This window comes from Alteromonas sp. NFXS44 (assembly GCF_040148705.1).
Classification (GTDB): domain Bacteria; phylum Pseudomonadota; class Gammaproteobacteria; order Enterobacterales; family Alteromonadaceae; genus Alteromonas.
Window position 1 is genome coordinate 230,687 of the sequence record NZ_JAGDEA010000001.1, and the last position, 115,343, is coordinate 346,029.

Sequence of the window (115,343 nt, forward strand, 5' to 3'; positions counted from 1 at the left end):
CGCGCAGTATCTGTCGTCATCGGTGTCTTTGCAGTCGTTATGCTCATTCAGTGAGGTGGCGTAATGTTGTTATCTTTTGCAGTAAGCAGTTTACGAAGCCGCGCGAAGTCAGTGCTGCTTACTTTTCTTTCGTTGCTCATCAGTATCAGTGTATTACTCAGTGTTGAGCTCATCCGTTTGCAGGCAGAAGCCAGCTTTAACCGCACGGTGTCCGGTGTGGACTTAATTGTCGGTGCGCCAAGCGGACAGATGAACCTCATGCTCTACAGTATTTTCCGCATGGGCAGCCCCACCAATAACGTGGAATACGACAGTTTTGAAATGCTCGAAAATAACGAACAGGTAAGCTGGGCAATTCCTGTCGCACTGGGAGACTCTCATCACGGTTACCGCGTGTTAGGGACCAATCAAACCTACTTCGAGCATTATAAGTACGGCAATAAGCAGCATTTGGCCTTTGCTGACGGCGAACCGTTCAAAGGCATATTCGACACTGTCATCGGTGCGGACGTGGCAAAGAAACTGGCCTATAAGGTCGGCGATAAGATTGTTATTGCCCACGGTACCGGAGCAGTAAGCTTTACTAATCACGACCAGTCGCCTTTTACCATTACCGGTATTCTCGCGCCTACCGGCACGCCGGTTGATAAAACCGTACATGTGAGTTTAGCGGGTATCGAGGCCATGCATCTGGCGCCTTCCCAACTGAAAGACATCCTCGCAAACCCCGATAATTTTTCCAATCCACTGGTTCAGCCTGACAGCGTAACCGCCGTGTTGTTGGGACTTAAATCGAAATTTGCCACGTTCACTTTACAGCGGGCGCTGAACAATTATGAAGATGACAGACTCATGGCCATTCTGCCCGGCGTTGCCATGGCTGAGTTATGGAAAATGATGGGCACGGTAGAGAATATTTTGCGTGTGATTAGCGTACTGATCCTGGTGTCGTCACTATTCGGCCTGTCTACCATGCTGCTGGCTTCCATGCAGCAGCGGGAAAAAGAGATTGCAGTGCTCCGTATATTAGGTGCCGGAGCCGGCGTGGTGTTTTTACTTATTTTAACTGAAGCCATTGTTATTGCTGTCAGTGCCAGTGTCGTGTCACTGGGGTTAGTCACATCCATTTTTGCCGGCGCGAAAGGCTGGCTGGCCAGTGAGTATGGCCTGTTTTTATCTGCCAATGTGTTTAATACGCACAGTGCAATGGTTATTGGTGCTGTGGTAGTAGCAACGCTTATTACCTCGCTGTTGCCCGCCATTGACGCCTATCGCAGTGCTATTCACTCAAGGCTATAGCGGGCAATAAAAGTCAATTTGCCCCGCGCTGCAATCTGCGTTCTGCTCTATTGGTTGCAAGCCGCTGCTGATACCAAAGCAGTGGCGCGCACACGCAAAATAATCCCAGTGCATAAAGTATCTTTGTGCCCAGTCCCACGGCGATTGTGGCGCAGAACAGGCAGCTCAGCATTACCAGTGGACGGTGCTTTACTGATAAAAGGCGGACAGCCGCCAGCATACTTGCCAGATAAATCAGTACAAATACGCCGTTAACCCAACCAATCAGGTCTTCCAGATTGTAGGCACCGTAGTGAGTGATTATCAAAGTGAGAGTCATGACGACAAGCACACATTGCAGTGCCCGCTGAGGCACGTTGTACTGGTTGAGGGTCTGAAAGTAACCGGGCAATACCTTATCGTTGCTTAAACTCCAGGTTAACCGTGCCAGACTGGCTGTATATACGTTCACAGTTGCCAGGCCGCCAGCCACACCGAGTGCACCGATAACCGCCGCGCCACCACCGGAGAAAATCTGATCAAATACGATGACCATGCTCAGAGAATCCGACACCGGCGTGTCGATGAGCAGCCAGGTACAGCCCAGGTAAATTAACCCCACCAGTAATGTGCCGGTCATAATGGCAGGGACTAAATCCCGCCCCGGATCTTTAAAATCATCGGCCAGATGGGAAATGGCTTCTATGCCCAGAAAACTCCAGAATGCGATACCCATGGCGGCCAGCATGGGATTCATATCAAAAGGCGTAGCCGTTGCCTCAGGGAGCTGTTCGCCCGACGCCACAGGCTGACCTGCCAACATAGCGATGACCACTAAGGTAATCACCAGGGTAAGGATAAGTTGCAAGGTGGAAGAAAACTGAATACCCCGATAATTCAGCGCAAATAGCAGCGCGATAATGCCAAGTTGAACGGGCAGCGCCCAGTCTGGTGAGAGACCAAACAGCGTTTCGATAAACCAGTACGTCATAATGATGGCAGCAGGCGCGCCAATAGGTACCACAAACAAGAACAGCAATCCGATGGTTCTGCCTGCAGATTTGCCAAACGCCTTTTCAACAAAATAGGCCGGGCCGCCAGCATGAGGGTAGCGGGAAGAGAGTTTAGCAAACACCATGGCAACGGGCAGTATTGCCACTGTTAGCACAAGCCAGCTTATCATTGCCCAGTGGCCAGCGGTGTTGATGGTCATCTGCGGCAGAATAAATACGCTGGTACCCAGCAAAGTGGTGGTCAGCAGCCCGGCGCCCTGCCAGCGTCCAATTTTGTTATTTGCATCGTGCATGGTGATAAACAAACCCAATCGTACTGCGTTAATTTCAATTGCGTAATATACTGCGTTTTTGCGCTTCATAACGTGTTACTTTGCGTGCATTCAGCGCGTTGTTGCCGTCACTTTGACGGCAGAAAGACTTTTTACCTGCAAAATGACGGAATCACGATGGACAAATTCGATCAGGCTATTCTTGCTCAGCTCCGGCAAAATGCCCGGGCCAGTATTTCAGCTATTGCCGATGAAGTGGGACTGTCACGTTCCGCCGTCACAGAACGGATCAAGAAACTGGAATCGAACAATGTGATCCGCGGCTATCAGGTCATGTTGTCGGAATCGCAAAAAGAAGGCGTTGCCGCTTATCTGGAAATCCAGCATAAGCGGGCACGGTGCGCAGACGTGGTGCCCTATTTTCGCGCCATTCCAGAGGTGGTGTCGTGCTACGGTGTTACCGGTGAGTGCGACCTGATTGTGCTGATAAAAGCAGACACCATGCGCCGGCTACATGAAATCCGTGAGCATATCGATACCATCGACGACATTATCAAAATCAAAACCCACGTGGTGCTGAATCAGTGGCTGGGCTAGTTTTGGTCGAAAGATGGCGTGTGCGCAGCATCCAGCGCCAGATACCCAGTACAAAAAGCCCCAGTGTCAGCATGCCGGTAAGTAACCACAATATCCGGCCTGCCAGGGTGAAGTAGGTACCGTCGTGTAACGGATGCAGCCAGTTCATGATGGTATTTGTCGCGCCTTGTATCTGATAGTCAAACACCTCCAGCACCTTTCCGGACACTCCATCGATATAGACATAACTGTGAGGAAAGCGGCGGGAAGGGTCGCCTGATACTTGCAGACGAATGCGGTAATGGGCGCGGGAGCCTCCGGCATCCGGTGTCTCAATCCAGGCGCCTTTACTGGCGGGCAATACCTGCTTTGCGATAGCCAGTGCCTGTGCCGGAGAAATAACGGGTGGTGCAGACGTGGCATTCTCAGAGGCAAAGTTGGCGAACTGCGATTGGCCAAAAACAGGTTCCAGCACAAAGCGGGATTCTTTTGGTAGTGCCAGCATTACACCAGTCACACAGAGTAGTAGAAGCGGAATAGCACTGAATAACCCCAGGGTTTTGTGCCAGTCGTATAGCAGCCCGATTTTATTCGCCTTGCGCTTAAAACGCAGTTGCCTCGCCCATTGTCCCCGTTTGGGCCACCAGGCAATCAAGCCACTGATCAGCAAGTATGTGCATGCAAGGCCCAGGTATCCCACTATGATGCCGCCGGTGCTACCCAGCAATAAACGAAAGTGCAGATTGTAAATCCATGTAACGAAATACTGCCCCCAGAAGTCACGACGTAAAACGGTGGTCCCATCGGCGGTTAGCCACACCATCATAGGTGCAAAGTCTTCTCCTGCCGTCTCTTTTGGATTGTAATAGCGGGCCGGAATAACACCAGCGTCGTTCGTGACTTCAAAGCGCCATGAACGGTTTTTATCAGGATAGGCTGCACGCAGTGTTTTAAGCGCGGTGTCATAGTCTGGCGAGGTTGCAGCGTGTTGTGACTGCGAGGCGGGCAAATTTAAAGCGCTGTCGAGTTCGTTATAAAAAACGAGTATCGCGCCGGATAGCGCGATGACGGTAAATAGTATTCCCACAGACAAACCCAACCACAGGTGGATTCGTCTGTGAACCTTTCGCCAGTTGATGCCCATATCGTCAGAATTTCAGCATGACTGACGCTGCGATGGCGCGCCCTTCACACGGACTATGCAGACTTTGGCTACCATCCCACCAAACATATTCATAATATTCATCGGTTACGTTTTTCAACTCCAGCATCACATCGGTGTTCTCTGATACGCGGTATCGGGCCAGCAGATTCAGCAGAGTAAAGTCACCGAACGTTCCGGCGTTATTGGCAGAGTTCAGTTCGTAATCTGTCTGGCCACGCAATACCGCTGACAGCATGATTTCTTCATTCAGATAATAATCGGCACCGGCAGAGTAAACCCACTCGGGAACATGATCAATATCGTTGCCAGCCAGTTCGGGTTGATCCGGAGAGGGCGTCTCGATTTCGGCTTGCTGCCAGGCGAGTGTTGCCCACAGAGAAAAATCTTTCGATGGCGACCATGCACCCTGCAAATCAATACCTTGCCGTTCAGTGGCCCCCAGGTTTTCAAAATCACCATTTGGATCGTTCAGTCGACGTTTCAGTTCGCCGCTAGCCGTTTGATTCCAAAGCGTAAGGCGGGCACTGAGATTGGCATCTGGTTTGTAAGCGATACCCGCTTCCCAGCCGCGGTTTACCGACGGTTCCAGATTGGTCTGGCGGGGCGGGATAAGATAAGCGCCTGAGCCCACACCAATTTGAAAGGTTTCACCCCAGTTAGCAAACAGGGTAATGGCATCTGTGGGTAACACCGCCACAGACAGTTTGGGCTGACTAATCGTACCGTAGTCATTTACTGGTGCCGTCACATTATTTAACCGGTCCTCAAAATCACCGGTTACTTTATCTACCCGCCACGCCGGGGTTATACGCAACCAGTCTACCGGCGCTATTTCACTTTGAATGTACGCGCCTTTAACACGAAGTCTGAAATGCTGATCTCTGGTTTGGGTGTCGGCGATACGGTTGGTACTCAGGTAACGGGCGGAAATATTGTCTTGGCCCTCTATGCTGGCACCGGCTTCAAAAAACAGGCCACTCAGACCTGAATTGTGAACAGTATAAGTTGCCGAAGCCTGCACACCGTAATGCTCTTCTTCGGTGTAACGGTTCTGTTGGCTGACTCCGGCCGAAAACGTCACGTAGCGGTCGTCTTCAAGCTTGTTCAACCAACTGGTCACTTTGTAGGTAATATTTTTCGATGGTTCGCCGTGCAGTCCCAGGCTGTATTGCTGCATTTCCCGGGTACCCATATCCGACGCGTTATAGTCGTTAGTGGCGCGTGGGTCTGAATAGGCTATTTCGCGGGTGAGGTATCCCGCTTCCTGCGCATCGCTGTCGTAATAACGCGCGCTGGCATTTGCAGACAACGTAGAGGAAATGGCATAACCCCATTTGCCCGCAAGACTGGTGCGGTCAAACTCGCCATGATCCCGGTATCCGTCACCCTCCCGGTAGCCAATGGCATAATTCTGGCTGAAATCACCCGATTCGTTTCCAAGAGCTGCCTGTATATCATATTTGCTAAAACTACCTGCAGACAGCCTTGCGTCAGTGTAATCGCCCCCGGTGCGGGTAATGAAGTTCACATTACCCGCAATGTTGTGCAGACCGTAGCGTGGGTCTGTCGTGCCCCGTACCAGCTCCAGGGTGGAAATCTCGATGGGCAGGATCATATCGAGATAGGGCATGTTGCCACTGTTTGCGTTTGACGGAATGTCATCGATTAACAGTTTGGCCGCATTCACTTCGCCCTCGCCGTTAAATCCACGAAATGAGAGCTTTCCGCTGGTGGTGCCCTGGTTAAATTCGGTCAGTACCACGCCGGGCATTCTGCCCGCCAACTGCCAGGCGTAATCAATATCTGGTTGACGAACCGCATCACCGGATAAACGGTCTACAGAGGTAAGCATCCGGCTGGCGTCTGCAGATGCTTTCGCTGTCACTTCAATTCGTTCACCAACAGAAAAGCTTATGTCGCCTTTGCGGCTATTGTCTGCATTTGTCGCATCTGTTTCCTGAGCGTTCAGTGATAAAGCGATAAACAAAGTGGAAAGCGGAAAAAGCAAAACGGGAGAAGCAGGAAGAAACCGGGCGTTTTTGAAAGGCATAAAATCTCTGACTGAAACGTTAAAAAATCAGCGCGGATTATTCCTTCTCACAGGGTCTGCTACAATGCGACATAATGTCGCACCAGAGCCCGATATCATGCTCAGAAATACCAACCTCAACTTGCTTCGCACGTTACATGTATTGTTACAGGAAGCCCATGTGAGCAAAGCTGCGCAACGTCTTCACATCACCCAGTCAGCGGTGAGCAGGCAACTGGCTCAGCTTCGGGATATCTGGCAGGACGAGTTGCTGGTGCGCAATGGTAATGTGCTTATCATGACACCAAAAGCTGAAATGCTGAAAGCGAAGCTCGACACACTGATGGACGATTTCGATTTGCTATTGGCTGAAACCGTATTCGACCCTGAAAACTGGTTTGGTGAGCTGGTGCTGTCGTCGAGTGATTATGTCGCCCAGTATGTCATGCCGGACGTATGCAAGCGGCTCAATACGCAGGCGCCTAACCTGGCGGTCAGTCTGAGACTATGGGAGCCCGAATACATTCACCGGCTCCACGAACTCAATATCGATATCGCTTCCACCATGCTGCCGCAAAAGCCGGATGGCATTTCCGGTATCCGCATTGGCGCGGACCATTCGGTGCTGGTGATGCATCAATCTCATCCACTGGCTTCAAAAAAGCATGTCACCGTAAAGGACCTGATTGCTTATCCGCATATTAAAATTACCGGCGGGGCTGACAAAGATACCTTTGTTGATGACATGCTGCGGCAGCAAGACTTACAGCGCCGGGTTCATTTGCGGGTGCCCTTCTTCAATGCGGCATTAAGCCATTTGCAAGTATTCGACGGGCTAATGGTGATGCCAGAGCACATTGCCGAGAGTTTGGGGGACAGCTGGAATATTGTGTACAAGCCACTGCCTTTCGACGTTGACGAAAACCAGTACTGGCTTATCTGGCACCCAAAATATGATAACGACATCAGACATAAATGGGCGCGGGAGCAGGTAAAAGACGCGATTGCTCATTGCGAAAGCTCAATCCAACTTTGATTGCATTTTGGTATTACCCTAAATCATAATTATGATGAAATCTTATGATTTCCAGTTATGCTTATGATGCTTCTACAATGCAGGAAATTGGAGGGCATCATGACCATCGTCGTATTTTTCACTTTATTTTCTGTTTGTTTATTGGGAGCCATGTCGCCTGGTCCAAGTCTGGCAGTTGTGACTAAACATGCGCTGTCCGGCGGGCGTTTTAACGGGCTTTGTACTGCATGGGCCCATGCGTCGGGTGTTTTCTTCTATGCGTTATTAACCAGTTCAGGGTTGGCCGTGTTACTGCAACATTCGCCAGTGTTGTTTAAAGCGCTCACCTGGCTGGGAGCCGGGTATCTGGCTTATCTTGGCGTAAAATCGCTGATGTCGAAAGGCGGCATTCAGGCGCAAATGCAGTCTGGTAAAAAGGTCTCTGCGCTGGCAGCAGCGGGGGATGGCCTGGCAATATCCCTGTTTAACCCTAAGATCGCACTCTTTTTTATTGCCCTGTTCAGTCAATTTATCGGTGTGGCCGACAACATGGCGGAAACGGCGGTTATCGTTGCAACCCCTGCATTAATTGACGGGCTGTGGTACACGCTGGTCGCCGTGGTAATGTCCAGTCAGGCGGTAGTACAACGAATTCAGGCCAAAGCAGGCATTATTGATAAAGTCACTGGCGGGGTGTTGATCTTACTGGCTTTAAAAGCGGTGTCACTTTAAGAAAATTAAAAGTGGAATTAACATTCCATTTTTCAATTGAAGCTATTTATAGAATCAATTTTTAATCAGCCGGAATTTTAGTCACAGTGTTACCGTGACCATAAGCTTATCATTCCAGTTGAGTCGTGAAGGTCGTCAGGCCTGCGTGTCACACTTACCGGTTGCGAAAGCGGACTTCTCTTATGTTCACTTTCGCAACCATTTCGCCTGATCACCATGCAGACCGCACTTTGCGGCATTTTTGCCGGTAATCTGGCTACAGGTTTAGCGGATATTATCAGGGTGTCCGAGCAGGTAATGCAGTGTGATTTCGCTCAAATCTGCCAGCATTTCGTCCCAGTCTTCTTCACCACTGGTAGCGTCTACAAATCCCAGCCCCAGAAAACGGGATAAAGCAGAATAGGCATACATAAAACCACGGTGAACGGCACGGGTAGGGTCAGGCTGTGTGATTTCATCTTTGCATTCTAAAAGCAGCTTGAGAAAGTCTTCGGTATTTTGCCAGGCGTGCTGTTTACCAATTTCCCGCACCACTTCATCTACCACAGAGATTTCCATTAGCGGTCGCAGAATTCCCTGATATTTGCGAAGGATATCACCATACTGACGGATAACCGCCGGTACCAGTTGCCTGAGCTTCAGGTTTTGTCTGCGGATCATGTTAATTGCCACAGCTGAGTCGACTTCCAGCGCTTCGAGTTCGTTGCGCTGTACCTGACGGATCAGGTTCTCTTTGCTGTTAAAGCGGTTATAGATGGAACCGATAGAGACGTTGGCACGCTTACTTACTTCCTGAAGCGTAAATTCTGCGTAACCTTTTTCGATTAATAAGTCGGCGGCGGCCCGAAGCAAGCGCTCCAGAGAAGCCCTGCTCCGACTCTGCTTCGGTTCCCTGTGAAATTCAGTAGTATCTGTACTCAAACGGGTATTCCAATTAACAATTTAACGTCATTTTATGCCCTGAATAATAGCGTTTTTCGCCGCAGATAAACACCGGTTTATCGTGGCGGGGCGTGATCACGGCAGTGCCGTTACTTTCTCACGTTAGAATATTACGGCAAAGTTGTAAAAAATTATTTAAACAAATGTGCTTGATCCAATTTTTAGAATATGTATTCTAAGAACATATTCTGAAGCTGGACCATTTTGAATGAAATCTGTTATCGCTTTTTTCAAACGGCTGGAGCAAATACCGCAGGGCCTGATCATTGTTATCTCTGCATTTCTTCCTCTTTTCGCCATTGTGTCGATGTTTCCGGCATTGCCGTCCATCATCGACCACTTCAAAGATCATCCCAACGCCCGGGAACTTGTGCCATTAATGGTTTCGGCACCCGGGTTGACCATCGCGCTAACTGCTTCTTTTGCAGGTGTACTGGTAGACAAGTACGGCAGGGTACGGCTGCTACTGTGGGCAACCTGTCTGTACGGTGTATTCGGTGTGGCGCCATTCTTCTTAACTGATATCTACGCCATGTTTGCCAGCCGGCTGCTGCTGGGCTTTGCTGAAGCCATCATCATCACTGCGGTAAATACGTTAATTGCTGATTACTGGGAAGATGAAGGTCGTCGTGACTGGTTGTTCCTGCAAGGACTGGCCGGACCGTTCCTCGGGGCCATTGTTATACGAACCGCAGGACCGGCAACAGAAATTCAGTGGAACGGCGTGTTCCTGATTTACTCAGTCGCTTTCGTTATTTTCCTGTTGATGCTGAAGTATTTAAAAGAGCCTGTGCGTCAGGTGAAAGCCGGGGTCGCCAGTGCAGTAGAAGCAGTCAACAAAGTGCCGTTTCCTACCGCTACCATGGCAGCGATTGGCGCAGTAACACTGCTGTCATCGGCACTTTACTACGTGTTTATTATTTCCGGTGGTCTGGTGTTCCGGGAGCTCGGCATTAATGAGCCATCGCGGATCAGCGAATTATCAGCGATTCCCAGTTTATTCGTGATGGTGGGGGCATTTCTCTTCCGCTTACTGGGTGGCAAGTCGAATGCAATTCAAATCGGCAGCTTTCTGGTAGTGCTGTGTGGCGGCCTGCTTATTATGGGCACCGCCAACAGCGTGGAGATGCTGGTTCTGGGTCTGGTTATTCAACAAACCGGCGCCGGTATGTCTGTGCCCAGTCTGATTGCCTGGACACAATCTAAAGTCCCTGCCCAACATCGCGGTCGGGGTATGGGTGTATGGGCATCCTGTTTCTTCTTCGGTCAGTTCTCCAGCCCCTGGCTGGTGGCCCGCATCGAATCTTTAACCGGCAGTGTGCACGGCGCATTTGCAGTGGCAGGTGGCATTGGCCTGGCGGCCGGTTGTATTGGCCTGCTTCTTCACTTCAAGTCTGACACCGGCTCTAAAACTGCCAGTGCCGGTCAGCACTAATTAAATAAGATACTCTTTGGGAGAAAACTCACATGGCAATTAAGCGTGGCGTGAGCCTGTACAGCTACCAGAACGAAACGTTTCTGGGTGAAATGACACTGGACGATTGCATTCGTGTATGTGCAGAAATGGGCGCGAACGGTATCGAAGTTATCGGCGAGCAGTCGTTCTGGGGTCATCCGGAGCAATCAATTGAAGATGCAGCGATTGAAGGCTGGCACGCATCAATTAAGAAGCATGGCGCAGTGCCGGTTGCATTAGATTTCATGCTTGACTACAAGCGCTACAAGGGTCGCATCATGACCCTTGAAGAGCAGGTGGAAAGCATCAAAAAAGACATCGCTCTTGCGAAGCGCCTGGGTACGCCATTTATGCGTGTGCTGGTGTCTATCGACCCTGATGTGCTGGTGGCTGCAGCGCCGTTTGCTGAAGAAGCCGGCGTTAAACTGCTGGTAGAAGTGCATGCTCCGCTGCATTTCGATCATCCGTGGATTTTACGTCACGCCGAAGCTTTTGATAAATCCGGCTCTGACGCGCTGGGTTTCCTGCCTGATATGGGCATGTTTCTCGACAAATTCCCGCCTTGCTGGAAAGCCCGCTTTATTCGTAACGGTGTGCCGCAGAATATTGCTGATTACATTGAAAAAGCCTATGAAGATCGTGTTCTCAGCGAGTATGTGATCCAGAACGTACGTGAAATGGGTGGCACAGGACCTTCACTGGGTATGGCTGAAACCCTGCGTCACAATGCCGCGTATGCGCCGGAACGTATGCTGCCTCACATGGACAGAATTCATAACATCCACGGCAAGTTCTATGAAATGACCGAAGACTGCATTGAGCCGGCCATTCCTTATGAGCGCATTATTCAGGTACTCACCAAAGGCAATTACGACGGTTACATTTGTTCTGAGTATGAGGGCAACCGTTGGATTGAAGACGCGCATACCGTGGATTCGGTAGAGCAGGTCAGACGCCAGCAAAAAATGCTGGAAAACCTTATCAACAAATATCAGCGCTAAGGAATCATTATTATGTTTGATAACAAAGTGATTGTAGAAAACAGCCTGACACGGGTGAACAGCGCTGAAGCGGGTTTTGATGGCGTAAGTGTACTGGCACGTTTGCCTTACTATCGTGGTCTGGGCCTGTCGATGGTCGAAAACATTGCAGTTACCGTTGATGACAAAGTAGTCGCCCGGGAAGACACCCTGTTTTCTGTACGCGGCAACATCTGGACGCTCGACGAAATGGAAACCGAATACGGTGATCGCTGGAACTTTGGCGAAAAAGCAAAGGTACTGGTGAAGTTACCGGAAGGGCTGGATGACGGCGAACATGATATCTCTGTTGCCATTACCATGCGGGTTTCTTATCTGCCGTTCGTGCCTACCACCAAAGACACAAAGCGTCTGGCGTTGCAGGGTTAATCCTGCAATCTCATTCCTGTATCGCGTCGGAGCATAGCATGACTGACTCAACGAATTCGTCACGCCGCCAGTTTATGGCAGGTGCATTAATGGCTGCTGCAGGCCTCACGGTAGCACCGCATACTATCTGGGCGGCAACACCGGTATCTGCAGCTTTTGACCACAAAGCGATGCTGGATTGTCTTTGCGATATTGTTATCCCGGCCACAGACACGCCCGGAGCCAAAGGCGTGAATGCCAGTGCTTTTGTTATGAAGGCGGCGGAACACGCCCTTAAAGGCGCGCAAAAAAGTGATGTTGATACGTTTGCCGTTGCACTGAAAAACTATGCAGGCGCAGATTTTTTGTCGTTTAAAGCAGAACGACAATTCAGTCTGATAGAAAAACTGGATGCGCAGGTCTACGACCGCGCGGCTTCTGCTTCCCTGCCGCCTGCGCTCATGCTGTGGCAAAAGATAAAGTCGCTGATCCTGGTGGCTTACTACACCTCTGAGGTCGGGGCATCGAAAGAGCTGAAGTATTTACTGATACCCGGCCAGTTCAAGCCGGATGTGCCGTTGAGTGAAGAACCGAAAGCCTGGTCTAACGACTGGACAGGAGTGAAGTACGAATGAATCAGTCTGATAGTACAACCTATGATGCCATCGTAGTTGGCTCCGGTATTACCGGAGGCTGGGCGGCAAAAGAGCTCACCGAAAAGGGGCTGAAAGTGCTTATGCTGGAGCGGGGAGAAGATATTCCTCACCGTACCGGCTATAAACATGAAATGACGCCGCCCTGGGAAATGCCATTCCGTGGGGAAGGGGATCAGGCGTATTGGGAGAAACACTATCCCATTCAGCAACACAGTGGTCATCTCACCGAATGGACAGAAGACTACTGGGTAGACGACAGCGAACAGAGTTACGAAACTGCGCAGGAACCGGGCTTTCGCTGGTTGCGTGGCTATCACCTGGGCGGCCGCTCCCTGATGTGGGGCCGGCAATGCTACCGCTGGAGTGATTACGATTTTGAATCGAACGCCAGAGACGGTCATGGCACCGACTGGCCAATCCGATATAAAGACATTGCTGACTGGTATGACTATGTAGAGTCTTTTGTAGGTATTTCCGGTGCGAAAGAAAATCTGCCCCAGCTACCCGACGGACAGTTTCAGCCGCCGATGGCGTTAAATGCCGTAGAGCAGCACATGCGCGAGGAGATCTTTAAAACGTATCCGGAGCGCTGCTTAACCATTGGCAGAACCGCTAACCTTACCGAAGGCAAGCCAGAAGAAGGGCGGGTGAATTGCCAGTACCGTAATATCTGCTCCCGTGGCTGTTCATTTGGTGCCTATTTCAGCACCCAAAGCAGCACACTGCCGGCGGCGCAGAAAACCGGAAACTTAACCCTGCGAACCGACAGCGTGGTTGAAACCGTGATTTACGATGACAAGGCAAAACAGGTTACCGGTGTCACGGTTATCGACCGGAAAACCAAAGAAAAACTGACGTACAACAGTAAGCTGGTATTTCTCTGTGCCGGTGCATTTAACTCTGTTGCGTTGATGCTGCGCTCTTCATCGAAGGCCTTTCCTGACGGGCTGGCTAATTCGTCGGGAACGCTGGGTAAATACATCATGGATCATGCCGGCACACTGGGCGTAGCGTCCATTATTCCCGGTTACGATGAACACTATTATCACGGCTCCCGTCCTACCGGCGTGGTGATCCCCCGCTTTGTGAACCTGGAAGAGAATGACAAACCTTATCTGCGCGGCTTCTCTTATCAGGGCGGAGCTTACCGTTCTGGCTGGACTCGTGGCATGCGACTGGCCGGTGTGGGCGAGGCGTTCAAAGACGAGTTGCAAGCACCCGGACCGTGGAAGTTTGTACTCACCACCTTTGCAGAGTGTTTGCCACAGGAGACCAACTGCATCACCCTCAGCGACACGAAAACCGATGCTGATGGCTTACCCCAACTGCGTATCGATTTCGCCTTTAGCGATAACGAATACAAGTTGCTGGCAGCAGCCAAAGAAGAAGCGGCAAAAATGGTGGAAGCGGCAGGCGGTAAGGTGTTGTTTGGCTCTGACAAACCCAACCCAGGGGGCTCGGCTATCCATGAAATGGGCGGAGCAAGAATGGGTAAAGATCCAAAAACCTCGGTGCTTAATGACTATAACCAGGCCCACGATATTCCGAATTTGTTTGTTACCGACGGCGCAGCTATGGCGTCATCTGCCTGTCAGAACCCGTCTCTCACCTACATGGCGCTCACCGCCAGAGCCGTAGATTATGCAGTGAAAGCGCTCCAAGCGGGTACGATCTGACCCCGGTTCCTCCTTTCTTATATTTTTAGAATATATTTTCCAATAATGAGGTATCAATTTAATTGATGCCTCTCATCATTAAGTTCGCGTTTTAGATAACGGGAATTCCTGTATTTTATTTTTTGTTAACTAAATGTGTCATTCGGTACATGGGGTTAACAAAGGCGATGTGAGTGATGTCCGGTGGCATGGTGAAACGCAGCAAAGATTGCGGTAACCCGGCCACAGGCATTCGCAGAAGAAGACATACAGGAAGCCAAAATGAAAAACACGCAATCTATTGTAAGCCAATTTAAACCACAATCAGTTTTAGATTTAGCAGGTCCGGAGGGTGGCAATCATATTAATCAATTATCTGAAGATATCTGTTTGTACAAGGGAGATTTTTGAGATGATTAAATACTCTTTAATTGCGTTTTCAGTACTAACTGCACTACAAGTTTCAGCGCAAGACCAGAACGCTTCAAATCCTCAATTGGAAGTTATAGAAGTAACGGCACAGAGAAAAAGTGAAAGTATTCAGGATGCGGCACTACCAATTGATGCAATTTCTCAGGATGAACTTAAAAAAGAAGGCGTTTCGAGTTCATCATCACTCAATAAAGTTTCACCGGCTATAAGTGTTGTCAGCGGCGGTGGTTCGAATAATGTTTATTTTGTAAGAGGCGTAGGTAATTTTGCTGTAAATGCCTATACCGATCCTGCACTAGCGTTTAACGTTGATGGAGTCTACATAGGTCGTCCGTCTGCAACGACTGGTTCGTTTCTGGACTTGTTGCGGGTAGAGGTTCTTAAAGGTCCTCAAGGAACACTGTATGGCCGTAATGCAACTGCCGGAGCGGTTAATGTTATTCCTGCCAAACCTATACTTGGAGAGAACAGCGGGTATGTTACCGCTGGCATAGGTAACTTCGGTGCCTGGGAAGCCTCGGGTGCAGTGAACATTGACCTTGGCTCAGATTGGGCAGCCCGTCTGGCAGCGGCTCGTGTAAAGAATGACGGGTACAATGATGATGGAACCGCATCTACGGACGATACAGCTTTTCGTGGACAAATTTACGGTGAGTTATCAAGTGACGTCAATATGCGATTATCCATTGATTATTCCACATCTAATGGTTCTGGCAGTGCGCCCACATATCTGGGGAACTACGACTTTCCGTTAGCTGGTGTATCAGATAATCCTAATAACATTCCGGGGTATAATTTCTCTCCCGCACCGGATGACGTAGCCTCCGCATTTAGTGGGCCCTACACTGATGCTGCAAAGGCGTATTATGCCTCACTTACAACCACACCAGCCTTCACAGACGGAGAACCTCAATTACCATCATTTATCGACAACAGTTACTTTGGGATATCCGGAGAGATAAATATTGCAACTGATTTAGGTGATTGGGTCATTATACCCGCTTACCGTAAAGCAAATCTTGACCTCAATTTCCTCGGGCCGGGATTTAAAGCCGTCCTAAATAACGAAAATCACGAGCAATTCAGTCTTGAAACGCGGCTTGCAAACAGCGTTGGGCCGGTCGATTGGATCCTCGGCGGTTTTTATTTTGATGAAAGCATCGACGCTAAACTTTCTTTTAACCAGCAAAGTATTCAATCAACTCAAGTCATTAATGAATCGAAGACAAATTCGAAAGCTCTATTCGCACGTGCTACTTATAATCTTTCCGAAGACTTTCGTCTGGTTGGTGGATTGCGCTGGAGTGACGATGAAAAATCCATGGATGGTGTGGCAAATGTATTGTTGAACCTGTGTATTCGCGATATAGAAGTTTATCCCGGTGGGCCGGTAATACCTAATTGCCAGGGTGCACCTGTGATTCCGGCAGGTTTAACGTTGGAAGAAACACTTGCACAAATAGACCCTGCTGATTTACCCGCCGGTGCGCCCGGAATTGGCACTGGCCCCGTACCGTTCGGACAGATTCCGTTATTCCCTGATGCACCTTCCGGACTGACGTCTAGTCTTCTTTTTATTAATCCGACTGTGGTGGACAGAACCCGAAACGAAAGTGAAGTGACCTACCGCTTCGCGGCAGAATATGATTTGGCTGATGGTAATTTACTATATGCTTCCTATGAAACAGGTTATCGCTCCGGTGGCTTTTCGCTTACAACAGGACGTGAAGAGTATGAACCGGAATATATAGATGCTTATACAATAGGCTCAAAGAATTTCCTGATGGATGGACAGGTCAAATTAAATCTGGAGTTGTTTTATTGGGATTATGAAGATCAGCAAGCCAGTCATTTAGGTCTTGATGAGACAGGGAATTCCGCTTTAATTACTGAAAATATTGGTCAGTCCAGTATTCAGGGAGCTGAAGTCGAGTTAATGTATGCGATGACGTTAGAAACAACGTTGCGGGGAACCTTCCAATACCTTGACAACAAAATCAAACAATACAGTTATGAGCAGCTAACGCCGGATCCAGACGTTTTAGTTGTAACCGGATGTGCTCAGACTATGTTAGAAATCGTCGAAAATGGTGCCGTATGGGAGGTTGACTGTTCAGATCAGGAAGGAAGAAACTCGCCCAAATTGTCAGTGAACTTAGGTCTCGATCACACCTTTGAAATCGGAGACATTTATGGTGAGTTGTCATTAGATGCGCGTTATCGTGATGACCGTTGGGTTGGTTTCGATTATCTGCCCGTCCAGCGCACCGAAGCGGTTACTACATTTGATGCAGGGCTGGAATTAGCGTCTAGTGATGATACATGGTCGGTCAACTTTTACGTTCGCAATATTACTGATGAAGAAGTTAAGTCTATTACACAAACCCTTGGTGGTATGAGTAATTTGATTTCAACGGTGTACGAACCTCCCAGAACTTTTGGGGCGCGGTTTAACTATTTTTTCTATTAAGGTAGAGGTTTTGATTGTATGGGAAAGAATATTTTATCCTCGTTGCTTCTAAGTGCTCTACTCCTGACACTGTCAGGAGCCGCTACTGCTGAACAGACTAATGAACTTACTTTCATTACCCTTGGCACTGCAGGGGGACCTGAAGCTGATGGCCAGAGAGCGCAACCTGCTAATGCTGTGGTTTTTCACGATCAGCTCTACTTAGTTGACGTGGGCGACGGTGCTGCTGCACAGTTGATAAAGGCTGGTCATCGACTACCAGATTTGAATGGTATCTTTATCAGCCATAACCACTTCGATCATACCGGCGGACTGATGGCTGTACTGGGGTTGCGCATGCAATTGAACGTGCACTCTCCTTTGACAATTTACGGGCCCGAAGGGACCCGTGAATTGGTAACGGGTCTACTTAAAGCCATGTCTGGACCTATGCGAGCGGCTTATGGCATGCCAAATCAAGAATGGAAGGCTTTAGTCGATGTAGTTGAGTTAGCTAACAAACAACTGGTTGAACTTAATGGTTTGACAGTAACAGTTGCTACCAATTCACATTTTGCCATCCCCGATGCAGCTAACCAGCCTGAAAAAGCCGAATCCCTGGCATTTCGTTTTGATGCTGGTGGAAAGTCGGTTGTATACACCGGAGATACAGGTCCCAGTGACGCTGTGGTAGCGTTGGCATCCGGCGCTGATATTTTGGTCAGTGAGATGATGGACATCCCTATCGTTCTCAATTACATCCTCAAAAAGGAACCTAATATACCTAAGCCGCAACTGGATGGTATTGAGTGGCATTTTCGCGCGCACCACCTGCTTCCAACTCAGGTTGGCGATTTGGCTGAAAAGGCGGGCGTAGGTAAAGTTGTAGTTACCCACATGGTTCCAAGTATTAAAAAACCGGAAATGGCAGAGGTGTACCAACAAAAGATGTCTGAAAAATTCGGAGGGAAAATAGTCTTCGCTAATGATTTGGATGTTTTTTGATTTTTTAAAAAGAAATCAAACTGACACGAAAGGGAACAAATACCTTGTTCCCTTTCTTACTCTGATTTGTTGTTAAATTCCAAAACACTAACCTTGAGCATTTTTATACGCCCGCGGCGAGAGCTGTTCAAAACGATTGAAGACATTACGAAACACGCGGTCAGATGAAAAACCCACGGCTTCGGCTACTTCCGAGATAGATGACTTGCTCTGCGATAACAATCGTTTTGCCATCTGAATTCTTAACTTATACAGGTATTCGATAGGAGATTCTCCCACTTCACTGGTAAACCGGGCGGCAAAATTACTTCGTGACATGGTACTCACCGCTGCCAGTTTCTCCACGCTCCAGTCATGCTCAGGTGATGAATGAATTGCCTGCAGCGCTTTACTTAAACGTTTGTCTGCCATACCCCGCAACGCACCCGCAGCGAAGTCCGGCTCGCTGAGAATATACCCCCTGATTGACGCAATAACAGTGAATTCGGCAAGTTTAGTCGCCACACCGAAATAGCCGGGCTTGTGGTCGTTAACTAAAAAGTTAATTGCCGGATTCATCAATTGATAAAGGGGGTTATCCCGGCTTTTCAGTTTGATAAAGCGGGGCAGGCTGGTTGCCAGGGCAGCCCCCTGGTTAAATTCAATCTCGAAGGCAATGCCGAGTAATTCTGTCGCTTCTTTACCGTGCCCTACCGTTACGCCCAGTGAAGCGGGGTGGTGGTCACCAATATCATAAGGTTCTTCACCAACAACTTGCCATTCCAGGTCGTTAATACCGGTATAGTGGGAAGACTCCGCAAATCCGATTTTACATTCACCACCGGCAGGAGCGATGAACAGATCGCCTTGCTCAAAAACATAGTTACCCCCTGCGGTTTGAATGGAAAGCGCAGGTCCGCTGACATGTGAAAGAAAGAATCGCGGGCTGAACTTTTTCACTGCCACGCCAAAGGGCTTGTATATCTGCCATTTGGCGATAGTGGTGGAGCTGACTGACAGCGACGCAAGAAAGTGGCTCAATAAATCCATGTTAAATACCGGGTAATCAAGTCTGGTGTAAAATCCACCTTGTTGGACAAATTAGCAACATTTTCGGACTATAGTTCCGATTTTGCGGGCTAAGTATACTTTTTGCTCTGTATACGAAACGTTAACATGATTTCATTGATGTTAACAGTAAGTGTATTTATGAGCTGGAGAAAAGGTAAAAGAGTTGCAATCGTCGGTGCAGGTCCGGGAGGTATTTCAACGGCCCTGGCAATGCTGCAGCGTGGATACGACGTAAAGGTATTTGAGCGTCAAAAAGAACCCAAGGCCCTTGGTGGTGCGGTTTTACTAAGTGTACCAGTACTTGCTGTTTTACGGGAATACGGTTTGGATATCAGCAATTTCGGTACCCACACCACTGTGGAATTTCATAACCGTAAAGGCAAGGTTCGGGCGAGTTTGCCGTTTAACCCTAAGGTAGAGCAGGCCTTCGATATCAAGGGGTGGCACTATGGCGTACTGCGTTCCAGTGCATTTGGTAAAATGCTTGAGCATTTGCCAGCCGGTATTATCGAAGGTGACGCCGCACTCAGTCATTACGTCGAGACGAATGATGCAGTAACGTTGCATTTCAAGTCAGGCAAGACGGTAGAAGCCGACATTGTTGTGGGTGCCGACGGCATCAACTCACAGGTGTCAAAGCAGGCGTTTGGCGATCCCGGCCTGTTCCATGTTGGCTTACGCATATGGCTGGCCTGGTGCGATCCTATTTCCGGCATTCCGTCAAATACGGGTGTTATCTCCCATTCTTCAAAATATCAGGCCAGCTATTTCCCCATGCTGCACGATGGGAAGCCGGGCTATGAGTGGTGGATTGTTGAGCCGTGCAAAGAAAATGCGCCCCGTCCTCAAAATGTTGAACAACATGTCAGGCATATTCTGAAAGACTTCGCTGATCCGCTTCCGCGCTTTCCCGACGCCATGGATTTCAATCATCAGATATTTTGCTGGGATGTTTATAACCGTCCCTCACTACAGAAGTGGTCGAAGGGCCGCGTAGTGTGTGTGGGCGATGCTGTTCACCCTGTTTCCCCTTATGCCGCCTACGGCATGGGAATGGCCATTGAGGATGGCTATTTTCTCGCCAGGTTCCTGAATGGCAAAGATTTCAGCTTTTCAGCCAGCATTCGCCATGGCTTTGAACAATATGAAAAAGCCCGTGTTAACTACGTAAATCACAATGTTGAATTTGCAAGAAAGTTAGGCGGTATTTTTCACAGCCAGCCGTATCCGGTGGCAAAAATCAGAGATTTCGTTTTCGACAACACCGGTTTCCTGAACAAGATGATTCGCAGAGACTATCTGGGCGATCAGGAAGCGATGTGTTTGTCGATGAAAGAACTACATGTCGAACGAGAGCATTTATAGTTGTCGCGAGGTAGTGGAGCATGTAGATAAAAGGGAGCTGCATTACAAAGATTTTTTTATTTTCATTAGAAGCCAACTCGCCCGGAGTTGGCTTTTTTGCGCCAAAAAATAGTGCGTGTTTGAGATTACTTCACCAGAATATAACGATTCTCGTTTTACCCGATTTTCACTATGAACCCTGTTGTTATTTCCATTGGTCTGCTGCTTTGCAGTAATGTGTTTATGACTTTTGCCTGGTACGCCCATCTTAAAGAACTGAACAACAAGCCGTGGATCATCGCAGCGCTGGTGAGCTGGGGCATCGCGTTGTTTGAATATATGTTTCAGGTGCCGGCAAACCGCATTGGTTTTACGGTATTGTCAGTTGGTGAACTCAAAATCGTTCAGGAAGTGATTACCCTGAGCGTATTCGTACCCTTCTCTCTGTATTATCTCAAAGAGCCGTTAAAGCTGGATTATCTGTGGGCCGGGTTGTGCCTGGTGGGGGCGGTGTACTTCATCTTCAGAAGCAAATTCAGTTAAACTTTGCTGAAAAGGAGTATCAACATGACTGCACTATTTGTTTACGGCACCTTACGGCAAGGTTTTCCCAATGAGCATATACTTACTGCAGTTGGCGGCGAATTCGAAGCCGGATATCTGCACGGACATTTAATTGAAGAAGGGTGGGGCGCTGCACAGGGCTGTCCGGGATTAAAGCTTGCTGCACATGGACAACGTATCGATGGTCAGGTATTCACGTCTCCCTCATTGGATAAACATTGGCAAGATCTCGATGATTTCGAAGGTGAAGAGTATGTGCGAACAGAAACCGAGATCCAGTTGATAAGCGGTGAAAAAACGAAAGCCTTTGTGTATGTTTTGAAGTAGGGGCTGGTAATTACCAGCCCCCGGCGATGTTACTTTTCAATGGCCACGATGCCGTAGGTACCGGAATTATCCGGATAGCTGGTGTCATCACAGTTACAATACGAGAAGGTTTCTGAGAACGTGTAATAAGGCTCCGGAATTCTTGGGTAAATCAACCCCGGACGTGATGGCGAGTAAACAGGATACGAATATGCCGGTTTTTTAAAGCCCGGCGGAAGTCCTTCCATGCGTTCTCCGGCTTCACGCATGGGGCCGGTATCTGCTTTGTGATCGGCCGCACCATTGATTACCGATAAATTCTCAATCATCGACTCAGGCAGGCCGGGCGTAAAATCGTAGGCCATTTGTAAATGCCAAATCTTCCATTTACCGTCTTCCAAAATGAAATCGCCGGCATACTTTTCCCAGAAAAAGACGCTGCCAACTTTAGCGTCGTCGCCTTCAATGTTGGCCATTAAGCCCATACCGGGTGAATACCAGATCCCATTCGCTGTTTTACCGTCACCGGCCACTTCAATCACCGGCGTGGTGTTGGTATGCATCGCCCACTCATGACCGGCGCCAAGATTCGATTCTTCCAGTTTCAGTTCCGGCATAACTTTCTGCATAGCTTTTAACGCCAGTTCACGGTTTTTCTGGTTTTCTTTGCCGTAGGCATTGCGCACAGTTTGCAAGCCGTCCATCACCCACAACGGGCTGGCAAAAACGGCAGAATCGGCAAACTTACCTTTCGCATCTACCCAAAGGGTGTCGACTTCTTCAAGGTTCATACCTGCAGCATGTAAATAGGCATGTTTGCTCATCACGTTTTGCATCTGAAGGGCTATGTACGCGTGCTCACCTTTGCTGATACACGGTCTGTTGACCGCCAAAGCTTCCCCGGATGCCAAAAAGCCGGTGGAGGTAGAGAGCAGCACTGCCATAGCGACTGCTTTTACTGATGAATTAATCATTATCTTTCCTTAACGTTGATTTGTGCCGGGCACAATTTGAGAATACGTTGATAAATCTTTCTAAATATTTATGGGAGCGCTCCCATGCTGTGGCGATGACATCACCAACCGCGGGGACAGCTCCTACGATGCTGCCATTAAAGGTACGCCGTCTGTGAAAGTGCAGGGCATTGCCCAGGGGGCTCAGGTGTTTATTCGTGGTGTGGGTTCCCAGATCGATCCTGCCTTCGCCGACCCGGCTGTGGCAACGCTGATTGATGGTGTGTATACCGGCAGAACCGAATCTGTGCAGGCGGGCACTTTCGACATCTCGCGAATCGAGGTATTAAGGGGGCCGCAGGGAACCTTGTATGGCAGAAACGCGTCTGGCGGCTCGATGAACGTTATCACCCGCGACCCGGTGTTGGGTGATTTGGAAGGCTACGTAACAGCTCAACTGGGCAAATTCAGTATGAAACGTCTGGAAGGCGCGGTTAATTTACCCGTCAGCGACGATTTTGCCATTCGTGTTGCCGGATATAAAAGTAGCCGGGATGGTTATTTAAGTGATGGCAGTATGGAAGATGACTCGTCAGCGTTACGGGTAAAAGCCCTGTACGTTCCTTCCGATGAAACCCGCGTGTTGTTCAAATACGAGAAATCCACCTATGAAGGCAATGCGGCCAATACAGTGCCGGTAGAAGGATGGGAAGGTAACCTCACATTTCCGCCGTTTCTCGCTGCTTTCGCCCCGGATGGTTGGGTGACGGACAATCCTGACGGCCCGTGGACAAACGACAAGTATCACCAACCCGGCCTCAACAAGCGTGACTCGGTTACTTATTCATTGCAGGCGAGTCAGGACTTTGACTGGGCCACAGTCAATGTGATTGCGGCTTATTCAAATCACGAAAACTCCGAGAAAACCAGTCATCTGTTCGGTATTACAGACCCGGATATCTTCCTCGCCTGTGGTTCAGCGGACTGTTACGACGATAATACCGGTAATGCAGATTATAAAACCGTTGAAGTACGCCTTGATTCACCGGCCAGCTCGGACGTAGTGTGGATGGTTGGCGGCTACTTTCTGAAAAGTCAGGGGGATGTGGGCGGTGACGGACAGGAGCTGACACTGGGTGACGCCATTTATACCTACAACCAGGCGTTCGCTCCCAGTGAAACAAAAGCCATTTTCGGACAGATGACTTATCCGTTGTCGGATACCCTGCGTCTGACAGGCGGCCTGCGTTTCAGTAATGATACCCGGGAGAACAGTTATGAGTTGTATGATCCCGAGGGTGTGCAACTTGAAACGGACAGTCAGACCACTGAAGACGACTCTGTCACGTGGAAAGCGGGTATAGAATATGATGTCAGCGACGATCAGCTTTTCTATGCGCATATTGCCTCCGGGTTTAAGCAAGGTGGCGTTAATACCACAGTGCCGGTGACGGATTTCGACCCGGAAGAATTGATCAGTTACGAAGCCGGTATGAAGAACACGCTGCTGGATAATCACCTGCAAGCCAACTTTGCCGTGTTCTACTATGACTACATGGATTACCAGGTACCTATATGACTACATGGATTACCAGGTACCTACGCTGCAAAATATTCCCGTTGGTGATACCGGCGAGATATCTACTTTCCCCGTGGTGCTGAATGCCGGAGACAGCTCTATTTACGGTGCTGAAGCAACATTTGACTGGATTGTGTCAGATGCCGGCAGATTGTAAGCGTCCATGAGCTATCTGAACACCGAATATGGCGAAACAGAGTTACCGGTCAACCCGTTTATCGACGGCGGCCCCTATCAACTTGAAGGGCGGGAAATGGTCAACGCGCCTGAGCTTACTGCGATGCTGGGTTATGAGCACAGCTGGTATCTTGACAGCGGCTCGCTGATTGCGGGCATCACAATGAATTACTCCAGTGACTATATGACTTCCATTGAGTTTTATGTGCCAGGAGCAAGGCAGGAAAGCTTCACCCGTACCGATGCAAGTATTCGTTATGAATCTGACTCAGACTGGACGCTGGGGCTGTGGGTGAGAAATATTGAAGACGAGGCGCAAACTACGTATGTATTTCCGGCATACAGACGTTTTGTTACTTCTCCCCGAACCTTTGGCTTAAATTTCACATACCGTTATTAACGGTATGCAGAAATCAAAAAAGCAGCTTTATAAAGCTGCTTTTTTTAATTCTTTTCGCAATTATGATGACGGCGATTCTGAAATTTCCGGTGATTCCGCATCTTCATTTTTTTCAATAATTTCCGGATTGCACATCGTTAAAATATCGCAAAGAAAATACATCATTTGGAATGTCTCCCGTCTGTAAGATGTACCGAATATACCGCTACACCAATAGCTTTACAAGGGTAAAACAATAAATTTACAAAAGCGTGTTTTTCACCAGTGCCGTAATGTCACCGTCGTGGCGGAATCCCGCATGCTCTGCGGCTGGCGTAAACAAAGGCGGCTGATTTCCAAATCCTTCTTCCAGCGCAGCATCCGGCTTCCAGCTCACCAGTTCTTCAGATGCGCCTGTCTGTGAGACAATTTCCCTTACCAAATCACGCATACTGGTTCTTACTGCTGGCAGCGTAACCACACGGCTTACCGGCATTTGTGAGCTGTCCAGCACGGCAGCATTCAAAAGGTTATTCACACATTGATTCACCGACATCAGCCACATGGTAGCCAGTTCAGACACCGGAGAAACATAAGGTTGACCGGCTTTGAGCAAATGGAAAACATCGCTTAAAAAGGCCGATTTCAGGCCACTTTTGGCCAGCGGGCGGGCGACAATGCCGGGCAGCCTTACTGTCACTGTATCGGCCAGTTTGCGGCGGGAAAAATCAGCCAGTGCTAACTCAATCATGGCCTTATGCGTGCCGTAGGTCATGGCCGGTACAATCGGGGCATTGTCGTCTACCACGTCAGGCATAGGAGCGCCGAGGACTGCTATCGTACTGGTATAAACTATACGAGGGCGGTGACCATTTTCGCACGCTTTTGAAAACAGGGTCAGTGTGCCATCCAGGTTCACCGTTTTGGAGAGTGCAGGGTTCTGTTCTGCTGCACCGCCGGGAACGGCTGCAAGGTGGAACAGAATATCACAGGGTGATGAGAACACGTCTGACAGCATGGTTTCATCAGAAAAAGGGGTTTCAAATGCCACAACCCGGTCATGATTTTTCAGGAAACCGGGTAATACCATATCAATGGCAATCAACTGCCAGTCCGGCTTTGCCAGAATAGCGTCACACAACTTTTGTCCTACGAAACCGCCTGCGCCGGTTACCACCACTCTTTTCATTTGTATTTACCTTTTTCTCATTGTGGATACAAATAATAAAACACCTTTTAAAGCGTAAATATTCGTTTTCCAGATACATTTTATTAATAAATCCGATTCGGATTCCACGCCCTAATTTCTTATAAATACACTCACTGATTTATACCTGTTGACTGCGTGAATTTGTTTGTCAGGAAAACATGCCTGAAATTAACAAAGCAACTAATCTGAAAATTTTGGAGTGAAAATATGGTGACAGAAATGGCGCGACTGGTCGTTTCTCCTGAGAACAAGATCCGGTTTGAAAAAGCGGTCTCTCTGGCTGTGGAACACTTCAAACAAGCAGAAGGTTGCCACAGCTTTGCTCTGGATGCAGTGATCGAGAACGAAGGCGAATATGTTTTGCTGGTGCGCTGGGACTCTGTCGAAGCGCATATGGAAACTTTCCGGCAGTCTGAAGGCTTTGCAGCCTGGCGGTCGCTGGTGTCTGAGTTCTTTATTGCCCCGCCGGCGGTGGTTCACACCAGAACAGTGATAGACGGCTTTTAATTACCCTATTTGTAACGGAGACCACCATGGCTATTTGGTTAAAGCGGGGCGCGGAAGCGCAGGTTAAAGCAGATGCTGACCGCAAAGTACGCGAGATTGTAGAAGCGACACTTGAAGACATTGAAAAGCGGGGCAATGCGGCTATCCGCGACCTTTCCGTTAAATTTGATAACTGGGACAGAGAAGATTACCGGCTGACAAAGGAAGAAATTCAGGCGTGTATGGACTCGCTGTCTCCGCAAGATCTGAAAGACATTGAATTCGCCCAGACGCAGGTGCGAAATTTCGCGCAAATTCAGCGCGACTCCATGAAAGATGTGGAAGTAGAAACCCTGCCCGGGGTGATTCTGGGGCACAAGAATTTGCCGGTAAACGCTGCCGGTTGTTATGTGCCGGGCGGTAAATATCCGTTGCTGGCTTCCGCTCACATGTCGGTTATCACCGCGAAAGTGGCCGGTGTTCCCCGTGTTATTACCTGTGCGCCACCGTTTAAAGGCAAACCCGCGCCAGCCATTGTTGCGGCGCAGGCACTGGCCGGTGCGGATGAAATTTACGCGCTGGGCGGTATTCAGGCTATCGGCGCAATGGCGCTGGGCACCGAAACTATCAGTGGTGTGGATATTCTGGTTGGTCCGGGGAATGCGTTTGTTGCTGAAGCGAAGCGTCAGTTATATGGCCGTGTAGGTATCGACTTATTTGCCGGCCCTACAGAAACCCTGATCATTGCTGATGAGTCGGTAGACGGTGAAATGTGTGCTACTGATATTCTTGGTCAGGTAGAGCACGGACCGGACAGCCCGGGTGTGCTGCTGACCAATTCAGAAAAACTGGCCAGAGAAACCATGGCAGAAATTGAGCGTCTGCTGGAAATTCTGCCTACTGCGGACCATGCCCGTAAAGCGTGGGAGACCTTCGGTGAAGTTATCGTGGCAGAAAGCTACGAAGAAATGGTGCAGATTGCTGACGAGATTGCCAGTGAGCACGTGCAGGTAATGACGGCTGATCCGGATTATTTCCTTAAAAACATGACTAACTACGGCGCACTGTTCCTTGGTCCGCGTACCAATGTGGCGTATGGCGATAAAGCTATCGGTACTAATCACACGTTGCCAACAAAGAAAGCCGCCCGTTATACCGGAGGTCTGTGGGTTGGCAAGTTCATTAAAACCTGTACCTATCAGAAAGTGGTTACCGATGAGGCTTCTGCATTAATCGGTGAGTACTGCTCTCGCTTATGTGGTCTGGAAGGTTTTGCCGGTCATGGTGAACAGGCAAATCTGCGGGTGCGTCGCTACGGCAATATTGATGTGCCGTATGCCGGAACGGTTACACCCACCGCAAAAACGAAGGTCTAGGAGTCACTATGGCAAACAGTACTTTACCGGCATTACCGGACTTTCGTCTGGAGGGTAAACGGGCACTGGTTACCGGTGCAGGGCGGGGCATTGGCCTGGCCATTGCTGCCGGACTGGCGGAAGCCGGGGCATCGGTAACACTGGTTGCCCGTTCGGCCGGCGAAATTCAAACTGCGGCAGAGGCAATTTGTGCGCGGGGAGATAAGGCGCAGGCAGAGGTGCTGGATGTCAGTGATCTTAACGCGGTGCGGGATTTTTTCGAACGGCACGACCCGTTTCATGTGCTGGTTAATAACGCCGGTACCAACCGGCCGAAACCGGTAACTGAAGTCACCGAAGACGACTACGATGCGGTACTTAATCTGAATGTGAAAAGCGCCTATTTCGTCGCACAGTCCTGTATTCAGCGCATGATTGAAGGTGGCGTTAAAGGGTCGCTGATTCATATCGGCTCGCAGATGGGGCATGTGGGCGGCGTTAACCGCTCGTTGTATTGTGCATCGAAATGGGCACTGGAAGGCATGAATAAGGCTATGGCCCTTGATCTCGCTCCTCACGGGATCCGCACCAACACTATTGCCCCCACGTTTATTGAAACACCGCTGACCAAACCCTTTTTTGAAGACAAAGCTTTTCTGGCTTCTGTGCTTGAAAAAATAAAAATCGGCAGGCTGGGTAACGTGCAGGATCTCATGGGCGCGGCATTGTTTCTGGCATCAGATGCATCCGCATTAATGACCGGCACCAGCCTGGTGGTCGACGGTGGCTGGACAGCGGAGTAAGCATGACTGATAACGTGTTACCGGAATTTATATTCCATCACGCCGGTGTAAGTGTGCCTGATCTTGAACAGGCAAAAGCCTGGTATGCCAGCGTGCTGGATTTCGCCACAGAGCGGGAATTTTACATTGAAGCTGCAAAGGCGAAGGTGGCCATGGTACGACGGGGCGACCTGCGCTTTGAAATATTTGAAGTGGAAGGGGCGGCTTCGTTGCCTGAAGAAAGGCGGCATCCACCGCAAGATGTAAAAACTCACGGCAATAAACATGTGGCGTTCAAAGTACCTGATCTGGAACGCTTTCTCGAAGTCGTGGAAGCACGGGGAGCCGATGTTGCCTTCGTGGTCAGGGAAAAGTTTGGTAAAGGCTGCTTTATCCGAGATTGTGCTGGCAACCTTATTGAATTTGTGGAAGAAAACAGAAGCTGATGCCTGTGCTTCTGTTATCTGAACTGGCAGCGTGGTCATCACGCTGCTTTTTTTTTGCCCGGATTTCACTATTGCCGTTACGAATATCTGGCATCGGTAATGACGATTTAATTTAATCTTCACGTTTCTCTATTGTTGTTCCGTTGTTAATCAATTGTGATTGCTCATAGCGGTTAGCCGGCGCACTATTTTGTCGCCAGGATAATAAAACCGCCCCGGCGTTTCACAAACGGATGAGAGAACCTGGAGTACAAACCTGTGAACAAAACGCGAATCCCTACCATGCTCGCCCTGGCTGTTGCTGCTGCCGTGACCCCGGCTTATGCACAATCAGACAATGAAAACGCGCAGTCCGGCCTGGAGGTCATTGAAATCACTTCCCAGCACCGTACTGAGAATGTGCAGAAAGCGGCTCTGGCGGTATCGGCCATTTCCACAAAGCAGTTGGAAAAGAGCGGTATCACGCAGCCTGATCAATTGTCATTTTTAGTGCCTGCACTGCAGATCAACAAGACCGGCGGCACAGGGAACAGTTTTTACGTACGGGGTGTGGGTACACAGGGAACGAACGCGTTTGCCGAAAACGCGGTGGCCTTCAACTACGACGGTGTTTACATTGGCCGTCCTGGCTCTGTGGTGGGCACCTTTTTCGACCTTGAGCGACTGGAGCTGCTGAAAGGACCTCAGGGAACACTGTATGGTCGTAATGCTACCGGCGGTGCTATTAATGTCATTTCCCGCAAGCCTGAGTTGGGCTACACCGAAGGCTACATCAGTGGCGGTATCGGTAATTACAATTCACGTCAGCTTGCCGGTGCGGTAAACGTTGCCGTCAATGACGACTCAGCTTTACGCATAGCTGGCCAGTGGGTCAGCCGCGACGGCTATTTATCAGACGGTTACGATGACGAAGACGGTAAAGCCTTACGGGTGCATTACCTGTATGCCCCAAGCGATAAGTACGACGTGCTACTGAGCGGTGACTATTACAAGGCGGGTGGCAAAGGAGCGGGCAGTGTACTGATCACCGACGGCGCGCCGGTAATTGATGAGCGGATTGGCGGGGCAGACCCGGCTAGTATTGCTGCATTTGAAGCGGCCCAACCCACATCTTTCTTCCTCAGCCGCCCTGAGTTTGTCAGTACCTACTTGGATTTTGAAACCTTCAATTTCTATGACGCTGACCAGGGGGTTGATTACGAAGGTTATCAGGACAGTACCTTCTGGGGCTTGTCCGCCACCATCAACGCCCATTTTGAAGGCGGCACGCTGACGGTCATTCCTTCTTACCGCGTGGCCGAGCCGGACACCACTTTCTATCTGCCGGGTTTCCCGGTCATCAACCAGGATGAAAACAAGCAAAGTGCTCTGGAAGTGCGTTTTGCGTCAAACGATACCGGTGCAATCAAGTATGTTGCCGGTGCATTTATTTATGCTGAAGATCAGAAAGCCATGTCCTGGGCGGCGCCCTTTTCCTTTGCTGCTTCATTGTGGGGACCGGCCGGTGAGTATGTTTACTCTGATTTAGGCACAGACAGTCAGGCTGTATTCGGCCAGATGACCTGGTCGGCTACGGATGATTTGCGCTTTACCTTAGGTGCCCGTTTTACTGAAGAAGAAAAAGAGATGCAGGTGCGCCAGTCACCGCTGACGCTGGAAACGTACGACTTATACGACTTCAACAATACGCCCGACACTGTGCAGGCACAAGACGAGCGCTCATTCAGTAACTTCACCTACCGGGTGGGTATTGAATACGACGTGAATGCGGATTCCATGCTGTATGTGAATTACACCACCGGTTTTAAATCTGGCGGCTTCTTCGCTGACATCGTGGATAATTCTTTTGAACCGGAAGAAATCGGCGCGCTGGTGGCCGGTAGTAAAAACCGCTTTATGGACAACCGGCTGCAACTGAACATTGAAGCCTTTTACTGGGACTATACTGATCAGCAGGTGAGCTATCTGGGTTACTTACCGTCCGGCGCATTTGGTTCCCTGACCCGTAACGCCGGCGCTGCCATCATGCAGGGGGCAGAGGTGGATGTTCAGTATGCTGTCAGTGATTACGGTTTGCTGAAAGCGAATATTCAGTACCTGGATGCCAGCTACGACGAATTTGTTTATGATGGTGCCGGTGCTGATACAACCGTCACCACCTGTGCAACCACCGCCGATGAAAGTGGTGCGAGTCTGGTAGTAGATTGTTCCGGTAAGCCTGCTCTGAACAGTCCGGAATGGACACTGAACCTTGGCTACGAACACACGTTTGAGCTGAGTGACGGTTTGTATCTGGTGGGTTCAATCTGGCATCACTACGAAACTGAGCGCTATGTGGATATTGGCTATCAGGATTCCCAGAAGCAGGATGCTGTGGGGGTAACAGATTTATCATTCACTCTGGATAACGGCGGCGCATGGTCGGTAACTTTATACGGCAATAATATTACCGATGAAACGGTGATCACGGCTGCGATGTCACGACCCGCATCATCAGCTACCTATGCGGCATTGAAAGCCCCCCGAACTTATGGGGTCAGAGCGAAGTACAACTTCTGATAAACAGACAAAAGAAAACCCCGCTGACATTGACTGTCAGCGGGGTTTTTTATTTGCCAGACCATTCTTACCAGGCAATATTTACCAGGCAATAGCACCGGCATCAATGGAAAAATCTGCGCCGGTAACAAAGCTGGCTTCGTCACTGGCAAGATAGGTGGCGCACCAGGCAATGTCCTCCGGTTTGCCTAAACGGCCAAGCATGTTTTTCACCATCACATTACTGAGGAATCCTTCATCTTCAATTACCGGCGCTGTAGCGCCTGTTACTATAAGACCCGGTGATATGGTGTTTGCCCGCACTCCGTGAGGGCCGCCTTCCATCGCCAGCTGTCGGGTCATCGCCAGTACACCCCCTTTGCCCGCACAGTGCGCCAGTGCAGCAGAACCTTTTAAAGCCTGGTAAGCGTTGGCAGAAGCAAAATTAATCACAGAACCGGCACCGGATGCCTTCAGATGTGGCCAGAATGCCCGGGTAACCAGATACACCGAGTCCAGCTCTGCTTTTAAGGTTAACTGCCAGTCGGCATAGGTCATGTCTTCTATCCATTTAAACACGGCGGTGGCCGCCGCATTAACGATGATATTCAGTGACCCGGTTAACGCCGTTACTCTTTCACGCAGATTATCGATGTCATCTTCATCGGTAAGGTCAGCGGGACAGGCGAATTGCAAAGACAAACCTTGTGCCTGCGCTTCTTCTACCGTGCGCAACGCCGCTTCTTCATTAATGTCTGTGCCTATGACCGTCGCGCCCTGCCTGGCGAACATGAGCGCACAACCTTTACCGATGCCATCGCCGATACCTGTGACCAGTGCGGTTTTCCCTGCCAGACGGCCGTTTTGTTCTGAAACCCTGTTACTTTCGCTTTGCATATTCTTTCCTCTGAATTATTTGAATTAAGTGTAAAAAATGTTGCGAAAGTTTGAAAATTTGCGTTACTGATGAGCTGAATCCCCCGCACAGATAGTGTGTTGTCACAGGCAAACCGCGTTGCTGTTGTGAATCATTTGTTATTGGAATGTGTGGTATCGGCATAACCGATTTGTGCGCACATCGCCTGTCAGTACACTTTGAGTCATAACACGAACATGCTCAAAAAAGGTAAACGATGGGACGACTTAAAGATGTACGCCGTGTGGTAACGGGGCACGATGAAAATGGCAGATCGGTTTTCAAAGACGATCAGGCTTTTGAAACAAAATTAATTCCCAGCGGTGATGCGGAGTTTGCTCTTGTCTGGACAGCGCCTGATTTGCCGGTGGAAAACAATGATGAAACCGACGGTCGTTACCGTGATGCCGGACTCACTTTGAACGGCGGTTCTGTGATCCGTGTGGTGGATATGCTGCCGCAATCGGCGTCGCCTTTTCACCGCACCAACAGTCTGGACTACGGCATTGTGCTGCAGGGCCAGCTGGAACTGGAGCTGGACGATGGCAACAAAACTCTGCTTCATGCCGGTGACATCGTAGTGCAACGGGGCACTATCCATCTGTGGCGGAATCCGTCTGACAACGAAGTATGCCGTATTGTTTTTGTACTTACAGAAGCAACGCCGGTAGAAATTAACGGTGAACCTCTGCCGGAAGTTCACCCTTAACAGGAAGTAAAAAATGGCTGATTTTGATGTAATCGCAATGGGCGCAGGCCATAACAGTCTGACAACGTGCGGATATCTGGCAAAAGCCGGAAAGAAAGTACTGCTGCTGGAGCGCCATGACTACGCCGGTGGCGGTGCAGCCACACAGCAAATCCTGACGCCGGGGTATCACCACGATCTGCACTCCAGTGTGCATATTATGATTCAGGCGAATCCGCTGATCACCAACGATGAACTGGATTTATTCAAAAAGTACGGCATGGATTACAAATATTCTGACGTACCCCACGCCACTATTTTTGCCGACCAGTCTGCGTTGATGACCTACAAAGATCTGGATAAAACCTGCGAAGGCATGGCGAAAATTTCTCTGCGTGATGCTGACGCGTACCGTCGTTTCGTGGAACTGGGCCAAAGCATGCTGCCAATGATCATGCCCGGCATGTATAAGCCTCAGCCTCCTCTGGGCGCGCTGATGGCAATGCTGGACAGCAGCGAAGAAGGCCGCGTGATGATGGACATGATGCAACGCAGCAGCATGGATATCATCAACACCTGGTTTACCCACGACAAAATCAAAATGCACATTGCCCGTGCGGTGTCTGAGAACCTGCAGTTGCCTGATGAGCTCGGCACTGGCATGGGGACGGTGATGTTTACGGCGCTTATGCACACCTACGGTGTGGCACAACCCTGGGGCGGCTCCGGTAAGCTCTCTGAATCTATGGTCCGGGCCATTGAAGCCAGCGGCGGTGAAATTCGTTATAACAGCGAAATCAGGCGCATCCTGGTGTCAGGGGGTAAAGCCAAAGGCGTTGAACTGACCACCGGCGAGAAAATCATGGCCCGTGATGCCATTATTGGATCTATGCATCCCCACAAAATCCGCCAGTTTGTTGATGGCGTGTCTGAACCTGTACTCAAGCGTGCTGAAAATGCCAGTCTGGCTGCATTCAGTTTGTTTGTTTCTCACTACGATCTTCGCGAACCCGTGCAATTCCGGACCGCAGAAAAAGACGTGGAAAAAGCCATCATGCTTACCCTTTGTCAGCATGAATCCATGGCGGATATGCAGCGTGACTTCGATGCCCTGAAGCGGGGTGAACTCACCGACATGATGTTCTCTGCCGGTAATGATGAATCGAAAACCGATCCTACCCGTGTGCCCAAAGGGACCGGTATGTGGCACAGCACAGGTTTTGCGCCGTTCAACCTGCTTGAAGGTGGCAGCAGCCGCTGGGATGACATTCGTGAAGCTTACGGTGAAGAGCGCCAGAAGCAACAGGGTAAGTTTGTGTCGAACCTGAACAGCGACAATATCATCGCTCATAAATTCTATACGCCACTGGACCTGGAGCGTAATTCTCCGAACTCCATGGTGGAAGGTGATGTGCACGGGGTTGCACCGTATTTCTATCAAAGTGTGGGGCACCGACCTACGCCGGATCTCGGTCAGTTTAAGGTGCCGGGTATCGATTCACTGTATCTGGTGGGTCCGTCAATGCCGCCTGCCGGTGGTGTGGTGGGTGCGGGTCGCGCCGCTGCCATGGTGATGTTTGAAGATCTGGGTATGGATTTCGACAGCACGTTCCAGACCGGCGAAAGTAAATCCAAAAATACCATGAAGGCCAGAACACAGGCGCCGGATGACGGTGCAGTGAGACTGTTCGACGAAAACGATGCTGAACTGATGACGGTAGACAGCATTGATACACAAGATGATGAGCTGGTGGTACGGGGCAAAACCTTCGGCACCATGCCACTGACTGCCCGTCTGGGGCCCGGAGACTTACGCAGAGCCACGAAGATGGCGCTGTCTCCGGCGAATTTTATGACAATCGTAAAAATGCTGTTCAGCAAAGACTAAACAATAACAACTCTACTACGGAAAGGCTCCGGGAGGACGCAACATGGTTACCAGAAAGGCAGGTACGATACAGGGAATTATTCTGATACTTCCTATTACACTCACAGTGATGGGGGCCGTGTTGTTAGCGCCAATCATGCCATTGCTTATGCAGGCCTTCGGGCATATTGAACATGCAGATTACCTGGTGCCTATTCTTATCTCGATTCCGGCTTTATGTATTGCACTCGGTGCACCGCTGGCGGGCTGGGTGGCAGACAAAGTGGGACGCAGAAAGCTGCTTATCTGGGCAATTGGCTTATATTCCGTATGCGGTGTATTGCCTTTGTTTATCACCACCTATCCGCCATTGTTATTGTCACGTATTGGTGTGGGTCTGTGTGAAGCGATCATTATTACCTGTAGTACAACCCTTATCGGTGACTACTTTTCCGGTGCACAGCGGGACAAATGGTTAGGCAGTCAGGCGGCACTGGCGTCACTGACGGCGATGTTACTGTTTCCTGTTGCGGGATGGTTGGGGCAGCAGTACGGCTGGCAGGGACCATTCGCCATCTACGGTTTAGCGTTCCTGTTTATGATCGGCGTGATTGTATTTACCTGGGATGTGACTAAGCAGGAAGCGGCAGAGACCGAAGTCGCGGCAAGGCCGGCACAGGCAGACATGCCAGGAGCGCAGTTCCCCTGGGCACACATGGTTAAAGTCTGTTTCTTTACGCTGGTGGGCGGTGTGATGTTCTACATCCTTCAGTTCCAGTTAAGCAGCGCGCTGGCAACGTTTGATATTCAGGATACCGGCCAGGCTGGTCTGATGCTGGCTGTTGCAAGTATTGGTGTACCGGCCGGTGCAATTGCTTACCGCTACATTCACAAACTGCTCAATACACAAAAACTCATTCTGCTGGAGTTTGCGATTCTGGCGCTTGGCTTCTTTGGTATGTCGCAGGCCGATACACCGCTAATGCTCATTGTCACCGGATTTATCAATCAGTTCGGTGCCGGTATGGTGCTGCCCACCATGCTGACCTGGGCGGTATCTCCTCTGGTATTCAGTTTCCGCGGCCGGGGTACGGGGATCTGGCAATCAACGTTCGCTGTTGGTCAGTTTGTGTCTACCGTCAGCTTCTCCTTTGTGTTGCAGCAGGTGGGTGGTAATAACTTCCAGGGTGCATTTATGGTGTTCTCTGTGGTGGCGGCTGCCATGTGTGTAATGACACTGCTACTGATAAAGCCTGCACGTCCGGTGAATACGGCGATGGCGCTTTAAATCAGTCGTCAGCGGCTCTTTAAAGAGCCGCTCACTGAGAAGACTAAAAACCCCGCTACAGACCTTCTGTAGCGGGGTTTTTTAATTAGCTTCTGAATCGATGGATATGATGACGGTACGACTACACCTTATTTCCGGCAGGTAACAGCTAACAATCTGAGACCAGTGTTCCCCCGTCAACCACTATATCTTGACCTGTTGTAAAGCCACCGGCTGCACTGGCCAGATAAAGTGCCGTAGCGGCAATTTCATCTGTTGTGCCAAGGCGGTTAAGGGGTGTTTGCTGCATACGTTTCGTCATAAACGCAGCGTCTGCCTGCAGGTGTTTCGATAACGGCGTATCGATAAGACCCGGGCAAATACAATTGGCGGTTATGCCATATTTACCTTGTTGTACCGCGTAATTGCGGGCGAGTTGAGACAGCCCTGCTTTCGTGACCGAATACAGCCCTAAGGCCGATGTGCCACGTTTGCCTGCAATGCTGCCCACGTAAATTAGCCGTCCGCCACCCCGCTGCTGCATGCCTTTAACTGCGGCAGCAGACAGTAACTGGGCTGACAGCAGATTAATTCTCATGGTACGCAACCAGTCGGCCTCAGCGCAGTCGTCCATGCTTCCCACATGACCTTCAATGCCTGCGGTGTGAATAACAATGTCTACCGGCGCATTCTGAATATGCTGAATGAGCGCATCAGCACCGCCTTCAGCACTGAAGTCTGCTGGTATGTAAACTGTGCCGGGCGGTGTGTCAGGGAAACTGTTCTCACGGTCTGCCAGAATCAGTTTTGCACCTGCCTCACGAAAAAGGCTGACAATAGCGCTACCTATTCCGCCCAGTGCGCCGGTTACTACTACACGCTTATTTTCAACGCTGAACAAAGAGGTGATACCGGATGTCATGGTTTTACCATGACATGTTCAATTTTACCGAACAGACTCTGACCAAGATGATTTTTCACATCAAATGTCAGAGATTCGCCATACTTCAGAAATCCGGTTTTCACTTCACCAAATTCCAGAATGTCCAGTGCACGTCGCTCTGCCAGACAGGCCGATCCGGTTTCTTTCCAGTTTTTACTGGATACCGTGCCTGAACCTAAAATCATACCGGCTTTGATGTTGCGGTTGTACGTGATGTGCTGAAGGATTTGCCCGAAAGAAAAGTCCATCTCGCCGCCATTTGGGTGACCAAACCATTCTCCGTTCCGGCTCACTTCCATGTTCAGGTGCATACGTCCGTCTTTCCAGGCATCTCCAAGTTCATCCGGGGTAACCGCCACCGGTGCAAACACCGTCGCCGGCTTTGCCAGTATAAAGCCAAAGCCCATTTGTAATTCACGGAACAGATGCTTACGCATGCTCATGTCATTTAAAATGGTAATCAGCTTTACTTTGTCCAGCGCTTCAGAGGCTGACGCCCCCATTGGAATATCGCCGGTGATCACTGCAAATTCCCCTTCAAAATCGGCATTATCTTCTTCAGAAGGGAATGCATAATCTTCATGGGGCCCCATAAAGTCATCGCTCTGACGCTGAATAAGAATAGGGATGTTTGGATCTTTCTTCACATCCAGGTCGAAGGCCTTTTCCATAATGTTGCCATGGTTTAAAAATGCCGAAGCATCAATGAACTGGTGGCAGCGGGGCAGGGGCGCCATAGCCTCCTGAGGATTAAACGCGAATGCGCCTGAAACCGCATTATCATTAAGCTTGTCGTAAACGGCGGTGAGATCAGCAAGCACCGCGTCCCAGTTTTCCAGTGCCAGCTGCATGGTTTTAGCAATATGGGAAACGTCTGCTGCCCGGGTTAAATCACGGGATACCACTACAAGGGTTCCGTCTCGGGTCCCGTTTTTCAGTGTTGCCAGTTTCATTGCGCTCTCCTTAAAAGTTAACGCCGCCGTCGCAGTTGATGGTTTGCCCGGTAACAAAGCCGCATTCTTCCGATGTCAGGAACAATAATGCGCCGGTTAAATCCTGAGGCTCTTCGGTTTGCTTAATCAGTTGCAGGTTATTTTTTACGTTATCGAATAACTGCGGGGGTAAGTTTTTTGCCGATTCCGGCGTACGGGTAAGTCCGGGGGAAAGGGCATTGACTCTGACACCGGAAGAACTGAATTCCGCTGCCAGTGCACGGGTGAGACCAATACCCGCCATTTTGGTTGTTACATACGCTGAAAACCCGGGCATAGCCGTGCCGGTGGTGCTGGAAGCAATCTGAACGATGCGTCCGTAGCCCCGTTCAGCCATACCCATACCGAAGGTTTTGCCCAGAATGAATGCTGCTTCTACATTAATGGCTTCAAATTTTCGGAAGGTGGCTAAATCAAGTTCCGCCAGTGGTATTACCGGCATAAAAGCCGCGTTATTAACCAGAATGTCTACCTGACCGAATTCACTGAGTACGTTGTCAGCAAACTGCGAAACCTGTTCTGCGTCTGACAAATCAACAATTTCACTGTAAGCCCGCTGACCGGTGTCACGAATTTCTGCCACCACGCCGGATGCATCCTGAATGTCGGCTATGGCGATATCGCATCCCCGTGATGCCAGAGCGAGAGCGAATTCCCGCCCTAATGCACCGGCTGCGCCGGTAATTACTGCTATTTTGCCTTGATGTCCCGGCATATTTTTTCTCCGCAATGAGTTGTGAAGAAAGTGTAACAGCGGGGCTTTTCAGGGAATATTTGATTTGGTAAACAGCGACTATCTGTTTTACCGATAGTCGCTGTGAAGCTTGTATTGTGGTCAGCCGAAGGTTTGACGGGCTGTGGTGATGATTTGCTCACGCAACCATACCAGTGCCGGGTCATGATCACGGTATTTGTGCCACTGCAGTGCCCAGGCGATTTCCGGCAGCGGTTTAGGGAGCGGCACAATTTTTATCGGGATGAGTTTTTGCCAATGCCCGGCGAGATGCTGGTAAACCGTGGCAATTCTGCCGGTGCCCGGCAAAAATTGGGGAATGGCGTTAAAAGTCGAAGTAATAATTTCCACATTAGGTTCAACCCGCCACTGATCTTTCATCAGTACCTGGTCCTGGCTGGTTACCCGGCTGGTACCGAATTTTACTGTAACGTGCCCGAGGTTAAGAAACTCATCCATGGTCATGTTGCCATGCACTGCATCGTTCTGTGCGCAGGCAATGCTGACAAATTTCTCAGAAAACAGTTCTACTGAAGGGTGATGATCAACCTTTACCGATGTGGGCATGATCATAAAATCCACTTCTGCACGGTCGAGCATTTCCCCGGGTTTATTGGTAGGGATGAAAAATTCAAACTGGATCCCCGGCGCCAGGGTGTTGATATGCTTAGCGACTGCTGTGAGTAACACTGTGCTGCTGTAATCGCCGGCCAGAAATTTAAATTTCCGGTTACAGGTAAACGGGTCGAATTCAATGCCCCGTTCTACCGTCGCCTGAATTTGCAACAGGATATTGTGAACCGGTTCGGCCAGGCTTTCTCCCAGCGGGGTAGGCTGCATTTTCGCACCCACCCGCACCAGTAAATCGTCATTGAAGAATTCCCGCAACCGCGCCAGTGCACCGCTGGTGGCAGGCTGACTCAAACAAATACGTTCAGCTGCCAGCGTAATACTGCGTTCGGTCAGCAAGGCATCCAGTGCCACCAGTAAATTGAGGTCGAGTCTGTTTAAACGCATGAGAAAACCTGCATGAAAGCCCTAAAGCATTAGTATCATTTTTTAACTATATGATTACAACAAAGAAAACATTATTTTACTTAAGGCTTTCGTATTACTAATAAGCAGGTGTTAAATTGGCGCCATTAATGCGCTCATGGTCAACGCCATAACCTGAATATGCTCTACTTTTGAACCACCGGTTTGCTCAATTTCACCTAAGCGTTTTGAGTTAGTCACTATCATGCTGCAACGGGGCCAGCGGCGATTCTCAAAGCGGGTGAAGATCTCTTCTACCTTGCCACCTGATGCAATTTCATCGGCTATCACCACTGCATCTTCATGGCCCATACCCGCGCCTGATGCCAGATGGGGTGTTGTCGCATGCACTGCATCCCCCATCAGCAATATGCGGCCTTTAAACCAGGAGCGGGGCATGATCATCCCTTCCAGCGGGCGTGCCAGAATACTGGATGACTCAGAGAGTTCTGCTTTTACTGCTTCAATCACCGGTGCAGTAAAAGGCGCAATCAAGTTCTGGAGGTAAGGCAGTAGCTCATCATCGGGGATTCGGGATTTTTTTGGCCGTTGTTCGGTATAGTTCAGGTACATGTGGGTGGATGACACCGGGGTAAACCCTAATTTACCGTTGCTTCCGTAAAACAATGCCGGACGTTCAAGGCCATGACGCTCCACCACCGCGCGCCATACCACCTGACCGGTATATTGAGGCACCGGTGCACCGGCAAAATACTGTTCACGGGTTTTAGAAAATACACCATCTGCGGCCAGTACCATGTCAAACACATGCTCAGAGCCATCTGTCAGAAGTGCTTTCATGCCGTCTTCCTGCTCTGTCAGTGTTTCGTAGGTGCAGCCAAGATGAACATGTACGCCGCTTTGCTGCACTTTTTCAGCCAGAATGCCGGCAAGTACCGGGCGCATGATGCCGCCACCGCCGGTAATACTTGAGCCGGGCACCGCAGGGGTAACAATTTGACGCAGGAATGTACCGTCTGCGGTGAGCATGTCGACGTTCTGGCAAATAGCACCGTGGCGGCGGAATTCGTCAATCAGGCCAATCTGCTCTATGGCTCGCAGCGACGGACCGCTAACGGTGATACCGGCACCGTCTGTTTTCCATTTTTCATCCAGCTCAACAAGGTGTACTTCTATTCCCTGTTTACTTAGCAGAATGGCTGTAGACATTCCGGTGAAGCCGCCACCGACAATTAGCACTTTATTTACTGATGATGTCATGTTCATGCTCTTTTTGTTTCTGAGTCCGGGTACCAGACCAGATCCCCGTGACTGTTTATTTCTACCTGTACCGGCGTTAAGTGACTCCCTTTACAGGGGCCGGAAATACATAAACCGGTGTTGCGTTCGAACAGTGCGCCGTGTGAGCCGCATTTAATGAACTGGCCAGACCCGTCCAGAAAAGCATCTTTTTTCCAGGCCATGGACGCATGTTCGTAGCCCTTGTGCGGACAACTGTTACGAAAAGCAGCAATACTGCTCTGGCCGGTTCTCACTACAAAAATAGACGCTGCCTGCTGTGCGCCGGTGCTGAAGCCCTTACTGGTATTCAGCGGAATATCGTCCAGCGCACACAGGGTGATGCCATCAGTGCGGATCGCCACCGGGCATCCATTTTTTCACCAGAGTGAAATTGAAAATTTGCGAGGCGTCTGCGCTGGCCATGGCTTCCCGTGGCATCCAGCTGTCATCATGCAGATCCATGTCTGCATCGTATTCAACGTGCACACCCATGGGGCTGTTGAAGTACCAGAAGTAGTTTGAACCGAAGATATGCCGGCCCGGACCCCAGAAGGTTTCGTAGCCTTTATCCTGAAAACGCTTACCCGCCAATAGCAGCTCGTTTGGCCCGGCCAGGTGGAAAGTAAAATGCTCACAACCCTGCATATGCGGCGGGGTATCAATGAGAAACAGGGAGTGGTGATCAAGAGTGCCCTGCGGGCGCAGAAACGGCCCCAACTGGGTGAAACGATCGGCAACCCGGAACCTGAGTCTGTCGATGTAGAACGACTCAGCCTCTTTAATATTCGGGACAAAATAGACGACGTGGGACAAGCTGGCAGGAATGATAACGTAGCTGTCATCTGCGCCGGGTTCATTCACCGGACGCTGTGGTGCGAAACCCGGAGAATTAATATGCTCATTTTTACCGGTAAACGCCCTACGGCAGGTGATTTGAAACTTCAGTGCAAAACCGCTGTTGTCCAAGGTCGTCAAGCTACCGTCGTCACCCGTGATTACTTCACGGTCAGTGCTCAGTTCCGCCCTGATGGCATCAAGCGTGGCCTGGTTATCTACGCCATACACGGTTTGTCTCAGCATTGATGCAGTAGGTAAGGGGGCTGGCAAAGTTTCATTATCTTTGTGCCTGATGATAACAGCGGTGCCATCCTGTCCTTCGAAGCGGCCACCTTCATCAGATACTTCCACAGGAACAAGACCGTAATCGGTGAGGTACTGGCAACAAGCCTGTACGTCGTCAACACCGAATACCAGTTCGTCTAAACCAATAATATTCATGGTAAATCCATCATTTCTTAAACTTAAAAGCAGTGTAGAGAGATGGGGGGCGGGTTTGAAATCGCTTGATTGGATGAAGGTTATTTACAACTCAGATACAGGATAGAAACAATTGACGGACAGATGGAACAAGCACACCGGAGAGGATCCCGGTGTGCTTTTTGGTGTTCAGCTTTAAAAACGTGTTACTTCATTTTCTCAAATTGTGCTGCGCACCAATCGGCAATGTAATCCCGCATGCCGGTACCGTTGTCGGCGCCACAGTGTTCAATTTCAAAGTCTTTTTTTGTGAATACACGGATATGGCGGTGTGCACTGTTTACTGCCTGTTCATATGAACGATAGGCATTGCTTACCGGAATCTGGCGGTCGCCTTCACCGTGGGTAACCAGAAACGGCATCTTCATTTTTTCGATTTGACCATCCAGTGTCACATTAGGCATATAAGCCATAAAGTCATCGAGGTTTTCCTTTCCCCATACCCACAGAACGTGATCCCAATAATGTGGCACAGGGTTTTCACCTTCACGCTCCATGCGTTCCTTTTGTCTCTGGCCCCAAACATGGTTAGCACCCATCACTGCGCACAGCGCAAAACGGGGTTCATTTGCAGCTGCACGTGGCGCGTAATAACCACCCAGTGACAGTCCGAAAATGCCAATCCGGCTGGCATCCACATCATCACGGGATGCAAGATAGTCAAATGCCGGTGTTGCCCATTTTTCTGTATCGTACACCGCAGTCAGACCGCGTTTACGCAGTGCTTCTCCGGTACCGGGCTGATCCACAAACAAAGTGTACATGCCCCGGTCCAGGTTAGATTTACCATGACCCGCCATGTTTACCTGTTCTTTCATTGAGTCCAGGCCATTGACTGAAACCAGCGCCGGACGCTTAATGCCACTGCCGTCGTGAACAAAAATGGCGGGATAAGATGTGCCTTCGTAAGGAATATCCACAAAATCCACATGCAAACCGCTGCACTCTACGTGTTTACGGTACAGCGCCAGTCCTTTGTCGTAAGCTTCCCAACGGGGAGCATAATCTCTGGATTGCATGCGTTCGGCAGACAAATAGTAACCGGATGCGCGGGCGTACTTTGTGCCGGCAGACAACAAATAGCCTTCTTCTTCATCTTTGCGGGCGTTCTCTTCGACCTGCTTTGCCACAGCAATCCAGCTGTCAAAAAGCAATTCAGTACCGGCATCTTCGCCATTAGCCGCTGCCTCCAGAATAGGCCGGCAAGCTTCATCCACTTCACCGTGATTGCCGCCGCATACGAGCGCCAGATTAACTTGCAGATTCCAGACGTAATTGCCCTTGAACGGTTCGAACATAACGGACTCCTGATACGGACAGACAAAGCCTGCCCTGATTTTTGAAAAATAAATTTATCCGTTCATCTTTGCCCATCATCGAAGAAGCTTTCAACGAAATCCGCATCGTTTATCCGGAATGACCCTATCGCCCCGGCGAATACTCAAGGTAATGGCAGTGTAGTGAAGAAAGTGGAGTAACGGTGTCAGAGAAAAATAAATAAGGGTACAGATAGTTTGTTACCTGTAAATGACTATCGATATCATTTGTTAAGCGCCTTTACAAAATGCTTGCATTCAAACGCATGTTTAATATATAACCTACCTGTTACATTAAATTAACTTTTTAAGCGTTTAATGCAACAAAAAGGGCGATGAAGAGAGAAATAGCCCGATACGCGAAATGTGTGATGGGGTCTGAGAGCCAAAGCGTGAAACCATAATGACATCGATATCACGGGGCGCTCAGTAAGGGACATGCATTTCATTTGTGTCACAAAAACTCAATTGGAAACCAAATAATGTTTAAAAAATCAAAACTGTCATGCGCGGTGGCAGGTACTCTAAGCGTTGTGGTTGCGTCACAGGCCTTTGCTCAGCAAGCGCCTGAAGAAATGGAACAGATTGAAGTCCGTGGTGTTAGGGGATCACTGTCTCAATCTATGAACGTGAAGCGTCAGTCATCAGGTGTTGTTGATGCCATTTCGGCAGAAGACATGGGTAAATTCCCTGATACTAACCTGGCAGAATCACTTCAACGGATTACCGGTGTATCAATTAACCGTGTAAACGGTGAAGGTTCTGAAGTTACCGTGCGTGGTTTTGGTGGTAACTTCAACTTAATCACGTTAAACGGCCGTCAGATGCCGGCTGCAAACGTAGCATCAATTACCGGTAACTCAGATGACCAGGGGGCTTCCGGCTCTACCCGTTCATTCGACTTCTCTAACCTTGCCTCTGAAGGTGTAAGCGGTATTGAAGTATACAAAACCGGCCGTGCAGCAGTACCGTCAGGTGGTATCGGTGCAACAATTAATATTAATACCATAAAGCCGCTGGCTCAGGGTGAAAACCGCATGTCTTTCGGAGCTAAGGCAATGAAAGACGAAAGTGGTGACGGCGTAACGCCGGAACTGAGTGGTATGGGTAACTGGTCTAACGACGACAACACCCTGGGTGTAGCAGTATTTGGTTCTTATCAGGAACGTAATTCCGGTAGCCGCGTGATGAACGTGTCTCAGTATCAGCTGTTTAACTGGGATTCTACTTCTCCGGGTACCTTTGGTCTGGTCGACGGTGCAACTGTTACCAATCCGCCGGAAGAAGGTCAGCTGGTGGCGATGCCGCCTAACGTAGGTTACGGTGTTAACGAAGACAGCCGTGAGCGTTTAAACGGTATGGTTACGTTGCAATACGCACCGTCAGATACTTTAACCATTACTGCTGATGCGACTTATGCAAGCAACACCATGGAATCCACCTCTATCACTGATGGTGTCTGGTTTGCCCGTCAGTTTACTGACATGGAATTCGATGGTAACCCCATTGTTGCGACACCTATCCGTTTCAGTGAAGACATCGACGGCGGTAAAGACTTCTTCTTCCAGAACCTGGCGCTGGCCGCGAAAGATGAAATGCACTCGTTCGGCTTAAATGCGAACTGGTGGGTGTCTGATGAACTGAACCTGCGTTTTGACGTGGCGTCATCAGAAGCTACAAGTGGAGGTGACGGTCCTTCCGGTAAAAACGTTGTACGTATGAACGTTGCCGGTGCAACTGCTGGCTGGCAGACGGTTGATATGTCTTCAGGCTTCCCGCAAGTGAGCATCGTGGTAGACGATTCAATTAAGGGTAATAATAACGGTATTTTCGATATGCCGGACGTAGGTCCGCAGGTTGCCCGTGCTATCGAATCTAACCAGAAGCAAACTGTTGATCAGGTCCGCTTTGACGGTACCTGGGATCAGGGCGCAGACGTGAAAATCGATTTCGGTGTAGGTTATATCTCTACTGAGATGAACCAGAACCGTTTTGAGACCGAAGCGCAGCTTGGTGGTTGGGGTGTCGCTGATGTAGGTAATATTCCTGAAGGTCTGCTGGAAATCACCTGTACTGCCTGTGCGTTTGAAGATACCAATATCACTGGCGTTGCTGGTGCTGACGCCATGGCTGTTCCGGCCGGTTCAACGACTATTCCGTTAGGTAGCGTGTCGTTCAAGGGGAATGCGGTAGAGCTGGTTAACACCATCGCGCCTATGTACGGTTACACTCTGGATACGTTTAATGCGATTTCTTCTGCTGATAACACAGTGAAAGAAGACATTCTGTCTTTATACGGTATGGCGTCAATGGACGGCGAACTGGGTGGTTTCGAGACTAACCTGGTAGTCGGTGCACGCTATGAGAAAACAGACGTAGAGTCGATTTCTTTACAAACCGTTCCACTGCAAATCAACTGGGTATCAGACAACGACTTCCGTATGGTACTGGGTGACGAAACGCAGGCACTGTCGCAGAAACACTCTTATGAAGCGTTCCTGCCGAATATCGACTTCTCGATTAACCTGACTGACGATTTGAAGGCCCGAGCTTCTTACAGCATGACGCTGGCCCGTCCGGCCTATAACCAGATGTACACTGCAACCACAGTGGGTGCGCCGGGTCGTCCTACCTATTTAGGTGGTCAGGGTTCCGGTAGCCGTGGTAACGCCGCGCTGGATCCGCTCGAATCCAATAACTTCGACCTGTCTTTAGAGTATTACTACGGTGATGCGTCTATGGTGTCTGTCGGTTACTACCGTAAAGACGTAGACAACTTCGTTGGTACACAGCAGGTTTCTCAAGGTCTGTTCGGTTTGCTTGACCCTACTTCCGGTGCAGCCGGTACAGTGTCTGCTGAAGCGATTGCTGAACTGGAAGCCCGTGGTGTAGAAGTGACAGAGCGTAACTTCTTTACCATGACAGCACTGTTAACCAACCCGGATAACTTCCCGGGTGGTGCTGATGAGTTCGAAGAAGGTCAGGCATTCGCTGATGCAGTATTTGCTTCAAACAACGTTGAGCCGCAAGCCGGTGACCCTGAAATGCAGTTTGAGGTGACTCAACCTGTGAACAACCAGAGTGCACGTATCTCCGGTTACGAGTTCGCATGGCAGCATTTCTTCGGCGACAGCGGCTTTGGTTACCAGGCTAACTTCACCATCGTAGACGGTGATATTGGTTACGATGTAGGTGCGAGCCCTGCTATCGAGCAGTTCGCTCTGGAAGGCTTAAGTGACAGTGCTAACCTCGTATTAATTTACGAGAAGAATGGCCTGTCTACCCGTATCGCTTACAACTGGCGTGATGCGTTCCTGGCAGAAGTTAACCGTTCTGTATCGTCACAGCGTAACCCGCTGTTCATTGATGAATACAAGCAGTTAGATTTGAACGTCAGCTACGACTTCACTGATGACTTCACCATGAGCCTTGATGTCATTAACTTACTGGAAGAAGGTCAGCGTCAGTATGGCCGTACACAAAACAACACGTTCTTTGTTCAGGAACTGGACAGACGTTTTGTACTGAGTGCCCGTTATAGCTTCTGATTGAAGTTATAACAACCGTTGAAACCGCACCTGATAGTTGAGCAGGTGCGGTTTTTTTATGTTTGCCGTAAATAAAACGGAAATAAAAAAGCGCCGTTCCCACGCAAAAAGAACGACGCTGAGTAGTGCTCAGAAATGAGGATCAGTACTGACTGATGATGTGGCGGCACATCTTGTGATGTTTTTCCACCATATCAAATGCGCTGACTTCATCAGCATCCCAGAATGCGTGACCTTCCCATTCACTGGACATGGAAATTTCACGGTCTGCCTGTGTAAACACTTTCAGGATAGCCGCGTAATCAATAGACGGAGAGTCAGTGTTGTCTTCGTTAACTTCATAGAACTTACCGTGAATATGTACTGTGCGGTCCAGCAGTTCTTTCCAGTCTTCCGGCTTTTGACGGCCGAACATGGTGAAAATTAATCGAGCCTGGGCAACAGGCAATTCTGGTTCACCGGCTGCCTTCGCAGTTTCGGCAAATGCCATGTAACGTTCAATTGGCGTGCCTTCTGCCTTCCAGTGCGCTGTTAACGAGGCAACACCTGCGTCTGACAGACCGGCCATTTTAAGCTTATCAATCATGCCCGGCGCAATAGCACGCATACTTGAACTAAAATCAGGGACAAAGCCCAGGTATTCAGAATCGATGCGTTCATAGACTTCACGGGTAGCCATCACCTTTGGCGTATTCGGACCTTCAGGTGCGTGAATTTCCATACCCAGTTTTACGTTGGCTTTACGGGCGATTGGCTCCAGCTTTTCCAGTACCTCAGGGGTCAGACCTATCTGAATACGCATAACCGGAAAGCCCATTTCACCGGCAAGCTCAATTTGCGGGCGCATAAACTCTACGCTTTGCTCGGTATCCATCCACGCTTTCGGATGTGTAGCGATATCAGCATTACCTGCTAATGAAGTAAGCTGAAGTTCATTTCGCTCAACGGCATTTAAGAAATCGCTGATGTCCTTCTTATCGACTTTGCCGGGAAAACCACGCAGGCTCTGAAAACCAATCATCTCAAGGCCCGGTCCCAATTTACGCTTGCCGACCTCATCGATGAGCGAGGGCAGGGTGTACTGGCCGGATAACCATTCATTGGTCATCGAATATATTGTTACGCCAAGCTGAATACTCATTGTACGGCTACCTCTTTCTCGACATCTGTGCGTTGTACCAGTGGGAAGTTAGGGCCGATGATGATGTAAGGAATGCGGGTGGCCAGAGAAACCGCCAGCTTCGTTGTTTCGCCGGCATTCACCGGAGATGCATCCGGCACTTGAAACGTCAGCGCATCCTGCACAAACCACCAGTCTTCTGTGCGGTCTGCCAGCGCACTGAGAGGCAACAGTTCACCCTCCCACTTCAATTTCACATCTTCACTGGTAAAAGATTTGTCGCCCAGTGTGATAGTAATGCTTTCAATACAAGACAAAGGTAATGAACGATACCAGGCAATGTGCACCGCAACGTCATAACCCTCTGATGTGCGTGAAACGGCATCGTCCCGGATCACGTTAGCTTCGAGTGTCATAATGAATCTCCAGATAATGTGTCAATCAATATTGGAATTTGTATTCCAAATTGTCAATCATGTTTTTAACAAAATTGTTTCATATAATCGTTTTTAAGGTGGCTTCTCAGAGATTTTTGTAAAAATAAAGATCTTTTTTTATCTTTTTTAGGCCTCTTTAAGGTTGTGATTGTTATGTTTTAGAATTAAAGTTCTATAAAAATTGTGAGGTGCAATCATGAACACAACAAAAGAATTTGATGCCATTGTGGTGGGCTCCGGTGCGACCGGTGGTATTGCCGCGAAAGAGTTGACTGAAAAAGGTCTGGAAGTCTTGTTGCTGGAAGCCGGCCCTGCTCTGGACGAAGCCATTTTCAACCGACCGCCACTGAAGCGTCCTGTGAACGTATGGGACCGCATGAAAGCCGGTGTGTCAGGTCAGCACAATCAGGCGCGGTGTTCATGGTATTCACCGGACAAAAAAGAATTATTCGTAAACGATTTTCAAAATCCCTATACCACCAGTGGTGATGATTTTTTGTGGATCCGTGGCCGCCAGGTTGGCGGACGTTTCCAGTCATGGGGCCGTGTTGCGGTGCGGATGTCTGATTACGATTTCAAAGCCGCTTCTCACGACGGATTCGGCGAAGACTGGCCAATCGAATACAACGATCTCGTACCTTACTATGAGTCTGTGGAAAAAAGCCTCGGCGTTATTGGCCGCAAAGAAGGGTTGGATAACCTGCCGGACGGCGAATTTATCCGCGAAGCAGGACTCAGCTCATTTGAAGAAAAATTCAAAAATACCATTCAGAATAAGTGGGAAGACCGCAAGCTCACGCCGTGGCGCTATGTGCAGTCATCGGCAACCTTGCCGGATGATACCGGCAGTAAGCATATTACCTCGCCAATCGCTGCGGCACTGGCAACAGGCAAACTAACATTACGTGATAACGCCGTTGTCAGCCAGATTGAAACCGACTCATCAACGGGTCTTGCTACAGGTGTGACGTTCGTTGTCCGCGAGTCAAAACAGAAATACACCGTAAAAGCCAATGTGGTTATGCTGTGTGCGTCAACTATCGAAAGTGTGCGTCTGTTGCTGAACTCTGCCAATGCGGCGAATCCAGATGGATTAGCAAATGGCTCCGGTGTGCTGGGCCAGTATTTTATGGATCAGACCAACGGCGTGGTGTTTGGTAGCATTCCGGGTCACACCGGCTTTGAACTGGTAGACGGCAAGCATCCCGGCGATAACCACGGTGGTTTCTACATTCCCCGCTTCCAGAATCTGTCTGCTGATGACAATCGTTACGATTTCATCCGCGGTTTCAACATTCAGGGCATGATTGGCCGTATTCCGGTGCCGGATACCATCCCGACGCTGTTCGGTTTAACGGTGCAGGGCGAAATGCTGCCCCGTCAGTCTAACTGCATCACAGTAAACCGGAGCAAGAAAGATGCCTGGGGAATTCCGGTTGCCAACATTCATATTCAGTTGTCTGACAACGAAAGAAAGATGGCGGCAAAACAGATGCAGACCATTCTGGAAATGGTAAAAGAGATGGGCTGGAATGTGGAAATTGCTGCCAGCTTACTGGATATCCATAATAAGGACTCTCTGATGCCAACGGCGAACTGGTTTGAACGCATGATGTTCCGCCAGTCTTACAAGCGCAGTCTGGGTCTCGGCTCTGCTATACACGAATGTGGCGGCGCTAAAATGGGCGCAACAGCGGAAACGTCGGTCCTTAACAAGCATAATCAGTGCTGGCAAATTCCAAACCTGTTTGTCACCGATGCCAGCAGTTTCGTCACTAATGGCGCTTGTGGCCCGACGCTGACGTCAATGGCCCTGACCGCCCGGGCGGCAGAGTTTATTGCCGGCAACTATGAAGGCAAGCCATTGACCACCCAAGCGGTGTAAACAGCGAGTATGACCGTGAAAAATACCTCATCAGGGGCAATGATCTTTGTTTACTGTTCATTGTTCCTTGATGCCATGGGGCACGGCCTGCTTGCGCCGATCATCCCTACGCTCATCGGCGAGCTGGCAGGCGTTAATGTCTCTGAAGCTGCTGTATACGGCGGCGCAATTGTTGCGCTGTTTGCCACAGTACAATTCTTCGCAACGCCATTACTCGGCAATCTGAGTGATGCCATTGGTCGCAGGCCGGTGCTGGTCACATCAATTTTCGCATTCGGCATTAACTACATGCTGATGGCATTTTCCCCGTCCCTTGCCTGGCTCTTTGTGGCTCAGGGTTTTGCCGGTCTGTTTGGTGCAACACCCGCTGTTGCTGCTGCCTTTATTGCTGACAGGTATGAAGCCGGAGAACGGGCGAAAAGGTTTGGTACCCTTGGCGCGGCCTACGGTCTCGGGTTTATGTTCGGGCCGACACTCAGTGGCGTGCTGGCCGAATGGGGACACAGAGTGCCTATCTGGGTTGCCGCCGGATTGATTCTGACCAATGCGGTGGTGGGGCTGTTTGTTTTCAAAGAATCTTTACCCGAATCAGCACGTAAGCCTTTCCGGCTGGCCGGTGCCAGTCCATGGGGAGTATTTAAGCAGGTCAGCGTGAATAAGGCTGTGCCTAAATTGTTGCTCGTGGTGCTGTTGTTACATATTGCACTGAATACAGTGCCCGTCGTGTGGCCGTATTTTACGACCTGGCAGTTCAGTTGGACCGCCAGAGAGATAGGTTTGTCTATGGGCTTCTATGGCATATGCAGCATTATTGCTCAGGGCATTCTTGTGGGTAAATTATCAGCCAGATTCGGTGACAAAGCTGTGGCGTTAATAGGTATGTCCGGCCTGGTGATCAGTTCGCTGGCATTTGCCTTCATCACCAGTCAGTGGTTCATCTTAATTTTTATCTTCCCAGGCGCCATGGGCTTCATGAGTAATGCCGGATTAATGAGCCAGCTGTCAGCCATGACCGATGCATCCACGCAGGGCGCAGCGCAGGGCGCTTTCTCTGCCACACGAAGTCTGGGAGCCATTATCTCACCGCTGGCGATTCCCCCGCTGTTTCATTTGTTTACCACTCCGGACAATACGTTACCGGTTTTCGCAGGGATCCCGTTTTTGTTAGCTGCGCTGTTGGCCTTACTGGCGATAATTGTCATGAAACGCAACGTCTGACCGGCGAAAAGCGCAGGCGATAATCACTCTTTACATTGTTTATTGAATGTTAATTCTAAAAATGTTTGAGGCCGGTTTTTTCGGCTTTATACACTTTTTTCGTTCCCGTCATGTTCCCGGTGATTCAATTAATTTCATTTTTAATCAGTGCTTTAATGTCACTACCCGTTATCTAAATAGTCAGTATTGATTAATTTAATGTTAACAATCTGTTGACATTATTCATCTAGATCTATTATTTTAGAATTGCAATTCACATTTCAAAAAGATTGGCTTGTGAATTGGGAGAGCGACACAGCCTTATAACAATAATAAGAGGCTTACCGTTCAGAACATGACATAACACTGACTGGTGGACACATGCCTTACATCACTTTAAAAAGATCAACACTGAATACTGCTATCTGCTGCGCTTTAGGTTTTCTGACAACGTCTGTTCTGGCACAGGAAACCGCTACAGACCAAACGAGTGAACCGAAAGGAAGTGATCTGGAGATCATTGAAGTAACTGCGCAGAACCGCGTTCAGTCGGTTAACGATGTACCGATTTCAATGAGCGTTGTCAGCGGCGAGCAGTTAAAAAATGCCGGCGTGACTGATATTCAGACACTGAACCGCATTGCACCGGATTTCGTTACCACAAACGATTCAATAGCCACCAAGGTATCCCTGCGTGGTATCTCTACGGAAAGTTCTGATGAGGCGCAGGATCAGTCGCTGACAGTCAGTATTGACGGCGAATACATAAACCGTCCCCGTGTGATGAATGCGGCGATGTTCGATGTGCAACGTGTTGAAGTACTGCGTGGACCGCAGGGTACGCTGTATGGCCGTAATGCGACTGGCGGTGCGGTAAATATCATTGCCAATAAACCGCAACTGGGCGAATTTACCGGCGAGGGCACAGTGGATGTGGGTAACTTCAATTCCCGTAAAATTAACGGTGCGGTAAACATTCCAATTGGCGATAACGCAGCGACCCGTATTGCTGTGACGTCTACGCAGCATGACGGATACCGTCAGCATGCCAATCAAAATACTGAATCCGGTGACCAGGATGTTCAGGCAGCCCGTGTGGGTTTCCAGTTTGAGCCTACGGATGAGTTTACGGTTTATCTGGCGTATGAAACCAGTTCACTTGATCAGCAGGTGCCATTCCTGGCGGCTTACGATTTGAACGCTTCCGGTCAGGCGGATGACGGTACCGGTAACTGTAATACATCAGCGGGCTGGTCGCTGGTAGGCGTGCAGGACGGGAATACCCTGTGTGCACCGTCAAATACCAATAACCTTTCTACCATCGATAAAGAGAACTTTGATGCCCCACGCACTGCGCCGTTCGCTTTCCACAAAGTAGACAGCGACGCATACCGCGCTAACCTGACTTACAATGCAGATGATTTCACGATTTCTTATCTGGCGGGCTACCGCGACAGTACGGTAGATGCGGACGAGGCGCTGAATCCGGGATACATTTTCTATCGAAACACCGACATTAAAACACTGAGTCACGAACTGCGTATCAGCGGTGGCGAAGGCAAATTCTTCTGGCAGGGTGGTGCGTTTTATTTCAATGAAACTCAGGACGTTCATTCAGCACTGCTGGCTTATATCGGTGCCTATCCTAACGGTCCTCAGGGTTACTGGGTAAACACTTTCTATCGCCCTGACGTGGAATCCGTATCGTCGGCTATATTCGGTCAGGTTGATGTGCCACTGAATGACGAGTTTACACTCATTGTTGGCGGCCGCTGGACTCACGACAGAAAAACAGCGTCGCAAACTAACTTACCCAGCGGTCTGACTTTTGAAGAGCAGCCTGTTATCCGCCCTATCGACACTACCGGTGGCGTAACTGCGGATCTGGCTTTCAACAACGATGAGTTTACCTGGGCGGTGGGCCTGAACTACGAGCCTGACGAAGACGCCATGTACTATGTAAAAGCCAGCAAAGGCTATAAAGCCGGTGGTTTCGACAGTACTAATAATGCTTACGACCCGGAAATCCTCTATGCCTATGAAGCCGGTGTAAAAAGTCAGCTGGATTCAGGCAATCTGAATGGCTCGGTTTTCTACTACGACTATTCAGACTTACAGGTTGCCGTGCTGCTGGACACCACAAAAGGCGGACAAACCTTCAATGCCGGTAAGGTACGGATTTGGGGTGGTGAGGTGTCGTACAACACCTGGCTGACAGACTCAGACCGTTTCACCGCATCAGCTAATTACCTGAACGCTGAATATACCGAGTTTGCGGCAGCCATTCCGGTACAGTGTCTGGGTGGCTGCGGTACGACAGCAGTGAGCAGTATTGACGGCGAACTCATCAGTCTGGCGGGTAATTCTCCGTCGCAGGCACCTGAATTCATCTTCACTTTAGGTTACGACCACTATTGGGAAGTTGACGGTGCATCAGTGGTCGCCAGCGTCTTTTCCCGCTGGAAAAGCGACTATTACATGACCGCGTTTAATAATAATGACGGTAAGCAGGACAGCTTCTCCCAAACCGACTTATCACTGAAATACATCAGTGAATCAGAGGACTGGGAAGTGATGGCATACGTCAGAAACATTGAAGACGAACAACCGCTGACATTTTACTCTTACACAGCGGCAGGACCGGATGATGTGCAGTTGTGGAGCTTTGGTGCACCACGTACTATGGGAGTTTCTGCGACATACCGTTTCTACTGATCCGACGGTAATTGAAACTGTGTGATCTTTGCCGCCCCTCGCCGGGCGGCTTAGTTATTTTTAGCGAAAAGTATTTTCAGGCAATAAAGGAATTCCACTATGCATTATCAGGGCGAGCAGTTTGAGGGAAAACATTTTGATGAAGACCTCGAAGCCGTAAAATTCGAAAATTGCCGGTTTATCGATTGTGACTTTACCCGTGCAAAATTATCAGGCGCAGAATTCTCCGGTTGTGCCTTCACCACTTCAGACGGCGACAAAGGTTGCAGCTTTTCATTTGCTGACATTCGCGATACCAGCTTCCGTAATTGTCGTCTGGCACTGGCCAGTTTCCGTGGTGCTGACGGATTTGGCGCTGAATTCAGAGATTGTGATTTAAAAGGCGCTGATTTCAGGCAGGCATCTTTTGCTAACTTCATCACCACAAAATCTTACTTTTGCTCGATATTCATCACCGGCTGTAACTTAAGTTATGCCGATTTCGAAGGGCAATTATTCGAGAAGTGCGAACTGACTGAAAACATCTGGCGCGGTGCGAATCTCAGCGGCGTCAGTATGGACGGAGCGGATCTAAGCCGTGGCGATTTTTCCTCAGACAGCTGGGGCACATTCAGCCTGAAAAACTGTGATCTGCGCCATGTGGATTTACATGGACTCGACATCCGCAGAATGGATTTAACCGGCGTGAAAATATGTGACTGGCAACAGGAATCGTTGCTCAGTCCTCTCGGGCTGGTGGTGAGTTAACGTTTTTCCGTTCCTTAAAGGCCGGCTTCTACCCTCCTGCCGGCCCTGTAATGCACTCCGTTCATGCTTCGAATAATCCCCGCATTCACTCCTGCGACGATATTTTGTAAATTGTAATTAAAGTTCTAATTAATGGTGGCTTTCTAATTGTCCAATCTATATTCACATGTAGTTGAAAATAAACATTTTTGCTTATTTCATTACAGTTTTCGTAAAGCTGATATCAATTGAATTAATGTTAAATAAATTAACGTTATGTTGATCTGAATCACAAATAGAATTAGCATTCCAATAAATTCACATTAACATTGGATTGCGAAATGGAAAAGAGCAAACTGACTCTGGCGTTGTTGTCAGCTTTCATGGGCGTTTCTGCTACCGGTGCGGTTGCACAGGAGCAGGAAAACGCCGGACAACCTCAGGCGACAGAGACTGAGTACGAAGTTATAGAGGTAACTGCGCAGAACCGGTCTCAAAGTGCGCAGGATGTACCTATTGCGATGAACATACTCACCAGCAAGGATATTGAAAAGGCAGGGGTTACTGATCTCAACGGCCTGACCCGTCTTGCCCCCGATGTGCAGATCACCAACGATACGGTTTTCACCCGTATAGCTATCCGGGGTATCGGTACCAACAGTAACGATGAAACGCAGGATCAGTCACTCACCATCGCTATTGACGGGGAATACCTTAACCGTCCAATCAGTTTGAATGCATCGCTTTTCGATATTGAGCGTGTCGAAGTGCTGCGCGGGCCACAGGGAACGCTTTATGGGCGCAACGCCACTGGGGGCGCAATTAATATTCATGCCCGTCGTCCCGGTGATGAATTTGGCGGCAACGCTTCTTTGACAGTAGGGAACTTTGGTCAGAAAACTTTTGAAGCCGGCGTGGACATTCCCGTCAACGACACCACCGCCATCCGTGTGGCAGGGTTAAGAGCTAAGAATGACGGCTACACTTATCATCCTAATATTGATCAGCGCAGTAACGATCAGAATGTGACGTCAGGACGCATTTCTATCACCTCCATGCCAACGGCTAATTTGTCTTTGTATGGTGCGGTGGAACTGGTGGATGTAGACCAGACATCCAATGTAAGCGCGCATGTGAACGTAAATGAAGAGGGGAACCGTGCAGATGAAACCGGCCCTGATTTCGCTGACGGCTGTTCCGGCAGCGGCTGGCAGGAGATTGCACCGGAATTGGACGGTATCCAGTGTATTCCGGTAAATACTGATTACTTATCGCAAATAGACCGCGATAATTACGATGCCCCTGCGACTGGTGTAGGTACGTTTGAGTCCAGCCAGATTGCTGCACGGGGTCGGGTAACTTACTACCTGGATAACCTGGAATTAAGTTATCGCGTGGGTTACCGGGATTCTGAATCCAGCGGACAAACTCCCCTGGCTCCCGCTTACATGTTCTATAACAACAATCTGGACTCAGAGTCTCTGAGTCAGGAGATCCGCCTGAACAGTGAAACTGAAGGTGGCATCATCTGGCAAACCGGTCTGTTCCTGTTTGATGAATCCCAGTTCGTGTCACGTGGTTTGTACACACCTTATGCCGGTGAAAGCGGCAGCTACATCACCTATTTCTACCGCCCGTTTGTTGATGCGAAGTCGTACGCTGCATTCGGTCAGGCGGAAATTCCGTTCAGCGATAAATGGACGGCTATTGTTGGTGTCCGCTGGACGAAAGATCAGAAAGATGCGCAGTTTGATAACTTTGGCTTCCAGTTTAATTCCGGCTCAGCCCCTTTGACTGAAGGTGCGCCGACGGTACTGGATTTAGAAGCCGATGCATCGAAATTTACCTGGACGGCTGGTCTTAATTATCAGCAGAACAGCGACTCTCTTTACTACGGTAAAATCTCTACCGGATTTAAAGCAGGTGGTTTTGACAGTGTAGGCAGTTATGCACCGGAAACCGTAACGGCATATGAAGTGGGTAGCAAAAACCGGTATGCCAGTGGTCGCTACACACTGAATTTGTCGGCGTTTTACTATGATTATAAGGATCTGCAGGTAACCGCCCTGATTGACAGCAGCACGGGTGCGCAAACCTTCAATGCCGGTAAAGCTGAAATCTATGGTCTGGAGTCGCAGTTTACTGCCTATGTAACAGAAAGCGGCCGGTTAACTCTGAATGCGAACTACCTGCACAGCCAGTATAAGTCTCTGCTGGCCAGTGTGCCTGTGCAGTGCTTAGGGTGCGACCTCAATGGTGTAGGCGATTTAACTCCGGACCCGGACAATGTGGTGCAGCCTGATCTTGGCGGTAACGACACGCCGCAGGCACCGAAGTGGGTAGTCTCTGCAGCGTATGATCAAATCTGGGATTTATCCGGTGGGGCAACGCTCACAGGCAGTGTGTATTTCCGCTACAAAGACAGCTATTACACCAATATCTTCAATTTCAACGACGGTCAGCAGGACGCATTTACGCAAACGGATTTAAGTCTTGAATATGCGAATGCCGATGGCGATCTCAGGATTCAGGCCTATGTCCGTAATCTGGAAAACGAACGGCCGGTAACCTTCTCGGGATATACCAGCGCCGCGTCTGACGATATTTACGCCTGGAACTTTGGCGCACCGCGCACCTATGGTGTTAAGTTATCTTACGACTTTTAATTGTGTGATTGAACAAAGCCCCGTTTACCGGGGCTTTTCTGGGCGTGCCTTATGCTGCCAGTACCGGCGGTGAGAATCGCTGGCGGCCACCGCAGCCTGCATCAGCATGGCAGGGCATGCGTGATGCAACGCACTTTGGCCCAGATTGTTTGTAGCTGCCGCCTCCGCCCATGAAAGCGCCGTGGGGACCGGAGTTTCTTACGGACAATGATATGAGTGAAGACTGCCTGTCGCTCAATATCTGGATGCCTTCAACCCGTTCTGACAACAAAGTGCCTGTGTTGGTGTGGATCCACGGCGGTGCCTTTATTGGCGGTGCAGGCGGAATCGACATTTACCACGGCGATAAACTGGCAGAGCAGGGCGTTAATGAGCCTGCTCAACTGGGCAGAGCAATATCACGATGCTGCAAATATTCTGGCTTACCAGTTCGATTACGCACCGCCCGGTCCGCCTGAAGGCTTCGGCAGCTTTCACTCGGCGGAAATCCCCTACGTGTTTGGTCAGCTCGACGCCGGAGACAGGCAGTACTCTGGTGCAGACAAGGCGCTGTCAGAATTACTACAGAATCAATGGCTTGCATTTATTAAGTCAGGAAAAGATAAGGTGACTGCCGGTGATGACTGGCCGGCGCTGGCGTCCGGGCAACTGCTGGTGGTCGGTAAAAAAGGCAATGCATCCACTGAGCCGGTGCTTTCAAAAGAGAAGATTCAGTTGTTTGAAGAAGCGTCAGCAGCGGGTGGAACGTTGGGGATGTTTTCGGCAGAGGTGTTTCATTGAAAAATCCCGGTGACTAATGATTGATAGAACAAACTTGCTAATAAAAATTCCTGTATTCAGAGTGGCAAAGTGAACATATCGTGCGCATAATACAGGCATAACGTGTGGAGGTTATAATGAATGTTACTCTTGGATCGGAATTTGAGAAACGTATCAACGAGAAAGTTGCTTCGGGACTATACACTTCCGCGAGTGAAGTGATCAGAGATGGCTTGAGGTTGTTGTTTGAAAAAGATATTTCGAAGCAACAGCAACTCGAGATACTAAAGCAGGAGGTCGGGAAAGGATTTCAGCAATTATCTGAGGGCCGAACTTCAGGGAAATCAGCACTGGATATATTCGCTGAAGTGAGTAACGAAATTGATGGAAAGCTATAAGTTATCTGAACTTGCAGAGGAAGATTTAAGACTTATTGTGGCGAGGACTATAGCTGATTGGGGGCAGCCCCAGGCAGAGAAATATGTGTTGCTTTTGCATGAGACAATGCTGCAGATCGCCAATAGTCCGCATATGGGCAGGACGCGGCCGGAACTGTATGAAAATACAATGAGTTTTCCTGTGGGAAAACACATTGTTTATTACTTGAAGGTTGAAGCTGGAATTGAGATAGCAAGAATATTACACCAACGAATGGATGTAGTAACCGCATTTGAGTGAAGAACTCCATGCCAGGAATTTCCTATATAAGTTTTGCTTATTAGAACTCACTCATGCAGAGTGATATCAATGATATAACCCGCCAGGTTCTTAAGTAATGTGCGACGTGCGTCGTTCAGTTCAAACGAGGCGTTCAGCCGGAAGCAATGATTAAATTCATCATGCAGGCTGAACAGTTTTCCGGGAGCAATGGTAATGTGCAGGCGTAACGCTTCACGATAGATATCCATCGCATTCACGTGGGGCTGACATTCTATCCATAAAAAATACCCGCCGTCCTGTGCATGAATTGTGGCAACGTCCTGCAAAAGCGCCTCAAGGCAGTCCAGCATAGCTTTTTTCCTGGCGATCAGCTTTTTACGGAGTTGCTTTAAGTGCAATTCATAGTTTTTGGAGGACAGGTAGTGAACCAGCGACAGCTGCACAGGCGCACTGGTAGCCAATGTACTCATCAGCTGTTGTTTCTGAATCTCCAGCGACTTATGGCTGGCTACCACCCAGCCTATGCGGTAGCCTGCTACCAGTGACTTGGAAAACGACGAACAAAGCAGGCTGTTCCCGTCTTCGACAAAATGTTTAATGGGCAACGGCGGTGTTTTACCGGCATACAATTCAGCATAAACATCATCTTCGATTAAGGTTACCCCGTAGGTTTTGAGTAACCTCGCAATCTGCTGCTTTTTGTCATCATCAAGTGAGTAGCCAACCGGATTCTGAAAGCTGCTCATCAGCCAGCACGCCTTCACCGGATGATTCTGAAAAGCCCGCTCTAACGCGTCAATATCCAGTCCGTTCTGCGGCGAAACCGTCACTGTAATTGCCTTTAACCCCAGACGTTCCAGTGCCTGCATGGCACCATAAAACACTGGAGATTCAATCACTACCCAGTCACCCGGCCGGGTACAGGATTGCAAACTCAGACTGAGTGCTTCAAGTGCACCTGCCGTGATAACAATTTCATCCGGGGAAATATTCATCCCTCGCGCCGCATAGCGCCTTGCAATAATTTGTCTGAGTTCAGGGTTGCCTGGCGGCAGGTTATCCATCGCGCTGGTCAGTGAAATTTGCTGTGCCGCTGCGGCGATGGACTTGTTCAGATGGTGCCTGGGATAAAGAGCCGGATCGGGATAAGCAAACCCTAAGCTGAACATGTGCGGGTCGCGGGATGCCTGAAGCACTTCATAAACAAAGTCATTAATGCTGACCGCTTCCGCTGTTTGTACTTTGTTCTCAGAAGCCGGGCGGGCAGCTGCGGCGACAATAAATCCGGAGCGTTCATGGGAGCTGATCAGTCCCTGACTTTCAAGCATCTGATAAGCATGCAGCACGGTCATCAGGCTGTAACCGGTTTGCCGTGCCTGCTTGCGCAGAGAGGGAAGCTTTTCATTTTCAAGCCAGATACCCCGTTCAATCTGTTCTTTTATTTGCCCAGCTAAAATTTCATATTTCGCCATTGCCAACTCCGGCCAAAAAGTTCGTCAAATTATAACAAGCGAATAAATAATCTGTTATAGAAAGTTGTACGCTTACTGTACCTGTTTATTGTTCCTCTGCGGGTTTACTTTTAATCCTGTCAATAAGGATTTCGTCCAGTCGTTGTCTGGCCGGAAATTCGCTCAATGTCAAAGGGGTCGTCATGAAACTGTATTTACTCTTGTTGTCTTTATTCCTTGCTGCGCCGGCTCATGCAGGTGGAAGCACGGTGTTGGGTATGATTTTTACTGTTGTTTTTGTCGTCGTCATGCTGGTGCTGTACTGGATGGTCGTGGCGGAAGTGGGTGAGAAGGATAAAAGCTGAGGTTGCTCAGATCTTCAGAATTCTTCCGCCAGTGTCTTCTTCAACTCATTGCTAAACCATTGCACTACAGGCCCGTGCTGGCGGCCCCGTGGCGTGATGATGTCTACCGGCACGCTCCAGGTTTTATGATCAAAAGCCATGTCCATTTGCTTCAGTTTGCCGGTATTCAACGCATCCTTTGCCATAAACGCTGGCAGGTATGCCCAGCCAATTCCTTGCAGAAGTAATGACAGTGCGTGCTGGTAGCCTGAACACCACCATACGTTAGATGCCATGCTGATTAAGAATTGAGATTCACGTTTTGCGCTGCCGCGAACGGCTATCTGCTTGTGCTGTAGCAGCGCCGTTGAAGATATCTTGCTGGCATCTGCGAGGGGGTGTGACGGGTGACACACCGCGATAAAAGGTACATTGGCAACGAAGAAGAAGTCTGTGGTTTTCATGGATTCAATTTCCGAAAACATGAGGCCCAAATCAATTTCACCGCTTTCAACGGCGAGAGCGATATCGTGAGAAGGAAGGGTCGCGAAGTCTAATTCCAGTGTAGAAAACCGGCTTTCGAGTCTGGCAATGAGCGCATAAATGGCAGGTGTCAGCATGCCGTCGTCGATGGCGATACTCAGCCGCGTCTCCTGAGACTGACTGATTGCCGCGGCTGTTTTCGACAGCTCATCCGCTTGCACTAACAGACCCTGGGCCATTTTCAACAGACGTGTTCCTGCTTCTGTGAGGACAGGTTGTCTGGATGTGCGGTCGAACAATGTTACGCCTAAGTCAATTTCAAGATTATTGATTGCCTGACTTACCGCCGACTGCACTTTCCCTGTCTTGCGGGCACAGGCAGAAAACGAGCCTTGTTCTGCGGCGATAACGAACATGCGGATATACTCAAGATTTAACATATCAGAAAAAGTGATGGTTACTAACTGGTCTTCATTATAAATAAAGATAGTATGCCGCCCAATAGTTCATCATTTAATGAGGAAAACGATGAGTTGGGTTTATCTGGTGCTGGCAGGGTTAACCGAAATTGGCTGGCCTCTCGGCCTGAAGTTATCTCAAAGCGGCCAGTACAAATGGGGCGGCATCGCCATGGCGATTGCATTTATGGGTGTCAGCGGCTTTTTACTCTATCTGGCGCAAAGGGATATTCCTCTGGGCACCGCGTATGCTGTATGGACCGGAATAGGCGCTGCCGGTACGTTTCTGGTGGGCGTTTTTGCCTTTGGCGACCCTACATCACTGCTGCGCTACATCGGAGTATTTTTGATCATATCTGGTGTGGTGCTGCTGAAAGTAGGATGAGAAATGTGAGGTGATATATCACCTTACGACATCAACTACTCACCATCGCCGCTTCTTCTAAAATCAGTGTGCGCAGCCAGCGGTGAATAGGATCGCTGTCTACAGTAGGGTGCCACATCATGGCTTCCCGCAGGTCGGGAAAATCGAAGGGCATGGATAAAATGTCGATGGGCATGAAGGTGGCCATGAGCTCAGCGAAACGGCGGGGGATAATGGCCAGTCTGCCGGTGCTGACCACCGTGGTGCACAGTGAGGTAAAGTCGTTGGTGATCACCTCGACTTTACGCTCAATGTTGCGCTCGTTAATCAGCCATTGCTCAATGCTTAGTAAACTCACCCGGCCAAAGCCTACAGAAGCGTGCCCCAGCGATGAGAAGACTTCCGGCGTCAGGCCACCTTGTGTATCCGGGTTGTCTTTGCAGGCAATGCAGGCCAGTTCGTCGGTGGAGAAAAAGGCGTGGGGATAACCGTCGACAGTTTCACTTTCCGGCGCAATCACAATATCAATCCCGCTTTTCACCATGGTTTCCACCTCAACGGTGAAAGGTGAAAGAAATTCGAAAGTCATGCCCGGCGCCAGCTTCTGCACTTTCGCCAGTACACCGGCAAGGAACACCTGAATAATATAATCTGACGCAACAATGCGGAAATGTCGCTGGCTGGTGGCGGGCTCCAGTTTACGTTTATTGGTAATCGAGCCGCGCACAATATTCAGCATTTCTCTTACCGGTTCCTGCAGTTCCAGGGCGTATGGCGTGGGCTGCATTTTACGGCCAATCTGTACCAGCAAGTCATCATCAAAGTAATGCCGCAACCGCGATAAAATACTGCTGGTGGCCGACTGAGACAGGTGCAGCTTGTCGGCTGTTCTGGTGATATTTTGTTCTTCCAGCAGTATGTCTAATGCTACCAATAAATTCAGATCCAGCTGTTCAAACCGCATAACGCCCTCGTTGCCTGTTTAGGTATCTATGAAATTGATGCAAACCATCTATACATTCAATTTTTTGTTTTGTCAGCGCCCATTTAACATTGTTTCTCCATTAATTTAAATATTTTTAACAATAAAAAATCGAATTTCTGTTCGGTTTGTGGAGCGGCGATGAAACTAGCCTCAATCGATAACGGTAGTCCGGATGGTCAACTGGTTGTTATCACAAAAGATACTTCGCAAATGTGTCGTGTACACGGTTCTGCCGGCACCATGGCCGCGTGTCTGGCTGACTGGCAAAGTGTGCTTCCGGTACTTCAGGATATCAGCAACGCACTGAACAAAGGCACCTGTGAACAGGCCGAGCCGGTTGCCGGGGCCCGTTTCTTAGCACCGTTACCCCGCACGTATCAGTGGCTGGATGGTTCATTATTTATGAATCACGGCCATCTGATGCAAAAGGCGTTTAATCTCGACCCCATTGAAGATGCCGACAAATATCCGCTGATCTACCAGGGCGCAGGCGATGCCTTCACCGGATGCAACGACACCATCGCACTATATAACCCGGCCCACGGTGTAGATTTCGAAGGCGAGTTCGGTGTTCTGACCACGGATGTGCCTGTGGGTGCCACGCCCGACGAGGCTATGCAGGCCATCAAACTGGTGGTGCAACTGAATGACATCAGCTATCGCGGTCTTGCTCCCCGTGAAATGAAAACCGGTTTCGGGTTTGTGCAGGCAAAAGGTGAAACCGCTTTCGCGCCGTTTGCCGTAACGCCGGATGAGCTCGGCGACAGCTGGGCAGATGGCAGAATTCATTTAACTCTCAATATCACCCGCAACGGCGAATGGTTTGGCAGTCCGTCGGGCAGTGAAATGCATTTTGGCTTTCACGAGCTCATTGCCCACGCCGCCACAACCCGTCCTGTTAAAGCCGGCACGGTATTTGGCTCCGGTACGGTTTCCAACGCAAACCCGGAAGCCGGTCAGGCTTGTATTGCCGAGCTGCGCGCAAAAGAACTTATTAGTCAGGGCAAGCCGCAAACCCCGTTTTTAAGTGCGGGAGAAACAGTACACATGGTGTGCCGGGACAAGCAGGACCAGCCGCTGTTCGGCGAAATCAATCAAACAGTAAAAGGAGGCTAATATGTTCAGCCCCAATGATTTTGACATCGTAGATTTGTCCGTCACGCTGGACAACAACCCTCACACCGATCCGCCGCCGCTGTTGCCGAAGATTGATTATATGGATCACCAGGAAGGCTGGCCCGAAATGGAGGCTATGTTTCCCGGTCTTACTCTCGACCAGTTACCCGGCAACGAATCCTGGGCAGCAGAACGCCTTCAAATCACCACCCACAGTGGTACGCACATGGACGCGCCATGGCATTACGCATCGACCACCGACGGCGGCAAGCCAGCTTTTGGTATTGATGAACTGCCTCTCGACTGGTGTATGCGCCCGGGTGTGAAGCTGGATTTCCGCAATATGGAAGACGGTTATGTGGTGACCGCAGAAGACATCGAAGCTGAGCTGAAGCGTATTAATTACGAACTGCAACCGCTGGATATCGTGGTGGTGAATACCCGCGCCGGTGCCATTTTCGGCGAGCCGGGTTATCTGGAAGCCGGTGTGGGCCTGGGCCGCGAAGCCACCATGTATCTCCTTGAAAAAGGCGTGCGGGTAGTGGGCACCGATGCCTGGAGCTGGGATGCACCTTTCAAATATACCCGCGAACGCTTCGCTGAATCCGGTGATGCGTCAATTATTTGGGAAGGCCATAAAGCCGGCCGTGATATCGGTTACGGACAAATGGAAAAGCTTTCAAACCTTGAGTCACTTCCCGCGTCCGGATTCTGGATTTCCTGTTTCCCTTACAAAATTAAAAAGGCATCGGCGGGCTTTGTTCGTGCCGTCGCATTCGTGCCTAAAAAGACGAATTCTTAAGAGGAGTTATCATGTTTAAGTATTTCCCCACCAACTATGTGTGGAACCTGTCAGTCGACCTCGCCATTGAAATGGGCGCCCGTATCGGTGAAATCGAAGAGATGTGTGCACCGCTGCAGGAAGCCGCAAAGAAAAAAGACAAAGAGGGTACTGAAGCGTTCCGCAATACCTGGGCAAACATGGCAGACAAGCTGTGTGTGCTGGCTGAAGAAGACGAGCAAGCTGGCCGCATGATTTCTGCCGGTGAAAAGTACATGCGCGCTTCCTCGTACCTCATTACCTGCGAGCGATTGCAGGCTCACAATGCTCCCGGTCGTATTGAGCTGTACAAGCGCGAACTGGAGTTGTTCGAGCGTGGCATGGCGCTGAAAGGGGCGAACTGTAAGCGCGTTGAAATTCCTTATGAAGGCAAACATCTGTCCGGTCTTTACGTGAAAGCGAAAAACGTAGACGGCCCGGCACCGCTGTTAATTCAGGTAAACGGCCTGGATTCCACCAAAGAAATGAAATACCTCGTTGGCTTACCACAATGGCTGGCCGATCGCGGCGTGTCGTCACTGGTACTGGATCAGCCGGGCACCGGCGAAGCGTTACGCCTGCAGGGCATTAACGCCCGTTTCGACAGCGAGCACTGGGCTTCACCGGTGGTTGACTGGCTGGAGCAGCACCCTGAAGTGGATAACAGCCGCATTGGTATGGAAGGGGTGTCGTTAGGCGGCTATTACTGCCCGCGTGCGGTGGCCAACGAACCGCGCCTGGCACTGGGTGTGTGCTGGGGGGCAAACCACGACTGGCGTGACGTTCAGAAGCGCCGCCTGGAAAAAGAAGGCGACTTCCCGGTACCGCACTACTGGAATCATGTGTGCTGGGTATGGGGCGCGAAAGACATCGACGAGTTCATGACTATTGCTGAAAACGTGTGTCTTGACGGTGAAGTAGAAAAAATCAAAGTGCCTTTCCTGGTCACCCACGGTTCGAAAGACTCACAAATCCCGCTTAAGTGGGCAGAGCGCACCTACGAGCAACTGGTAAACAGCCCTAAACGTGAACTGAAAGTGTTCACTGAACGTGAAGGCGGTGTACAGCACTCCAGCTTCGACAACAGCATCAACGCCGGTCACTACATTGCTGACTGGGTAGCGGAAACGTTCAACGCCCGCACATCGATTGAAGGATAAAATCATGAATATTATCGGACCGGATTTATTGATTTTTGGTGTTGATGATGTGGAAGCCTGTAAACAGTTTGCGCTGGATTACGGTTTAACGCAGGCATCTGAACACCGCTTTGTTGCTCTAGACGGCACGGGTATTGAGATTTACAGCAAAGACGACAGCAGTTTGCCTGCGCCGCTGGAAACGGGTTCAAGTATCCGCAAAACCATTTACGGCGTGGCAGATTCCGCAACCGTGGATGCCATTTACGACGAACTGTCAAAAGACCGTGAAGTAAAACGTCTGGATGACGGCAGCATTGAAGCGGTAGATGACATGGGCTTTGTACTGGGCTTTCAGGTCACTATGCGCAAACCGCTGGATATGCCGGCAGAGAAGATTAATGCACCGGGTGCACCTGCGCAGCGTCCGGTCAATGAGATTGGTGTATCGAAAGACTTTACGCCGGAGCCGCGCACTCTGTCTCACGTGGTGTACTTCGTACCGGATTACAAAAAAGCGGAAGCGTTTTACGCCGAACGTCTGGGCTTTATCACCACCGACCGCTTCAGTCATGTGGGTCCTTTCATGCGTCCTGCAGGGACTACCGATCACCATACGCTGTTCTTCCTGAACACGCCGCCGCACATGAAAGGTATTGAGCACTTTACCTTTCACATGTCTGGCCCGACTGCGGTGGTGCAGGCCGGTAACCGCATGGTGGAAAAAGGTTACCAGAGCTTCTGGGGGCCGGGCCGTCACATCTTCGGTTCTAACTGGTTCTGGTACTTCAAGAGCCCGTTTGGCTGCAACATGGAATTCGATGCTGACATGGATCTTCATGATGACAACTGGGATGCCCGCGAAGCCTTGCCGGGTGCGGATAACTCGCAGGTGTTCCTGCTGCAGTACCGCGAAAAGTGGGCACCAATGGGCCCGCCGCCACCGAAAGGCTGATTGTCATGAACCAAGGTGTCCTGCTCTGTAAGTTGGATGATTTACCCGACAATAGTTCCCGGGGTTTTTTGCCTGATGCCCAAGGTCAGGACACCGTTTTTATTGTGCGCCGTGGCAGCAAGCTGTATGGCTACAGCGATATTTGTCCGCACTATGGCGATACCGCCTTACCCTGGAAAAAAGATGTTTATCTGGATGCCGGTGGTGACTACATCGTTTGTGCGGCGCATGGCGCGTTATTTACACCCGACACCGGAGAGTGTGTGAAAGGGCCGTGCAGGGGCGATTTCTTAACGCCACTGAACATCACGGTAACCGCTGAACAGGATGTCGTTTTACTCTGTGAATCACGAGGAAAAGAACAATGAGCGCATGCGTAAATAAAGTATTGATTATTGGTGGTGGCTTCTCAGGTATGTCTGCTGCTATCGAAATGAGTAAGCGCGGTATACAGGTTGATCTCGTTGAGATTGATAAGAACTGGCGTACCGACGGTGCAGGGATCAGCATTGGCGGCGCCACCATAAGAGCACTGCGTCAAATCGGTGTACTGGATGAATTTAAAGCGCAGGGCGCTACCCACGCCGGCTTGGATGTGCACGCGCCTGACGGAACGCATCTGGCGCATATTCCTGCGCCGCCGGTAGTGGGCAACGAAGCACCCTGTGAAGGTGCCATTATGCGCCCGGTACTGGCAAAAATTCTGGCAGCCAAAACCCGCGAATACGATGTGAATGTGCGCTTAGGTCTTACCTTTGAGAACATCAACGATAAAGGCGACAGCGTAGAAGTGACCTTTACCGACGGCACCAGTGGCGAATACGACCTGGTGGTCGGTTCAGACGGCCTGATGTCATCGGTCAGAACCACACTGTTCCCTGATGCACCCAGGCCATCTTACATCGGCCAGGGCGTATGGCGTGCAATTTTGCCCCGTATTCCTGAAATTGAAAACATTCACATGTGGATGGGTAAGAACGTGAAAGTGGGTGTGAACCCTATGTCTGAAGATGAGATGTACATGTTCATTACCGAAAACAGGGCGGAAAACGAGTTTATTGAACCGGCTACTTTTAAGGAGCGCTTTATTGCGTTGCTGGAGTCTTTCCCGGCCCAGGTTGTACAGCAAATGAAAGGCATGCTGCATGAGAAATCGATGATTCACTATCGTCCGCTGGAAAGCATGTTGATGCGTGCGCCCTGGTATTCAAACCGTGTGGTGCTTATCGGTGATACCGTGCATGCGACTACGCCGCATCTGGCATCCGGTGCTTGTATCGGACTTGAAGATGCCATTGTGTTGGCCGAAGAACTGGATAACAAAGCCACGTTATCTCAGGCATTAAGCGCCTTCCAGGCCCGCCGGTGGGAGCGTTGTCGCCTTGTGGTCGAAAACTCCGGTCGCCTTGCTGAAATCGAAATTGAGGGCGGTGACAAAATGGAACATGCCGGCATCATGCGTGATTCTGCCATTGCAATGGCACAGCCGCTTTAAGCGCTATTCAGCGATGGAAAAAAGGTGCGCTTTGTATCAGCGCACCTTAATCATTACAGGCAAAAATTCGCTTATCAGAACTCGTAACTTACATTCGCGAATATCATTCTTGGTCTGGCGTAGGCGGCTTCTGCATAGCCACTGCCTGAACCTAAAGACGAGTTACCAGACACGCGGTAAATCTCATCGGTGGCATTGTTAATACCCAGTGCCACCTTCCAGTCCATATCCGGCGACTCGATAACTACCGAAATATCCACCAGCGTATAGGCATCGTTTTGCGCAATGGCTTCGGTGTTTGCGGCATCAAAATATACCGGGTCGCTGTAGGAAATATCAATGCGGGGCTGGATACCATAGCCGTTAATTTCACCGTAGTAACCAATACCGATATTCCCCTGTAATTCAGGCGCAAAAGGTAACTGATTGCCTTCTGCTGGCCCTGCACTTACCGGACGGCCGGGCACTTCTATTTGAACCGCTTCATCAATAGACGTATCGAGGTAACCCAAACCGCCTTCGATAATCCAGTTATCGTGAGGGATCCAGGTGAACTCCAGTTCGGCACCATCAATGGAAGCCTTACCTGCATTGAACAGCCATGGCGCAATGAATACCCGGTAACTGAATTGCAGGTTGGAATAGTCAGAGCTGAAAACCGCACCGTTTAAGCGGAATTCGCTGGTAATGTCGGACTTAAAGCCCAATTCATAGGTTTTCACTTCTTCCTGATCGAACAGGTGTCCGGCGTCCAGGTCAGACTGCTCAAGGGCGAAGTTAAAGGTTGAATTCCAACCGCCGCCTTTAAAGCCTTCGGAATAGCTGGTGTACACCATGGTGTCTTTGGATACCGTATAGCTTAGGTTCGCCGCCACTGTGGTGGCCGAGAAGTCATGTTCATACAGCTTTTTTTCCAGGTATTTGGTGTCCGGGTCGGCGTAATCGAACTGATCAGGAATCGAGCCTTTGGTTTCTGAGGTATAACGAATACCGAACGTACCGGCCAGCTTGTCGGTGAAGTCGTAAGTGGCCTGAGCGAAATAAGCCATGGCTTCGTTATCGGTGATATTGTTGTCGCTGTCGAGGTGGCAACGGTTTGTGCCTTCTCCGCAGGTAAAGCCGTCACCCCGGTCGCCTACCTGCACTGTCAGAATGTCCGTCACTTTTTCAGTGTAGTAAAACGCCCCGGCAATGGCCGACAGATCGTCACCGGTGTAAGTCAGTTGCAGTTCCTGGCTGAATTGGTCACCTGAGGAATCAAAATCGGTGTGCAGGATAGTAAACGGCGTGTTGTCAGCATCCCGTTTACCGGTCCAGGCTAAGTCGCGGTATGCCGTAACAGATTTAAGCTGTAAGTCACTGTTGATGGCATATTCGAGGTGCAGAGATGTGCCCCAGTTTTTCAGTTCACTGCCAACTTCTGCGGTGCCATTGCTGGTAAACGGGCCACTGTTCCACTGATTGTTCGCACAGGCCGAATCGGTATTCTCACCCACGTAACCACGGGGACCGCCGCCAACTGTCACAAGACCTGAAACGTCCAGTGCCGAACCTTCAGCGGTGGTGACCGGACGACCGGGAGGACCGGGCAGTGCAACCCAGGCGTCACTGCAACCTGCCGCTACACTTTGGTTTGCTGCAAACCAGCCGGGATTGGCCGCCGCGCCGGTTTCATTCACGTCGTTATTGTTATTGTAACCGGCAAATACCAGCGGAGATCCGTTTTCATCTGCTTCGGTGTAGTCAAAATTTAGCTTGGCGGTAAAGTTACCGGCGGGTTCGTATAAGAATTTAGCCGTTGCAGTGGTGTTGTTGGTGTCACCTAAATCCAGACCATCGTAGGCGCGGGTAACATAACCATCCTGCTTTTTCGTACCAAGGGTGAAGCGGCTGAACAAGTCATCTGCTAAGGGTATATCCACTGCACCGGAGAGTTCCATTAAGCTGTCACTGCCGATGCCGGCTTTGACTTTGCCCCCAAATGCATCGCCGGGTTGCTGTGTATTGATGATAACCGCGCCACCAATAGTGTTGCGACCAAACAGCGTACCTTGCGGGCCGCGTAGTACCTGAACACTTTCGATATCCCGCATTTCCATGGTGCCGCCGACGGATTGTCCCATGTACACATCGTCAATGTACAATCCAACGCCCGGGTCTGTGTTGGCCCTTGAGCTGATTTGTCCGACACCGCGAATAAACACAACCGAAGAATTATTGTTACCTGCTAAAGGCGCATTATTTGTAAATTGCAGGTTAGGGGTGATTTTGCCGATGTCGTCAGTACCGGAAATCTGGCGGCGTTCAAGGGCATCGCCGTTGAATGACGTCACTGAAATAGGTACTTCCTGCAAGTTCTCAGTCACTTTACGGGCGGTAACTTCAATGGTTTCCAGTTTATATTTGCCCTGACTTTGTGTGTCATCAGTTTGTGCCGACGCACCGGGAGTTGTCAGTCCGCCTTGTAAAGCAATGGTCACGGCCACAGCCAGACCTTTGCGGGAAAATAATGCCGCCCCCAAAGAGCGTGCTTTCTTCGTTTGGGTAGGATTCATGGTTACACCTGCTCATGGTTTTATGTATTTTTGTTTTTGTCTGTCAGTGCAGCGGGAACTGCGATCTCCAGACTTATCTAAAATGTTAAAACCGTTAACCATATGTAACAATTGGCCAGGATGAAACAGTTTGTTCGCCAATCAGAAACAATTGAAGATGTATAGGATAAATCTATACTGCTCACTAAATAATCTATTTTTCGTAATGTGAATTTGCTGTTAATTTTTCGTTTAAATTAAAAGACGAAGAGAAACACATGGAAAACAGCACATTCACTCTCACCAAACTTGCCTGTATGACCGCGATGGCATTGTCATCTGCTACCCCTGATGCTTTTGCGCAGGAGGAGCAGCCCGAAGAGAAACAACACGCTATTGAAAAAATCATGGTGACAGCGCAGAAGCGCTCTGAGTCACTGCAGGATGTTCCTGTAGCGATGACCGTTACCACGGCTGAACAACTGGAACGGGATCAGATTTACAGCATCACCGATTTGCAGCGCACCACGCCCGCTCTGGAAGTGAGTCAGTCTTTCGGCGGCGAGTCTAACGGCGGTGGCCGTATGCGGGGTATTGGTACAAACGTATTTAACGAAACGGCAGCAGCTTCGGTAGCTATCGTGGTTGACCAGGTACCTCAGGGTAACGTGGTTTCACCTCAGTTATTCGACCTGGCGCAAGTCGAAGTATTAAGAGGGCCGCAGGGTACTCTGTTCGGCCAGACTGCTTCTGCCGGTGTGATTCAGGTCACGACAAAAGCACCGGATTACACGGAAGTGTCCGGTGAAATTGGTGCTGACTACGCCTGGGATGATGTGGACCGTACGATTATCCGCGGTGCGCTGAATGTGCCGGTGACAGATTATTCTGCACTGCGCTTTTCCGGCCGGGTAACCAAAGAAAAAGGGCTGCAGCGTAATATCGTGCTCGATCAGGATAATGTGACAGAAGAACAAAGCTACCGTATCCGTTACCGCAATGAAGCGCGGGAAGATTTGATGGTGGATCTTATCGGCGAATACAATCTGCAGGATTTTGATGGTGTGAATTTCTTCGCACCGGCCATTGCCCCCACATTTGCTCCGTCCATTGGGAACTACACCGCGTGTGGTTTAACTGACATTCAACCTGACGCGCGGGAGTACTGTGCAGAGAAAATGTCGCAGGAAAAACGGGAAACCATGAGTCTGTCAGCTATCGCAAACTGGCATATTCCCGATCATACGCTGACCTCTGTAACGGCTTACAAAGAAAAGAACATCGAAACAGTACATCGCAATTATACCAGCCGCGTGGGCGCGCCCACCGCTGTGCGTGAAAACCTGGAATCTACCGGCGAGCAGATTTCTCAGGAGCTGCGGTTAAGTTCTGATACCGACAGTGATTTTCAATATATCGCCGGTGTGTTCTTTTCCCGTTATGCTTACGATACCGGCGCACTGAATGATCCTGAATACGGTAACCCGCTGAATCTAACTGGCTTCAGCGTGTGCGCAACCTCTATCGATGCTGTACCTCCGGTACCGTTTTTACAAGCTGCGTTTGCTGCTAACGGATACTGGTGTCCGGTAGGCGCTGCAGCCGTTATGGAAGATATCGATGTGTCCTCACAGGCCATTTTTGCTGACGTGACATACGATGTGAATACCGATGTGACGTTATTCGGTGGTCTGCGTTATACCCGTCAGAAGAGTGAGTTCCGTAGCGGGCTGGACGGAGAATTCAATAATAGCGGTAATACTACGGATAACGAAGTATCCGGCCGCGCCGGTGTGCGCTGGCGGATCAGCGACGACAACATGATTTATTCTTCCATTTCTCGGGGCTTTAAAGGTTCACTGGTGGAAATCAGTGCTAACCCCGGTGTCGCGCCAAATATTCTGAAACCGGAAATTGCCACCTCTTTTGAGATTGGTAACAAAATGACCCTGCTTGATGGCGACATTGCCATTGATACTAACCTGTTCTTTACTAAAGTCGATAATTTCCAGTCTCAGCGCACCATTTATGTTGATGCTGAGCTGACATCGGTATCCACCAATGTTGAAGAAGTGGAATCTAAAGGGTTTGAGATTGATGTGTTCGGTCAGCTTACCGACAGCATCACCATGAACGCCGGCTACATTTATGCCGAAGCGGAATACCCTGACGGTTACCTTGGGGATGACGGTACAGAGCTCACCGGTGAGCAGCTAATCTTTGCGCCTAAGCACAAGTTCACCCTGTCCGGTGAGTATTTCAAAGCGCTGGGTGAAAACATGGAAGCCTTCGTGAATGCCAATGCGACCTACAAAAGCAAAGTCATACTCCGTGCTTCTTCCGATCCGCTATTCGCTTATGACGGCTACTGGAATATCGGCGCAAGTTTAGGTGTGCGCGACATCGACGGACAGTGGCGCGCTTCATTGTTCGCCCGCAATCTGACAGATGAAGCTGCACCAGCCGCCTACCTTGCCGGCGACTACGCGGGTACTGCAGATGGTGGCGTAAGAGCGTTGCCGGTTGCAGGTATTACCACGCGATTGATTGGTGTGTCTTTTGACTATAAGTTCTGACTAGAGAAAGGGAAATACTTCTTATGCGGAATATCAGCTCAGTTATTCTGCTCTCGTGTTTAACATTATGTTCCTTCGCTAATGCGAAGGAACATATTCATGCACAAGATGCAGCGAAAGCTCCGAACATTGTACTCATTGTTGCTGATGATTTGGGCATGGCAGATTTGAAGCGTTTTGGCGGAGAAATCCCGACACCCAACCTGGATGCACTGGCGCAAGACAGTGTTGTGCTTAATAACTTCTATACGGCTCCCACATGCTCGCCAACCCGTGCAATGCTGCTTAGCGGACAGGATAATCATATTGTCGGACTGGGAAGTATGAAGGAATTTATGCTTAAACAGGCCCCGGAACTGATGAAAAAGCCGGGTTACGAAGGTCACCTCGTCAAGCGGTTTCCTACACTTGCAGAGTCTCTAAAGGAAATCGGCTATTCAACATTCATGGCCGGAAAGTGGCACCTTGGCAACGATGACGGGTTCCGGCCCCACGACCGCGGATTTGACCGTTCATTTAGTCTCATGGAGGGCGGGGCTTCACATCTTGATCGTTGGGGAATCAACTTTAAAAGCGGCGATGCCACTTACTATGAGGATGATATAAAAGCATTTGTACCGGCGGATTTCTACTCAACGGTTTTTTATACCGATACCATGATTAACTATCTTGCTAACCGTAATACAGATAAACCCTTTATGGCATATCTCGCCTACACGGCGCCTCACTGGCCACTTCAGGCTCCGGACTCTTCACTGGAGCCATTCAAAGGTAAGTACGATGAGGGGTATGAGGTTCTTTATAATCGTCGCTTTGAAAAGCAAAAGGTACTTGGATTAGTTGGAAAAGAGGCCCGGCCGGCACCATTGCCCGATTATATTCCCCGTTGGGACTCACTTAGTCCTGAGGAACAGAAGCGATCTTCAAAATCCATGGAAATTTATGCCGCAATGGTAAGTGACCTTGATCGGGAAGTAGGACGCTTTATCTCATACCTTAAAGCAGACGGTGAATATGAAAATACCGTTGTACTGTTCATGTCAGATAATGGCGCTGAAGATGGCACGTTAGAAAAATTTAAAATGTTTATGCCTGTCGTCAACAAGTGTTGCGATACATCAGTTGAGAATATGGGACGCAAAAATTCATTTGTCATGTACGGTCCCGGCTGGGCACGGGTCAGTAATGGGTTAAATGCTAATGCGAAAGGTACTACGGGGGAAGGGGGAATAAAATCTCCTGCTTTTATTAAGTTGGCAGAAGAAAAGGATATACCAGAAACTGATCAGGTAATATCAGTCATGGATGTAATGCCCACGATACTGGATATCGCAGGTGTAGAACAAAAATATCAGATACAAGCGCAGGACTTCACCGGTTGTTCTTTCCTGGGGGTATTGTCTGACAATAAAGCAGGTGAAAGGCCTTTGGGGTGGGAATTGTTCGACAATAAGGCCTATAGGAATGGTGACTGGAAAATCGCTTCTATTCAAGGAGAGCGGGGCGACGGACAGTGGCATCTTTATAATCTAAGAAATGACCCGCAAGAGCTTGAAGACGTAAAATCTCAGTTTCCGGAGATTTTTGATAACTTAAAAGCAGACTGGCAACACTACGCTAAAGATGCAGGTGTCCAGGTTTTAAATACGAAGTTAGGGTTTTAATGTACAGCCCGCTTACACCATGTAAGCGGGCGCTTGAAAGCTATTCTGCAATCTGTTCGCAATCCAATTTATCTTCATTGATGGTGCAGTCCAACTGACTACCAGTATTGAAGAACGCCTCACCAGCCCAGGGGTAAGCGGGCATTACCGGGCCTTCTGTCTTTGTGTAGTTCTCTGCGATGTGCCAGTCGCCCTGGCCGTTATAACGGGCAACGGATGGGTATGGGAAGACCGGAAGCGTGCGTTTCACATAAGCGACGTCGACAACTTCTGCTTTACGACCGTCCGGTGAGCCCATCGTGCCCGGCTGGTCAGCCGGTTTCCCTTTACCGTGCTTACCTTCATCAGGACGGCGACGTTGCTTACCTGATGTGCCGTCATGGCTGGCAATAATCACTTCAGGCTTTATGCCCTGTTCTACCCACGCCATCATCGGGGTGACTAAATCAAAATCGTGCGGACCGGTACCGCCGTCACAGTGGTACATACCCGGGAACAGATAAAGTTGCATGAAATCGCTAACATCCTTGTCGCCGGATGATACTTTTTTCGCTGCTTCGTAATAGGTCACAGTATTTACCGGAGAAATATGCGGGTCCTGCAGTCCGTGCCAGATGAGCAGCTTACCGCCGCGCTCACGGAAGGCAGTGATGTCAGGGTTTGTGCCGCTGTATAAACCGTTCAATGGCCTTATGTTATTGAAGTTGTGTTCGGTGAACTGAAAATCTTCGAGGGTGTAATCTGAGGGTGGATTTTGCTGATAAATCAGGTTTTTAATCGCACCGTCAGCAATCATGGTACTGAAGATCTGCTCGCTGCCTGCCCGTGGCACATACACGCCAACCCAGGACAGTTCTGAACCAGGTTGCGGGCCACCCAACGTCAGTGCTTTACCGGTGGAGGGATCTTTCGGGCCTTCATACAGCTTTTTCGCTGCATCTATTTTTTCCTGTGTCAGGCAGTTTTCGCTGTCACCTTCCTTGCACAGAGTAACCTGCGGATCAAAGTCACACTGGAAAGGCTGTGCAATAATACCGTCTTTGAGGCCGTCCAGTTCGTCACAAGCCGCTACTGCTGCGTTATAAAGTACCGGCATATCTACCGCGTGTAAGATGGCGTTCCCGTCGGTACCGGTGTTCGAGCGTGCCTGCCAGCCGTGGAAGAAGCTGTTCTGCACAGAAAAGTTCATTGCCGGCGCACCGGCGATGATACCGTCAAAGTCCTCGGGATAACGCTGCGCTTCAACTAGGGCTTCGCGACCACCGTCTGAGCAACCGTTGAAGTAGGCGTACTTTGCGGGCTGCCCGTAGTATTCTTCTATCAGCGCTTTCGACGCCAACGCGGTAATATGCACACCGCGATATGCAAAATCGATGCGCTTTTGCGGGTCCTGGCCGAAATCGCCGCCCATGCCCGAGTGCCCCATGTCGGTGCTGGCAAGTACAAATTCATCAGACTCCACCGCCTTACAGCCGTCGGCAGCACCAATATTCATGTTTACCATACCGCACAGACCACCACAGCCCAGTTGCATGAAGCGCTGTGTCCACGACGCTTTTGGCAGCGTCACTTTAAAACCCACGGTAGGCGCCATGGTGCCCTGAACCACACAAGAGCTTCTACCTTCAATGGTTTCTTCTTCCGCAGAGGTGATTTTACTGTCTTCACCTCCGATGTCGGTTAAATCAAACTCAAGCAGGCTTTCACAACTTGCGACCGGGGTAACAATATTCAGCGAAGCGGTAGAAATCGCTGCGGGCAACTCGCTTTTCGCTTCTGGCTTACTTTCTACGGCCTGCTGGCCACAGGCACTGAGAAAGGCGACGAAAGCGACCACCAGTGAAGTTCTACTCACCGACAGACACTTTTTGTATTGATGAAACATGGGCGTTCCTTGTGAATGAAAATTCAAAAATAAAACAGGAGAAACAAAAAAAGTGCGACACCAGGGTCGCACTGTTTTACAACCAGTTCAATGTGAGATTAGTACGTTAATCCTACACGAACACCGAACATACGCGGCTCAGATACAGCAACCGTGGTATTGGTCGGGTTGGACGCTGAATGCTCGCCCGGGGCAGAGATAATCTGCACTTCATCTTCCAGGTTGGTAACGAAAGCACTCACGGTGAAACGGCCGTCTGTATCTTCGTAAGTCAGGGTTGCGTCGGTTCGGGTGAATGCATCCTGATCAAACTGTGCCGCCGCCGGGAAGTAAGACACCACGTAACCCGAGTTATAGCGCGAGTTCAGCTGCGCCCGCAAAATGCCACCGTCGCTGAGTTCCCAGACGTGGCTGTACTGCACCATAGCTGTTGCATCAGCAACTTTATCCAGTGCACGACCGCTCCAGTCGTTGTCCAGTGCGGAACCAGCCTGGAATGATTTGTACTCAGAATCAGCCAGTGTGAAAGCAAAATCCAGCGCATCATTGTCTGAGATGTCCCACTTCAGCTCGTTTTCCCAACCCATAATGGTAGTTGGTTCTGAGCGGGTGAACAGCACAGTCGCACCTTCAATGGAAACCAGATACGAGATCTGCGTTTTCGAGTAATCGTAATAATAAATCGACGAGTTAAGGCGTACGTTTTCGCTTAATTTACCCTTGTAACCAATCTCATAAGCGGTCAGTGATTCCGGATCATAAGACTGAGGACCGGCTGCAGCACCTAAGAACGGGTCGAAGTCGTTAAAACCGCCAGCTTTGTAGCCGGTCGCCACTGAGGCGAAGAACATGCCTGTATCAGTATGATAGTCGGCACCCAAACGCCAGGTGATTTTTTCATCTTTCTGACTGGCAACGTTTGGAAAACCGATACAGTCGTCCGGCGCACTACAGGTTTCACCTGCAGCATTCAGCCATGGGCCTGGGCCCGGCGCAAAGGTTCCTACGCGATCTACGGCATCGCTGGAGTAGCGGGCGCCAACGGTTACTGTTAAATCGTCAGTGACCGAATAGTTCACCTGCCCGAACAGACCTTTCGATTCATGGGTGGTGTTATTCACCGCATTTACCGCATTGAAGCTGGTAGCCAGCGAAGCGTCATCCACAGGTGCACTCCAGTAATGATCGCTCTCGTTCAAATCTTCGTGGAAGTAGTTCGCGCCAACCACCCAGTTCCAGTCGCCCGGATCGGCGGCAGACAGGGTGATTTCGTGATTGTTTGTCACCGCGGTACCGCGATACTGACCCCAGTCCAGGGTGCCATCTGCTGCCTGCGTGTAATCGTAAGTGGATGAAGACACGGTGTCAGCATTGTAGTCACGGTACCCCGCGATATAGTTCAGTGCGATGTCGTTGAATTCGGTCTGGAAGTTCACCGTGATATTAGAGAACTCTTCGTCCACGCCTGCGTCAATCGGGTTTCCGTAGATCTGACGTTGCGCTTTACCGCTTTCGTTCTGTACGGTGTCGATGTTAACGAAGCCCACGCCTACACCACCAATTTTACCGTAACTGCTTGACACAAATAGCGATGTTACATCATCGAACTCATACAAACCGGACAGTCGGTAGGTGGAATCATCACGATCATTGCGGGCAGGTGAGCCATCAGCGGTTTCCAGATAGCCGTCGCGCTTGTTTACGTTAACTGCACCACGAAGGGCAAATTTCTCGGTGACTGGTACGTTCACTACCGCAGTGGTCTTTTGTGAATCATAGTTACCGAATTCAGCATTCAGACTTGCGCCGAAATCGAACTCCGGACGGTTAGTTACTACGTTGATTACACCACCGGTAGAGCTTTTACCGTAAAGGGTGCCCTGAGGGCCGCGCAGAATTTCTACCCTGCTGATGTCAAAAAATGCGGTGCCCTGCTCGCGAGGACGACCAATAGGCACGCCATCAACAATAAACGCAATGCCCTGTTCACCTTTACTGGTCACGTCGGTGGTAGTAACACCACGGATGTTCAGGTTTACACCAAATGAACTGCGGCCAATACTGACACTTGGCGCCACGTTCTGAAGGTCAGACACACTGTGGACGCCTTTTTCCATCAGGTCATCGCCGCCGATTACGCTCAGCGCTACCGGGGTGTTCTGCGGCAGACCTTTCATTTTCGTAGCTGTTACCTCAATGGTTTCTACGTCACGATTTTCAGGCTGTGTTTCGTCAGACTGCGCCAATGCCGTATGAGATAACGCCATCGCCACTGACAGGGAAATCAGTTTTGGATTCAGGGACAGGGAAGATAAGTTCATGGTTTTCTCTTAGATTTCAGGGGTTACTTTTTATTGCCCGATACAGAATAAGTCATCGCAACTTTTCGTGTCTCGAGGAACGCTTCGAGGGTTTTACCACTCATTTGCGCGTACACATCCAGATTGGTCATACCCAGTACTGCCGCCATCTTTTCCAGACTGAAGAAAATCACGCCATAGTGAATAAGGCCAATCCAGTCCCGTTGATTAAGCAGTTCACATTCCTGCGCAGATAAGCCGAATTCTTCAAATAATGCCTTTGGTTCATCAACAAAACGCTGGCGGTGTGCGGGTTCGATAAGACGATGCAGGAAGTCATTAATCCGGTAAGCCCGGTGGGATACTTCCAGCGTGAACGGGTGCGTACCGGCAATCTGGTCAACACCTTTCAACTGATGGCCCACGTGAGCACGGTGCGCTTCGTTGGTTGCCTCACCGGTCTGGCTGTGGTTCTCAAAAATGATGGTGGCCATATTGGTCATCGACGGGCAATGGGTAGTTTTGTGCACACATGTCACGCTGGAAGATAACGCGCCACGCATAATAAGCCACATGATCACTTCCGCGCCTTCCATGCCGCCAAGCTCAGCGTACTGCGCATGGGTAATGTGGGTCAGCGCTTCGGGATCGTGCTCCAGTAAAGTCAGAAATTTCTCGTCCCAGGCTTCATTGTTAAAACCGCAACGCTCACCGTGTACCTGATGAGACAGGCCGCCGGTAGCCACAATGGCGACATCAAGATCTTCAGGGTAACTTTCAATGGCACGACGCAGGGCTTTGCCGAAGTTGTAACAGCGTCGGGCAGTGGGTACCGGAAATTGCAGTACGCCTACCTGTAATGGCACTACGGAGCCGGACCAGGCGTTACCCCGGTCCGTCATCATCGATAGCGGTGAGAACATGCCATGATCCACCGGTTTATTCTGATAGAACGACAAATCAAACTCGTCTGCAAACATGGAGTGCCCGATATGACGGGCCAGTTCAGCGTGACCGGCTACTGGCGGATACTCGCGGGGACCGCCTCCCTCATCAGCGGTTTCGTATTTTGAGTCGACACCCAGAACAAAAGGCGAGTAGTGGTCGAAAAAGAAAGACGTAATGTGGTCGTTATAAATCACAAACAGCACGTCGGGCTGTTTCTCTTCCAGCCAGGCGGTGACGGGCTCAAAAATATCAAATGTGCCGGTCCATTGCGCATCTGCTTTAGTGTGCCGGTCTTTCGCGAAGCCAATGGTTGGTGTGTGTGAGGCACCGATGCCGCCGATAATTCTGGCCATGATTCAGTCCTTTTTAACAGGTTGATGATTGATTTTCAGAATGGTTGCTGTGGCGACCAGCAAGGGGATACTGAAGATAATGAACATCCATCCCACGGGAATGCCTGCACCAATCAGCACACCGGCCAGTGCAGGGCCACTGACGGCACCAACCCGTCCTGCCCCGATTGCCCAACCAACACCGGTGGTTCTGATCGACGTGGGATAGAGGCGGGCCGCCACAGCATATAAACCGGTGAAACCGCCTTGCACAAAAAACATCAGAATGAAGATGGCGACAATAGCGCCGGCCACATTCATGTCGACAGTGCCATACACCACAGACGCGATGGCACCTAAAATAAAGAACACCGAAATAACCCGGATAAGCCCCATTTTTGAGGACAGCCATCCCAGCAGTACAGAGCCAAAGAATGCGCCCAGATTTAATGAGATGCCCGCCAGCATGGCATCTTCTACGGGGAGTCCGGCATCAACAGCAAGTTTTACAACCCAGCTCAACAGAAAGTAGAGGCTGGCGAATGCCATCATGAAGGCCAGCCAGAGCAGCAGCGTAGCACTGCGCAAATTGCTGGTGAGTAGAGCGGATAGTCCGGCAGAGGTTGTGGCTTCGGCTTCGACACGGGGCAGGCCGGATACAACGGTATGCTTCAGGCTCAGTAAAATACGGTTTACTTTTTCAAGTGCCTTTGCGGGTTGCCGTGAAATTAAGAAATCTAGCGATTCGGGTAATAAAAACAAGGCCAGAGGTAGTGCACACAGAGATATCAGGGCGGTCACTTCAAACAGCGGCTGCCATCCCCATTGCGGCAGAATATGTGCGGCCATAAAGCCGGCGATAATTGCGCCTATGGGATAGCCGGCGTGAAGGATAAGAATCGCCTGATTCCGGTATTTATCCGGTGCATATTCCGACACCAATGAGGTGAGGCTGGCCAACATTGAGCCAATGCCGAGACCAGCCACAAAGCGGAAGAAGGCCAGTTCGGTTACTGAACCTGAAAGAGCCGTGAGCCACATGCCTGCGGTGATGATGCAAATACTGCCGACGATAATTTTCTTGCGGCCCAGTTTGTCCGAATAGGGGGAAACGAACACGGCACCCAGCGCCATGCCCACCAGAGCGGCACTGAACACAATACCCAGCGCACCCGGTGACACGTCCCAGGCATCGGAAATAAACGGCGCGGCGAACGAAATAACCAGCACATCCATACCGTCTAACATATTGAGCAGGAAGCAAATTCCCAGCACCCGCAGATGGAGTCCTGTAAGCCGTGGTGTATTTATTATTTGATTCAGATTCATGGCTACAACTAATCACTTGCTTTCGAAGTAGGGGGGATGTTATTAGTGTTAAGATGTTGTAACAATTGGTTCCCCGGAAACGCATTGTTCGTATTTGGGAAACGATTAAAAGCAGGTGCTGGCAGTGGAAAGAAAGTGGAATATTGAACATTTACCCGTGTTTGTTCAGGTGGCTGAAACATTGGGGATCTCTGCCGCTGCTAATCAACTGGATTTACCTAAGTCTTCGGTCAGTAAAATCATCAGTCAGCTGGAAAAGGCCCTCGGCGTTAGGCTGCTGGAACGTAATTCGCGAAACGTTCGATTGACCACGGAAGGCGAGGTATTTTACCGCGAAAGCATCCGCATTCTGGAGCAGGTTGATGAAGCTGCTCACACCATGCAGGGGCTGGTGAGTCATCCCTCCGGCCGCCTGACGGTGGCTATGCCTATTGCCTTCTCCAGAGAAATCATGGCCCCGCGATTAAGTGAGTTTGCTGCGTTGTATCCTGATATCGCCCTTGAAATTGTGGTCACGAATCAGGCGCTGGATATCATCAAAGAACAAATTGATTTAGCAGTGGTGGTCGGTGCGCTTAACGACTCAGATTTAATTGTGAAAACGCTGTACCACAGCCGATTGTGTTGCGTTGCTTCTCCGGCATATATACAGGCAGAGGGGCTGCATGACGAAATGGTTAACCTGCAGTCTCACGTCCGAATTGCAGAGTCCCGGTATGCCATGCGTCGTTTCCCGATAAGAATCGATCAAACCAAAAGCCAAATCGATTTATATTCTAAGGTGTTTCGGGTGAATGACCCGCTTTCAGTAAGGGATGCTGTAATTAGCGGCTTTGGCGCCGGGCTGGTGCCTTATCAGTATTGTAAGAAGCAACTGGCAGACGGCACGCTGAAAGAAGTGTTTCCTAAAGTGAGCTTTGATGTGACCGCAGCGACGCTGTCGGTCATTTACCCGACACGCAGACTGTTGTCGAACAAATCCCGGGCATTCATCGACTTTCTCACAGATACCTGTAACGCTATCTAACGATTTTCTCCATAGATTGTATCCAAAAGACTAATTTTCGCACTGTGTTAATCAATTGTATATTGAGTGTAAGTTTCGGGTTGGACCGGAACGCCCTATACACTAATTGAACAAAGAATAATAAAAACGTTACGCAGGAGATGGTTATGAATCAGTCTTTTCGTCGTGCAAGAGAATACACATCGCAGGTCGTGCGCGATCCTATTCCTTATTGTTATATGGCCGGTATCGCCGCTTTACTCATGGTTGACCGCTTCGTGTCTATTGGTGGATACTGAGGATGAACGGGCTGTTTCTGAAACAGCCTGAACACCCGGGCGGAGTCACTCTTCGTCAGTAACATCTTCTTCTTTTTATTGTTGTCTGCACAACGCGCCAGGACACTAAATAGCGCCTTTACGAGGCTATTGGTATGTCCGGACAGACACTTTTTTCCGTTTCATCTGTCAATGATTCTCCTGAAACACCCCGCGGTATCTTAAAGCGCCGTGAGGTGCTGGCGTATGGTGCCGGCGATGTAGCTGCCAGCCTGGTTTGGAATGCCGTCAGTGCATTTGCGTTAATCTTCTATACCGATGTCGCGCTGTTACCTGCCGCTGCTTTAGGTACGCTGTTTTTCTTCACCCGTATTTTTGATGCATTTTTCGATGTGGCCATTGGCCTGTCGGTAGACCGCACTACTTCCCGATGGGGAAAAGCCCGGCCTTATTTACTTTACGGGGCCGTGCCCTTTGCTGTGCTGGGTGTTGCCACGTTCTACGTGCCGGATGCGTCTGAAAACATGCGCTTCCTGTATGCCGCCATTACCTATTTCCTGCTCGGCCTGCTGTTGTCTGTGGTCACCATTCCTTACAGCGCCATGTTACCGATGATGAGCAGTCATCACAAAGACACGGTGGACTTAAGTGCCGCACGTTCGGTGGCAACCTCGGTGGGCGTCATCGTCGTCACCGCGTTGTTCCTGCCCGGTGTTGAATACTTCGGTCAGGGCGATGCGCAGCAGGGCTATCTCATCATGGCGGCCATCGTGTCAATGGCTGCGCTTGTCATGCTGCTAACCTGCTTCTCTTTGTGCAAAGAGCGGGTACAGCCTGTTGCCGCTAACAAACTGGAAATCAAAACTGATGTGTCGCGAATGTTCCGCAACCGGGCGTGGAACACCGCTTCCGGTTTTGCGTTGCTGAACTTCATCCGTTTCGGCGCATTACTTTCTCTGACCCCGTTTTTTGCGATCAACGTGCTGCAACAGCCCTGGACGATTTCAGTGCTGTTACCTGCGCTCTCCGGCACCTTGCTGGTAGGGGCGTTTATTGCCAGACCTTTTCTCAGCCGTTTCGGCACTATCAAAACTGACTCTGTGGCACTGATCGCCGGCGCAATCCTGTTCGGATTACTCCCCTTATTTGAATCAGAGCCGGTGATATTCCTCACCCTGTATGTGCTCTCGTCGCTGGTGATCAGCATCACCATGACCTCTATCTACGCCATGGCGGCAGAAGCCGTGGATTATCACCAGGCATTATTCGGTACCCGTCAGGAAGGCTTGCTTGCTGCCGGGGTATCACTGGCAATAAAAATTGGCATGGCAGTGGGCACCGCCGGTGTGGCCTGGGCGCTGGCATTCAGCGGCTACTCCCCGCAGGCCGTGCCTGAGAACGCCATTTCCACCATGCGCTGGTTGTACTACGGCCTGCCGCTGGTTGTTTTCGCATTGCAGTTTATTTGCATTCGTTTCTATCCGGCTGATCAAGCATCAGCTCGAACCTCTTAGTCTTATTATTAATAATTACAGGAATCAAAATGAAATTATCCGCTTGTATTGAATGGTTATTTGCCGATGAAGCCGACAGCCTCGCCGACCGCGTTCACTGCGCAAAAAAGGCGGGTCTGGATGGGGTGGAGTTTCACCTGTGGCGCGATAAGCCCGTTGAAGATATCAAAGCCGCTCTGGATGAAACCGGCCTGACGCTGACCAGCTTTTGCGTAGATCCCCGTCGCAGTATTGTTGACTTAACCCAGCAGGAAGAACTGCTTACCGCTATCGAAGACTCTGCAGGGGCCGCACAAACACTGGGCTGCGCAAAAATGATTATTGCCTCCGGCTTTGTGTTGCCGGGTAAAACCCCTGAGGAACATTTCGAACTGGCTGTAGCAACGTTGAAGAAGGCCGCGGCGCTGGCAGAAGAGAAGCAGGTAACACTGCTGCTGGAGCCACTTAATGACAAGGTTGATCACCCGGGCATGTATCTGGTGTCTGTGTCTGTTGCCCTGGATTTGGTTGAAGCGGTAAACAGCCCGAACCTGCGTCTGATTTACGATGCGTATCACTCGCTCGTAATGGGTGATGATATGACTACCGTGCTGAAAGGTCGTATGCAATGGGTTGAGCATATTCAGGTTGCGGATATGCCGGGACGTGGCGCACCGGGTACCGGCGACATCGACTGGCAGGCAGTCATGAGCATGCTGAAGTCTGAAGGTTACAAAGGGTGGATTGGCATGGAGTTCGTGCTTAACGATATGACAACGGCGCAGGCCGTGGCCTCCACGCGCAAAGCGCTGGGTATGGAGTAAACCACCATGTTCAGTTTATCAGCCAATCTTGAATACATGTTCCATGAAGCCGGTGATGCGTTAAGTCAGCGCATCGAAATGGCTGCGGCATGTGGCATTAACAAAGTGGAAGTGTTTGCCGTTCCTCCGGCGCAAACCGCGCAGGTAGCCGGAGCACTGGAAAAACACAATGTGACCCTGCATACCATGCTGGTGGACCCGCGCATCATGCTGGTGCTGGAAGACACCCACGACAAGTTTATCGAAACCGTTGAGCAAACAGCGCAGCAGGCTAAAGCGTTGGGCTGTCAGCATCTGGTGTGCGGTTCCGGTACCGGTGCACCGTTTCTGAACCGGCAGGCATCGCTGGCGGTGGTGTGCAAGGCCATTGGTCGTGCGGCAGAAGTCGCAGAAAAGCATGGGCTAACCCTGTTGCTGGAAGCGGTAAATACCCGTGTTGATCATCCCGGCGTATTCTTCAGCCACACCAGCGACACACTGCATGTGGCGAAAACCTTAAACCGCGACAGTGTGAAGGTGCTTTACGATATCTATCACTCTCTGGCCGAAGGTGAAGATGTTGCTGCGACGCTGGAGCAGGCAAAAGACCATATTGGCCACATCCAGATTGCCGATTTCCCCGGTCGCCATGAGCCGGGTGCAGGTTCAGTAGACTGGCATAACATGCTTCAGCTTATTGAAAGCAGCGGCTATCGCGGCGCCATTGGCGTTGAGTGTTATCCGTCTGTGGCGACGTCGCAGGCGCTGCAGTTTATCCGTGAGCAAATTACCGCGTTTAACAAGGAGGCCGTATGAGCAGCCATTACGCCATGAGCCTGGACATGATAAACCGGCACTACCAGGAGCCTAACCGTAACCGCTATGAAACCCGTCAGTTCTGGGAAGAATTGTATCCGTTGATTGCTGCGGCCGGGTTTGACCATATTGAAGTGCCTTTCGAGCCCGTGTGGCAGTTTGGTGGTCGCAGCGGCGTGCCTATGACGCCTTATAGTATTGAAACCAAATACGGCAACAGTGAAAGCTACCGGGCATTGCTGGCTTCAGCAGGCATACGCGGTGTGAGTGCGGTCACTTTCACGCCAAACCTGTTTGTGCGTAATCCGCATATGGATTTTTATTTCGGCGCGTTCGGTCACTTCGCCACCCAGGCCATTGGCTTTGCCCGTGATCTGGGCGCAGACATTCTGGTGTTGTCACCGTCTGCCTATGCTGGCCGGCTGTTTCACTATCATCCGGGATTAAAAGAGGATGCCGGAGATTTTATTGCGCGCACCCTGACCCTGTTTACAGAGTTAGCTGCAAAAGCGAAAGACGAAGGTGTGAAGTTAGGCCTGCGGCCGGAATATTGGAGCATTTTGCCGGTAAGTATAGTAGTCGACTTTTGTCGTCAGCAAGACAACGTGGAGCTGGTGGTAAATAACGCACACATTGCATTGAGCGGTTCAGATCCTGCTGCCTTTCTGAATACAAATATTGATATCACTGCCTACGTACAGCTTTCTGATACCCGGCTTGAAGACAGCTGTGCCTTTGCCCATGCGCCGAATCCGGAGTTCCCGCCCGGGCAGGCCACTCAGGTTTTCTGTGATGCCGGTCAGGGCAGGGTGCCGGTGAATGACATTCTGGAAAGGGTAAGCGGGTCGCTGCCTCCGGAAAAAGTGTGCTTTTCTAACCATCATACCCGCGACCCCATGCGCGCCATGTTACGGAACCGCGCGCTGATCAATCAGCATTGTTCACAGACCCCGTTGTCTGACGTTGTGGAGGCCTGAGTTATGTCGAATATCCGTTATGCCAATATGTGTCACTGGAAAGTTGTGCCCTACGTGCAGGTACCTAACTTTCGTGATTTTTACTACGAAGACAACACCAACAGCGTGTATTACGCCGACTGGGACAAGCTGCTGAAATATCAGAAAGCCCTTGGCTTCGACGGCATTGAAATTGCGCCCTGGGATCTGGCCGACCTCACGCCGTTATTCGGGTCGGCGGAAGCATTCCGCGATTTTGCCGCTGCCCGCGGTGTGGAAGTGACCGGAATGTTCCATGGTGCACACGCCTGCCACGTGAAAGATAAATTTGACGAAGTGGTGCAGGCCGGTAAAGACGCGGTAGACACCATCGTGAAGTTTGGCGGTACGCAAATGAATACCTGTCCTACCGACAACTACCATGGCATCGGCCCGCTCAACGAAGAGCAACTGGCAAACTGTGCCCGCGCCATCAACGCCATCGGTGACTATGCCATTTCAAAAGGGGTCAAAGTAGGGCTGCACAATGAGTTCTTCTGTGGCATTAATCTGAACGAGCACCGCCGCTTTATTGAAATGACCAATCCGGAGTCGGTTTTCTACTGCATTGATACCGCGCAGATTTCATTGATGGGCGAAGACTTACTGGATTTCTATGATACCTATGCCGATCGCATCAGCGGATTCCATTTGAAAGACACCGCAGACCCGGGCCTGCCGGATGAAGTTCGCTTCTCTAAAGATCCTGAAATTCAGGACGACGGTAAGCGCTGGTTCTGGGAACCGGGTGAGGGCGTGCTGGATTTTAAAGGGCTGTACGCGCTGCTGAAGAAGCATCAGTACAAAGGCTGGATGACACTGGAAACAGACGGTTCGCCGGATTATCTGGCGTCGATGGCGTTGTCCCGCTACTACATCGATACGGTGTTAAAGCAGATTTATGATTAACCTGTGAAATAAAAATGCCTGCAGCCGCAGGCATTTTTGGTCAGACAGGTTACCGCTATCTTCCGTCAAGCTGCAAAACATCCATATCCTGTTCGATGGCGTTGGATATATGGGCGTGCATGGCATTTTTGGCCCTGGACGGATCGCGGAGTTTCAGTGCATTGAGGATTTTCCGGTGTTCATCTACATACGGGTGAACGCCTAAATCCCGGACCCGCTGGTGGAATGTGGAACTGAGCACTGACTGATTGCGCAATCCCCACAGCCATTTCACGTAAGATTCCAGTGCGCTGTTGTCGGTCGCTGCTGCGATGGTGCAATGGAAAAGTTCATCAGCCTGCTCTTTGGCTTTCTCACTGGATTTGCTGTCTTCCATAATGCGAAGGGCGTTTTCCAGTACCGCAAGTTGTTCTTTGTTTATTCTGGCGGCGGCAAGACTAACCGCTTCAGGCTCAACCAGAAGGCGTGCCTCCAGTACTTCGAAGGGACCGGGTACATCGTCCAGCTGTCCTGCATCCAGTTCATTCAGCGGCAAAGCATAAATGCCAGACCCGGTGCGAATTTCCACCAGGCCGGCAATTTCAAGGGCAATCATCGCTTCACGAATAGTGGGGCGGCTCACTTCAAACCGTACCGCCAGGTCACGCTCTGAGGGTAAACGCTCGCCCGGTTTGATATTTCCGCTGCGGATCTGACTTTCTATTTGTGTGGCGACTTCGATATAAAGTCTGCGTACTTTTACCGCTTCTACTTTCATGGCCTGATTCTGATTTTCTGTCTGCTTAACCGTAAAAGCATAGGGAGACAGGTAAATTAGTCAAGCCAATTTTATCCATCAGTTAACGCGGAACTTGTGCATTTTCGATTGCAGTACCTCGTTGTTTTGTTTGAGCTTCTCTGCCAGCTTGTTCAGTTCCTGCGCCAATGTATGTTCATGAGCAGCGGCATCCTGTACGCCAAGAATATTTTCAGCTATCTGACGGGCAGTAACCGACTGCTCTTCGGTGGCTGCCGACATGGTGTTAGCAAGCTGTTCCACGTTGCCGGCACCCTGTTTCACTTCTTCTGCCGCCTGTTCGCCCTGAGCTGTGACATTCAGGGATTCCAAGGCCCGCTCATTGTTGCTGCTGATCCCACTGATAACCGTATTACTCACATTCGTGAGGTTTTCCAGTAAGTCTGAAATTTTATCCGTCGAAGCACGGCTGGCAGTAGCGAGTTGTCTTACTTCATCGGCGACCACGGCAAAACCACGCCCGTGTTCGCCTGCCCGTGCTGCTTCGATGGCTGCGTTTAAAGCCAGCAAGTTGGTTTGCTCAGACAAGGTGTTAATTGTATTCAGAATCGTACTGATTTCAGACACCTGCTGACCCATGGTTTGTGCCTCGGCAGCCACGCTGTCCATGTCTTTGGTTAGCGCCTGCATGGCGACTTTAATTTCCCGGTTTGCGGCCAGCGAGCGTTCTGAAATGCCTTTTAATGCCTGGCTGGCTTCAAGCGTTTTTAATGTTGAACGGGCTATCTCTTCGCTGGTAGTTGCCATTTCTTCAGCCGCAGAAGAAATCACCATAGCCTTACCGGATGTATCGTCGGCGTCTTTTAAAATCACAGAAGTCGACTTATATAAGTCGTCACTGATGCGGTTTGAAATACTCACTGACTCTTTCACGCTTTGCAGTAAATCCCGTAATGTATGGATGGTCTTATCGATGTAGCCGGAAATTAGCCCCAGCTCGTTATCGTCCGGCAATCGTATATTGACTGTAAGATCACCGTTGCCGGATACCTTGTCGAGGTTGGTTGAAAGGCTGCGTAACTGCTGGCGTAACAGTGAAATCATAAAGAAATAGAGCAAGCCAATGACCAGCACAATAACCAGTGAAAACCCGACTATCAACATGAGCTGACTGTCAGCCTTTTCGCTGTTGCTGATGGCCATACTGTTTATGCGCTGCCATTGCTTGTCCAGCTGTTGCTTAACCTGACCGATTTGCCGTGTGGAGGCCTGAAACCAGTCAGCAGGAGCCGGCAGAATAGAAAAATTAACGGGGTCAGATTGCAAGGCATCCACCACGCTTTTCATTAATCCGGCGTCTGCAGAGTCTGCAACCTGCTTAAATGCTGAAAGGTCATTCCCGCGGAGCAAATTATTCAATTGCTTTGTGATGTAACCAATATCCTGCTCGTAGGCAGAAATTTCGTTAAGGGCGGCAGGATTTACGGCGCGTTTAGCAAGCACGCCATTCACTTTGCCCCGTACTTGTCCAAGCCGCTCCTTGAGCCACGCATATTGAATCGCATAGGTAAGCTCTGTCGCCGCTTCACTGCTATCAATATTCAGAGTGAGATTTGAGGCTGCATCCAGAGCAGATTTGTTCAGCTTGCTGAAAAAGCCAAAGGCATTTTTGCCATTGCCGGCATCCACTTCTTTTCTGATCGCAGGCTTAGCTTTCAAGGTTTCCTGCAACAAAGCGACTTTTCGCGGCACATTGAAGCTTTCCGGCCACTGGCCGGATAGCAGTGCCATAAGTTGTTGTTCTGCCGCGTCAGCTTTAATGCGCTGGGCATCTACTTTCGCTTTTGCTTCATCACTGCCTGAGCCCAGGAAGCCTGCTGTTAGTCCCCGTTCAACGGCATGATGATGGGCCACTTTTTCCAGCCGGTCGAGCAACTGGATGAGAGCCGTATCGTCACCGGCACCTGAGCGCTGTGCGAGGGTATAACTCACATCTTTACCAACCAGGAAAAAAGCAAAGACAAACAATAGTGCGGCACTGATCAGCGTGAGCTGAACCAGAGAAAATCGATGTAACCAATTCAAGTTGCGTTCCTCGCATTTCAATTGAGAAAGTAAAGCGGAGCAATACAACACGATTTGCTTGATGGATTTTTAAGCAAAGTATAGTAAGACTGCGAAAAACAGCGAGTTCCGGTGACGGATTAACAACATTTTTGACAGACAAAGAAAGGAATCGTCAGAAACACGCCTGATACCCGCCATTGGGCAAAGCCGCAGTGCTCCTTGTAAAAAAGTAAAACGTCTTTGTCAGGGCATGCTACTGAGAACAAATTGTCGACTTTAGTATTAGAGACTTCGTGACAAATATCAATGTGATAAAGCAATTTAAATGATTTTAATTTCTAATTGGTAATAATTATCATTTGCGTTATTAGGTTTTGCGGTGTATCTTAAAACTGTCCCTATCATAATAATAATGATCACACTTCAGGCATTTGCCCCGGTACTGGGGCCTGTTTTTTGCCGGATAAACTTTACATTCAGTGGGAGTCGAACGATGGAAGCAATTATCTTTTTGCTGTTGTCTGCGGGCACAGCTGCATCATGTGGTTTACTGGTTCGTTTTTTGGGCCGCTCTGAAACAGAGTAAGCCACCGCAAACCAGTCAAACATCCAGGCGCTTTACGTGGTAAACGGAGAAAGTCATGGCGCTCGTTTTATTATACGACGATGCAAGATCTCAACGGATCTGCAGTGCATCGGCCGTTGAAATTTCCACCTTCAGGCAATTTCTCAAAACAGAAAAAGTGTTCTACAACAAATCACGGGTTGGTGCGCTTTTGCTTCATCACTATCAGTTTTTGATGGATCTCGCAGCTACACCTGCACCCAAAGAGCTGTCAGCATGGCTGGAGTCAGATCGTAAGTTACCTGTTATGCACTGCTTGCGGGCAGATATTCAGGATTTATGCGCCTGTTGCCCCTGGGTGTCGGAATGTAATAAACAAGACTGTTCTGCCGCCGACTGTATAGGCAGGTTAATGGCAAGCCAGCTTATTACTGATGTGTACGAGTGTGAGCAGCGGCGTATGGATAAGTTTATCGGCGCCGTAATCAGTAAAAGCCGGCGCTTCTTCTATCTGTTACAGAAAAACAGCAGGCAGCAACAAAATTCGCTGTTTGACCTTGTCGATTTGCTGAAACTGAAGGGCAAAGAGGAAGGGGCAGTGGCACACGCCTGCCGGACGACATTAATCAACTACCGCTCTGCATTAAAAACCGCCATCAGCTAGTTTTCCTTAAACGCTGACCGTTTCGTGCAGAGTGCGTTTCATCTGTTCTTCGTAAAATTTTCACTCAACTTTGACCCTAATTCCACCGAAAAAGTACTTTGCGAGGTAGTAACACAGTTCTACTTAAGTATAATGCGTTCAATAAAAATAATAAGAATCATTATCATTTGTAAAAATCCGTACTTAAATAGGAATCTCGCATGTTTAAAACAAACCGGAAGTTTGTGTGCACCGCTGTGTCCGCTGCTATCACTTCTCTTTTCTCACTCTCAGCCATTGCACAGGAAGAGCCGGAAACGCTGGATGTCACCGTTGTAAAAGCCGCTTCAGAGGAACTGAAGCAGGCGCAGGGTGTATCGGTAATCACAGAAGAAGACTTCAAGCGTCGTCCGGTCACCAATGATATTTCCGAAATCGTACGTACCATGCCGGGTATTAACCTGACCGGTAACTCGTCTTCAGGTCAGTACGGCAACAAGCGTCAAATTGATATTCGCGGGATGGGGCCAGAGAATACATTGATCCTGATTGACGGTAAGCCGGTGTTATCACGTAACTCAGTGAAAATGGGACGCTCGGGGGAGCGGAACACCCGTGGTGACAGTAACTGGGTGCCGCCTGAAGCTATTGAAAGTATTGAAGTTATTCGTGGTCCGGCTGCTGCCCGATATGGCTCAGGTGCGTCGGGTGGTGTCATTAATATCATCACCAAATCCCCTGAAGTGGCGTCAACCACCGTGTCTTTGCAAACGGAAATTCCGCAAAATAAATATGAAGGCGGTAACCGCCGTATCAATGTAGTCAGCAGCGCGCCTTTGTCAGACCGCTTCTCTCACCGCACCATTGTTAACTACAACAAACAGGAAGCGGATGATCCGCAACTGAACCTCGAAGTTACAGATACATCGACAGGTCGTGGTGGCTCGGCTAAAGCAGTTGGGGCAGGTCGTGAAGGTGTGGAGAATATGGATTTCCGTACACTGGTTCGCTTCCGGCAAAGTAAAGAACACCGTTGGGATTTCGAAGGGGCATTCAGCCGCCAGGGTAATGAATATGCCGGTGATAACGCCTTCCAGGGGATCCGTTACGGCGTAGACGAAAACGACAACCCGATTATCCCTACTGAAGATGAACTTGGCGAAACCGATGCGCTGGCACTGATTGGGGAAGAAACCCTGGTGATGTACCGCCGCACGCTGGGTATTACCCACACAGGTCAGTACGATTTCGGTGATTCGTTCAGTTATATTCAGTACGAAGGTACAACCAACAGCCGCTTGGGCGAAGGCTCTGCCGGTGGTGGTGAAGGTGCTATCAACAGCCTTGAGAAAACCACTATTAAGTTGTCTAACATCACAGCTAAAACGGAATGGAACGTGCCATTAGAGCCGGGGGGCTTTGCGCAAACGGCAACATTCGGTGCGGAATTCCGCGGCGAGACGCTGGATGACGCAGTGAGTAATCAGCTTACTCTAAATGTGGCTGATGAAAGCGAAATTCCGGGGGCTACTGCCGATCCTGATAGCCGTCCGTCTGAAACTGATGCCACACTGATTGGTGTGTATGTGGAAGATAACATTTTGCTTTCTGATTCTTTGACAGTTACACCGGGTATCCGTTTTGACAATCACAGCGAAGCCGGCACGAATGTATCGCCCAGCCTGAATGCATCCTGGCAGGCAACAAAGAATATTGTTGTACAGGGTGGTATCAGCCGTGCGTTTAAAGCCCCTAACCTGTATCAGCTGAACCCTAACTACGTGTATTACACCCGTGGTAATGGTTGTCCGCTGGACTTCTCAAGCCTGGGCGGGGGCTGTCACATTATCGGTAACCCTGATCTTGAACACGAAACTTCAGTGAACAAAGAAATTGGTATTAACTATACCAACGACGAAGGAGTAAACGCCGGTATCACTTACTTCCATAACGATTACAAGAACCGCATCGGTACCGGTAACGTAGCGCCGGAATACATCTTGCCCAGTGAAGAGGGTGGTGAAGCCAATGTTCAGGTTTTCCAGTGGTACAACATTCCTGAAGCCGTAATACGTGGTCTGGAAGGTAACCTGCAGTTTAACCTGACTGACAGTATTCAGTGGTCGACAAACCTTACTGTTATGCTGGAAACGAAAGACAAAGAAACCGGTATACCGCTGTCAATCGTGCCGGACTACACGGTTAACGCCATGCTGACCTGGCAGGCAACAGAGCAAATCCAATTGGTACTGAGTGGTCAGCACTATGGTAAGACTGAAAGTCCGGAACTGAGCCAGACTTCAGGTCAGGCAATTACCGGTGAGGACCGCGATGCCTATACCATTGCTAACCTGAATGCGGTTTATCAGTTTAATGATAATCTGAGCTTCAACCTGTTAGTGAAGAACTTCATTAATACTGAAGTCCGCCGTGAAGGCACACAGGCTTCCAGTGCCGGTGCAAATACCTTTAACGAGCCCGGTCGCAGCTACCTGGTGTCGGCGAACTACACGTTCTGATAATCAGCTGTAAAAAAGCCGGCTGTTCATCAAAACAGTCGGCTTGTTGTTTTTTAATTGCCTCTTATCCGCCAGGCGTATTTTTTCTTCAGGCGTGAAGGCCTTTGTCCAGGATCTTCAGCATTCTGTTCCATGCAGCATCGGCCTGTTCTTCGTTGTACACTTTTGAATCCGGTGGCGTCCAGCCGTGCAGCGTGCCGGGATACACCGCAATGTCTGCCTGCAAATCCGCTTCTTTATAGGCTTCAACGAGTAAGGGTTCCATCTCCGGACTGCGTTGGGCGTCATTTTCTGCGATGGCGTGTAATGCCAGTGCTTTTGAGGCCGCAACGGTGAAATGGGGACTGTCGTCTTCTTTCGTGGCCAGACCGCCGCCGTGAAAGGTAGCAATCGCGCCCACTTCTTCAGGGAAAGCGGCAGCAGCGTACATCGTAAAGGTGCCGCTCATGCAATAACCCAGCACGCCTTTTGGTGCGCTTGCATCCACAACAGACTGTTCGTTTAAAAAATCGAAAAAGGCGCGGTTGTCAGAATTGGTGTTATCCGGTGTGAGCTTAGCGCGCATGGGACCTAAAATTTCACGGGCTTCCGGTGCCGGGAAACTGATGCCATCGGGCAGGGCAGCACCTTTTACATCGCGGTAGAAGGGGTTTACCACCAGCACAGCATATCCGGCGGCAGCCAGGCGCTGACCCATCAAATCGTATGACGCCCGGCGACCCATAATGTCCGGCCACATTACCACTGCAGGATGTTTGCCGCTTTTCGGGCTCGCCAACAAACAGTCGGCTACGCCATCAGGTGTGTTCACCATTACCTGCTGCGTTTGTACCTCACCGGAGGCCATGGCAAATTGAGGAAAGGCGGAAGACAAAGCGCCTAATCCTACGAGTTTACTGAAGTCACGACGGTTTAACTGCCCGCCGTTTTTCTTAAAATCGTGAATGTCGGATTCTGTATGGTTGTCGCACATTGTTTTTATCCTTGTTCGGGGTAAGGGGTAACACATTGCTTAACGAGCATACTATGAATATGCCGGTTTGGGTTCATTCAACACGGTAAATAGTTGCGGTGCAAAGTTGTTGTTCTGCAACCGTTTAAAATATAAGGAATTAATATTTAAGAATACTAAACATTTAGTTAAATAATAATCGTTATCATTAAAGTTTCTGCCGTGATAGAGTCCCGCCGTCCTATTCAACCCGTCCGGTTAAGAGAGCGGGTCTACTTGTCTTTCCCTGAGGATTCAAATGCAAAAGAAACTTCTCCCTATTTCAGCAGCGGTTATTTTCGCGCTGCACAATCCTTTATCCTTTGCGCAAACACAGGAAAACGCCGCTGAGTCTGCAGACGAAAGCGAACTGGAAGTGATTACAGTCAGCGGCAAGTACAGCATTGCCCGGACTGTCAGTACTGCAACCGGTTTAGGTCTTACACTGCAGGAAACGCCGCAGTCTGTATCGATTCTGACTTTTGAGCGTATGTCGGATCAAAACATCACAACGATTTTAGGCGCGGTGAACAATGCCGTAGGTGTTAGTGCTGAAGAAACCGATAACGTGCGCAGCTCTTTTTATTCCCGTGGTTTCAGTATCGACAGCTATCAAATTGATGGTGTGCCTACATCGTGGAGTTTAGGGGGCGATCAGGGTGAGACAGTCGCCGATACTGCCATTTACGAACGTATTGAATTTGTTCGTGGTGCCACCGGTTTACTCACCGGGGTTGGCGATCCGTCGGCTTCTATTAACCTGGTGCGCAAGCATGCAGACAGCAAAGAATTATCCGGTTTTGTCGATGTGGCCGCAGGTCGCTGGAACACGCAGCGATTTACCGCAGACGTTTCTAATGGTCTTAATGAAGATGGTTCAATCCGTGGCCGTTTCGTTGGACGCTACCTTTCCGGCGACTCCCACGTAGACTTTTATGAAGACGACAAAACCGTACTTTACGGTGTGTTGGAAGGCGATGTGGGCGAAAATACCCTGCTTCGCGCAGGTATCAGTTATCAGGACAGCGATCCGAAAGGTACGATTTGGGGCGCAATCCCCACGTTTTTTGCTGACGGCAGCCGCACAGACTGGGACCGGTCTAAAACCACTGCCGCAGACTGGACCCGCTGGCACACCACGAATACCAACTATTTTGCTTCGTTAAATCACACCTTCTCCAACGGTTGGGACCTGGTGGCGAACTACAATCGTATTGAGTACGAAAGTGATACCCGTTTGTTGTATATGTCTGGCAACGTCGACCCGGAAACCGGTTTGGGCCTGGGCGCACAGCGCTATCGCAGTGACGGAAAATCAAGCCAGGACAGCTACGATGTACAATTGCGTGGTGAATTTACCCTGTTCGATCAAATGCACGACTTCGTACTGGGCGCACTGTACAGCGACCAGCAGGCAGATACCTTCACGCAAGATCCTATCGGTGGTGACATGAGCAGCGGCTGGGACTCTGTTGATGTAGGCAACTATTTTGACTGGGCCGGATTGCCGGAGCCTGAGTGGGAAGATGAGCGTGTTCAAACTCAGGGTATCGAAACGATGCAGCGTGGTTACTACGCGGCAACACGTTTGTCGGCAACGGATTCACTGAAGTTTATCTTTGGTTCACGACTTGCCACCTGGGAGCGTACCGGCTTTGACTGGAGCGGTGACGTTAATTACGGCAACGACGATGAGTTCATTCCTTACGCCGGTGCACTTTACGATATCACGCCAAACCATCGTGTTTATGCCAGCTATACAGAAATATTTGAGCCTCAGAGCCAGCGTGACGCTGATGGTAATCTGTTAGACCCGCTGGTGGGTGAAAGTGCTGAAATTGGTCTGAAGAGCCGGTTCCTCGATGACCGCATTCATACCACCGTGGCGATTTTCAATATTCAGCAGGACAACTTAGCGCAGGTTGATACTGACTTTGTGCCGACGCCGGAGCAATTAACGGCTTACTACGGTGCAAAAGGAACAGAAAGTCAGGGCTTTGAAGTGGAAGTGGTGGGTCAGCCTGTTGATGGCTGGAACATCACAGCGGGTTATTCTCAGTACGATGCTGAAGATGCCGGTGGGAATGACATCAACACCGACAATCCCACAAAGCAGTTCAAGTTCTTTACCACGTATCAGTTTGTGGAGAGTTTGCCTGAACTGACTGTGGGCGGCGGATTTAACTGGCAGAACGAAACCTGGTCAACGGGCACTAACCCCGCCGGCGTTGCCGGCCGCTTCACGCAGGATGCGTACGTGCTGACCAACCTGATGGCGCGTTACGCCATCAGCGACAATCTGAATCTGCAGTTAAATATTGATAACCTGACAGATGAAGAATACTACACGCAGGTAGGCCAGTTCAGTTCGTTCCGTTACGGCACTCCACGTAATTACATGGTGAGTTTGTCTTACCGGTTTAATTAGTCATCAGCGCCTGAAACGGTTCACCGTTAAACAGTGAACTGACATACTGCAAATAAGGGTCCGCGAAAGCGGACTCTTTTGCCAGATTTCCAAAGATATCGCTTAATCCGATAAATGCTCTGGCCTGACTTTCAGAGCCTCCGGCAACGCTTTGAAGGATTTCTGCGTGATCATCAATCACCTCTAAAGCTGTTCCCTGCTGTGTTGCACGGTAGTAGCTGTAATAGCACCAGGCTGCAATAACCAGTGCCGCGCATTCTGTTTGTCCTTTTTGCTCTACGTTTTCCTTAATCGTGGGTACCAGAAAGGTAGATATCTTAGAAGCGCTCTGGGAACAAATCCGCGTAAGGCTATCTTTAATAAAAGGATTTGCAAAGCGGGCGATCAGAGTATTCTTATATTCATCCAGGTTAATTCCTGCTACCGGCGAAAGCACCGGTGTGGCTTCCGTGTCCATGAAGCGACGGACAAAAGAGGAAAATGCAGGGTGAGCGACAGTTTCATCAATCGTAGAAAAGCCATGTAGTGATCCTAGGATACCCAATACCGTGTGGCCGGCGTTCAGTAGCCTGATTTTCATGGTTTCATAAGGCGTTACATCTTCCACAAACTGAGCGCCTGTTTTCTCCCAGCCGGGACGGCCGTCAGAGAAGCGCTCTTCAATAACCCACTGATGAAACGGTTCGCAGGTTACAGGCCACTCATCAATCAGACCCAACGCTGCTACCTGAGCAATATCATCTGCTGTGGTGACAGGCGTAATGCGGTCAACCATGGCATTGGGAAAAGCGACATTCTCTGACACCCAGTCTGCCATTTCTTCATCGTAAGACCTGATGTAGCTGGTCAGCATTTTTCGTGTTACATCACCATTGTGCTGAATATTGTCGCAGGACTGCACAGTAAACGGAGCAAATCCGGATGCCCGGCGCTGTTTCAGAGCGCTGGCAAGATAGCCGAATACCAGCCTGGGTGAATCAGGATTGGCCAGATCATGTTGTACATCAGCATGGGAAAAATCGAATTCGCCGGTAGAGGGGATAAAGTTGTATCCACCTTCGGTAATCGTAAGTGAGACTATTTTCGTGTCCGGACTGGCCATTTTATCAATAACGGCCTGCGGGTTTTCATTTGCCATCAGAAAACCGGTCATACACCCGATGACCTGTAAAGATGCGCAACCTTCCGGATCTTTCACTAATAAGGAATATAAATAGTCCTGCTTCTTAAGCACATCACGGATTTTACTGTCACCTTCTCTCAGGCCGATACCACAGATCCCCCAGTTCGTATTGCCACTTTTGCCCATGAATTGATCGGTATAAAAAGCCTGATGAGCGCGATGGAAACCACCGACCCCTACATGAACAATGCCCGTGCGTAATGCTGCCCTGTCATAGGCAGGACGAAGAATGTGGGGCGGCAATGAAGAGAGAGCCGCATTGTTAAGATTTACAGGTTGAACAGACATAGTTATTCCACAGATGAAGAAAGAGAAGTGCGCTGCCGGCGTTTCATTGCCCAGTAAGCAGAAGCGAAGTAGGCCAGAGTGCAGCCAAATCCGGCATTGAAAAACAGAGTACGGTTGGTAACGTATTGCTCCATTCCGGCTGAGAAAAACATGGTATAGCCGGCAAGCAGTACCGTGATTAGCAGGCTTCCCCGGGCAAGCACAGTGAGGACATTCGTGAAGAGCGAATTATCGTCTTGCTGTACAGGCAGTTGTTCAGCTTGTTTTGCCTGAAAGGTTTCGACCTGCTCATCGTAGGTGCGTAAGTCTGCTTCTTCCTGCGGGTATTTTTCTGCTGCACCATGACGTTTCGCCAATGCGGTGTAGAGCAAGATGGTAAAAATCCAGGTCGGCAAAAACAGATAATAGAAAGAGATAACATCCAGCGCGTTAAGTCCGAAACCGAATACCAGACCTGCTGCCCAGGCGGTAACAGCGGGTTTACTGTGGGTTATTTTTCTGTAGTGTGCCCAGTAGCGTGTCAAACCCAGGCGGGGAAAGACAAAATGCTCGGCAAACACAATGCCGCCGACCGGCACCACTAACAAACCTGCGTAAGTTAACAGCGGAAGTAATTTGGTGAAAACAAACGGGAAACAGGCAATGACGACAGTGACTATTCCTACCATAAACGTGGTTTTATTCCGGGAGTGATTGCTAAAAATCGCCTGGGCAGCCAGGCCTGCTCTGTAAAGGTTGGCATTCGCTGTTGTCCATCCGGCTACGATAACAATCACCAGACCTGACAAGCCCAATGCATGAAATGCGACGTCTCCCGGGTCCAGCTCTGTGATTGATTTTTGTACCAGTACCGCTGTACCAGCGCCCATGATACCGGCTGAAATCCAGGCGATATAATGACCGAATAACATGCCCGCCGAGGTGCACAGACCGTAGCTCCGCTTTTTTGCATAGCGTAACAGTGCCATATCGATTAAGCCGAAATGCGTTATCGTATTGGCTGCCCATGAAAACCCGATAACTTCCATCAGGCCTATGCCGGGATTGCCGTTGGCATCGAGTCCTGTCCATACTGAAATGCTGCCGATGTGCATGAATTCAGCCCAGTCTGATACCCGCGTATCACCGGTAACGGCATTGGCCAGTTCCGGCATGAGGACGAGCGGTCCGCTGATAAACATGACAAAAAGCCAGGGGGCACAGATCCCTGAAAAATTGGATACTGCGTTGAATCCATACATGGCAACCAGCACTACGATGATTCCCACAGCCAGAACAACGAGAACGAACCACGGGTTAGTGGGATACCAGTTAAGTTGGGCCGGTATATTCAGAGCAAAACGTACTGCTGTTGCTGAAACCGTAATCATAGCTGCTGAAATGACAGTAAAAATAATCACGTTTGCCCAGTTATAGAGTCTGGTCATAGAGTCGCCGGCGATCTTTTGCAGGTATGTATACAAGCTGAGCCGGGTTTCCACTGCTATCGGCGTGGTGATGAATGTCCAGCTGAGTACAGCCAGAATATTGCCTATCAACAGACCGATAAGGATATCTGTCATTGAGGCACCCAGAGCAACAAAGGTTGCGCCGAATACGAATTCAGAGGCTGCAACATGTTCACCGGCATACAAGCCGAGAAAATGTCGCCAGCCTTTCAGATTATGTTTTGCAACCGGAAGCTGTTCTTCTTCCAGTTGATGTAGATTTACTTCGTTACTGCTTCTGGTCATAGACAAAGTCGCCGCATCATATGTTTTTTGGCAAATGCCAATTGTGTGGGCATATTCCCGGATTGTGCTGATTAAGTCAACATGTCGTTAACAAAGGAAGCTGTCTTCCATACGATTTTTTTGCTATTCCGTAACCTGCAGGTTACAACGTAGTGCGCGCAGCGTGCGTGCAGATGAAACATACTACCGGCTGAAAAGCTGTTAGGAGGTGCTGTGGCAAGTATTTCAATGGTGATCTTTGATTGTGACGGAGTGCTCATCGACAGCGAAGTCCTGAGCATGCAAGTGTGGCAGCAATTGCTTGCAAAGCAGAATATCTCACTGGAGACAGCGTTTTTTCAGCAGCACTTTTTGGGACGCAGCTTCGGTCATGTAAAAGACATGTTGGCGGAGCAATTCCAGTTAACCGTGACAGAACAAATCAAGGCTGATTTTGATGAGAAGCTGAAAATTGCGTTCACTGAGCGTCTGCAGCCGGTGAGCGGTGTGGAAACAGTGTTGTCAAATTTATCAGTACCTTATGCACTGGCGACCAGCAGCAGCCGGACGCGGACGTCTGTGGCGTTGGCAGCGACAGGGCTTAACCGGTACTTCAGCGAACCTCAGATTTTTACTGCCGGAGACGTTGCCCGGGGCAAGCCTGCACCGGACTTATTTTTACATGTAGCGGCCAGTGCCGGTCAGGCTCCCGCGCATTGTCTGGTCATTGAGGATTCTGCTCCGGGATTACAGGCTGCGGTTTCGGCCGGCATGCACTGGCGGCATTTCACCGGCGGCAGTCACTTGCAACAAACCGATGGTAAACCATCTGAGACGCTGGCAAACTGGCACGATTTTAAAGCTCAGTTCCCGGAACTGATAAAAGATTAGAGGCGCCCATGTCATCTACTTTATCTGCAGCTCAACAAAAATACGAAGATGCTGCCAGAGCTGGCTGGCTCTATTATGTCGCCGGAAAAACACAGGATGAAATAGCCAGACAGTTACATACATCCAGACAATCTGCTCAGCGGCTTGTCGCGCTTGCTGTGTCAGAGGGATTGATCAAGGTACGCCTCCAGCACCCTGTGAAGCGGTGTATGGAACTGGCAAGTCAGTTGAAAGAGGTTTTCGGGTTACAACAGTGCGAAGTTGTGCCCAGTGATGCGGATAATCCGCACTCAACAGCAGGTCTGGCTCAGGCAGGCGCAGCCGAACTGGAACGGTATCTTAAAGGTCAGCACCCGAGAACAGTCGCTCTTGGTACCGGAAGAATTCTGCGGGCCTGCGCCGACGAGTTAACAGCACTGCAATGCCCTCAGCACAACATTGTTTCGCTGGTGGGTAATATTGCACATGATGGATCTGCCAGCCGTTATGATGTCGCCGTGCACGTCGCAGAACGGGCAGGAGCCAGACACTTTCCCATGCCATTGCCGGTTATTGCGCCCTCTGAGGAGGACAAGCAGCAATGGCATAATTTGCCCCATGTCAGTAATGTCAGAGCGCTGGCATTGAAAGCTGATGTTGCTTTCGTCGGGATAGGTCATTTGGGGACCGTGTCACCGCTACATATCGACGGGTTTATAGCAAAGGACACGCTTGATAATCTGGAAACTGCCGGTGCGGCAGGTGAAATGATAAGCTGGATATTTGATGGTCAGGGGCAATTAATAGACAGTCCTATTAACCGGTGTGTCACCAGTATGTCGCTGCAGGATCTCGCCGGAACCACCATTATTGGCATTGCGGCCGGAGAAGAAAAAATCGCAGCCATAAACGGCGCGTTAAAATCAGGGCTGCTAAACGGTCTCATCACAAACGAATATACCGCTGCCAGATTATTAGAAAGCAGTTCTCAGCAGAGCCAGTCAGCAGAATAAATAAAACGCCCGGCATGTGCCGGGCGTATCTGTCCGTTATCAGAACGAGTAGTTAAATCTCACTTGTGTGAAACGCGGTTGACCATACTGGATTTGCGCGTTGCTTGAGATGTAGTTGTAGTACTCTTCGTCAAACAGGTTGTTTACGTTAAGCTGAACGTCCACCCGGTCGCTGAAGCTGTATTTTGCCATCAGGTTTGTAATGGCAACGGCTTCCTGGGTAACACCGCTTTGCGATACTTCGTCCATCCAGTTCACACCACCACCAATGGTGAGGCCGGGCACACTGTCGATAAAGTTGTAGGTAGTGAACAGTTTGAACTGCTTACGTGGATAGCTTGGGTTAACGTCGTAACCTTCCGCATCTTCGGCTTCAAATTGTGACCAGCCCACATTGATGTTCCAGCCATCAACGGGCTGACCCACCACTTCCACTTCAAAACCGGTACTTTCAGTACCCTGTGCTTCCCGCTGGGCAATGGTGGCCGGCGAGTCAGGAACGTAATAAGGCGTACCGTCTTCAGCGATGTCGTCCTGAGCCAGGTTATCCTGATCAATTTTAAATACCGAGATAGCAGTGTTTAAACGCTCGTCAAGGAAACGGCTTTTCATACCAATTTCATACGTAACGCCCTGCAGGGAATCCAGGTATTCACCGTAACGGTTTACCGCATTCTGAGGCTGGAAAATATCGGTGTAGCTTGCGTAAACGCGGTGCTGTTCTGTTACGTCATACAAAAGGCCGGCGTAAGGAATAAATACACCGGTTTCACCAAAATCTGTAGGGGTGCCGTAGCTGTTACCGGAACGTTCCCAACTGGCAATCCGTCCACCGGCAATCACTTTTAACTGCTCTGTCAGGTTAAGACGGGTGGCGGCGTAAAAGCCTTTCTGTTCAGTATCCATGTCCTGAGCAACGGTGTCCGGCGCGTCAGTCCATACCGGCTCGCTCCACTCATTGCCCCAGGTGTAGAAATCAGAGATGGCAAGGGGATCGCTGCTCACAACAGAGTAGGTTTCAGCGATGGCAGACTGGTCACTGTACAAACCGCCAATAACGAACTCATGCATGGTATCAAACAGCTTGTAGTCACCCTTTAACTGAATATCCAGGCTGTCCAGTGAGCTTTCGCCCTCTGCACGGTAAGGCCATGCAATAAGGCCGGCCCCGGTTTCTTTATCCAGCGAACCGTACACGTACAGCAATCTGACATCCGGCTTTTTGTAATCCATGCGGTTATAGTTAACACGCAGTTCCCAGCCGTTGTTAAAGGTGTGCTCTACGTTGGCAAAGATGTTGGTGTTTTTCGTTTCCCAGCGGGTCCAGTCAGCAGACGTGGTGGTTGATACGTCCCAGTCTGTCGGCGTGCCGTCACTGTATAAACCTACCAGGCCACCCCAGAAGTTACCTTTTGGTACGTTATTCTGGTAGCTCATGCCTACGCGCACCAGTGTTTTGTCGGTGATATCACCTTCAACAACACCGTAAAGCACGGTAGATTCATTGGTGAAGATGTCCAGGTACGATTCACTGTCTTCATACTTGGCCACTACACGGCCACGAAGTGTGCCTTCGTCATTCAGTCCGGTTGATACGTCTGCCATGACTTCAAAATTGTTCCAGGTGCCCAGTGCAAAGCTCACGTCACCCGTTAAATCTGTGCTGTCTGCATGCTTGCGCACCAGGTTGATAGAACCGGAAGGATCGCCCACACCGGTTAGCAGGCCGGTAGAACCGCGTACAAATTCAACCCGCTCAAAAATCGCCACATCTGCGACAGTTTCACCGGAATCCGCCGCCAGACTCCAGGGTAACGGTACGCCGTCAATCTGGTAAGTGGTGATATCGAAACCACGGGACTGCAGGGTGTTCCGCACGTTATCCACCATGCGGAAAGACACACCTGTCGTGTTTTGTACTACGTCAATGACGGTATCCAGTGCCTGGTCACGAATACGCTCTTTAGTGATAACGCTCACTGATTGCGGCGTTTCCTGCAGCGTCAGGCCCAGACCTGTGGCCGTATCGATTCGTTCTGTTACGGTATATTTACCGGTCACTTCAACGTGTTCCAGGGTGTCACCGGCGGGAGCAGCTTCCTGCGCCATCGCCAGAGCGGGTGTGAGTGACAGCATTACAGCCGTTGCCACGGGGGCTAAGCGGTTTTCAGGTGTTTTCATAATGTCTCCAAAGTGTTGTAGTTATTTCGGGGCTTTGCGCCTCTGATTATTTGATATGTAAAGGGCTACCAGTAATGCGCCGACGGTCATTTCGTAGCACCAGTAAACGATGCCCTCAGCAATGCCTTCACTTTCACAGGAAAGGATTAGCGAGAGGGCTAAAAACAGAAATCCGGCATATTTCAGGGTATTGTCTGACAAAGGAACGGAAGCCGGAGAAATCAAAAATTTGCGGTTACGGGGCATGGCGGCGGCCAGACACCAGAATGCCACAGTACAAAAAAGCAAAGACAGCAGGGTCACAGGTTGCTCCCTATGCTGATAAACAGCCAGCAACTCAGGCTTGATAAGAGCACGACAGCACTGGTACGCAGCAGCTTACGGGTGGCAATAATCCACATCACCAGCACACTGTAGGCAATAAAGCCAAATAACATGCACCAGATAAACGTTACGGCTTTATCAATATCAGACAGTTGAAAAAGTAGTCCGGTAAGCGCAACAGACAGCAACGAAACCAGTACAAAGCTCCCGAACACGGCCAGCAACAGGCGCCAGACAAACAGGCTATTTTGCATAGTGCCCCACCTCTGTTTCGATGGCTTCATGGTGCTTCCTGTTCAGTATTTTCCACTGCAACAGGAACAGGCAGCCTGTCACCACCAGGCAGATATCCATCACCAGTAAAATACTGTCTTCCGGGAACTGATAAGTACCAATATGCTTTGCCACAGTTATCACACTTAGCAGTGGCAGCAGCAGGAAAGTCACAGCGTTGAGCATGGCTGAGTAGCGCCACCGCTTGTGTTCGCCGGTCAGCAAAGACATCACCAGCACAATGAGCCAGCCGGCAAAAAATACGTCAATTTCTGATTGCGCACGGCCGGCGAGTGTTTCCGGTAAAACGCGGTTGGCAAGAAAGAAACTGGCCACAGCAAAGGGCAGGCCCATAATGGTTGCTGCATTTAAAACCCGTACCCATTGATGACCTTTGTGAGGCGCTTTCTTTTCCCGCTTTTTACTCCACAATACCAGGCCGGTAGCAATCATCACTGAGCCTGTGATACCGGAGATAAAATACAGCCAGCGCAGTGACCAGTCAGCGAAGCGGCCGGCATGCAGATTAATCATGGTTCTGCGGGTTTGCTCTGCCACGGAGGGGACTGCGCGGGTCGACAACAGTTCCCCGGTGGCAGTGGAATAGACAAGCCGGCGGTACGGAGAAATCAGCCCGTTGGCCGGTACTTCCATAAATTCGATGGTACCGTTCTGATCTGTGGGGTTATCAACCCCGATAAAGGTAATTTCAGCGCCGCCCAAACGTTGTTGCGCGTCGTCGAACAGGGCCTGTAAATTCACCGGTTCCGCCCTGATACCGCTGGCAGCAGGTTGCGCCTGCCTGGCTTCAACGGCCTCAAAATAACTGCCCCTGTCACCGAACGTGGTGCTCATGGCCCAGCCGTAAATCATCAGCATGAGGGTGACCAGGCCAGTGTAGGTGATCATAAGGTGGAAGGGCACGGCCAGCACGGAAGTCAGCGTATGGGCATCCAGCCAGCTGCGCATACCCATGCCTGATTTGAAGGTGAAAAAGTCCTTAAAGATTTTCTTGTGAATAATAATGCCGGAGATGAGAGCTATAAACATGCACATGGCAGCTATGCTGACCAGCCACCGTGCCCAGATCACCGGCATATAATGAAGATCAAAATGGAAGCGGTATAGAAAGTTGCCGCCACGGGTCTCTCTGACGGATACTTCCTGTCCGGTGCCATCCAGTGTTGCTCTTTTAAAACCACGGGGACCGGCGTCACTGGCCCGCCAGAAGAGTGTGGACACCGTGTCCCGTTCACCCGGCACGCCGATAGACCAGCGAGGTGAGTCGGGGGCTTCTTTCAGCAGAAAGGCCTGAGCATTGGCGACAGCATTGGCCGGAGTGGCCGGGTGAGTCAACTCCGGTTGCATCCATCGGGTTATTTCAAACTGGAAGAAAGCCAGCGTACCGGTAACAAACACAGCGAACAGCAACCAGCCCAATATCAGGCCTGTCCAGGTGTGCAGCCAGGTCATACTGTCTCTGAAGCGTGAAAACATAATCTTATACTTGGTTTTAGAAGAGTGACTACCGTGGATCGCCAGGGGCAGCAAGTATGAAAGCGCTTAATTTTACCTTAAGTTAAAATCAAATGATAATTGTTTTTATTTCCATGATATGTTCCTGATCACTGTGAACCGGACGCCGGATAATCTTCTACGTCCTCGATGACCCTGCGCTCAAGTCTGGCTTCGCCCTCGGGATCAGCATGAATAATTACGTCGGCGTCGGTAAATGCACCTTCTATCTGCAATTCAACTTCATCGGTGATGTCGTGGGCTTCGCGGAAAGATAGTCCGGCATCGAGCTGAATGTCGAGTTGTATAAAGCTCTTATCACCGGCGCGGCGGGTACGCAAAGCGTGATAGCTCAGAACGTTGGGATTGGCTTCAAGAATTTGTTTTATGGTTTCTTTATCTTCTTCAGGCAACTCTTCGTCCATGAGTTGGGGAATGGCTATTTTTGTCACCTGCCAGGCGGAATGTGTGAGAAATAATCCCATTGTTAAACCGGCCACGGCATCCAGTCTTGGAATCCCGTAGTAACTGCCTGTGAATACTGCCAGCAGCGCACCGGTAATAGCAAAGATATCGCCAATGTAATGAGCCCGGTCAGACTGAATGATTAATGAACGGGTGCGCTTTAATGCCAGTGTCTGGAATGATACCAGCAGAATGGTTGCAATCAGCGAAAACAGAAGCACGCCAACCGCAATGTCAGGTCGGGTAACCGGCTCCGGTTCCACAAGATGATGCACCGACTCCCACAATACCAGCGATGCCGAAGCGCTTATCAGAGCGACCTGACCAAGGGCGAATAACGCTTCTGCTTTATGGTGTCCGAATTTGTGATTGGTATCAGGTTGCAGGGCGGCATATGAGGCCACACCTGCGGCTGCAACACTAACCAGTAAATCGATACCACTGTCGGCAAGTGAGCCGAGAATGGCAGCAGAACCAGTGATAAACCAGCCACCGATTTTTACCAGGCAGAGCAGGGAAGCCACGCACACCGCAGCACCTGTTGCTACTTTCACCCATTTGCTGCGTTCATTGCGGCATTCACTTGTGTTTGCATTCAAGGGATTCTCTCCTGCGACAGAGTATGTTTGACTGTTATAACACATAACGTCTATGGCTTTACTTGCTAATTGATAATAAGTATCATTTTCAAAAATGAACATTTAAGGATTAATCATGACTTTCTCAGGATCAGCCCGTTGTAAACTTGCCCTGGTGCTGGCACTTTCTATCGGCAGTTTTTCTTCTCAGGTATCAGCAAATGGTGCTATCGGAGATCACGTAAATAACCTTCACGCGCACCTGGGCGAATACGCAGAAGAAGTGCAGTGGCTGGAAGATAAATTTGGTGCCGTCGTTGATGCCTATGAAAAGCAGGGCAAAGATAAAGTTGATACTGATGTTATGATTGAGTACTGGGAAGAAGTAGATTTCCATTCAGCGATTGAAACCCAGTATGTGCCTGTTTATGCCACCATCTGGCAAGGCATTTACGGTGTAAAAACAGCCATCGATAGCGGGGCCGCTACGGCAGCTGTCCGTGCTGAAGAGGTAAAGCTGGTACACGCCCTATGGCAAGGCCTTGGGGCGGTGAAACTGGCCTCTCAATATCAGAAAAAAGGGCTTATCGACCAGGTTCAGACCACCGAAGCTGAACCGACAACGCCAACAGAAGTCATTGATGACATTAAAGTACGTCTTGACCGCGTAGTAGCAAAGTATGCAGAACAGTTGTCTGAAGTGGCAACCACACTGGTATTTGATACTTACCTGCAACGTTTTGAAGGTATTGAAGGTGCGCTAATTGAATTGGATGCGCCACTGGTTGAAGATCTTGAGAAAGATTTTAACGTATCTTTACCGCAAGCTATCGAGCAAGACAAAGGCGTGGATGCAGTGCGTGAAGTTGTCAACGCCATGCAGGTTAAGTTAGATAAAGCCTATGCGTTGCTGGCAGAAGCAGAGAAAAATCGTAAGAGCGTGTTTTAAGGAATCACTATGCAACGCAGAACATTCGTCCGGGGCCTGGGACTGGCTGGTTTAGCTGGCGGTCTCGGGCTGTTACCAGGCATGTCCTTCGCTAATCCGGCAACCGCGATATCTGTTGATTCACTGCCAAAATTGAAAGGCGACCTCACGCTTTATCTTGGCAGAGGCGAGGGCGGACTTTACGAAAATGTCCTTGAAGCGATCAAGAAAAAGAACCCGGAACTGAATTTACAAATTCGTCGCGGTGCGACGGCAGAGCTGGCCAATATGCTGGTCGCCGAAGCTAAAGCCGGCGTGAAACGGGCGGATTTGTTCTGGGCAGTAGATACCGGTTCTATAGGTATGATTACTGATCAGGGGCTGGCAAAGCCCCTGCCAGACGACGTGGTCAATCAGCTGAAACCGGGTTTTCAGTACCCTATGTGGTCGCCGGTAACCGGACGTATCCGCACTTTACCTTATAACACTGAGCGGGTGAGTGCAGACCAGATCCCTGACAGTGTGATGGCCCTTGCCGACACAGATTTGAAACTGGGCTGGGCACCTGCATATGCCTCTTTTCAGTCTTTTGTCACAGCGATGCGCATTCTCGAAGGTGAGAAAGCAACAGCCAGCTGGCTGAAAGGCGTGAATAGCCGGGCGAAGAAATATGCCGGTGAACTCGGTGTGGTGATGGGCGTTGAGCGTGGTGAGGTGGACCTGGGTTTTGCCAATCACTACTACACGTTAAGGCTTAAGTCCGGCAAGCCGGATGCCACCGTAGATATTGCTTACACAAAAGGTGATGCGGGTTGCCTGGTGAATGCCTCCGGCATTATTTCGCTCACTGAAGGTGATTTACCGGTAAACTTTATCCGTTACCTGCTGACCAGAGAAGTGCAATCTTATCTGGCATCTGAAGCCTATGAAATTCCACTGGTCGGCGGCGTAGCGCCGCCTGATGGTCTCACGCCTCTGAGCAGTATTTCTCCTCCTGATTTGGATCTTCGTAAGTTAGCTGATATAAGACCGACATTAGACTTGATGAGGAATGTTGGCGTTCTGTGAAAAACCTGCCTAAATCGTACCCCTTTGCAATCATCATTGCGGTGATTGCAATTTTACCCGTCGGGGTTTTATTTTCACTTGCCTCTGATGATGCCGCGTTTTTTGATACCAGAAATATCACTGTATTAATGAATACGCTGGCATTGATGGGGCTCACGGTGGCAGGGGCTGTGATGGTCGGGGTGCCCCTGGCGTTACTCACAGCATATGTCAGTTTGCCTTTAAAGCGGCTGTGGCTAATCTTATTTGCAGCACCGCTGGCTATGCCAAGTTACCTTGGCGCATTTACCCTCTATTTTTCTTTCGGCCGGGGCGGCGAAATCGAGAGCTTTACCGGTTTGACCACGCCATCCCTGGAAGGACTGTGGGGGGCAGGGCTGGTCATGACGTTGTACACCTATCCGTTTGTGATGATGACCACCCGTTCCGCGCTGCTCAGCCTTGATGCCAGTCAGATAAACGCTGCCCGTACATTAGGGCTGTCATTAGCTGCCAGTATCTGGCGCATCGTTTTGCCACGGGTCGTAAACAGTATTGCCGCCGGGGCATTACTGGCGGGGCTGTATGCGTTATCGGATTTCGGGACGCCGGCAATCATGGGGCTGGACACATTTACACGGGTAATATTCGTGGAATACAACGCGTTTGGCCTCAGTCAGGCAGCCATGCTATCGCTGCAGTTAATGCTGATAGTCGTGCTTATTCTCTTCATCGAATCTCAAATCCGTGGTGCTAAAGAACGACCGGGCAAACACATCCAAATTCACGTTCATCCGGTGAAAAGTCTAGGTTTCGCAGGTCTGTTTTCGCCGGTTATTCTGTTGTCTCTGGTTCTTCCACTTGGCATTTTTGTGTTGTGGCTGGCCCGGGAGGGAGCAGAAGGCTTTGATATTACCTATGCATGGAATTCCGCCTACGCATCCATGATGGCCGCGGTCGTCGCAGTCATTCTGGCGATTCCCGTTGCCCATGCCGCTATTGCCGGCCGGGTAGGACGATTTTTTGAGCGTATAACGTATTTTGGATTCGGTGTCCCCGGCATTGTAATGGGCACAGCGCTGGTTTATCTCGGATTACAAATTCCGGTACTGTATCAGACGCTGGGATTGCTGGTGATTGCCTATGTATTGCGCTTTTTGCCGCTGGCTGTGAGTACAGTTCGCAGTACTACTGAAAATCAGGATGGTGGCCTGGTAAACGCTGCGCGGGTACTGGGGGCTTCGCCCAGAGAAGCGTTTTTGCGTATTACTTTACCTCTGACTGCGCGGGGCATGATAGCCGGTGCCGCATTGGTTTTCCTTGAAGTTATGCGTGAATTACCGGCAACATTGATGCTCGGGCCTACAGGTTTTGAAACGTTAGCAACGTACCTGTGGCGTGTTTATGAAGCTGGCTATTTCGGACGTGCCGCCGTACCGGGTTTATGTCTGGTGTTTATTTCCGGGCTCGGGTTGATCCTGATGCTCACCGGTGAGCGAAAAGCAGAATTTTCAGTTAACGAGAGTCAACATTCCTGATGCTAGAAGTTAATGGTTTATCAGTCGATTATGGAACTAATCGGGTAGTGCGAAATTTAGATCTCAAGCTTAATGAAAGCGAGATCTTAATGTTAGTCGGCCCCACCGGTTGTGGAAAAACAACAGTGCTGCAGGCTCTGGCAGGTTTGATCCCCGTAACTGAAGGAAAAATTGCTCTGGATGGATGGGTTTCCACACCAGAGAAACAGGTGCCACCGGAAAAACGCAACGTGGGGATGGTGTTCCAGGACTTTGCACTCTTTCCCCATCTCACCGTAGAGCAAAATGTTCAGTTCAGATTGAAAGACAATACGTTGGCAGATCACTGGTTGGAATTACTGGGTCTGAGTGACTTCCGGCACGCCAAGCCTTCACGGTTATCCGGTGGACAAAAGCAGCGGGTGGCGCTGGCCAGAACGCTGGCACATGAGCCTGCTTATGTATTACTCGACGAACCGCTTTCCAATTTGGATGCCGCATTAAAAGACAGTTTACGCTGGGATATTCGCGACGCGCTTAAGAAGGCGGGTGTACCGGCAATTTGGGTAACCCACGATCAGGATGAAGCACTGTCGGTCGGTGACAGAGTGGGTATCTTAAATAAAGGTGTGCTTGAACAACTGGATACACCAGAGCTGTGTTTTGAAAAGCCGGCCAGTAAATTTGTTGCACGTTTTCTTGGTGAAGCCAGTTTTCTCAAAGGGCGTATTTCCGGCAATGAAGTAGAAACCGCTATCGGCAGCGCACCGGTTTATTCTGCTGACAATCAGCAAGAATTAGTGGAATTGCTGGTAAGGCCCGACGATGTGATTATTACCGAAAAGCCGGAGCAAGCAAACGCGACGGTGTTACGTAGTCGCTTTGAAGGTGGCAGCAGATTATTGTTCGCTGTACTGGATTCGGGTGAAGCTGTGAGTGCCAGGGTGTCTCACGAATTAAAAGTGGTGCCGGAGCAGCGGGTATTACTTACCTTGCAATCCGCCCATGCTTTGTCAGCATTTAATTTATAAATCTCACTTGCTGAGCAAAATACACCGGAAGCACATTACCGGTTAAGACGGTTAATGTGCTTCAATCACTAAGAAAAACCGGATATTAAGCAGACAACTCTTTTCTGACAATATCAGCGCCCGCTGCTAAGGCCTCAAGCTTACCTCTCGCAATATCACGGGAAAGAGGAGCCATGCCGCAGTTGGTACAAGGATAAAGCTTGTCCGCATCAACGTATTTCAGAGCTTCCCGGATAGTCGCTGCCACTTCTTCAGCCGTTTCAATTTCTTGGGTAGCCACATCAATGGCGCCGACCATAACTTTCTTACCCTTTAGTAACTCAAGGACTTCAAAGGGCACACGACCGTTGTGGCACTCCAGAGAAATAATGTCGATGCTTGATTGCTGAATGGCAGGAAACGTTTTCTCATAGTGACGCCACTCTGCACCGAGTGTTTTTTTCCAGTCTGTATTGGCTTTAATGCCGTAGCCATAACAAATGTGAACGGCAGTTTCGCATTTTAAGCCTTCACAGGCTTTTTCCAGCGCTTCGATCCCCCACTCATTGACCTCGTCGAGGAATACGTTAAAAGCTGGCTCATCAAACTGAATAATATTCACGCCGGCGGCTTCAAGCTCTTTAGCTTCTTCGTTCAGCGCTTTTGCGAATTCGAAAGCCAACGTTTTACGATCTTTATAATAATCATCATACAGGGTATCAACCATGGTCATCGGACCGGGAAGTGCCCACTTGATAGGGCGATCGGTTTGCGCCCGCAGGAACTTAGCATCGTCAATGAACACAGGTTTCTGACGGCTTACCGGGCCGACGATCCCGGGCACGCTGGCATCGTAGCGGTTACGAATTCTGACTGTCTTTTTATTTTCAAAGTCAACGCCGCTTAAGTTTTCAATAAAGGTTGTGACAAAGTGCTGACGGGTCTGTTCACCGTCGCTGACAATATCGATACCTGATTTTTCCTGTTCTTGCAGCGTCACCCTAAGGGCATCGTTTTTACCTGCAGCGAGGGCTTCTCCCTCAAGTTTCCATGGAGACCAGAGCTGTTCAGGTTGCGCCAGCCACGATGGTTTTGGCAGACTTCCTGCGGTGGAGGTCGGGAATAATTTTGTCATTGTAATACTACCTGTACCTTAAAATCAGAATGCGGACGCAGTAACGCCGGAGGCCCATTGCTGAAGCGTATTTTGATGTTTCTGAATGAAGTTCTCTTCGCACCATTTGCCCTGCTCGATGGCAAGGCGGGCACGTTCTTCTTTGTCGTACACCACTTGAGTAACGGAATAATCGTGATTTCTTAAACTTGGCTTGTACACTTCACCGGCAACAGAATTCGTGTTGTAGATTTCCGGACGATAAATCTTCTGGAAGGTTTCCATGGTGCTGAGCGTGCTGATGAGCTCCAGTAAGCTGTAGTCGTTCAACAGATCACCGAAGAAAAAGAACGCATAGGGTGCCGAGCTGTTAACAGGCATAAAATAGCGAACTTTCATGCCCATGGTTCTGAAATACTGCTCCGTTAACGATGTTTCATCAGGTTTATATTCCGTGCCTAACACCGGGTGCTGATTACTGGTCCGGTGATAGGTTTTGTTGTCTGAAACACTCAGGCAGATCACCGGCGGTTTACTGAAGTTCTCTTTATAAGCGCCGGAACTGATGAAGTCCTGAAACATTTTTCCGTGCAATTCACCATAGTTATCCGGTACAGAGAAATGGTCTTTCCCCTCA

The 115,343-nt window shown here is 49.9% G+C and carries 99 protein-coding genes and 1 pseudogene (2 of these 100 running past the window's edge); 62 read left to right on the forward strand and 38 right to left on the reverse strand.

Annotated features, from left to right (window positions below):
- Together J3369_RS01000 and J3369_RS01005 are read left to right on the forward strand one after the other, a co-directional pair.
- Nucleotides 1–64, forward strand: partial view of an ABC transporter ATP-binding protein gene (locus J3369_RS01000; RefSeq protein WP_303573300.1) — the final stretch only. Its footprint begins 641 nt before the window's first position; 64 of the gene's 705 nt are visible here — the last part of the coding sequence; the start codon falls outside the window, past its left edge; its stop codon occupies nt 62–64.
- A complete protein-coding gene (locus tag J3369_RS01005) occupies nt 64–1,299 on the forward strand; it encodes an ABC transporter permease (RefSeq protein ID WP_349582701.1) in 1,236 nt (411 codons plus the stop codon). The genes J3369_RS01000 and J3369_RS01005 overlap by 1 nt, the downstream gene beginning before the upstream one ends.
- Nucleotides 1,300–1,312: 13 nt before the next feature.
- Here the strand turns inward: J3369_RS01005 and yjeH are convergent, their stop codons facing one another.
- Nucleotides 1,313–2,584 (reverse strand): L-methionine/branched-chain amino acid transporter, encoded by a 1,272-nt coding sequence (yjeH, locus tag J3369_RS01010; protein ID WP_502877400.1) that lies wholly within the window; start codon nt 2,582–2,584, stop codon nt 1,313–1,315.
- A gap of 156 nt (nt 2,585–2,740) precedes the next feature.
- Between yjeH and J3369_RS01015 the strand changes: the two genes are divergently transcribed.
- Nucleotides 2,741–3,160: an Lrp/AsnC family transcriptional regulator gene (locus J3369_RS01015; protein ID WP_119499538.1), complete on the forward strand. Its 420-nt coding sequence runs from the start codon at nt 2,741–2,743 to the stop codon at nt 3,158–3,160.
- Here the strand turns inward: J3369_RS01015 and J3369_RS01020 are convergent.
- A complete protein-coding gene (locus tag J3369_RS01020; RefSeq protein ID WP_349582707.1) occupies nt 3,123–4,283 on the reverse strand; it encodes a PepSY-associated TM helix domain-containing protein in 1,161 nt (386 codons plus the stop codon). The two genes, J3369_RS01015 and J3369_RS01020, sit on opposite strands and share 38 nt — an antisense overlap.
- Nucleotides 4,284–4,287: 4 nt before the next feature.
- Complete coding sequence (locus tag J3369_RS01025; RefSeq protein ID WP_349582710.1) at nt 4,288–6,354, reverse strand: TonB-dependent receptor; 2,067 nt, start codon at nt 6,352–6,354, stop codon at nt 4,288–4,290.
- Between the two features lie 64 nt (nt 6,355–6,418).
- Here J3369_RS01025 and J3369_RS01030 point away from each other — a divergent pair, with 64 nt between their 5' ends.
- Entirely contained in the window at nt 6,419–7,369 is a 951-nt protein-coding gene (locus J3369_RS01030; RefSeq protein ID WP_349582713.1) for a LysR family transcriptional regulator, read from the forward strand.
- Between the two features lie 99 nt (nt 7,370–7,468).
- Nucleotides 7,469–8,080: a LysE family translocator gene (locus J3369_RS01035; RefSeq protein ID WP_303573306.1), complete on the forward strand. Its 612-nt coding sequence runs from the start codon at nt 7,469–7,471 to the stop codon at nt 8,078–8,080.
- A 264-nt stretch (nt 8,081–8,344) separates the two neighbouring features.
- Here J3369_RS01035 and J3369_RS01040 read toward each other — a convergent pair whose 3' ends face one another.
- Entirely contained in the window at nt 8,345–8,932 is a 588-nt protein-coding gene (locus J3369_RS01040) for a TetR/AcrR family transcriptional regulator (RefSeq protein WP_349582717.1), read from the reverse strand.
- A gap of 298 nt (nt 8,933–9,230) precedes the next feature.
- On the opposite strand from J3369_RS01040, the gene J3369_RS01045 reads away from it, so the two are divergent.
- The 7 genes from J3369_RS01045 (at nt 9,231) to J3369_RS01075 (ending at nt 18,063) form a co-directional block, all read left to right on the forward strand.
- The gene (locus J3369_RS01045; RefSeq protein WP_349582720.1) at nt 9,231–10,457 is read left to right on the forward strand and encodes an MFS transporter; all 1,227 of its coding nucleotides are present in this window, start codon (nt 9,231–9,233) and stop codon (nt 10,455–10,457) included.
- A 32-nt stretch (nt 10,458–10,489) separates the two neighbouring features.
- Nucleotides 10,490–11,479 carry a sugar phosphate isomerase/epimerase family protein gene (locus J3369_RS01050; protein WP_349582722.1) on the forward strand — a complete coding sequence of 330 codons (990 nt, stop codon included), beginning with the start codon at nt 10,490–10,492 and terminating at the stop codon, nt 11,477–11,479.
- Nucleotides 11,480–11,491: 12 nt separating this feature from the next.
- Nucleotides 11,492–11,887: a C-glycoside deglycosidase beta subunit domain-containing protein gene (locus J3369_RS01055; protein ID WP_349582725.1), complete on the forward strand. Its 396-nt coding sequence runs from the start codon at nt 11,492–11,494 to the stop codon at nt 11,885–11,887.
- A 38-nt stretch (nt 11,888–11,925) separates the two neighbouring features.
- Nucleotides 11,926–12,501, forward strand: a complete 576-nt coding sequence (locus tag J3369_RS01060) for a gluconate 2-dehydrogenase subunit 3 family protein (protein ID WP_349582727.1) — start codon at nt 11,926–11,928, stop codon at nt 12,499–12,501.
- Complete coding sequence (locus J3369_RS01065; protein ID WP_349582729.1) at nt 12,498–14,198, forward strand: GMC oxidoreductase; 1,701 nt, start codon at nt 12,498–12,500, stop codon at nt 14,196–14,198. Before J3369_RS01060 ends, J3369_RS01065 begins: the two co-directional genes overlap by 4 nt.
- 331 nt (nt 14,199–14,529) lie before the next feature.
- A complete protein-coding gene (locus J3369_RS01070) occupies nt 14,530–17,079 on the forward strand; it encodes a TonB-dependent receptor (protein WP_349582732.1) in 2,550 nt (849 codons plus the stop codon).
- Nucleotides 17,080–17,097: 18 nt separating this feature from the next.
- Nucleotides 17,098–18,063 carry an MBL fold metallo-hydrolase gene (locus tag J3369_RS01075; protein ID WP_349582735.1) on the forward strand — a complete coding sequence of 322 codons (966 nt, stop codon included), beginning with the start codon at nt 17,098–17,100 and terminating at the stop codon, nt 18,061–18,063.
- Between the two features lie 87 nt (nt 18,064–18,150).
- On the opposite strand, the gene J3369_RS01080 is transcribed toward J3369_RS01075, so the two are convergent.
- Nucleotides 18,151–19,092: a helix-turn-helix domain-containing protein gene (locus J3369_RS01080; RefSeq protein WP_349582738.1), complete on the reverse strand. Its 942-nt coding sequence runs from the start codon at nt 19,090–19,092 to the stop codon at nt 18,151–18,153.
- 159 nt (nt 19,093–19,251) lie between these two features.
- Between J3369_RS01080 and J3369_RS01085 the strand changes: the two genes are divergently transcribed.
- The 3 genes from J3369_RS01085 (at nt 19,252) to J3369_RS01095 (ending at nt 21,348) form a co-directional block, all read left to right on the forward strand.
- Nucleotides 19,252–20,478, forward strand: a complete 1,227-nt coding sequence (locus tag J3369_RS01085) for an FAD-dependent oxidoreductase (protein WP_349582741.1) — start codon at nt 19,252–19,254, stop codon at nt 20,476–20,478.
- Nucleotides 20,479–20,649: 171 nt separating this feature from the next.
- On the forward strand, nt 20,650–21,000 hold the full coding sequence (locus J3369_RS01090) for a DMT family protein (RefSeq protein WP_349582744.1): 351 nt from the start codon (nt 20,650–20,652) through the stop codon (nt 20,998–21,000).
- A 24-nt stretch (nt 21,001–21,024) separates the two neighbouring features.
- Nucleotides 21,025–21,348 (forward strand): gamma-glutamylcyclotransferase family protein, encoded by a 324-nt coding sequence (locus tag J3369_RS01095; RefSeq protein ID WP_349582747.1) that lies wholly within the window; start codon nt 21,025–21,027, stop codon nt 21,346–21,348.
- A gap of 29 nt (nt 21,349–21,377) precedes the next feature.
- Here J3369_RS01095 and J3369_RS01100 read toward each other — a convergent pair whose 3' ends face one another.
- Nucleotides 21,378–22,301 (reverse strand): nuclear transport factor 2 family protein, encoded by a 924-nt coding sequence (locus J3369_RS01100; RefSeq protein ID WP_349582750.1) that lies wholly within the window; start codon nt 22,299–22,301, stop codon nt 21,378–21,380.
- A 70-nt stretch (nt 22,302–22,371) separates the two neighbouring features.
- Between J3369_RS01100 and J3369_RS01105 the strand changes: the two genes are divergently transcribed.
- Genes J3369_RS01105 through J3369_RS01115 form a run of 3 tightly spaced genes read left to right on the forward strand, consistent with a single transcriptional unit; the run spans nt 22,372 to nt 24,436 of the window.
- Nucleotides 22,372–23,859, forward strand: a complete 1,488-nt coding sequence (locus tag J3369_RS01105) for a TonB-dependent receptor (protein ID WP_349582753.1) — start codon at nt 22,372–22,374, stop codon at nt 23,857–23,859.
- 4 nt (nt 23,860–23,863) lie between these two features.
- Nucleotides 23,864–24,016: a hypothetical protein gene (locus J3369_RS01110; RefSeq protein ID WP_349582756.1), complete on the forward strand. Its 153-nt coding sequence runs from the start codon at nt 23,864–23,866 to the stop codon at nt 24,014–24,016.
- A gap of 6 nt (nt 24,017–24,022) precedes the next feature.
- Nucleotides 24,023–24,436, forward strand: a complete 414-nt coding sequence (locus tag J3369_RS01115; RefSeq protein WP_349582759.1) for a TonB-dependent receptor domain-containing protein — start codon at nt 24,023–24,025, stop codon at nt 24,434–24,436.
- A gap of 241 nt (nt 24,437–24,677) precedes the next feature.
- Here J3369_RS01115 and J3369_RS01120 read toward each other — a convergent pair whose 3' ends face one another.
- The gene (locus J3369_RS01120) at nt 24,678–25,604 is read right to left on the reverse strand and encodes an NAD-dependent epimerase/dehydratase family protein (RefSeq protein WP_349582762.1); all 927 of its coding nucleotides are present in this window, start codon (nt 25,602–25,604) and stop codon (nt 24,678–24,680) included.
- 240 nt (nt 25,605–25,844) lie between these two features.
- Here J3369_RS01120 and J3369_RS01125 point away from each other — a divergent pair, with 240 nt between their 5' ends.
- From J3369_RS01125 to J3369_RS01145, 5 genes are all read left to right on the forward strand, one after another.
- Complete coding sequence (locus tag J3369_RS01125) at nt 25,845–26,132, forward strand: antibiotic biosynthesis monooxygenase family protein (RefSeq protein ID WP_349582765.1); 288 nt, start codon at nt 25,845–25,847, stop codon at nt 26,130–26,132.
- 26 nt (nt 26,133–26,158) lie between these two features.
- On the forward strand, nt 26,159–27,487 hold the full coding sequence (gene hisD / locus J3369_RS01130) for a histidinol dehydrogenase (protein ID WP_119499553.1): 1,329 nt from the start codon (nt 26,159–26,161) through the stop codon (nt 27,485–27,487).
- A gap of 8 nt (nt 27,488–27,495) precedes the next feature.
- Nucleotides 27,496–28,269 (forward strand): SDR family NAD(P)-dependent oxidoreductase, encoded by a 774-nt coding sequence (locus tag J3369_RS01135; RefSeq protein WP_349582768.1) that lies wholly within the window; start codon nt 27,496–27,498, stop codon nt 28,267–28,269.
- Between the two features lie 2 nt (nt 28,270–28,271).
- Nucleotides 28,272–28,694, forward strand: coding sequence for a VOC family protein (locus J3369_RS01140; RefSeq protein ID WP_349582770.1), 423 nt, complete (start codon nt 28,272–28,274; stop codon nt 28,692–28,694).
- Between the two features lie 258 nt (nt 28,695–28,952).
- A complete protein-coding gene (locus J3369_RS01145) occupies nt 28,953–31,253 on the forward strand; it encodes a TonB-dependent receptor (protein ID WP_349582773.1) in 2,301 nt (766 codons plus the stop codon).
- 81 nt (nt 31,254–31,334) lie between these two features.
- Here the strand turns inward: J3369_RS01145 and J3369_RS01150 are convergent, their stop codons facing one another.
- Nucleotides 31,335–32,129, reverse strand: coding sequence for an SDR family NAD(P)-dependent oxidoreductase (locus tag J3369_RS01150; RefSeq protein WP_349582776.1), 795 nt, complete (start codon nt 32,127–32,129; stop codon nt 31,335–31,337).
- A gap of 236 nt (nt 32,130–32,365) precedes the next feature.
- Between J3369_RS01150 and J3369_RS01155 the strand changes: the two genes are divergently transcribed.
- From J3369_RS01155 to J3369_RS01165, 3 genes are read left to right on the forward strand one after another with little or no spacing between them, the layout of a single operon-like run.
- On the forward strand, nt 32,366–32,857 hold the full coding sequence (locus tag J3369_RS01155; RefSeq protein ID WP_349582779.1) for a cupin domain-containing protein: 492 nt from the start codon (nt 32,366–32,368) through the stop codon (nt 32,855–32,857).
- Nucleotides 32,858–32,870: 13 nt separating this feature from the next.
- Nucleotides 32,871–34,724 carry a phytoene desaturase family protein gene (locus J3369_RS01160; RefSeq protein WP_349582782.1) on the forward strand — a complete coding sequence of 618 codons (1,854 nt, stop codon included), beginning with the start codon at nt 32,871–32,873 and terminating at the stop codon, nt 34,722–34,724.
- A gap of 43 nt (nt 34,725–34,767) precedes the next feature.
- A complete protein-coding gene (locus J3369_RS01165) occupies nt 34,768–35,991 on the forward strand; it encodes an MFS transporter (RefSeq protein WP_349582785.1) in 1,224 nt (407 codons plus the stop codon).
- A 148-nt stretch (nt 35,992–36,139) separates the two neighbouring features.
- On the opposite strand, the gene J3369_RS01170 is transcribed toward J3369_RS01165, so the two are convergent.
- From J3369_RS01170 to J3369_RS01205, 8 genes are all read right to left on the reverse strand, one after another.
- On the reverse strand, nt 36,140–36,892 hold the full coding sequence (locus tag J3369_RS01170) for an SDR family NAD(P)-dependent oxidoreductase (protein ID WP_349582788.1): 753 nt from the start codon (nt 36,890–36,892) through the stop codon (nt 36,140–36,142).
- Nucleotides 36,889–37,866 carry a fumarylacetoacetate hydrolase family protein gene (locus J3369_RS01175; protein WP_349582791.1) on the reverse strand — a complete coding sequence of 326 codons (978 nt, stop codon included), beginning with the start codon at nt 37,864–37,866 and terminating at the stop codon, nt 36,889–36,891. The genes J3369_RS01170 and J3369_RS01175 overlap by 4 nt, the downstream gene beginning before the upstream one ends.
- Nucleotides 37,867–37,876: 10 nt before the next feature.
- The gene (locus tag J3369_RS01180) at nt 37,877–38,620 is read right to left on the reverse strand and encodes an SDR family NAD(P)-dependent oxidoreductase (RefSeq protein WP_349582794.1); all 744 of its coding nucleotides are present in this window, start codon (nt 38,618–38,620) and stop codon (nt 37,877–37,879) included.
- 120 nt (nt 38,621–38,740) lie between these two features.
- Nucleotides 38,741–39,655 carry a LysR family transcriptional regulator gene (locus J3369_RS01185; RefSeq protein ID WP_349582797.1) on the reverse strand — a complete coding sequence of 305 codons (915 nt, stop codon included), beginning with the start codon at nt 39,653–39,655 and terminating at the stop codon, nt 38,741–38,743.
- Nucleotides 39,656–39,766: 111 nt separating this feature from the next.
- The gene (locus J3369_RS01190; RefSeq protein ID WP_349582800.1) at nt 39,767–40,894 is read right to left on the reverse strand and encodes an FAD-dependent oxidoreductase; all 1,128 of its coding nucleotides are present in this window, start codon (nt 40,892–40,894) and stop codon (nt 39,767–39,769) included.
- A 2-nt stretch (nt 40,895–40,896) separates the two neighbouring features.
- Entirely contained in the window at nt 40,897–41,277 is a 381-nt protein-coding gene (locus J3369_RS01195; protein ID WP_303573344.1) for a Rieske (2Fe-2S) protein, read from the reverse strand.
- Nucleotides 41,261–42,193 carry a VOC family protein gene (locus tag J3369_RS01200; RefSeq protein WP_349582804.1) on the reverse strand — a complete coding sequence of 311 codons (933 nt, stop codon included), beginning with the start codon at nt 42,191–42,193 and terminating at the stop codon, nt 41,261–41,263. The genes J3369_RS01195 and J3369_RS01200 overlap by 17 nt, the downstream gene beginning before the upstream one ends.
- Before the next feature lie 185 nt (nt 42,194–42,378).
- Nucleotides 42,379–43,530, reverse strand: coding sequence for an alpha/beta hydrolase family protein (locus J3369_RS01205; protein ID WP_349582806.1), 1,152 nt, complete (start codon nt 43,528–43,530; stop codon nt 42,379–42,381).
- 500 nt (nt 43,531–44,030) lie between these two features.
- Here J3369_RS01205 and J3369_RS01210 point away from each other — a divergent pair, with 500 nt between their 5' ends.
- Complete coding sequence (locus J3369_RS01210) at nt 44,031–47,096, forward strand: TonB-dependent receptor (protein ID WP_303573347.1); 3,066 nt, start codon at nt 44,031–44,033, stop codon at nt 47,094–47,096.
- A gap of 142 nt (nt 47,097–47,238) precedes the next feature.
- Here the strand turns inward: J3369_RS01210 and J3369_RS01215 are convergent, their stop codons facing one another.
- Together J3369_RS01215 and J3369_RS01220 are read right to left on the reverse strand one after the other, a co-directional pair.
- Nucleotides 47,239–48,237 (reverse strand): sugar phosphate isomerase/epimerase family protein, encoded by a 999-nt coding sequence (locus tag J3369_RS01215; RefSeq protein WP_349582810.1) that lies wholly within the window; start codon nt 48,235–48,237, stop codon nt 47,239–47,241.
- Entirely contained in the window at nt 48,234–48,632 is a 399-nt protein-coding gene (locus tag J3369_RS01220; protein WP_349582813.1) for a C-glycoside deglycosidase beta subunit domain-containing protein, read from the reverse strand. The genes J3369_RS01215 and J3369_RS01220 overlap by 4 nt, the downstream gene beginning before the upstream one ends.
- 217 nt (nt 48,633–48,849) lie before the next feature.
- Between J3369_RS01220 and J3369_RS01225 the strand changes: the two genes are divergently transcribed.
- From J3369_RS01225 to J3369_RS01265, 9 genes and pseudogenes are all read left to right on the forward strand, one after another.
- Nucleotides 48,850–50,538, forward strand: coding sequence for a GMC oxidoreductase (locus tag J3369_RS01225; RefSeq protein ID WP_349582815.1), 1,689 nt, complete (start codon nt 48,850–48,852; stop codon nt 50,536–50,538).
- Between the two features lie 9 nt (nt 50,539–50,547).
- Entirely contained in the window at nt 50,548–51,756 is a 1,209-nt protein-coding gene (locus tag J3369_RS01230) for an MFS transporter (RefSeq protein WP_349582818.1), read from the forward strand.
- A gap of 360 nt (nt 51,757–52,116) precedes the next feature.
- Nucleotides 52,117–54,450: a TonB-dependent receptor gene (locus J3369_RS01235; protein ID WP_349582821.1), complete on the forward strand. Its 2,334-nt coding sequence runs from the start codon at nt 52,117–52,119 to the stop codon at nt 54,448–54,450.
- Between the two features lie 99 nt (nt 54,451–54,549).
- Nucleotides 54,550–55,197, forward strand: coding sequence for a Qnr family pentapeptide repeat protein (locus J3369_RS01240; RefSeq protein WP_303573353.1), 648 nt, complete (start codon nt 54,550–54,552; stop codon nt 55,195–55,197).
- Between the two features lie 320 nt (nt 55,198–55,517).
- Nucleotides 55,518–57,842, forward strand: a complete 2,325-nt coding sequence (locus J3369_RS01245; RefSeq protein ID WP_349582825.1) for a TonB-dependent receptor — start codon at nt 55,518–55,520, stop codon at nt 57,840–57,842.
- Between the two features lie 44 nt (nt 57,843–57,886).
- A pseudogene (locus J3369_RS22010) lies at nt 57,887–58,144 on the forward strand (carboxylesterase family protein); the annotation flags it as partial.
- Between the two features lie 7 nt (nt 58,145–58,151).
- The gene (locus J3369_RS01255; protein WP_502877392.1) at nt 58,152–58,622 is read left to right on the forward strand and encodes a carboxylesterase family protein; all 471 of its coding nucleotides are present in this window, start codon (nt 58,152–58,154) and stop codon (nt 58,620–58,622) included.
- A 116-nt stretch (nt 58,623–58,738) separates the two neighbouring features.
- Nucleotides 58,739–58,999: a type II toxin-antitoxin system ParD family antitoxin gene (locus J3369_RS01260; RefSeq protein ID WP_349582834.1), complete on the forward strand. Its 261-nt coding sequence runs from the start codon at nt 58,739–58,741 to the stop codon at nt 58,997–58,999.
- Nucleotides 58,986–59,279, forward strand: coding sequence for a type II toxin-antitoxin system RelE/ParE family toxin (locus tag J3369_RS01265; RefSeq protein WP_349582837.1), 294 nt, complete (start codon nt 58,986–58,988; stop codon nt 59,277–59,279). The genes J3369_RS01260 and J3369_RS01265 overlap by 14 nt, the downstream gene beginning before the upstream one ends.
- Nucleotides 59,280–59,326: 47 nt before the next feature.
- Here J3369_RS01265 and J3369_RS01270 read toward each other — a convergent pair whose 3' ends face one another.
- Nucleotides 59,327–60,733: an aminotransferase-like domain-containing protein gene (locus tag J3369_RS01270; protein ID WP_349582840.1), complete on the reverse strand. Its 1,407-nt coding sequence runs from the start codon at nt 60,731–60,733 to the stop codon at nt 59,327–59,329.
- 182 nt (nt 60,734–60,915) lie between these two features.
- Here J3369_RS01270 and J3369_RS01275 point away from each other — a divergent pair, with 182 nt between their 5' ends.
- Complete coding sequence (locus J3369_RS01275) at nt 60,916–61,077, forward strand: hypothetical protein (RefSeq protein ID WP_349582843.1); 162 nt, start codon at nt 60,916–60,918, stop codon at nt 61,075–61,077.
- A 14-nt stretch (nt 61,078–61,091) separates the two neighbouring features.
- On the opposite strand, the gene J3369_RS01280 is transcribed toward J3369_RS01275, so the two are convergent.
- On the reverse strand, nt 61,092–61,955 hold the full coding sequence (locus J3369_RS01280; protein WP_349582845.1) for a LysR family transcriptional regulator: 864 nt from the start codon (nt 61,953–61,955) through the stop codon (nt 61,092–61,094).
- A gap of 112 nt (nt 61,956–62,067) precedes the next feature.
- On the opposite strand from J3369_RS01280, the gene J3369_RS01285 reads away from it, so the two are divergent.
- Nucleotides 62,068–62,382, forward strand: a complete 315-nt coding sequence (locus J3369_RS01285) for a DMT family transporter (RefSeq protein ID WP_070125969.1) — start codon at nt 62,068–62,070, stop codon at nt 62,380–62,382.
- 31 nt (nt 62,383–62,413) lie between these two features.
- On the opposite strand, the gene J3369_RS01290 is transcribed toward J3369_RS01285, so the two are convergent.
- Nucleotides 62,414–63,325, reverse strand: a complete 912-nt coding sequence (locus J3369_RS01290; protein WP_349582848.1) for a LysR substrate-binding domain-containing protein — start codon at nt 63,323–63,325, stop codon at nt 62,414–62,416.
- Nucleotides 63,326–63,484: 159 nt separating this feature from the next.
- Here J3369_RS01290 and J3369_RS01295 point away from each other — a divergent pair, with 159 nt between their 5' ends.
- The 6 genes from J3369_RS01295 to J3369_RS01320 are packed head-to-tail and all read left to right on the forward strand — an operon-like array spanning nt 63,485 to nt 68,871.
- The gene (locus J3369_RS01295) at nt 63,485–64,462 is read left to right on the forward strand and encodes a fumarylacetoacetate hydrolase family protein (RefSeq protein ID WP_349582851.1); all 978 of its coding nucleotides are present in this window, start codon (nt 63,485–63,487) and stop codon (nt 64,460–64,462) included.
- Between the two features lies 1 nt (nt 64,463).
- Nucleotides 64,464–65,264, forward strand: coding sequence for a cyclase family protein (locus J3369_RS01300; protein WP_070125966.1), 801 nt, complete (start codon nt 64,464–64,466; stop codon nt 65,262–65,264).
- 11 nt (nt 65,265–65,275) lie between these two features.
- The gene (locus J3369_RS01305) at nt 65,276–66,442 is read left to right on the forward strand and encodes an alpha/beta hydrolase family protein (RefSeq protein ID WP_349582854.1); all 1,167 of its coding nucleotides are present in this window, start codon (nt 65,276–65,278) and stop codon (nt 66,440–66,442) included.
- Between the two features lie 4 nt (nt 66,443–66,446).
- On the forward strand, nt 66,447–67,376 hold the full coding sequence (locus J3369_RS01310; protein ID WP_349582857.1) for a VOC family protein: 930 nt from the start codon (nt 66,447–66,449) through the stop codon (nt 67,374–67,376).
- Between the two features lie 5 nt (nt 67,377–67,381).
- Entirely contained in the window at nt 67,382–67,744 is a 363-nt protein-coding gene (locus tag J3369_RS01315) for a Rieske (2Fe-2S) protein (RefSeq protein ID WP_119499611.1), read from the forward strand.
- A complete protein-coding gene (locus J3369_RS01320; protein WP_349582860.1) occupies nt 67,741–68,871 on the forward strand; it encodes an FAD-dependent oxidoreductase in 1,131 nt (376 codons plus the stop codon). Before J3369_RS01315 ends, J3369_RS01320 begins: the two co-directional genes overlap by 4 nt.
- Nucleotides 68,872–68,945: 74 nt before the next feature.
- On the opposite strand, the gene J3369_RS01325 is transcribed toward J3369_RS01320, so the two are convergent.
- Nucleotides 68,946–71,426, reverse strand: coding sequence for a TonB-dependent receptor (locus tag J3369_RS01325; RefSeq protein ID WP_349582863.1), 2,481 nt, complete (start codon nt 71,424–71,426; stop codon nt 68,946–68,948).
- A gap of 257 nt (nt 71,427–71,683) precedes the next feature.
- Here J3369_RS01325 and J3369_RS01330 point away from each other — a divergent pair, with 257 nt between their 5' ends.
- Complete coding sequence (locus J3369_RS01330; RefSeq protein ID WP_349582866.1) at nt 71,684–73,981, forward strand: TonB-dependent receptor; 2,298 nt, start codon at nt 71,684–71,686, stop codon at nt 73,979–73,981.
- 23 nt (nt 73,982–74,004) lie between these two features.
- Nucleotides 74,005–75,645 carry an arylsulfatase gene (locus J3369_RS01335; protein WP_349582869.1) on the forward strand — a complete coding sequence of 547 codons (1,641 nt, stop codon included), beginning with the start codon at nt 74,005–74,007 and terminating at the stop codon, nt 75,643–75,645.
- A gap of 40 nt (nt 75,646–75,685) precedes the next feature.
- On the opposite strand, the gene J3369_RS01340 is transcribed toward J3369_RS01335, so the two are convergent.
- The 4 genes from J3369_RS01340 to J3369_RS01355 all read right to left on the reverse strand — a co-directional run bounded on the left by J3369_RS01340 (nt 75,686) and on the right by J3369_RS01355 (nt 82,439).
- Nucleotides 75,686–77,530, reverse strand: a complete 1,845-nt coding sequence (locus tag J3369_RS01340) for a tannase/feruloyl esterase family alpha/beta hydrolase (protein ID WP_349582872.1) — start codon at nt 77,528–77,530, stop codon at nt 75,686–75,688.
- Nucleotides 77,531–77,628: 98 nt separating this feature from the next.
- Nucleotides 77,629–79,851 (reverse strand): TonB-dependent receptor, encoded by a 2,223-nt coding sequence (locus J3369_RS01345; RefSeq protein WP_349582875.1) that lies wholly within the window; start codon nt 79,849–79,851, stop codon nt 77,629–77,631.
- Nucleotides 79,852–79,874: 23 nt separating this feature from the next.
- A complete protein-coding gene (locus tag J3369_RS01350) occupies nt 79,875–81,131 on the reverse strand; it encodes a gallate dioxygenase (RefSeq protein ID WP_349582877.1) in 1,257 nt (418 codons plus the stop codon).
- Nucleotides 81,132–81,134: 3 nt separating this feature from the next.
- Nucleotides 81,135–82,439: an MFS transporter gene (locus J3369_RS01355; protein WP_349582879.1), complete on the reverse strand. Its 1,305-nt coding sequence runs from the start codon at nt 82,437–82,439 to the stop codon at nt 81,135–81,137.
- A 124-nt stretch (nt 82,440–82,563) separates the two neighbouring features.
- On the opposite strand from J3369_RS01355, the gene J3369_RS01360 reads away from it, so the two are divergent.
- From J3369_RS01360 to J3369_RS01390, 7 genes are all read left to right on the forward strand, one after another.
- Entirely contained in the window at nt 82,564–83,466 is a 903-nt protein-coding gene (locus tag J3369_RS01360) for a LysR family transcriptional regulator (protein WP_349582882.1), read from the forward strand.
- A gap of 146 nt (nt 83,467–83,612) precedes the next feature.
- Nucleotides 83,613–83,744 carry a hypothetical protein gene (locus tag J3369_RS01365; RefSeq protein WP_269748657.1) on the forward strand — a complete coding sequence of 44 codons (132 nt, stop codon included), beginning with the start codon at nt 83,613–83,615 and terminating at the stop codon, nt 83,742–83,744.
- Between the two features lie 134 nt (nt 83,745–83,878).
- Nucleotides 83,879–85,237: an MFS transporter gene (locus J3369_RS01370; RefSeq protein ID WP_349582885.1), complete on the forward strand. Its 1,359-nt coding sequence runs from the start codon at nt 83,879–83,881 to the stop codon at nt 85,235–85,237.
- 29 nt (nt 85,238–85,266) lie between these two features.
- A complete protein-coding gene (locus J3369_RS01375) occupies nt 85,267–86,040 on the forward strand; it encodes a TIM barrel protein (RefSeq protein WP_349582888.1) in 774 nt (257 codons plus the stop codon).
- 6 nt (nt 86,041–86,046) lie between these two features.
- On the forward strand, nt 86,047–86,835 hold the full coding sequence (locus J3369_RS01380) for a TIM barrel protein (protein ID WP_349582891.1): 789 nt from the start codon (nt 86,047–86,049) through the stop codon (nt 86,833–86,835).
- Complete coding sequence (locus tag J3369_RS01385; protein WP_349582894.1) at nt 86,832–87,812, forward strand: sugar phosphate isomerase/epimerase family protein; 981 nt, start codon at nt 86,832–86,834, stop codon at nt 87,810–87,812. Before J3369_RS01380 ends, J3369_RS01385 begins: the two co-directional genes overlap by 4 nt.
- 3 nt (nt 87,813–87,815) lie before the next feature.
- Nucleotides 87,816–88,739: a sugar phosphate isomerase/epimerase family protein gene (locus tag J3369_RS01390; protein WP_349582897.1), complete on the forward strand. Its 924-nt coding sequence runs from the start codon at nt 87,816–87,818 to the stop codon at nt 88,737–88,739.
- 55 nt (nt 88,740–88,794) lie between these two features.
- On the opposite strand, the gene J3369_RS01395 is transcribed toward J3369_RS01390, so the two are convergent.
- Together J3369_RS01395 and J3369_RS01400 are read right to left on the reverse strand one after the other, a co-directional pair.
- A complete protein-coding gene (locus J3369_RS01395) occupies nt 88,795–89,496 on the reverse strand; it encodes a FadR/GntR family transcriptional regulator (RefSeq protein ID WP_349582899.1) in 702 nt (233 codons plus the stop codon).
- A gap of 78 nt (nt 89,497–89,574) precedes the next feature.
- Nucleotides 89,575–91,560, reverse strand: coding sequence for a methyl-accepting chemotaxis protein (locus tag J3369_RS01400; RefSeq protein ID WP_349582902.1), 1,986 nt, complete (start codon nt 91,558–91,560; stop codon nt 89,575–89,577).
- Nucleotides 91,561–92,183: 623 nt separating this feature from the next.
- On the opposite strand from J3369_RS01400, the gene J3369_RS01405 reads away from it, so the two are divergent.
- Together J3369_RS01405 and J3369_RS01410 are read left to right on the forward strand one after the other, a co-directional pair.
- Nucleotides 92,184–92,771, forward strand: a complete 588-nt coding sequence (locus J3369_RS01405; RefSeq protein WP_349582905.1) for a hypothetical protein — start codon at nt 92,184–92,186, stop codon at nt 92,769–92,771.
- Nucleotides 92,772–92,971: 200 nt separating this feature from the next.
- Complete coding sequence (locus J3369_RS01410) at nt 92,972–95,269, forward strand: FepA family TonB-dependent siderophore receptor (protein WP_349582908.1); 2,298 nt, start codon at nt 92,972–92,974, stop codon at nt 95,267–95,269.
- Nucleotides 95,270–95,357: 88 nt separating this feature from the next.
- On the opposite strand, the gene J3369_RS01415 is transcribed toward J3369_RS01410, so the two are convergent.
- Entirely contained in the window at nt 95,358–96,242 is an 885-nt protein-coding gene (locus J3369_RS01415; RefSeq protein ID WP_349582911.1) for a dienelactone hydrolase family protein, read from the reverse strand.
- Between the two features lie 277 nt (nt 96,243–96,519).
- Between J3369_RS01415 and J3369_RS01420 the strand changes: the two genes are divergently transcribed.
- Nucleotides 96,520–98,688, forward strand: a complete 2,169-nt coding sequence (locus tag J3369_RS01420) for a TonB-dependent siderophore receptor (RefSeq protein WP_349582914.1) — start codon at nt 96,520–96,522, stop codon at nt 98,686–98,688.
- On the opposite strand, the gene J3369_RS01425 is transcribed toward J3369_RS01420, so the two are convergent.
- Together J3369_RS01425 and J3369_RS01430 are read right to left on the reverse strand one after the other, a co-directional pair.
- Nucleotides 98,681–100,159: a mannitol dehydrogenase family protein gene (locus tag J3369_RS01425; protein ID WP_349582916.1), complete on the reverse strand. Its 1,479-nt coding sequence runs from the start codon at nt 100,157–100,159 to the stop codon at nt 98,681–98,683. The two genes, J3369_RS01420 and J3369_RS01425, sit on opposite strands and share 8 nt — an antisense overlap.
- Before the next feature lie 2 nt (nt 100,160–100,161).
- The gene (locus tag J3369_RS01430; RefSeq protein ID WP_349582919.1) at nt 100,162–101,892 is read right to left on the reverse strand and encodes a purine-cytosine permease family protein; all 1,731 of its coding nucleotides are present in this window, start codon (nt 101,890–101,892) and stop codon (nt 100,162–100,164) included.
- A gap of 213 nt (nt 101,893–102,105) precedes the next feature.
- Here J3369_RS01430 and J3369_RS01435 point away from each other — a divergent pair, with 213 nt between their 5' ends.
- Together J3369_RS01435 and J3369_RS01440 are read left to right on the forward strand one after the other, a co-directional pair.
- Nucleotides 102,106–102,762 (forward strand): HAD family hydrolase, encoded by a 657-nt coding sequence (locus J3369_RS01435; RefSeq protein ID WP_349582922.1) that lies wholly within the window; start codon nt 102,106–102,108, stop codon nt 102,760–102,762.
- A gap of 8 nt (nt 102,763–102,770) precedes the next feature.
- A complete protein-coding gene (locus tag J3369_RS01440) occupies nt 102,771–103,754 on the forward strand; it encodes a sugar-binding transcriptional regulator (protein WP_349582925.1) in 984 nt (327 codons plus the stop codon).
- A 39-nt stretch (nt 103,755–103,793) separates the two neighbouring features.
- Here the strand turns inward: J3369_RS01440 and J3369_RS01445 are convergent, their stop codons facing one another.
- From J3369_RS01445 to J3369_RS01465, 5 genes are all read right to left on the reverse strand, one after another.
- The gene (locus J3369_RS01445) at nt 103,794–105,935 is read right to left on the reverse strand and encodes a TonB-dependent siderophore receptor (protein ID WP_349582928.1); all 2,142 of its coding nucleotides are present in this window, start codon (nt 105,933–105,935) and stop codon (nt 103,794–103,796) included.
- 21 nt (nt 105,936–105,956) lie between these two features.
- Nucleotides 105,957–106,238 (reverse strand): DUF3325 domain-containing protein, encoded by a 282-nt coding sequence (locus tag J3369_RS01450; protein WP_349582931.1) that lies wholly within the window; start codon nt 106,236–106,238, stop codon nt 105,957–105,959.
- Nucleotides 106,235–106,543, reverse strand: coding sequence for a hypothetical protein (locus tag J3369_RS01455; RefSeq protein WP_349582934.1), 309 nt, complete (start codon nt 106,541–106,543; stop codon nt 106,235–106,237). Before J3369_RS01455 ends, J3369_RS01450 begins: the two co-directional genes overlap by 4 nt.
- A complete protein-coding gene (locus tag J3369_RS01460; RefSeq protein WP_349582936.1) occupies nt 106,503–108,029 on the reverse strand; it encodes a PepSY-associated TM helix domain-containing protein in 1,527 nt (508 codons plus the stop codon). The genes J3369_RS01455 and J3369_RS01460 overlap by 41 nt, the downstream gene beginning before the upstream one ends.
- A 128-nt stretch (nt 108,030–108,157) precedes the next feature.
- Nucleotides 108,158–109,111, reverse strand: a complete 954-nt coding sequence (locus tag J3369_RS01465; RefSeq protein WP_349582939.1) for a cation diffusion facilitator family transporter — start codon at nt 109,109–109,111, stop codon at nt 108,158–108,160.
- A 115-nt stretch (nt 109,112–109,226) separates the two neighbouring features.
- Here J3369_RS01465 and J3369_RS01470 point away from each other — a divergent pair, with 115 nt between their 5' ends.
- The 4 genes from J3369_RS01470 to J3369_RS01485 are packed head-to-tail and all read left to right on the forward strand — an operon-like array spanning nt 109,227 to nt 113,613.
- Nucleotides 109,227–110,039, forward strand: coding sequence for a hypothetical protein (locus J3369_RS01470; RefSeq protein ID WP_349582942.1), 813 nt, complete (start codon nt 109,227–109,229; stop codon nt 110,037–110,039).
- Between the two features lie 9 nt (nt 110,040–110,048).
- On the forward strand, nt 110,049–111,086 hold the full coding sequence (locus tag J3369_RS01475; protein ID WP_349582945.1) for an extracellular solute-binding protein: 1,038 nt from the start codon (nt 110,049–110,051) through the stop codon (nt 111,084–111,086).
- Nucleotides 111,083–112,603 carry an ABC transporter permease gene (locus J3369_RS01480; protein ID WP_349582948.1) on the forward strand — a complete coding sequence of 507 codons (1,521 nt, stop codon included), beginning with the start codon at nt 111,083–111,085 and terminating at the stop codon, nt 112,601–112,603. Before J3369_RS01475 ends, J3369_RS01480 begins: the two co-directional genes overlap by 4 nt.
- On the forward strand, nt 112,603–113,613 hold the full coding sequence (locus J3369_RS01485) for an ABC transporter ATP-binding protein (protein ID WP_349582950.1): 1,011 nt from the start codon (nt 112,603–112,605) through the stop codon (nt 113,611–113,613). The genes J3369_RS01480 and J3369_RS01485 overlap by 1 nt, the downstream gene beginning before the upstream one ends.
- Before the next feature lie 85 nt (nt 113,614–113,698).
- Here the strand turns inward: J3369_RS01485 and J3369_RS01490 are convergent, their stop codons facing one another.
- Nucleotides 113,699–114,727, reverse strand: a complete 1,029-nt coding sequence (locus J3369_RS01490; protein WP_349582953.1) for a methionine synthase — start codon at nt 114,725–114,727, stop codon at nt 113,699–113,701.
- 24 nt (nt 114,728–114,751) lie between these two features.
- Nucleotides 114,752–115,343 carry the 3' portion of a DUF1852 domain-containing protein gene (locus tag J3369_RS01495; RefSeq protein WP_349582956.1) on the reverse strand. It continues 395 nt past the right edge of the window, so the window shows 592 of its 987 coding nt (coding positions 396–987); its start codon lies off the right edge, out of view — the gene reads right to left on this strand; its stop codon occupies nt 114,752–114,754.

Bases quoted from the DNA above. Each gene is read 5' to 3' on its own strand.
- J3369_RS01375 (WP_349582888.1), top strand. From the start codon at position 85,267: ATGAAATTATCCGCTTGTATTGAATGGTTATTTGCCGATGAAGCCGAC.
- J3369_RS01090 (WP_349582744.1), top strand. From the start codon at position 20,650: ATGAACCCTGTTGTTATTTCCATTGGTCTGCTGCTTTGCAGTAATGTG.
- J3369_RS01095 (WP_349582747.1), top strand. From the start codon at position 21,025: ATGACTGCACTATTTGTTTACGGCACCTTACGGCAAGGTTTTCCCAAT.
- J3369_RS01120 (WP_349582762.1), bottom strand. From the start codon at position 25,604: ATGAAAAGAGTGGTGGTAACCGGCGCAGGCGGTTTCGTAGGACAAAAG.
- J3369_RS01240 (WP_303573353.1), top strand. From the start codon at position 54,550: ATGCATTATCAGGGCGAGCAGTTTGAGGGAAAACATTTTGATGAAGAC.
- J3369_RS01490 (WP_349582953.1), bottom strand. From the start codon at position 114,727: ATGACAAAATTATTCCCGACCTCCACCGCAGGAAGTCTGCCAAAACCA.
- J3369_RS01405 (WP_349582905.1), top strand. From the start codon at position 92,184: ATGGCGCTCGTTTTATTATACGACGATGCAAGATCTCAACGGATCTGC.
- J3369_RS01355 (WP_349582879.1), bottom strand. From the start codon at position 82,439: ATGAATCTGAATCAAATAATAAATACACCACGGCTTACAGGACTCCAT.
- J3369_RS01080 (WP_349582738.1), bottom strand. From the start codon at position 19,092: ATGGATTTATTGAGCCACTTTCTTGCGTCGCTGTCAGTCAGCTCCACC.
- J3369_RS01165 (WP_349582785.1), top strand. From the start codon at position 34,768: ATGGTTACCAGAAAGGCAGGTACGATACAGGGAATTATTCTGATACTT.
- J3369_RS01350 (WP_349582877.1), bottom strand. From the start codon at position 81,131: ATGGCCAGAATTATCGGCGGCATCGGTGCCTCACACACACCAACCATT.
- J3369_RS01210 (WP_303573347.1), top strand. From the start codon at position 44,031: ATGTTTAAAAAATCAAAACTGTCATGCGCGGTGGCAGGTACTCTAAGC.
- J3369_RS01245 (WP_349582825.1), top strand. From the start codon at position 55,518: ATGGAAAAGAGCAAACTGACTCTGGCGTTGTTGTCAGCTTTCATGGGC.
- J3369_RS01155 (WP_349582779.1), top strand. From the start codon at position 32,366: ATGGGACGACTTAAAGATGTACGCCGTGTGGTAACGGGGCACGATGAA.
- J3369_RS01015 (WP_119499538.1), top strand. From the start codon at position 2,741: ATGGACAAATTCGATCAGGCTATTCTTGCTCAGCTCCGGCAAAATGCC.
- J3369_RS01085 (WP_349582741.1), top strand. From the start codon at position 19,252: ATGAGCTGGAGAAAAGGTAAAAGAGTTGCAATCGTCGGTGCAGGTCCG.
- J3369_RS01175 (WP_349582791.1), bottom strand. From the start codon at position 37,866: ATGAAACTGGCAACACTGAAAAACGGGACCCGAGACGGAACCCTTGTA.
- J3369_RS01310 (WP_349582857.1), top strand. From the start codon at position 66,447: ATGAATATTATCGGACCGGATTTATTGATTTTTGGTGTTGATGATGTG.
- J3369_RS01235 (WP_349582821.1), top strand. From the start codon at position 52,117: ATGCCTTACATCACTTTAAAAAGATCAACACTGAATACTGCTATCTGC.
- J3369_RS01005 (WP_349582701.1), top strand. From the start codon at position 64: ATGTTGTTATCTTTTGCAGTAAGCAGTTTACGAAGCCGCGCGAAGTCA.
- J3369_RS01220 (WP_349582813.1), bottom strand. From the start codon at position 48,632: ATGACACTCGAAGCTAACGTGATCCGGGACGATGCCGTTTCACGCACA.
- J3369_RS01340 (WP_349582872.1), bottom strand. From the start codon at position 77,530: ATGTTTCATCAATACAAAAAGTGTCTGTCGGTGAGTAGAACTTCACTG.
- J3369_RS01020 (WP_349582707.1), bottom strand. From the start codon at position 4,283: ATGGGCATCAACTGGCGAAAGGTTCACAGACGAATCCACCTGTGGTTG.
- J3369_RS01075 (WP_349582735.1), top strand. From the start codon at position 17,098: ATGGGAAAGAATATTTTATCCTCGTTGCTTCTAAGTGCTCTACTCCTG.
- J3369_RS01395 (WP_349582899.1), bottom strand. From the start codon at position 89,496: ATGAAAGTAGAAGCGGTAAAAGTACGCAGACTTTATATCGAAGTCGCC.
- J3369_RS01115 (WP_349582759.1), top strand. From the start codon at position 24,023: ATGAGCTATCTGAACACCGAATATGGCGAAACAGAGTTACCGGTCAAC.
- J3369_RS01190 (WP_349582800.1), bottom strand. From the start codon at position 40,894: ATGACATCATCAGTAAATAAAGTGCTAATTGTCGGTGGCGGCTTCACC.
- J3369_RS01230 (WP_349582818.1), top strand. From the start codon at position 50,548: ATGACCGTGAAAAATACCTCATCAGGGGCAATGATCTTTGTTTACTGT.
- J3369_RS01200 (WP_349582804.1), bottom strand. From the start codon at position 42,193: ATGAATATTATTGGTTTAGACGAACTGGTATTCGGTGTTGACGACGTA.
- J3369_RS01475 (WP_349582945.1), top strand. From the start codon at position 110,049: ATGCAACGCAGAACATTCGTCCGGGGCCTGGGACTGGCTGGTTTAGCT.
- J3369_RS01485 (WP_349582950.1), top strand. From the start codon at position 112,603: ATGCTAGAAGTTAATGGTTTATCAGTCGATTATGGAACTAATCGGGTA.
- J3369_RS01035 (WP_303573306.1), top strand. From the start codon at position 7,469: ATGACCATCGTCGTATTTTTCACTTTATTTTCTGTTTGTTTATTGGGA.
- J3369_RS01460 (WP_349582936.1), bottom strand. From the start codon at position 108,029: ATGTTTTCACGCTTCAGAGACAGTATGACCTGGCTGCACACCTGGACA.
- J3369_RS01280 (WP_349582845.1), bottom strand. From the start codon at position 61,955: ATGTTCGTTATCGCCGCAGAACAAGGCTCGTTTTCTGCCTGTGCCCGC.
- J3369_RS01385 (WP_349582894.1), top strand. From the start codon at position 86,832: ATGAGCAGCCATTACGCCATGAGCCTGGACATGATAAACCGGCACTAC.
- J3369_RS01055 (WP_349582725.1), top strand. From the start codon at position 11,492: ATGTTTGATAACAAAGTGATTGTAGAAAACAGCCTGACACGGGTGAAC.
- J3369_RS01160 (WP_349582782.1), top strand. From the start codon at position 32,871: ATGGCTGATTTTGATGTAATCGCAATGGGCGCAGGCCATAACAGTCTG.
- J3369_RS01025 (WP_349582710.1), bottom strand. From the start codon at position 6,354: ATGCCTTTCAAAAACGCCCGGTTTCTTCCTGCTTCTCCCGTTTTGCTT.
- J3369_RS01225 (WP_349582815.1), top strand. From the start codon at position 48,850: ATGAACACAACAAAAGAATTTGATGCCATTGTGGTGGGCTCCGGTGCG.
- J3369_RS01100 (WP_349582750.1), bottom strand. From the start codon at position 22,301: ATGATTAATTCATCAGTAAAAGCAGTCGCTATGGCAGTGCTGCTCTCT.
- J3369_RS01300 (WP_070125966.1), top strand. From the start codon at position 64,464: ATGTTCAGCCCCAATGATTTTGACATCGTAGATTTGTCCGTCACGCTG.
- J3369_RS01295 (WP_349582851.1), top strand. From the start codon at position 63,485: ATGAAACTAGCCTCAATCGATAACGGTAGTCCGGATGGTCAACTGGTT.
- J3369_RS01305 (WP_349582854.1), top strand. From the start codon at position 65,276: ATGTTTAAGTATTTCCCCACCAACTATGTGTGGAACCTGTCAGTCGAC.
- J3369_RS01290 (WP_349582848.1), bottom strand. From the start codon at position 63,325: ATGCGGTTTGAACAGCTGGATCTGAATTTATTGGTAGCATTAGACATA.
- J3369_RS01285 (WP_070125969.1), top strand. From the start codon at position 62,068: ATGAGTTGGGTTTATCTGGTGCTGGCAGGGTTAACCGAAATTGGCTGG.
- J3369_RS01380 (WP_349582891.1), top strand. From the start codon at position 86,047: ATGTTCAGTTTATCAGCCAATCTTGAATACATGTTCCATGAAGCCGGT.
- J3369_RS01410 (WP_349582908.1), top strand. From the start codon at position 92,972: ATGTTTAAAACAAACCGGAAGTTTGTGTGCACCGCTGTGTCCGCTGCT.
- J3369_RS01185 (WP_349582797.1), bottom strand. From the start codon at position 39,655: ATGCGTTTAAACAGACTCGACCTCAATTTACTGGTGGCACTGGATGCC.
- J3369_RS01370 (WP_349582885.1), top strand. From the start codon at position 83,879: ATGTCCGGACAGACACTTTTTTCCGTTTCATCTGTCAATGATTCTCCT.
- J3369_RS01260 (WP_349582834.1), top strand. From the start codon at position 58,739: ATGAATGTTACTCTTGGATCGGAATTTGAGAAACGTATCAACGAGAAA.
- J3369_RS01320 (WP_349582860.1), top strand. From the start codon at position 67,741: ATGAGCGCATGCGTAAATAAAGTATTGATTATTGGTGGTGGCTTCTCA.
- J3369_RS01215 (WP_349582810.1), bottom strand. From the start codon at position 48,237: ATGAGTATTCAGCTTGGCGTAACAATATATTCGATGACCAATGAATGG.
- J3369_RS01065 (WP_349582729.1), top strand. From the start codon at position 12,498: ATGAATCAGTCTGATAGTACAACCTATGATGCCATCGTAGTTGGCTCC.
- J3369_RS01335 (WP_349582869.1), top strand. From the start codon at position 74,005: ATGCGGAATATCAGCTCAGTTATTCTGCTCTCGTGTTTAACATTATGT.
- J3369_RS01345 (WP_349582875.1), bottom strand. From the start codon at position 79,851: ATGAACTTATCTTCCCTGTCCCTGAATCCAAAACTGATTTCCCTGTCA.
- J3369_RS01110 (WP_349582756.1), top strand. From the start codon at position 23,864: ATGGATTACCAGGTACCTACGCTGCAAAATATTCCCGTTGGTGATACC.
- J3369_RS01315 (WP_119499611.1), top strand. From the start codon at position 67,382: ATGAACCAAGGTGTCCTGCTCTGTAAGTTGGATGATTTACCCGACAAT.
- J3369_RS01415 (WP_349582911.1), bottom strand. From the start codon at position 96,242: ATGTGCGACAACCATACAGAATCCGACATTCACGATTTTAAGAAAAAC.
- J3369_RS01140 (WP_349582770.1), top strand. From the start codon at position 28,272: ATGACTGATAACGTGTTACCGGAATTTATATTCCATCACGCCGGTGTA.
- J3369_RS01105 (WP_349582753.1), top strand. From the start codon at position 22,372: ATGGGAGCGCTCCCATGCTGTGGCGATGACATCACCAACCGCGGGGAC.
- J3369_RS01470 (WP_349582942.1), top strand. From the start codon at position 109,227: ATGACTTTCTCAGGATCAGCCCGTTGTAAACTTGCCCTGGTGCTGGCA.
- J3369_RS01170 (WP_349582788.1), bottom strand. From the start codon at position 36,892: ATGACATCCGGTATCACCTCTTTGTTCAGCGTTGAAAATAAGCGTGTA.
- J3369_RS01050 (WP_349582722.1), top strand. From the start codon at position 10,490: ATGGCAATTAAGCGTGGCGTGAGCCTGTACAGCTACCAGAACGAAACG.
- J3369_RS01455 (WP_349582934.1), bottom strand. From the start codon at position 106,543: ATGAAGCCATCGAAACAGAGGTGGGGCACTATGCAAAATAGCCTGTTT.
- J3369_RS01420 (WP_349582914.1), top strand. From the start codon at position 96,520: ATGCAAAAGAAACTTCTCCCTATTTCAGCAGCGGTTATTTTCGCGCTG.
- J3369_RS01030 (WP_349582713.1), top strand. From the start codon at position 6,419: ATGCGACATAATGTCGCACCAGAGCCCGATATCATGCTCAGAAATACC.
- J3369_RS01150 (WP_349582776.1), bottom strand. From the start codon at position 32,129: ATGCAAAGCGAAAGTAACAGGGTTTCAGAACAAAACGGCCGTCTGGCA.
- J3369_RS01430 (WP_349582919.1), bottom strand. From the start codon at position 101,892: ATGACCAGAAGCAGTAACGAAGTAAATCTACATCAACTGGAAGAAGAA.
- yjeH (WP_502877400.1), bottom strand. From the start codon at position 2,584: ATGCACGATGCAAATAACAAAATTGGACGCTGGCAGGGCGCCGGGCTG.
- J3369_RS01270 (WP_349582840.1), bottom strand. From the start codon at position 60,733: ATGGCGAAATATGAAATTTTAGCTGGGCAAATAAAAGAACAGATTGAA.
- J3369_RS01180 (WP_349582794.1), bottom strand. From the start codon at position 38,620: ATGCCGGGACATCAAGGCAAAATAGCAGTAATTACCGGCGCAGCCGGT.
- J3369_RS01445 (WP_349582928.1), bottom strand. From the start codon at position 105,935: ATGAAAACACCTGAAAACCGCTTAGCCCCCGTGGCAACGGCTGTAATG.
- J3369_RS01440 (WP_349582925.1), top strand. From the start codon at position 102,771: ATGTCATCTACTTTATCTGCAGCTCAACAAAAATACGAAGATGCTGCC.
- J3369_RS01325 (WP_349582863.1), bottom strand. From the start codon at position 71,426: ATGAATCCTACCCAAACGAAGAAAGCACGCTCTTTGGGGGCGGCATTA.
- hisD (WP_119499553.1), top strand. From the start codon at position 26,159: ATGGCTATTTGGTTAAAGCGGGGCGCGGAAGCGCAGGTTAAAGCAGAT.
- J3369_RS01275 (WP_349582843.1), top strand. From the start codon at position 60,916: ATGAAACTGTATTTACTCTTGTTGTCTTTATTCCTTGCTGCGCCGGCT.
- J3369_RS01390 (WP_349582897.1), top strand. From the start codon at position 87,816: ATGTCGAATATCCGTTATGCCAATATGTGTCACTGGAAAGTTGTGCCC.
- J3369_RS01125 (WP_349582765.1), top strand. From the start codon at position 25,845: ATGGCGCGACTGGTCGTTTCTCCTGAGAACAAGATCCGGTTTGAAAAA.
- J3369_RS01205 (WP_349582806.1), bottom strand. From the start codon at position 43,530: ATGTTCGAACCGTTCAAGGGCAATTACGTCTGGAATCTGCAAGTTAAT.
- J3369_RS01265 (WP_349582837.1), top strand. From the start codon at position 58,986: ATGGAAAGCTATAAGTTATCTGAACTTGCAGAGGAAGATTTAAGACTT.
- J3369_RS01060 (WP_349582727.1), top strand. From the start codon at position 11,926: ATGACTGACTCAACGAATTCGTCACGCCGCCAGTTTATGGCAGGTGCA.
- J3369_RS01135 (WP_349582768.1), top strand. From the start codon at position 27,496: ATGGCAAACAGTACTTTACCGGCATTACCGGACTTTCGTCTGGAGGGT.
- J3369_RS01045 (WP_349582720.1), top strand. From the start codon at position 9,231: ATGAAATCTGTTATCGCTTTTTTCAAACGGCTGGAGCAAATACCGCAG.
- J3369_RS01365 (WP_269748657.1), top strand. From the start codon at position 83,613: ATGAATCAGTCTTTTCGTCGTGCAAGAGAATACACATCGCAGGTCGTG.
- J3369_RS01425 (WP_349582916.1), bottom strand. From the start codon at position 100,159: ATGTCTGTTCAACCTGTAAATCTTAACAATGCGGCTCTCTCTTCATTG.
- J3369_RS01330 (WP_349582866.1), top strand. From the start codon at position 71,684: ATGGAAAACAGCACATTCACTCTCACCAAACTTGCCTGTATGACCGCG.